Genomic DNA, 115,343 nt, shown 5'->3' on the forward strand with positions numbered 1-115,343 from the left:
TGGCCACCCCTTCTGCAATCATAGAAGCGGCCATGTCTGCAATCGGCGAACAACAACATCTGACGGTGTCCGAGCCCTTCCTGCTCGACAACGGAAAGCCCGCACTCGCCTTCTTTGCACGAGTAGAACAAGGCGCTGGACTACTGATGGCCGAACTCGAGCTGGCAGACTGGCTTGACAGTTTGTTGCTTGGAGACACCCGTGGGCTCACCTATAGTCGGGTATTACTCCAGGATCAACAGGTTTACGAACACACCAGCGACGATGAAGACACGGTGTACGGTCCGCCCGTTACCAATCTGTTTTCTACCTACGCGCTGAGCTGGTCCATTCAAGTCAGGTCGAGTAACTGGCCACTGGCACGAATGAATTCGATTTTCTCAACAGCCTTCCTGGTCTTGAGTCTGCTTTTATCCGGAATAACAGCCTGGTTCGTCAGAGTAAAACTAAAGTCGGCTGAGCAAGCAGGAGAGTTGTTCCTCAACACCCAGCAATTGAAATCCTTATGGAAGAGCCTGCCTGGCATGGTCTTTCGAAAGATACTGCGTGACAAAGGTAATCAAAGCCATATGGGCGAAGGATGCCTGACATTGAGCGGGTACGAAAAGGCTGAGTTCGAGCGCGGTAGCATCCTTTGGGAAGACATTATCAATCCGAACGATCGAGCTCTCAGGCAAGAGCAGATCGCCATGGCAAATGCCAGCAGTCCGAACTATTTTGCCGAATACAGAATTTCCTGCAAAGACAAGCGCTTGAAATGGGTATTGGAGAGAGGTCGAATGACTTTCGACAAACTCGGCAACAAGACAATCATTGATGGCCTGGTTATTGATGCCACACCGCGTAAACAGACAGAAACCGCACTGATCGAGGCTGAGGGCTATGCACAGGCAATCGTCGATACAGCCGCTGAAGCAGTCATCACCATCGACGAACTGGGAGTCATCGAGTCGTTCAACCGGGCCGCGGAAACGATGTTTGGCTATTGTCAGCAAGCCGCTATCGGCATGGAAGTCACGCAATTGATGCCCGAGCATTACCGCCGGGATCACCAGGGTCATGTCGATCAGCATGTTGCCGAAGCCGGCACCGTCAAGCACATCAGCGGCAGAGAGCTCACCGGCAAACGCAAGGACGGCACCATATTCCCGATTCAACTATCCATCAGCGCCTTTCAGGGTCAGCAGGGACGACGGTTCGTTGGGCTATTACGCGATCTGTCAGTACAGCGTGCAGCGGAACAGGAAGCCCGGGTGCATCGCGGGCGACTTGCTCATATCGACCGGGTCAACATTCTGGGAGAGATGGCAACCGGCATCGCGCATGAAATCAATCAGCCACTGAGCGCCATTTCCATGTACGCACAGTCCTGCCTGCGCTACCTGGATGCGGGTAATCCCAAACCTGACAGACTGCACGAAGCGCTGGAAAAACTCAGCCAGCAGGCACACCGGGCAGGTGCTGTCATAGAGCATATGCAACAGTTTGCGCGCCAGAGAGACAGCGATCGTGAACAGTTCGATTGCAATAACCTTATCCGCCAGGTCGTGACTCTGGCAGATTCGGAAGCCGTCATGAGGAATATCGACATGGTGCTTGATCTAGACGCACACCCCTGCTGCGCACTCGGTGACGTTGTTCAGATCGAACAAGTCATACTGAACCTGCTTCGCAATGGTATGGAGTCGATGGAAAGTGTGAACTGCCAGCATGGAAGACAGATCAGCCTGTCTACCCGGTGTGATGGCGACACACTCACCGTTGCGGTTTCTGACAGTGGCACAGGAGTATCCGCAGAATCTGCCGACATTTTGTTTCAACCCTTCAAATCCACCAAAAAGATGGGCATGGGCGTTGGCCTGACCATTTGCCAATCCATTGTTCAGGCACACGGTGGCGAACTGGGTTTTAGTAATAACAAGGATCACGGTGCAACCTTCCAGTTCACCTTGCCGAATTTTTCAACGGAAAAAACATGAACACAAGCACTCAACTCGTCTTCATTGTGGACGACGATGAAGCGGTTCGCGACTCGATGAGCATGTTGCTGGACACCATCGATATTGCCCATCAATGCTTCGGCTCAGCGGCAGAGTTTCTGGACTTCTACGATGGCAGTCAACGAGGTTGTCTGGTATTGGACATTCGCATGCCGGGCATGAACGGCCTGGAGCTACAGAAAGAATTGAATCGACGCGAGGCATTACTGCCCATCATCTTCATCACGGGTCACGGCGATATTCCCATGGCGGTCGATGCCATGCGTAACGGTGCTCTGGATTTCATGCGCAAACCCATTCGCGAACAGGACCTGCTGGACAGAATTCAGCAAGCTCTCAGCTATGAAGCTGGCGAGCGTAGCAATCGGGCGACGAGTGAAAATTTGAAAAACCTGATTGCAACCTTGACACTAAAAGAGCATGAAGTTTTCAAGCGTGTCGCCGATGGCCAGGCAAACAAGGTCATCGCTCTGGAACTGGGTGTCAGTGAACGAACCGTTGAGGTGCATCGGGCGCATGTCATGCAAAAACTGTGTGTCCGCTCTCTGGCTGATCTTGTCAGAATCAATCTACTAAGCAGTGGTCAGCTTGCGGGCTGAGAACACCGGGTCCGAATCACTTCTACGTAAAATCCCTTATATTCATGAAGCGATGCTCTGGTGACAATGAGCAGACAGCCGGGGGAGCCGGTGGCCAGGCACGTCTCCATGCGAGAATCAGAACACTTTACGGTCTATGTCATAGACCCCGACCCTGCCATACGTGACAGCGTAGAGCTATTGCTCGAAAGCGGTACAGTTGACGTACTGGGTTTTGAAAACGCGAAGGCTTTTCTCTCACAATACACAGATAAATCAGCGTGCTGCCTTCTGGTAGAAAACGCTCTACCGGATATCAATGGCATGAAACTGATATCGGACATCCGCAAATCCGGAAGCGCAATACCCATTGCGCTCATGACCAATTCCACTGATCAGGGCCTTGCCCCTCTGGCTGCACAACTGGGTATCAACTGCATCATGCGCAAACCCTTGCGCAGTCAACCTCTGCTGGATCAGGTAGAAATCATGCGTCTCTCGGCAAAGAGCGACTGAACAAGCCATTAAGTACTGAGGTAACACTGCCCGCTCTACGTGTTTTCCACAATTTTCAAAAGAATTCTTCGGCCCCATAATCACCCATCATTCAACCTGCTTGCAAAAGGTATTTGCGCCATGAAAATGAAGGCCGCTGTTGTCCGTGAGTTTGGTGCTCCACTGAGTATCGAAGAAGTTGATCGTCCGCAAGCTACCGACGGTCTGGTCGTGGTCAAGGTTGAGGCATGCGGCGTTTGCCACACCGACTTGCATGCCGTCGAAGGTGACTGGCCGGTCAAACCACAACTTCCCTTTATTCCCGGACATGAAGGCGTCGGTGTCGTCGTCGAGTGCGGCAAGGGCGTCACCTCTGTCAAGGAAGGTGACCGTGTCGGCGTACCCTGGCTCTACAGCGCCTGTGGGCATTGCAAATATTGCCTCAGCGGATGGGAGACGTTATGCCAACAGCAGGTCAACGCCGGCTACTCAGTCAATGGCAGTTTCGCTGAATACGTACTGGCCGATCCCAACTACGTCGGCCATATACCCGACGGTCTGGATTCAGCAGCCGTCGCACCCATTCTCTGCGCGGGTGTAACGGTTTACAAAGGCTTGAAAGAAACCGACACCAAACCTGGCGATACCGTTGTCATATCGGGCATCGGTGGCCTGGGTCATCTGGCAGTTCAGTATGCCAAGGCGATGGGCTTGACCGTTATTGCCGTGGATATTGCTGAAAGCAAGTTGAAGCTTGCCACCGCGATGGGTGCAGACTGGACCATTGATGCGAGCAAGAAAGACCCGGCTGAAGAAATTCAGAAAGCCATTGGCGGCGCCGATGGGGTTCTGGTCACAGCCGTATCCCCAGTCGCCTTCAGTCAGGCCGTGGCAATGCTCTCCAGACGTGGCACTCTGGCGCTGGTTGGATTGCCGCCAGGTACATTCGATCTGAGTATCTTCGATACGGTGCTGAATCGCAAAACCATTCGCGGCTCCATTGTCGGTACCCGCATTGATCTTGCCGAGAGCCTGCAGTTTGTTGCCCGAGGACAAGTCAAAACCCACTATACCGTTGACTCTCTCGACAATATTAACGCCATTTTCGACAAGATGCGAGCCGGAAACATAGACGGTCGAGTTGTATTGACTATCTAACAGCCCTCAAGAGGGAGGACTACCGAACGCCTGTTCAACATTCATCTGGCGTTGCCGATAGTAGACATACCGGCCCTGTTCACCGGTACAAATGGCTATTGGGGAGTTGGTTTGACGTGTCACTGAATCAGAAAGTTGCCATGATCGTGGTGCTCGTCTTTGCGCTCTCCGGTGCCGCTAGCCTGGTCGTCCAACAGAGAATGATCATGCCCAGCTTTGTCTCGCTTGAGCGAGACACCGCCGAGAAAGACATTCAACGGGTTCTCGAAGGCATCGGACGTGAGCTCAATCAGATAGGGCCCTCGGTATCGGATTGGGCCTCATGGACCGATACCTATCAGTACGCAAACGGCGAATACCCAGAATACGTAGCCGACAATCTCGATCTGGACAGTACCATGTCCGCTCTTGAGATCAATTTCATGGGCCTGTTCAAAATGGACGGCTCCGTTCTGTGGAATCGAGGCTGGAACCTGGACACAAACTCGCTTCTCGACCTGGGAGCACTGACGGAAGGCTCCCTGTCACCGGAGCATCCCTTGATGCAAATCGCCAGCATTGAGAGTGATGTGTCTGGCATCATCAATACCGCTGTTGCGCCATTGCTGGTGGTGGCAAAGCCCATCTTGACCAGCGACGGTAAGGGGCCACCTGCTGGTGTGTTCATCATGGGACGCTTCTTCAACGATGCGGCGATAACACGCCTCTCAGAACAAACTAGACTCGATGTCACACTCGGTACACTTTCTCAGGCAGTCAAGGACTCCACGGCAATCAACACGACGGGCCTGGTACACAATATGCCATTACTGGAAGAGCGAGCCGATGAGTGGCTGGGCAGTGCACAGCTGCGCGATTTGTATGGCAAGCCTATCCTTGCCGTTCAGGTAAGTACACCGCGCCATATTTCTTCACAGGGCCGTTCGGCGGTCAATATGGCACTACTCTCACTGCTTGTCACCGGCGTGTTCACCATGATCGTATTGTGGCTGGCGCTGCAGCGCGTACTGCTCAAACCACTGAAAGTACTGGCGGATCATGCACAGCAAGTGGGAGCCAGTGACGATCTTCACACCCAGTTGAAACTCAACCGCCATGACGAGATTGGCGCCTTGGCTGATAACTTCGATCAGATGGTGGAAAACCTTGCGCTGGCTCGTCGAAAGATCGTCGATCAATCATACCGTTCCGGCGTTGCCGAAATGGCCAGCGGCGTTTTGCACAATATCGGCAACGCCATTACACCGTTGATGGTAAAGCTTGAAAACCTTGCAGGCGAAATCAGGAAATCGCCCAAAGCTGAAATCAGACAGGCAGTAACAGAACTGGAGAATACGACTACGCCGCAAGATCGCCGAGTCGATTTATCACGCTTTGTAGAGCTTGCCGGTGTGGAACTGGCTGAGCTGTGCGAACGCGGTCTCAACGATGTAAACCGTGCCGTTAGCCAGGTAGGCAATATACGCGATATCCTGAGTGATCAAGAGCGAGTGAGTCGATCGGCACGAGTACTTGAGCCGGTCGATGTCGGCAGTCTGATCAGTGATGCTGCATCCACGCTGATCGAAAGTGGCCATGACACACTGCAGGTTATTATCGATGCCAGTGTCAGCGATTGCGGATACTGCTCAGGTGCCAGAGCTGCATTACAACAAGTGATCAACAACATCCTGATCAATGCTGCAGAGGCGATGGAAGCTCCCGACCAACAGGATGGAAACTTGCGAATCAGTGCTATGGCAAAAGAGTGTGATGGCAAACGCTGCATCAGCTATCGCTTTGATGACGATGGCGTCGGCATTGAGGCGGCACACTGGAACGACATTTTTCAACGCGGCTTCAGCACAAAGAACCGTGATGGTTCCGGATATGGACTGCACTGGAGTGCTAATACGCTACAAGCTTTGGGCGGCTCATTGCACCTGTTACAAGACGATGATCATTGCGGAGCTAGTTTCGAGATGACACTGCCTGTCGCAACTCCGGCTGGTAACAGTGCGAACGATGCAGAAACTGGTGCCGTTTTCCCGGCTACCGGCACGGGAAACTAGAGCTATGTCAGAGAGTGAGCCTGCTGTGATTCGCGTGTTGATCGCCGATGATGAACCGGCGGTGCTGGAAGCCTACCGGGATATTCTGTGCTCACCTACGGCACCGTGCAATGCCGAGATCGGAGATCTGCGTTCACGCCTGTTCAGTGCCTCCGCCGAAAGCATCGGCACGGTAGCTCCTGCAATAGCCAGCCATCAATTCGAACTCACCTGCGTTGCTGATGCGGTTTCGGCGGTGCAGGCCGTTGCTGACAGTATCGTCTCTGGTCTACCGTTTTCACTCGTGTATCTCGACATGCGAATGCCACCGGGCAAGGATGGCGCCTGGGCCGCCGTGGAGATCCGCAAACTCGATGAGCGCATTGATATAGTCATCTCGACCGCCTATTCGGATGTGGACCCGATGGCATTGTCACAAAAAGTTCTGCCGGCAGCGAAAATGTTCTATGTGCAGAAACCCTTTCATCCACACGAGATTCGCCAGCTGGCTCTGGCGATCGGCGAAAAACGTCAGGCCGAAGATCGGATCTGGCGACTAGCCTACTACGACGGGCTGACCGGATTGCCCAATCGTGAACTTTTTCTGAAACAACTCCATGATGCTATTCAGCAGTCCACTCTAAAAGAACAATCGCTGGCCGTACTCTTCCTTGATCTCAACGGATTCAAGCGAATCAACGACACGCTGGGCCACGATGCCGGCGATGATGTCCTGCGAGAAACCGCAAAACGCTTGAACGCCGTGTTGCGCGCAGGTGAACACCCCACTGACAGCATTGACTCCAATAGAGTAACAGGCACGGTGGCGCGCTTGGGGGGTGATGAATTCACAGTGCTGATTGAATACCTTGCAGGACCTGAAGAAGCCATTGGTGTTGCACAGCGGGTACTCGAGACACTGTCCCAGCCCATGATCATTGGTGAGCATAAACTGTTCTCCATTCCCAGTATCGGCATCGCCAGTTTCCCCGGAGATGCAAGTGATTCTGCCGGTTTGCTCAAATGTGCTGATATGGCGATGTACTTTTCCAAACGATCACTTTCTCAGGAACCACAGCACTTCAACGAGACGATGAGCAAGGCAGCTGTCAGCCGGTTGAAAAGGGAAAATGCCTTGCGCGAGGCATTGAACAACGATGAGCTGAGCTTGCATTATCAACCCCAGTTACATCTGATTTCAAATGAGCTCATCGGATTTGAGGTCTTGCTACGCTGGCATAATCCGTATCTGGGCGAGGTAGCACCCGATGACTTTATCCCGATCGCGGAGGAAAACGGCCTGATCATACCTATCGGTGAGTGGGTCTTGCGTACCGCATGCCTACAGGCAAAACAGTGGATTGACAATGGCTTGCATCTCGACCGCATCGCTGTGAATGTATCGATAGTGCAGTTCGCATTGCCTGATTTTCCAAAAATGGTGCAAGCCATTCTTACTGAAACTGGCTTGGAGCCAGAGGTGCTGGAGCTGGAGCTCACAGAATCGGTATTGATGCATCAGGTCGACACCGCCGTGCACACATTCAAGCAATTGAAAATCATTGGAGTGCAACTGGCCATTGACGACTTTGGTACAGGTTATTCAAGCCTGAACTATTTGAAGCAGTTTCCGATCGATCGACTCAAAATTGACCGATCGTTCACCAGTGCCATTCTGTCAGATACCAATGATCAAGCAATCGCCGATGCCGTGATTGCCATGGCAGGTCGAATGAACGTTCAAGTGACTGCCGAAGGCGTTGAATCGATTGAGCAGTTGCAGTTTCTACGCGAAGCTCAGTGTGATGCGGTCCAGGGTTTCCATATTTGCCACCCCATGAAAGTGGTGGATGCCGAACAATATCTGAAAGCGCTGCCCAACCGACGACAAGACGCGGCCTGATCGTGTAATAACCGACAACGAGCCGCCCCTCAAGACTTATGCTTCAGAAGCGAGGGACTTGCGCAGCCAGCGCAAACCGATTGGTCCAACTCCGATGATATAGATGAACCGGCAACTGTGTACCAACGCAACCATGCCGGCATCCAGACCCAGTGCCAGCGCCACCAGGCTGACCTCCGCGATACCACCGGGAGCCAATGCCAGAAATAGCACCAGAAAATGCTGATCGATCAATGGCACCAGCATCAGGGCAAACACCGCCGCCAGACACATGATGGCAATCGTGAACAAGGACGATGCCACAAAAAATCGGGCATAGCGATCGCGCGGGCCGTGAGCCACCTCACTGCCAATGACCATCCCGAACACCAGTAACGCCAAGGTCTTTACCAACGTCGGTGGCGCCATATTGATATCGGTAAAGGCGGCAAGCATGGCGGAGAGCACCATTGGCACGATGACGTGACCACCGGCAATATTCAATTTCTCGGCCAGAATAAAACAGGCGACGATGAGTCCAGCCAGTACAAAGGGCGAGGTATCGTTATGCCATTCCAGACTCGCCAGCAATGGATCAGGCACAGGTGGCACACCCAGAAAGCGGGCAAGAAGCGAGATGGAGACCACCACAATCACGATGCGTACCGCATGCACCATCAAGACTTCGGCACGATTGCCTGAATCCCCCGCCAGTGCCAACAGCATCGACAAGCCTCCCGGTAGCGCACAAAGAAAAGCCGCCGGACGTGGCAGCCCGGCCTGTCTTGCAAACCAGGGCATTCCTATAAAGACAGTCAAGGTCGTGATACTCAAAGCCGCCGCGATGGCAAACGGCAAGTCATCGCCAGAAAGCTGGATACTGGATGCAACCGATGGCCCTAACGACACACCGATGGCAATCCGCATCCAGCGCTCCAGCGCAATGGGCAAGGTTTGAACTGGCAGACCGGCAAATATTGCCAGTGCACAGGCAATCAGGCTGCCCAGCATCCAGGGAATCGGAAAATGCAGAAGCAGTGCCAGCACCCCACCGCCAACACCCAGCGACAAAGTCAGCCCCCAGCAGCCCATCTGTCTGAATGACATCACGTAAATTGTACCTGCAGGAACTCTGTCATGAAAATACCCGACGCGTAACCGCTCACTGATCTACACGTTCGGTCTAACCCGAGCAATCGGAAAACCTTACTTTCTGCCCCACCACCTTGACATTCAGTCCTATCATGGAGCCGGTACATATTGTAATCTATGCCGTCACTGGCTGTTAAGCGAATCGAGAGTCGCTACGCCAGAAATTCATCTAATATCAATTGGAAATGCGTATGAAACTCGGCATTTTGTCTTGTGGTCCGAACTCCTACAGCACCCGACGACTCGTGGAAGCGGCACAGCAGCGCAACCACACCGTCAGAGTGCTCAACACCCTGAAATTCGCTATCGACCTGCAACAAGGCGTTCCGGACCTGTATTACCGGCAAAAAGCCCTGAGCAGCTACGATGCGATACTTCCCCGAATTGGAGCTTCCATCACCTACTACGGAACTGCCGTGGTGCGCCAATGCCAGGAAATGGATATTTTCTGCGCCAACACCGCCGCTGGTATAACCAACTCGCGTGACAAATTACGCAGTCTGCAGATACTAAGTCGTCATCACGTCGGCATTCCCAGAACAACGTTTGTTCGAGACAAGAAGGATGTTCTGCCAGCCATCGAACGCGTCGGCGGCGCCCCGGTCGTCATCAAGCTCATTGAAGGTACCCAGGGCATCGGTGTCCTTCTGGCAGAATCCACCAAAGCGGCCGAAGGTATCATCGAGTTGCTGCAAAGCCAGAAACAGAATGTTCTGATCCAGAAATTTGTCGCTGAGAGCAAAGGCAAGGATATACGAGCCTTCGTAGTCGGCGATCGCGTCGTCGCCGCCATGCGCCGGGTTGCCCAGGGCCAGGAATTTCGCAGCAATGTACACCGTGGTGGCGTCGCCGAAGCCGTCGAACTGTCTGAAGAATATACAGAGACAGCGGTACGTGCGGCACAGATACTGGGTCTGCGTGTCGCCGGTGTTGATATGCTCGAAGGCAAAAATGGTCCGCAAATCATGGAAGTCAATTCATCCCCGGGGCTGGAGGGCATAGAGACCTGCACAGGTCTGGATGTTGCCGGCAGTGTCATTGACTACATTGCAGCCCAGGTCGATTTTCCGGAAATCGATATCCGCCAGCGTCTGACCATCAGCAAGGGTTACGGTGTGAGTGAAATATACATACCAGAAGGCTCACACTTTGTTGGTGTCTCTATAGCAGCGACCGAACTGGCGGAGCAGGATATCAATGTACTGACACTGTACCGGGGCAGCAAGATCATCCCTAACCCCAAGAAAGAAAGACTGCTGGAAGCTGATGACAAACTGCTGTGTTACGGCAAGCTGGAATCCATGCGCAGCATGGTGCCAGCCAAGACTCGTCGTCGCCGCCGTCCAGAGGTTCTTGATCTGGTCACTGACGTGCCTAATGCTGACACTACAGCCGAATAGTCTGTTACACACCAACTGAAACTGTACAACCTGAAGAGACTGCAAGGCTCCGCTTGCAGTCATCTCTCAATGCAGACGCCACAAAGCATCTGCATTACCCGCATCGAGCAACCTGCGCGCTATTTTGCCGGAAGCACAACTCTGCTTTGTTCATATTTCTTCTCGGCATCGCGCACCAGCTTCTCACCCGACTTGACCATTGATGTGCCATCGGCAAGGTTCTCCTTGCCTTCAGATATCTGGTCGTTGCCCTTACTGACTTTCTTGTTGCCTTTGCGAATCAGCGCCTGACCTTCTTCCCATTGCTCGCCGATGTCCGCAACCGCATTACCTTCGGCCATGACCGTGTCCCCAAACGAGGGACCTGTGCTGGCGCAACCTGAAGCTAACAGGCCAAGCAGAGCCGACAACAGCATTATATTTCTTGATATTTTCATTGGAACACCATGTTTTCAGTAAATTATTGAGTTGATCAGTGGCAAAGCGTCGCGCTTGCTTGTCATTAACCACTAGTTTGAACCCACAGACATCGACCAAAATCGAAAAGTCACAACTTATTCAGGTTACAAACGCTAATTGATAAAAATAATTATTCAATTCGACAATTATTTATAGTTTTACTAATGATCTGAATATGCCGATCATCCTGTCTTCTACTGTGGCAGAGGCTTGCCACAACACCGGAGGGCAAGATGAAAACAGAGATCCAATCCCGTTCAGACATCACTGCAGAAGCAGAGAAACAGCTTATACAGGCTTGTACGCAAAACCACCCGGCCTGGGAAGACCAGTTGATATCCTGGCTGAGTGGTAATGGCGCCTGGTTGCAGCGTCACTGTGTCGCGCTGCTTGGCAATAGCACCGATGCCGAGGACGCCGTGCAAGAGATCACTCTCAAGGTCATACGTGCGATAAGCCGCTTTGAAGGGCGTTCATCGCTACGAACCTGGGTGAGTCGTATTGCGGACAACCACTGCTTCACGTTGATCAAGAAGAAGTCCTCCCGGACTCTGAACGAACACCTTCGCCATTGCCTGACGCTCGCCGAAGAAGACAGGCACACAGAAGCAGCTCCCGATGCCAACGAAGACAGCACTGGGCAAGTTCACTCAACCCTGGACCGTCTGACGAGTACCAACCGGGAAATTCTGGAGCTTCGTTACTTTGAAGAGCTCTCCATCAAACAGATGGCGACGGCACTCAACCTGACTCAAAGCGCCACCAAGATGCGCCTGTACAGAGCCATGGACGTCTTCAAGATCAACTTCCAGAACGTAGCTGCCTGACAAAAAATGTGACTTCCCAGTCACCGCGCTCGTCAGTACTCCCATCAGGACAAAGTTGAACTTCTCACCCCTTACAGTATGAGACTAAAAATCATGTTCATGAAATCAGCCATCAGCGTTGCAATACTCTCGGCAAGCTCTGTTGCCAGTGCAATAGAACTAACAGACTTCCGCGATCCGAACACCTCGTTCGATGAGGCCTATGTTGACTTCAATGCCAACGCGAACTCAGGCAATCAGGACCAGACCAGCTATGACGCTTTCCTCAACGCGTTCTACACGCAACGAACCAGCACCGAGCGAAAAGTGTGGGGCTTCGGTGTTGACGGTAATGCAGATGCATCGCGTGGACCTAACTCGGAAGATAGCTCGAATTCAGATTTCGGTTTCAGTGCTCAAGTCAATTCGGATGTCTATTTCAGTGATCGCAATGACAAGCTCTTCTATTTTGGTGAAGGTAGTTATGCCCATCAGGACTCTGCCATTGATGACAACATTGGTGTCACTGTCGGCCTGGGCTATGGACGCGTCTGGAATGCAACACCGCTGGCAAAGGCGCTGCGTATACAAGAAGCATTAGGTGTTTATGGCTTGCTGTCCAAAGACATGAGCGATGAGGATCTACTGGCGTTGGCAGCCATCATCGGACGCGAAGATGAATACCGTTCCAAAGGCGGTGCCGATGAATACAGAGGTGCCTGGTATGCCGATATGGAGCAGGCCATGGCTGCTGCAGGCGTGTTGCCTGAAGGCGAGCTCAGCGCTCTGGGCACGGTGAAGCTGGACGACATTCTGTTCGATGAACCTATCAGCGCCCGTCGACATGGCTGGCTGGTTCGCGGCGGTGCCGGATTCCAGTCCAGCGATTTTCTGGGCATCGCGGATAACGATCCCAAACTGCTGTTCCAACTTGAATACGCCAAACCCTACGGTTTGCGCGGACAGTTGCTGGAGACCGCCACTTACGAGCCTGTTTTCGGTGACAACGTCGTGCAGAAACTCTCCAACCGGTTGAGCTATAGCTACGAAATTTCCGATCGGGTTGACTGGATCAACAGCTGGGACTTGTCTTTCCAGCAAGCAGATGACGATGACAAGACACGCTTCATGAGCAATACCCTGGCGAGCACCATGGCTTATCACCTGACCAATCGACTCGATCTGGGCCTGACGCTGGCAGCGGTAGATACCGACGACAAACCGAATCTGGATCGGGATAACGACGAGGTGGCAACATCAGCCATTATCAATGTGCGTTATCGTGTGAAATAACACACCAGGAAGAACAGGTGGTGGTGACGACCACCATCACCTGATTCCAACAGAAGTACAGTGTCTGATTATCGTTCAAATCTGCCGTGCAACCGTTGCCTGGTATCTTTAATAGGTGATGGCGGTTATCGTGTTTGACAGGGCCATCGCTCTATCCCGTCTGCAACGAAACTTTCCGGCATCCCGAGTTCATGGACATAGAGTTACTTCGTACCTTTCTGGAAGTGGAACGGCTGCGCCATTTTCGCAAGGCATCAGAAGAACTGTTTGTCACTCAGGCGGCAGTCAGCTCACGTATCAAACTGTTGGAGCAAACCCTCGGGGTCTCTCTGTTCATTCGCCAGAACAGGCAGATTGATCTGACACCAGAAGGCCATCGCTTCAAACGTTACGCCGAACGCCTGATTGCTGAATGGCGCAAGGCACGTCATGATGTATCGCTGGGTGAGACCGGCGCCCAACTGGCTGTCGGCGGCACAATCCGTGTCTGGGATGCCGGTATGCAGGAATGGATTCATGATGTTCATCGCGCGTATCCGGAACTGGCACTGATCCTTGAATCACACACTCCTGAAACTCTGGTACGCCGTCTGCTTGATGGGCAGCTGGACTTGGGCTTCATCATGGAGCCGCCACAGATCGACACTCTGAACCTGATCGAAGTGGCACAGTTGGAACTGGTCATGGTGACCACCAATCCGGATGCCAACCTCGAAGAGGCTATGGGCCAGGGTTACATCTGGATTGATTGGGGCCTGAGCGTCGCCTTGCAGTATCAACGCCTCTACCCCGATGCTCATGAGCCGACCCTGCGTATTGCCAATGCCAGTGTGGCACTGGAGTTCATGCTGGAGTTCGGAGGTGCAGGCTACCTTGCCAGCCGGGAGATCGCAGATGAAATCAAGGATGGCGAACTGTTCCTGGTCAGAGGTGCTGAGCGTATTCAGAGAAGCGTGTACGCTGTTCACCCGGTCAGGACAGACCGGCTGGATTTGATCACCGAGGTCACAGGCGAATTCAGGTATCGCGTCTCTCTACCCAAACGACCGCGTCGCAAGAAACCCAGCAGTGCATGAATGGCAGTCAGCTGCAATTCAGAATCCGGTAGTCAGATCTGAGAATCAGCACCGGTTCGTTGCTTCATAAATGCAAGTACTTCCCCTTCGTCCGGTATTCCATCCAATCCATCAGGCGACATGCATTTCAAAGCAGCAGCGGCATTCGCAAACTCGATGGCAACTTGCTCCGGACACCTCTTTGCCAACTGCAAGGTGAAGGCGGCATGCCAGACATCGCCAGCCCCCAGTGTATCCACCGCTGTTACCGCAAAAGCTGACATATGGGCAAGCTTGCCCTCGTCCAGCCAATACACGCCTTGCTCCCCATCGGTCACGCAAACCCAGTTGCCGAATTGCATCTGTGCCATACGCAAGCCTTGCTCCACGCTATCCACACTTGCAAAATCTCGCAAGCCCTGACGAGAGAAGGCAAGATGACTTGCCAATGCCATGGCCGCATGGCTGACAGGGGCCTCCGCATCGATCACCGCTGGAATACCCATCTGCTTCGCGTAGCTCAGCACTTGCAAGGCCGCGGCCTCCCAGCGAGTATCAACCAGCACCGCCTCCGGTATCTCCAGTGCTTGCAACAATTGGACATCAAGCACAGTACTTGCCTCCCTTGCGATTGAGGCTTCATCCGCGCCGCGGTAATTCACGATCTGTCGATCGCCACTAGCGTCGACGAATACGCTGGAAATAGGCGACTTGCTGTCCCGTATACAAACCACCAGCGAATGTCCGACGGATCGTCCAAGCAACTCTGTACGCAGCACATCGCCGAACAAGTCGTCACCCAGTCTGCCTGCCAGCTGCACCTCGGCCCCCAACCTCTGCATGGCAACCGCAGCAATCGCACCACCACCGCCCAGGCTGAAGCGTACATCTTCGGCACGATATTTTTCGGCGCGCCGCGGCATCTCACCCACACGAAATGTGATATCCGCCGCAATCAGTCCGCTGGCCATCAATCTAATCGGCCTGTTCACCGGATGAACTCAACTTGCCAAGCCTGTCTACTTCGCACTTTATTCTCCTCGGCTTTCAACCATGCATCGATCTATTCTGCCAACGATCATGCCCACTTACGTCCTGCAGAGTCAAAGAGTTATGGTCAGCAGCGACTCTCGATTGGCATTACAATGCTGCAGCACTACCAACACGATCGCAACGGCAACTTTTCCATGACTATCAAAGTATTCGGCCACAAATCTCCCGATACCGACTCCACCGGCTCGCCTCTCATCTGGGCCTGGTACCTGACGGAAATCTGCGGCACACCAGCAGAGGCCTGCCTACTGGGTGAACCCAATACCGAAGCGGCATTCATGCTGCAGCGCTGGGGCTTCAACACCCCGACGATCATCGATGACGTCAGTGCAGATGACAAAGTCGTGATTGTCGACACCAATAACCCTGCCGAGCTGCCTGCGAGTATCAATTCGGCCGACATTCTCGAGATCATCGACCATCACATGCTGGCGGGTGGCATCAAGACACTCAAGCCAATCACTATCACCGTGCGTCCAGTCGCCTGCACCGCCACGATCATGCACGACTTGATGGGTGACAAGGCTGCGAATATGCCAGAACAAATCAAGGGGGCCATGCTTTCGTGCATCTTGTCCGATACCCTCGGATTCCGCTCGCCGACCACGACGGATCGCGATCGCGAAGTGGCTGAGAAAATCGCCGCAGAGCTGGAACTATCGATTCCTGATTATGCCGCCGAGCTTTTCGCTGCAAAATCTGATATATCCAGATTCTCCGATGCCCAGTTATTGCGCATGGATTCCAAGCAGTACGATATCGGTGGCAAGAGTTTTCGTATCTCTGTATTGGAAACCACTTCTGCCGACACAGTGCTTGCACGCAAGGAGAGCCTGATGCAAACAATGCCGAGCGTGGCAAGTGAAGATCAGGTTGACCAGCTACTGTTATTCGTGATTGACATTCTGGCTGAAGAGGCAACATTGCTGGTGCCCAACGATCTGGTCAAACAGATAGCCGAGAAGAGCTTTGATGCAACGGTCACGGGCGATACCGTCAGATTACCGGGTGTGGTAAGCCGCAAAAAGCAGATCATTCCCAGCCTTAAATTCTAAGGTATTGGCAGCGTGGCCCATACGGGGCCACGCGCCTTTTACAGCTTCAGAACCTACAGCTGTTCCAGCACCGCGTCTGCTGTACTGACGGTAGCAGAACCTGCATCCTCTTCAACAGCCAGATACGTGACAACACCATCGTCAAGCACCATGACGTAACGTTGCGAGCGCTCACCCAGACCTACCGCACTCAGATCCAGCGTCATGCCCGCTGCACGTGTGTATTCGTGATTGCCATCTGCCAGCATATCAACACTGTCACCCGTTCCCAGTGATTTGCCCCAGGCATTCATCACGAAGAAATCACTGGTGGAAACACAAGCAACGGCAGCCACACCTTTGTCACGCAGCGCCTTGGCCTTATCGATGAAGCTAGGCACGTGAGTTTCAGAACAGGTCGGTGTAAAAGCACCCGGCAGAGCAAAAATCACCACCTTGCGCCCTGCACAATAGTCAGCCAAAGGCACATCAGTAGGACCTGCAGCCGTCATCTGCTTGAGTGAGATCGCAGGAATCTTGTCGCCTACTTTAATCATTGTCATTCTCCTTGCCGGTTAGGTGGTGGTTGCACTCGACTTGCGACTATACCGCAGAGCTCAGCTACGGGAGTAACTACGGTGTTTCTGTGCACAGTTGACACATCAAGCTGCCTGACGAAACAGCGATTCCAGCTCATTGAGCATCACGGGACCCAATTGGCGCGCATCAAAGATGCTCACGGCATGCTCGTAAAAACGGCTCACATCGTGCCCAATACCGATAGCCAACAGCTCCACGTGCCCAGAGCGCTGGATGTCATCGACAACCTGCTGAAGATGCTGCGCCAGATAGTCGCCGGGGTTGGCAGCCAGCGTACTGGTATCCACGGGTGCACCATCGGAAATGGTCATGAGAATACGCCGCTCCTCCGGTCGCTTCATCAATCTCTGATGAGCCCACTGCAGGGACTCACCGTCAATATTCTGCTTCAGTATGTCCCGATCGAGCATCAGACCAAGACTGCGTTTCGCGCTGCGATAGGGAGTATCGGCAGATTTGTAGATGATGTGGCGAAGATCATTCAGACGTCCGGGGTTTTCTGGCTCTCCGGCTTCAACCCAGCGTTCGGTTGATTGACCGCCATGCAGATGAACCGTGGTGAAACCGAGAATCTCGACGCTGACACCACAGCGTTCCAGGGTTCGGGCCAGAATGTCGGCACACACCGCAGCAATCATGATGGGTCGACCCAGCATCGAGCGGGAATTATCGATCAACAAGGTCATGGTGGTGTTGCGAAAGGGCATCTCGCTCTCCGCTTTGAAACTCAATGGCATCAACGGATCAGTCAACAGTCGAGCCAGTCGCATCGAATCCAGCAACCCCTCTTCCAGATCAAATTCCCAATGCCGCCGTTGCCGAGCCAGCAAGACACGCTGCAACCGTGTCGCCAGGCGCCGTACCAGGCGACCATGTACTTCGATATGCTGGTCCAGCTCATCACGCCAGCCTTGCAGCTCTGCCTGGTCAGCCCAGTCTCGCGCAAGCAGCACTTCATCATAATCGGTGGTAAAAGCGCGATACGGCTGAGTTCCTTCCATAAGCACGATGGTTGGATCCACCCCGGCAGCAGGCGCCTCATCCAGTGCCTGTTCGGCCAGTTGATCCGTCTGCTGTGATTCGCCCTGCATATCATCCGGAACCTCATCGGACGATTTTTCGGACTGTTCGGCACTTTCAGGCTCATCAGATTCTGATGCAGACTCGTCCTCATCTTCATCCGGCACCTCAGAGTCTTCCTCCACCATGTCATCTGGCGATGATGTGTCGCCTGACACCATTGCATGACTGTCGCCAGCACTGGCATTTGCCAGACTCACGCAGAGCTGTCGGGTCAGTTGGGCGAACAACGCCTGCTCACCCAGCAGTTCCACCAGCCTCGACAGATGCGGTTGCAAATGCGTGTTGATCAGGGCCAGCTCCGTATTCAAGTCTGGCAGCGAATCAGACTGACTACCGATTGTCACCCTCTGGCGGAAGGCCTGACGACAGACAAAGCGCAAAGCCAGCTGCAAGCGAAGCAACACTGCCTCCCCTGAACCCGGCTCTATCGTGGCCGGCACCTCGGCGGCCGGCGCTCCGGCGGCCGGCGCTCCGGCGGTCAGCGCCTCGGAAACAAAATGATTCGTCTCACCTAGCACCTGCGGATGGCGACGAGCATCCAGATTCTTCTGCACCCCCGCATATTGATTAGCACCCAGGGCCTCGTAACGTTCGGTTTCCAGAATGTTGAACAATATTGCCGCCACCCCATTTTCGGGGGCATAGCGGCGCTGGAGTTGAACATCGTGATAGGCCCGATGCAACGCTTTTGCGTCCAGGGCGCCACGGGACTCGGGCTGCTCGGGGAACTCCAGCGCGGGGTCATCGGCCAGCGAACGCGCACAAGCTTCCAGAGATCTGTGCATGGTTCCACTTGTCCTGATTTTGCTACTCTTCTCCACAGATGTATCCGTGTATCCTTAGTGACTGACGTCGGTCTGGTTCCAGCAATGGTGCTGACCGTGAATTGTTCAAGCCCCGAATTCCTACTTGCAGACACGCCTCCCATGTCCGACCTTCCTGCGGCACAACGACACGCGCTAGAAGCGTGGGCCAGCCAGGCTATCGATGCCGGCTGGCTTGCCAGCAATGCCACCGATGCATTGAGCACCACTACTACTGCCTCGCCCGGATTACTGTTCGACAGCAGCGATCGGCCGTTGGTTGCCGGACTGTTCGGCGGCACCGGCGTTGGCAAGAGTACTCTGATGAATCGGATTGCAGGTGAGGCAATCGCACGGGCCAGTGTCGAGAGGCCGACATCGCGCGACATTACCGTATACGTGCACCGGTCCCAATCGGTTGACAGACTGCCTAACGCCTTTCCCATGGAGCGCATGCGCACAGCGCTGCATAATAATGACCGCTACCGGCATGTACTGTTCATCGACATGCCCGATTTTGATAGCGTCGAATCAGCCAATCGTGACCTGGTCGACCTCTGGCTACCTCATCTGGATGTTGTCATGTATGTGGTCAGCCCGGATCGCTATCGTGATGATCAAGGCTGGCGCCTGCTGCTGCAGCACGCACAGGAACATGCCTGGCTGTTTGTCATGAACCACTGGGATCGTGGCGACCCTGTCCAGCTAGAGGATTTCCGGCAACAACTAGCAGCTGCCGGCCTGAGCGAACCGATGATTTTTCGCAGCGATTCTTCCCGCGTGGCCTCCCCGGAAGCAGACGCCACTGAGGATGATTTTGAAGCCCTGCGCACGACACTGGAACAGCTGGCCGACCAATCCATTGTCAACTCACTGAATGAGCTCGGCATTCTGGCACGTCTGAAATCCCTCAAATCGGCTAGCGACCCCTGGCTTGAGAGCCTGGGTAATGATGAATCGATTAAGGAGTTGCAGACACGCTGGCAATCCCACTGGCAACAATCAACGCGCAATCTGGCGGACACTCTGGCAACCAAAGCCCAACAATTGGCCGAACATTACGCCGAACAGGAAGGCTCCTGGTTAAGCCGCTGGCGCAAACAACCAGAATCAAAGACGAGCCTGCCAAACGGTCCTCTAGTCGATGCAGCACTGTTGGCCAGACTCGACAATGTTCTGGCTGATTTTCTCAATCAACAGTCACAAAATTCAGCACTCCCCCTGTCTGCCCTGAAGCAGTCTGTGGCCGAACCCTATGCACGTGCACGACGTGACTTTGCCATGACGGTTGATGATGCCGTCAACCGCTCTCTGGCATTGCCCGGCAGTGCCTGGCAGCGACGACTGCACTCGGGGCTGGGTGTACTTTGCCTGCTGTTGCCGCTGAGTGCCATGGGTTGGATCGCCTGGCGCGTCGTCAACGGTTTTGCGGCAGGTGGCACTGACCCGACTGCCTACCTGGGAAGCAACTTTGCCGTCAACGGCTCCTTGCTCCTGGCCCTTGCCTGGGCAATCCCGGCATTCGTACAACGCAAATTGAAGCCTTCACGAGCAAAAGCCGCCTATCGCGGTGTCGGACTGGGCCTGAATGAAGCACTTCTGCAGACCTCGACGGCCATCAACGCCGGCTTGAACCGACTGGCTGAACAATCACAGCGTTTACGCCAGCAGTATGAGGAGCTATGGCTATCGCTAAGCCCCACAGAGACTGCCGACATACCCGAGGCCGTGCGCCGCATGCTTGCCAGTGAGATCAGCAGCCCGGCTCAACGCTCTCTGGATGTCCGCGCCAATACCCATAGCTCAACAGAGAGCGCGCCCCTGTCATAGAGTTCGCGGGCCAGCTCCCGGGCTGTAGAGCCCGTCGTCAAGACATCATCAACGATAGCCAGATGTTGACCGGCCACCGAATGATGGGCCCGAAATGCACCTAGAATCCGGAGTTGACGCTCAACTCGGTTGAGACCGGCCAGTGAGCCGGTATCGAATTCGCGTGTAACGACCTGATTGCCGGTGCACAGACCCAGATCACGAGCACACCAACGGGCAATATCAGCCGACTGGTTGTAACCACGCTCCTGATGGCGACTAGCATGCAGCGGCACGGGAATCAGTCGAACAGGTAACGCCATCCCCTCCGGTGTAACGGCTCTGACCGAATTGGCCAGCAACACGCCGAATATGCGACCCAGAACGCGCTGATTACGATATTTGAATGCATGCAGCAGGCGATCGAGCGGGAATTCGTACCGATATGGCGCCACAATGCGGAGAAACGGGCTGCTCGAATCGTTACAGTTTCCACAGATTTGATCTCCCGTACCTGACAACAGAACACCGCAGGCCAAACACAGACGGCTCGTATAACCTGAGGCGTCTGTATGGAGGCAATGTTGCATCTGACTTTCACAGTCATCACACAGATCAAGAAAATCGCGCCCCTGCCGAGCACATATCACGCACTGAGTGTCAATATTCAGGCGTTTGAAGGCAGATTTTGACCATCCTTGCCAATCCGGCGTGGAAAAACGCATCAGCAAGTGTCCTTTTGCTTATGGAACGTGGTGGATAGCCTACACTCTGTTTCGAGTCTTGGCAGTGGTCAGACGGTGGTTGTTGTTTTTTTCACACACGAATACGGTGGAGAGAGTTTACAATTAACGTATTTACCGCTATATAAGACAAAAATACAACAAGTCTGCATGCTTTACCGGAGATCAACGTCACCGGGTGACGACTTGTTATCGTTTGAAGGTAATTTGATGGCAATCAGTATCAGCCTTGGACCGATTCCGGTCTTTTGCGGGTGCCGACGTCAACAGTTAGAAATATTCTGTTATTCAAATGTCAACTAGTGGGAGCTAGCTATGAATAGAAATATCGGTACAGTCAGTTCAATCGCGGCCTTGCTATTGGGTAGCAGCGTCGTATTCGCAGACGGTGTGGCTCTGGATCGCACCATCGAAGTTCCTGCCGGCGACGACCTTGGTTACGTCAATGGCGAAGGCAACGCTATCAAGACAGGTCTGAACGACTGCCTGCAAACTGGCCTGCATGCTGACGGCACGCAAATCGATGCTTGCGAAGGTATCGAAGATGCACCGGAAGAAGTTGCCGAAGTACCAGCAGCTCCTGAGCCAGCACCAGCTCCAGAACCTGTCAAGAAAGAGCCGATCGTCACAACAGCAACACTGGGTGGCGAAGCGTTGTTCGACAACAACTCTGACCAACTCAACTCTGCCAGCGAACAGGCAATGGCTGATCTGGTAAACCAGCTCGAGAAATTCCAGGAAATCAGTGCTATCAGCGTTATCGGTCACACCGATGCGACTGGCGAAGCCAGCTACAACCAAGGCCTGTCCGAGCGTCGTGCAGCTTCTGTTGAAGCATTCCTGAAAGCAGCTTATCCTGATGCTGACGTTTCTAGCAGCGGCATGGGTGAAGACAGCCCGGTTGCGACTAACTCTAGCCGTGAAGGTCGTCAGCTGAACCGTCGTGTTGAAGTTCAAGTGACTGCGAAAAGCGTTACTGAGTAAGAAGCACTACCGGCGGGGGAGTCATCAGACTCCCCCGCCATTGTCCGAGCGTACTGTCTTGGCACGTGTTCATGCTTTTGGAACACCGGCTCTGTCCGAGTCTGTCATTATCAAGATCTTGCAGCAAAAAACATAACCACTACGGAGAACAAACATGAACACTGGTAAAGCGATTGCGTTAGGTGCCTGCCTTTCATTGATCTCACTTGGCGTTTCTGCCCAGGTAGCAGTAGAAGGCGACGTTGAAGCCTCCGGAGACAGTTATGTTGCCGCTGGCGGCATGGTCTTGAAGACCGGACTTGATGAATGCCTGCATACCGGCACATTTTCTGACGATGCGGCCATCAACGTCTGCGAAGGCATTGAAGACGTTGTCGAAGAAGTAGCTGAAGTTGAAGCTCCAGTCGTTGAAGAGCCTAAAGTTGTTGAAGCTCCGGCAGCCCCACAGGGCAAGATCGACACACGTCAATTTAGCGAACAAACACTATTCGACACAGATTCTGCACAACTGACCAGTGCGGGTGAAGCGGTCATGAATGACATGTTCTCAGCTCTGTCTGAGTACAAGGGCATTACCGGCATCACGGTTATCGGCTACACAGACAGCCGCGGTGAAGAGGAATACAACCTGGCTCTGTCCAAAAAGCGAGCTCAGACTATTGCTGACATCATTGCTGCCAGATACCCGGACCTGAGCATGGATGTTATTGGCATGGGCGAAACTGCTCCTGTTGCCAGCAACGATACTGCCGAGGGTCGTCAGCTGAACCGTCGCGTTGAAGTTGATGCCACTGCAACTCGCATGATCTTTAACTAAGACGTTACGTCTGGCGCGGCACTAGCCGCGCACCCCGGATATATTTGAAGGCCAGCCTCGTGCTGGCCTTTTTATTGTCCGCAAAAGGCCCGCGAATTGCTGGCTTGATGGGCATGAATATTTTCAACCCTATCGCCTCAGGCACTCGGCACCAGGGACTGGTCAAAACCCAGTTGCTACTGCTACTGTCCGGCACCGCACTGTCTCTGACAGCCTGCATCGGCATCACCCACGCCGAACGAGAACCTATCAACTGCGCCCTGCCCCATGTCGATGAGCGTCTGGCAGAGTGCACAAACATTCGCCATGCCAGTGAATTTCCAGGCTGTCTGTCTACCGCAGATATCACTGAGCACACCTGTATTGTCATGGATGCCGATGTATCGTTCTGCTCGGCTACAGACTCACTTCCCATTACAGCGTACTTCGACCGCAGTGAGCGCACCCTGGACTGCGCAGGCGGCACTATCGATCACGGCTGGGGGCGAACCTCACTACCCGGCGGCACCGCGACTACAGAAGCTCGTCGCAAGCCTGCGGTGCGCCTGCAGGATGACCGCTCGCTATCGGACATCACCGTGCAAAACTGCACACTGCGAGGCACCAACCACATGGGCATTCAGGCAACCCGCTTCTTTGGCGGCGAGCTGGGTGCCGATGGCAAGCTAGGCGAAGATGAACCACTACCGATCGGTCATCGCAACCTGACATTCAAGAATCTCACTATTCAGGACGTCATTACAGGCATCTATCTGGGGAATTTCAGTGAGGATGTCAGCATCGACAACGTCAACATCGACAACTCGGAACGTATTGCCATCTATTCGGATTCAGGTAGCCATGGAGTACGCATAACCAATTCGATCATCAGCAACAACCTCACACGTGAGGCGATTGCCATTGATTCAACGTACGACAGCGAGATATCCAACACCTTGTTCGTCAACAACCGCGAAGGCGGCATCAATGTGTATCAGAACTGTGGCGAGCTTCTGGGGATTGTCTGCCCCGTCATTCGTGCAACCCCACCGAACAATAACCGTATCAACGACAATCGCTTCGTCAACACCGGCATCACAGGCTTGCAAATAGCCTCACGCCAGGGCCGCAATCATTCTCTGGGGTGGTGTGCAACCCTCAACGGACTGCCCGGCAAATTTACCGATACCTCCGAAGGCAACGTTGTCTCCGGAAATACCTTTGTCTGCAACGAGGGCACCTCTCTGGTGGTACAGGATGGCCCAAATATCGTCAGCAACAACACGATAGTCGCCAGAGACAATTGTATTCCCTACGAAATATCCACGGGAGGGTTGGGAGGCTCACGCCGCTCGTTATTGGACGGTCTGCATTTTCTGGACAATCATGTCGATGCCACACGTCCGCCCCGTCTCAGGAACCTGAGCAATGCCGTCATCATCGACGACTGAAACCTCAGGGGTAGCTTATCTGGACGACACTCAAGGTTGCCTCTCCTGAGCGCAAGCGTGTCTCACGCTTGCGTACCAGCGAGACCTGCGCAGAGGACTCACCTGACAAAGCCGCCTGCACCACATCGGGCAACGTGAAGCCGCCATTATCATCCAGTGAGCACTTGACCCTCTGCAGGCCGGATCCGTCAGTAAAACCCGCACGGCCAGACAACGTCAGTTCGATTCGATCATCGGCATGGGTAGAAGCCTGCCAGGCAATCGGGGCTGCCAGTGCCTGCAGTATGCCAGTCACCGGTAATTCTCGAACCAGAGCAGCCATTGGCGCCAGTGCCACAGAATCAAATGCGGGAAAGGTCTCGGAGCCTGACACGCTTAGATGAGCATCATCGGGTAGTGGCGCATCAATCCAGCGCTCATCCGTCGCATAAAGCACGGCATCCCCGTATCTCTGGGCCTGCAGACTGATCAGTGTGCCGTCTCTGGAACTGATATCGATGCTCTCACCTGCAAACAGAGACTTACGCCATTGCGTACCAGCTCGCAACTCGCTATCCGCAATCCGGCTCTCCTCGCTCAATGAGAGTATCTCCGGGCTATCGCAAAACTGCGTGCCGTTTTCCCAGAGCCGTGCAGGACGATTGAGTGACAGCGGGGTACGGGTAAACCAGGCATCGAATACGAACTTTTCAGACCGTTGCTCGATAACCACAAAACCATTGGATGCATTATCCGCATCCAATGTCGACTCTGAGACGCTACCGCTACTGCCACCACAGGCAACAAGCTGGGACAGACACACGGCATGGAACGTCATACACATCGCCCTCATGCGTAAGTCATTCACTGTTTGCGCAAATTCTTGGCATGACGGCAGACACTCAAGTCAGGTTAAAGACCTGCGAGAAGCAATAAACCTGCCGCCATGCCACTCAGAAGGCTAGCTACCTGTTGAAACCAGTGGCTTGTCGATAAATTGAATAATACCGTTACCCACTACCCGGTCTCGACCGACGATGGTGGCTCCGCCAACGCTCAAGCCGGTGGTTGCATCGCGCACAATACTCACGCTGCCGGAGCTCATGACCAGATCACCCTCTTGCATCTGCTCTGTGGTCAATGTTCCGGGGTACAGGTGCCGCTGTACCAACTCCATGGCACCATTCATATCCAGTTCGAATACATCTTCCTCTCCTTGCTCAAAGGAGGCGTTAGGGGCAATAAACAAGGTCCAGCCCAGACCACCATTGTCTTCTTGCAACAACTCAGTCATGCCCGCCTGCTCGATAAGGTTCAGCATTATTGAATAGTTGGTCTGTCGCAACAGGAAAGTGGAAATATCGTCTGTAGTCGGTGCCGGAATATTTTCGTTCGGATCTGTCACCCGGACAGGTGGAGTCAAGACCGTATCGATGGTATATGCGATACCGTTACTGCCCACGCTACCAGGTATCGTCAGCGTTGCATTATTGATCATCAGATCACCGTCAGCATTGATTGTGAAAGCCGCTGGCAATCCGTTAGCCATCTCCAGCGCCTGCCCGTCAATGTCGCGCAGCGCCGTACTGTCTAGTGCATTGGCCAGCACCGCATGGTATTGCAGTCGATCAGCCAGCTCGGCGGCAGTAAAGGAATCAAGCACACCGTTACCGATGGCGACATCCAGCGCGTCGAAGGCCGCGTCAGTTGGCGCAAACAACGTCATCGCCTCGCTACCTTTCAGGGAATCGGAAATGCCGGCCCGTTCATACAACGCAAGCAGGCGCGTGAACTCGCCACTGGCAACCAGTGTCTCGTAGAGATTCTCGGTAGCCGTCGCAGGTGGGATGAACTCTACAGTTTCCAGCTCGACAACCTCCACATCTACCACGGGCACCTCACCTGGCTCAGTAGTCGCCGGGTCAGTATCACCACCGCCATTATTATTATCAGAGCTGTCGCTACTGGAGCAGGCGCCAACTAACAAGCCGAGGACCGCAATCGTCGATATTCTGATCGAACGGGCAAGTGTGTACGATAGAGATGGTCGCAATTTCATCATCTGGGTAGCTCCTTGAATTTTTAGGTGATTTTTCGGGGGCGGCTGACTGCCCGCTAAGTGCCTGTCTGGCACTTTTCCCATAGGCGGATCATACGGGAGCTATTGACCCAAACAACCCAACAGGTAGGAACTGCACTGTCACCTTTCCATCATGAAAGACGATCACCGGCAAGCTGCAACACTGTTTAACTTGCCCTCGGGGATCACCTCATGGTGCGAGCCTTTACTCGACAGCAGGATCCGGCAAGCCAAAAATCATCAATTCGCCGTCGTTATCAAGAATAACCTGATGTGTAGTCACCTCGGCCAGAGTGATATCGCCTTCAACCACTTCACCCACGGCAACCCGCCGCTCGTCTTCAGTGACAACATAGCCTGGCACCGAGGCAGCAGCAGTTCCAATCGCAGCCGCGGAGGTAGTCGCTGATACAAACACCAGCCGGCTACCCAGAAGCTTCTGCAGCTCCTGTAGTGACTCGGTTCTGATTTGTGGCGCTTCAGGCTGATCAACCACCACAGGAACAATCACCGCTTGTTCAGTTTCCGCCACTTGAGAGCCTTCGATCTGTGCGACATCGTCGGGCGTATCACCGGCCCTGAACGCTTCCAGAAGCCGGTCGGTGACGATCAACCCGAAGGCGATGACGCCCAGGGCAATCAAAGCTCTGTTCAGTTTGAGCGGCCAGGCTTCAGATGACGACTTCTGCCGATCTGAACCCGTTGAGGGTCTGAGGAATTTCATCGAATGCTTGCCTTCCTTAGTTCAGAACGTGTTGTAACCGGGAATATCCGTAACCCAGCGAATCGGCTTCGAAAGACTCGCCTGATCCGTGGGTGCTTTGCCTTCGTCCTGAATATCTGCCAATACTTCCACCGAACCCGCATCGGCAATGGTATCTACAGCCTGTGGCTCAGACTCAGGCGCCCCTGCCAAAGCCTCACCTCGAGCCCTGACCAATGCCTTGGTAATGGAGGTGGCTGTGCGTCTTACGAACGCAGGATGGCCCGAGATTCGTACTGCATCTTCTCGAAATTCAAGCTTGTTTCCCGACCCTTCACTGACCTGCAACTCATCTTTCAATTCACCATCCAGCTCGGTGCTGAGCATGGCAATCGAGACACTGGTCAGAGCGCTGGCATCGTTTGCACGTAACACATCGCCTTCGACATCAAAAGCAACCGGATATTGACTCGACAAGACTCTCAGCAAATTGTCCAGAGACCCACTGAAACGTCCAGAAACAGGCACTTCAGCCAGCCCCTCGATCTCGGCAGTTTTGCCGGCAAGAGCCGCCATCTGATCAATAACCATCGTCATGGGAGCCGCATCTACCCAGAAACTGAATTCTGGTTCGGAGATGATGATGGCAGCAGGCGCGGCGTCCTCTGACGGTGTCGTGGTATCAGCATGCGAGGCACCAGCAAACAATAAAGCACTGCCTAGCACCAGAGCCAGTTCCAACCGACCCGAGCATATTACCGGGGGTTGGTGCTCACCCTCGCACCCACGCCGACTCATGATTTGCTCTGCCGCTTAAGCGTCAGTACAACACCTCGGCGCGGCATGACTTCGTCGAAAAGTTGTGGTGCCCAGCAACCCTCATCAAGGATCTGATCGTGTTCCAGTCCGGAGAACATGAGAGCTTCCTTGACACGATTTGCCCGACCCAGTGCCAGCAAGCTATTGCCGTTACTGATTTCTGTTTCGCCGTGGCTACAGCCAATAACAGACAGTATGTCGGTATTCGGGTCCATCTCCGCGACGAAGCGTTCGATGATTCCCTTGTTCACATCGCCCAGACGCAAAGAGTCGTTGGGGAATACCAGTATGCTTTGGTCAATATCTTCGTAACCGGCAAAAACACCCTGATAGTTGGATGTCATGGTTTCATAGATATTGCGTTTGACCACCGTCTTTGGCTCAGGCTTCCACCAACTACCACTGGCGGCGCCCAGCGCAGGGGGAGCCAGCAAATCTTCGATGCTCGGACCTTCGTAAGCCTTGAACGCCACCACGCTGTATTCGCTTTGCGGGACCTCGAAGATATCGTCATTCAAAGCAACCGTGCGTTGCCGAGTGCCCCGTATGATCTGCTCGCTGACCGGCACAGTCTTGTCAGCAATTACCTTATAGGCACGCTCTGCCGACACCTGCCCGATAGTCAACATGTAAAGCGGCTCACCATCAGCTTGCTGGCTTGCCTGCCGGATCTCTGCATTGACCCGGTAGAGCCCTTCAGGCGCGCTGATACGTTCAATCTTGTAGCCACGCTCACGCAGCTCATCCTCGACATCCCGAGCGAAAGATGAGGCAGGCTTGAGTGCCTGCACAGTAGACATCAAAGGGTTCAGATGCGGAAACTGCGCCAGGGTATTAACCAGGTTTTCAGCTATCAGCTTCTGGTCGAGTGAGGCACTCTCACTCTCACTTTGACTCCAGGGAGTGTTCAAACCAATGGCGCTGCACGCCGACAAGCTGACAGTAAGCATCGACAACAGGCAAACTTGTCGAATCCGGGTAAGTGTCGATACAGTTGATTTGAAACTACCCATCTTCATATGGTCCCCTGATTGTTTTCCGATTTGTAAGTTGATACTCAGCAGCCATCAACTAGCCTGCCGCAAGGCAGGGTTACTCTGTAGACAATAGCCTTTAATGTGATTCAAGGGCAGTAGTCTTGTTCGCTTCCCGAACTAGGGGGCCATAAGCTTTCTGTTTTGTAATTGACTTTGACCCGATGTGACAAAATAACGTCACCAACTCCAGAATTTTGTGAAAAATGATCGAAGACAATATATCCATCGATAACGAGGGCCACACACTCGCAGGTGCGCTGACTCGACCTAATAGTGGCCCAGCCACACAAACGGTTCTGTTGATCGGCGGTAGTGGTCCACTGGATAGAAATCAGAACTCCTCAAACCTGCAACTGAACCTGTTCAACACGCTGGCAGAGCATCTTGTGCAAGCTGGCATTGCCAGTGTTCGCTATGACAAACGAGGCTGCGGCATCAGTACCGGTAACATCGATGCCGCCGGCCATACAGACCTGGTTGAGGATGCTTCGCGCTGGCTGCGATACCTGCAGACTCACGTGGACTTCAAGGACACACAACTCTTCGTGCTGGGCCATGGAGAAGGCGCTCTGATTGGTGCGCAACTGGCAGCCCGTTATCCGGCCATTGTCGGACTGATCATGCTGGCACCTTCTACCGAGAATTATGCGGCGGTCATCGAGCGACAGGCACAAAATGCGCTGCAGGAAATTACCGATCTTCCCGGGCTCAAAGGCAAGCTGTTCCGTTTCTTTCTGCGATTGGGAGGAGATCAGATCGCCAAACAGAAAAAGCTGATTGCAAAAATCATGAAATCATCCAGAGCCACCATGAAGATTCGCAAACAGACCATCAATGCCAAGTGGATCAGGGAAATGATTCAGCAGGACCCATTGGCCATTCATGCCCAGGTGAATATTCCCACGCTGGCGATTGCCGGCTCCAAAGATCTGCAAAGCCAGGCATCGGATCTGCAACAGTTGCAATCAGTGCTGCAAGGCCCTTTCGAATCGCATGTCATACCTGACATGACGCATATCATGCGCATCGACCCGGATGCCCCATCCACTCGCCACTACGTACGCCTGGCAAAACAGGATATGGATGAACGGGTACTTACATTGATCAGTGACTGGATTGCCAGAGCGGCCTGAACCAGCGCCTGAACCACGGCCATGACTCGCCCTGTAATCTAACGGGCTGTTGTGGCTTTCAGCTGGTTCGCTCGACAACCCTTATTCGACAACCGTATCGTACTGCACCTCACCCGACGCACCGGGTGCCAGCGCGCCGTCAAATGCCCACTGAATATTGCCCACATAGCCATTCTGATTATCGACTGCCGCAGGCAAGGCAAGTGTGCAACTGGTGAGCGTGACGGGCAAAGATCCTGGACAGACAATGGTTGAGTCCAGGAAGGAGAATGCCGGCATGCCATCGTTGATACGCAAATCGGTAATCGACCCCACACCAGTGTTCTCGAAACGAATCACATAGCGCAAGACATCACCAGGCAGGGCGTTACCGCCCAGAGTGCTTTCAGGACTACCCTGCGTGACGTTGACTACGACTTTTCGCAGTACCAGCTTACCGCTGGCAGTTCCAGCCACTCTGACTGAATCATTGACTCGTTGAGTGCTCGTGACTCCATGGCCTGTGGCAGCAGGATCCGAGAATACGGTTGTTGCAACCAGTGCGTGAGTGGCCAGTGCTCCAGGTGGGGCATTGGCAGGAGCCGATACCTTGACCAGCAGACAGATTAGCGACACTCCATCCGCAGAGACCGACGATGTGCCACTCAATGGTGAGTCCCCGCTACCTTGCTGGCCGTCACAATCGCTATCAAGATAGAGCGTGCGAGTCCAGCCATCGGTGGCAGGATCGTTGATGATATCGGCAAAAGCAAACGTCACATTGCCACTGCTCTCGGCACGAAATACATGCGACAGGACAACCGCAGAACCTGGCGTAGTGCTAGCGACCTGATCTGGCTGCAATGTGGGCTGTTTGACCAGGCCAAAGTTCAGACCACTGTAATCGGTTGCAGCAGCAGGCGTGAAGGACAACTGCCCATCAGTGATGTTCGCATTGCTTGCTCCGCTATCGCCGACGCTCTCCGCAATCAGCAGATAACCACTGGGCGGCACCATACTGATGGTTACCGGCAAACTGGGCGGCACCTCCAGGGTGTAACTACCATCCGGAGCTGTCTGGGTGCTAGCCACCACCGCATTGCCATTGAGCGGGTCAAGCGCCTGCACGGTGATGGAACCATAGCCCTGCTCACCGCCTGTTGGCAGCGCATCGTGTGGCGTTGCACCACCACTGCCATTGTCGATAAACACCACACCGGACAGTGCATCAGAAAACGAGATAGTGAATACGCTTGGATCATTTTCATCAGAGTCACCACCGCTGGCAATATCTTCAGTCGGATCCCCGTCTCCATCAGTATCGGGGGTCGGACCATCATCAGACAAATCACCTATACGAGTACCCAGGGAGGTATCAGCTGCAGCACTTGCCTGGTTGCTATAAACACCCGGGCCATTACCCAGGTCTGCTTCATTGATGACGGTGACTTCGATCCGAATGCGCGCGGTGGCCCCCATGAGCAGCGTATTGCTACCCGCACTGTCCAGCAAGTTGGTCTGGGCACCATTGCCGGTAAATCCTGCATTCAGGGTCAAGGTGCCAGGGTCTATAATAAAGGCAGGAGCGGCACTGACGATGTAATTGCCAGCACCGAACACCGCATCCAGATCATCCGTCAACGCGACATCACTCAAATCAGATGCACCCGGATTTTCCAGCACAAAATCCAGAGTCACTACCGAACCGGCGACAGCCACCGCTTTGGCAGCACCAATCAACGGCCTGCCGATGACGGTGACAGGCGTCGGGCTTTCATAGGGTGCCGTACCCGGCAAGTCAGAGACCATTGTCGTCCCCAGATTGGCAGGCAGATTGCTCAATAGCGCCTGATTGTAGACAGTACCCAGCGGAAATTCACCGGGGAACCGTACATCTATGCGGATCTCCTCAACACTATTAGCCGGTAATGCAACTCCGGTCAATATAAAATTACCGGTATCAGCATAGGTATTCGCACTGCCTCCCAAGGCATTCTGCAAACTACCAGCGACATAGGTGCGACCATCCGTCAAAGAATCTGACAGGTCAAAACTCAATGCACCGTCAGTCTGATTAACGAGACTGAAGATATAGGTGGCGGTGCCGCCCGCCTCGACTTGTGAAAACTCCACCGACTTCTCAAAGTCCACTCCGTAGTTGCAACTAGCGCCATCATGCAATGTTGCAGCAGTACCATTGGCAACGAAACTGGTAGCCCCGGTGCTCAGGTCGACACGGTAATAAGTGCCATCGTCAACACTCATGAACAAATCGTTGCGACTGTCAAAGAACAGACTGCCCACTTCACCGGCAAAACTGCCGCCAATATTGGTGACAGCCCCGGTCTCTGGGTCAATGGTCACCAGACCAGCACCCGTTTCATACGCGTAAACGGTGCCATTTTCATGAACCGCGACATCCTGAATATCAAGTCCATGTGTGGCACGTGCCACCACAAGGGTCGGAAAACTGCTCACATCCACTGTCATGATCTGCGAGCGTTCGTCCAGAGGAGAGGTGCCGCCGGCATCGGTGATGATATAGAACAGCCCAGCCTCGTCAAAGGCCCCACCTCGGAAACGCGTATTGACTGCCGGCATATACGCCAGGGTCGGCCCCGGTTCGGCGACGGCAAGATCAGTGATCGCACCTTCGCTATCGATGCGCAGCAAGGTACCGGCGACCGAATTACCCAGCGTGGAGTCTGTCACGATGGCATATAGATATTCGTCCACCGGGTTGAAACCGAGCGCGTTGAAGGCATAACCTGAAGTCGGGGCATAGTTGATGCCGGTGAATTCCTCCAGGGCGTAGGTTCCGGCATCACGGTTAACCGTATACAGTCTGGTCGAGGTAGCCCCACCCGCATCCACATAAAAGGTACTATCGCATACAAAGGGTGGACCTGACGCTGCCGGCACAACTGTCAGTGTTGCAGTATTACTGGCAGGACTGACCCCTGCCTGGAGCGATCCGACACCACTGGTCGTATTATTGTAATCACCTGGCGCACTCGATTGCACATCTATCTCTATGGTGCAGGTACCGCTGCCAGGCAAGGTGCCACTGATGATGTCATAGCTGGAGCCGCCGGCTGTGGTTGTTGGACTGGTTGTATAGCCCGTGCAACCAGTACCACTGATGCTGATGGGGGTCGGCACCTCTGCCAGCACCAGCCCCGTCGGCAATGCATCGGTAAAGTTGATGCCCGTAAGGGCGGTAATACCGTTATTGGTGATCTCGAAACTCATGACGGATGTTGTACCGACAGTGACAATATCTGGCGTAAACGCCTTGGAGATCGATGGCCGTGCTTCATCGGATTCAACAATGCCGACAGCAATAGGTTCAGGCGAGACACTGTCACCGAAGGCGTAAGTATCGATATAGGTTTGATCACCAAAACTGGTAGCCGTGAAGTCCCCCCAGTTATGATCTGCGTCATAGGTGCCATTCACATTGAACGCATTCGGCTCTGTACCGTTCAGAACGGTGTAGTCGTCCCAATAGTTGACGGTGGGAATACTCGAAAAAGTCGAGACTGCCTCATTGATTTTCAAGCCGACATTGCCGGCGCCGCCACTGGTCTCCACATCATCCGAAACGAAATGGAATTCGCCGGAACGCAATGTCATTTGCGACGAGTAACTGCCAACCGGTATCAAGACGCCATTATTATCGGTGCCATTCCAGCCAACTTCGTTCTCGCCAAACACCGCATTGCCGCGCAGGAATATATCACCCAGACCAAAGATCCCATCAGGGCCCCCGCCAGCACCGTCGCCAGTATCGATGACAATCTCGTAGACCGCAGAGGAAGTCGTATTGCTGGTGAAGTGAAAAAAGCCATAATCCTGACTTCCTGAGGTATCACCTGGAGAGATGGTGCCATCGACACCTTCCTCATCGCTGAAATAGAAATTGGAAACGATGAGCTGATTGGTAGGTCGCGGGAAATCTTTCTCAGGATAGGCAACATAGATCGGATATAAATCGCTAACCGAATTACCGCCTCTGGGCACACTGATACCAGCCACCACATCACCGGCCGTGTTGGGGCTGTTGACACCAAGATCGTTGGCTTTCAGGGTATAGGCGAATCCGGCGAAGTTGTTCAGATCAAGCTGCCAGATATAATAGGTACCAGAGAAGCCGCCATCGGAAACCACATACATATCTGCATCAGTTGCAACATCATCGCCATAGCCATTGGCATTAAAGTCCCAGTTTGTAGACCAGAGACGCCCGCCATTGGCGCGTGGATCAATGATGTCCGACGTGCTGCTCGTGACAGTAACGTCAACAAGATTCAAATACGAGTGGTCGAGGTTTGACAGACGAATCTCATAGGTACCCGGTACCGGTGCGGTAAACTGGAAAGGATTGGTGACCGCCGGATCGAATGTGGTGTTGAGGTCACTCGAGCAGCTGAAATTCTGAGCGGTCGCCGTCCTGCTTGCGGGCGCGTAAAGAGAACTACCAAAGGCATCGAATATCTCGACTTGGATCCGATGATTATTCGCCAGTCCGCAGGCATGGATGTTGATAACCTCAGTCGCAGACAGAATATCGACGTATAACACGTTCGTACCCGTGCCCGTGTTGGTCTCTGTCATTATTTGTGTATGCGTTGGCCCTTCAAACATCCCCAACTGCCAGGAGCCTTCCGCCAGGACCTTGCCTGAGGGCAAGAGCAACAATACGATGGCCAGCATGCAGATGATACGCACACAACTGCCAAACCCAGCTTGAACCGACGTACCAGAAAGCACAGCATGTCCAGACTTGTTGATCGGCTTGCCCATATAGCCTCTGTTATCAGTGTCCTTGCCAATCACTATTCGATCACCACGGCAAAGATAAACTCCACGCTTTCACCGGGCTCAACGGTTGCGACCTCTCCGGTGACCAGGCCTGTGCCACCATCAACCGGCTCCGTGATGGTGCAGACTGTAGCCGAGCATGTCGCCGATGATCGGTAGACGGTGAAGGCGGGAGTTGCATCCTGGATAATGGCGTTGAAGACGGGTTCAACACCGGCATTGGTTGCCGTGAGGCGATATTGAACACAGTTGTTACCGGGTTCAACCGCAAATGGCTGACGCGTATAGGCCCCATCGAGCACACCATCACAGCCCAGATCCAGTGCCTGCTCTTTGACAATCCCGATGTCGCCAGCATCGACGGTTGTCACATTGCTGGCCTCAACCGAGTCGGCGCCACTGTTCCAGCTGGCTGTCAGCAGAGTAGTATCTGCCGCACCATATGCAGCATTGGCAGGCGCAACCACCTTGACGAACAAGACTTTCGTTGTGCCAGCGGGCAAGGCGGCGACCGTACTGATCAGCTGATCGGCCGCCGTAAAAACTCCATCGTCATCAGTATCTTCATAAACGGCAGAGCTCCAACCATCGGCAACCAGACTATCAACCGTTGACAGATCAATTCCGGTAATCGTTGCATTGCCCACATTCTTGAGCTGATGCGTATAGACGATAGCACCGCCCGGCTCCAGCTGACCGTGCGAGTCTGGCTCCAGTAACAATGTCGATGCATCAACGACCGAAACAGCATCATGCAACACATCCACGGCACCCGTTGCCGGTGAGAGAATCCTGAAATAGAGACTTTGCTCAACGGGAGCCTGCCCGGCTGGCACGCTGACATCTGCCAGAATCCGAACCGATGTGCCGACGGCGATATTGCCGGTACTGGACACATCAGTAGTATCGTCGCTGGAACGAAAGGTGACGCTCCAGCCAGCAGGCAATGTCTCACTGGCAAAGGTGGAATCTGTACTGACAGCCAGATCGAATGTATCGTCGATATTGCCAATATTGCTGGCATAAAGAATGAATTGTGTCGTATTCCCCGGGATAGCCACATTGCTTACCTCGGCACTTGCTTCCGGGCCAGCGCCCTCTCCCAGAGCCCCGGCATTACCGGTCGCCGCATTATTGGTCAGATCCACCGAACTGGGTAGAATCTGGCCCAGGCTGTCCGTCACATCATTGAAAATGCTCGGATCCGTAGTCGACCGTGCCCGTTTCGTCACCTGATAACCTGCCCCCCCGTTATCACCCAGTGCCGAAGGTGGCAGACTGGCTTTGAGTACCACCCGATAACTGCCAGCAGGTGCCAGCGGGCCTGTATCAGGAATGCCATTGCCGCTACTGTCGACCAGAGGTGTCAGCCCATCCCCCTGAAACAACTGAAAAGCCGTGCCAGCCGGGAAAGTCGAGCTGCCGGAGTCAACGATGACATCAAAGGAATCAGTGCCATTACCTGTATTCCAGATGACATTCTCAAATGCAACAGTGGAACCTTGAAAAGCGCTTGCAACAGTTACTGCTTCGTCCGTTCCATCCACAGAACTTGAATCAGACCCGTTGGCGACCACGCCAACCGCCTGAGCCACCGCAAATGCGACACTGTTGGTATTCACGCGAGCCGTTGTCCCTGCGCCACCGTCGTATTCGAACTCGGCCGTATTGACAAGATCAATGGCCGTCACGTCCGAATCGATAGTGACATCGAACTCTAGGGTTCCACTTTCCCCCGGGCCAACTTCATTGAGAATGGCAGTCACCTGATTGGCACTGCTCGAATCAGCATCCTGCACCGCCTCGGGCAAGCCAGTACAGCCCGCCTCATAGGCGCAATAAAGAATGCTTGCAGGTGCTGAGCCCTGCACATCTGCAGAATTCGAATCGGTGAGCACCAGAGAGCCCGTGACACTCCAACGGCCTGAACCTGCAACGTAGCTCATGCCCGCGGGCAAAGCGTCTATCAAGGTGACACCCGCAGCACTTGATGCACTGTCGTTACGATAACTCAACGTCACGGTAAAAGGGCCATCGGGTGAATCTCCCCCCAGCGCACTCATGGACTTCACGACATCGATCAAGGCGGCAGCGGTCACCGTTGCCGAGTCAGTGTTCGAAACACTCTGGCCAGTATCGAAGCTACTCGTGGCAACCACCTCCATGCCAGCGGTATCCGTAGCGCCGGCAACACCCGGCACACCAGTGACAATGACGAAGTGGAACGACTCCCCAGCTGCCAATGCGGGTGATTCTGTCAGTGCGATTGCGTCATCGGCAACACCGTTCTGATCTATATCAGCAAATATTTCAATCGAATTGAAATCGTAATCATCGCCAGCAGCCAGGTTGCTTGCTATCAACGTAAACGTATCCGCACCGTTGCCGGTGTTGCTCAGAACATGTGGAAAGCTGACCTCACCACCGCTGGCCGTCAGTTTATTCTGGTCCTGCGTCAACTCCACTCCAGCAACTTGCTGGATGGTTGTTTCAACAATGTTCGAAGTTGTAAACTGTTCAACCCCATTCGAATCTTTATAAGTAGCACTGGCCTGATTTCTAATGACACTACCAACCGGTGTTGCCGCGATGGCCGCAGCACAAAGCAACAGAGACAGGCACAAACAACTCAGCAGTCTTTCAGTCAGATTCCAACGTCTCCGATGCACCTTGTCAGGCAGGCAAACCCCATCAATAATCATTCAGATTTCCCACCTGATAGGCAAGCGGATTGCCATTCACATCCAGCAGTAACAATTCAACGCGGCGGTTGAGAGGCACCCTGGCTTCAGGTTCGGCGATCTGTAACGGCAACCCTTCACCCAGAGGCACTTTATCCATCCGCGCCGATGTCACGCCCTTTGAGAGCAGATAGGCTGCGACCATATCGACACGCCTGCTTGCCAGAGCTGCATTAAAGTCCTTGTCACCACTGGCGTCAGTAAATCCACGTACACTGACTCGCATCTCCGGATACCGCTCCAACACCGCCACATCACGATCCAGCCGCTCTTTCGCCTGACGGCCCAGGACGTCCATTTCCAGATCGAAGCGAACCACCGGCTCCCAGGTCATGGTTTCGTCTGTCGACAATTCACGTACGACGGTTATACCGCTGGGTGCCTGCTCCAGCGCCACACGACAAGCCTGCTCGTCGTATTGCGCATAAAGCTCTTCGGTAGAAGCACAGCCATGGATGAACGGTGTCATCAGAAACATGGCCGTCAGCAAGAGAGAAGTATTTTTCATGGGACTCTGCATCATCAGTTCTGCAACCACTTGAAGGCGCTGTCATCGAATTTGTATCGAAGGCCAAAACGTATACCCTGGGCGTCATACCCTTCCGGATCGAGATCTTCATCGCGAAAGCCGACGACGTTGTAGCCAAGCTGCAGTTGCAGATCGCGATCGAGCAGATAGGTCACACCCACACCAAACGAATGGCGTCTGCTGCGACCGGTTCGGGTCATCAGTACCCCAGCGCGAAGGTCCAGATTCCAACGTCGGTCAATATCCCAGCTATAGCGGCCATCCGCGACATAGGCCGCAGTCTTGTAATCACTACGCTCAAGGAACGAGACCTGCTGCTTGCCACCGAAACGGCCGCTGAACACCTGCGTGGAATTGATCTGAAAATTCTGATGCGTTGACAGCACATGCACGTCGCGATCGCTCGCCTCGCCATCCGCACGCTCCACTTTCCAGCTGTACTGGAACAACATGTGATGGCGATTATCCAGGCGAGGCCGGCGCGCAAGGCCTGCTGTAAAAGCATGTCGGATATCCATCTGTCCCACATTCGGATCCTGTAGCGTAAAATCTTCACGCAGCAAGGCGGTCCAGTCCAGGTCAAGGCGTGCCGCGTAGGAGGCTCGCAAGCCGATATAGTCGCTGGCCGTCGCCTTCCGGTATTCGGCACGCGCACTGAGTTTTGCATTGGGATTACGGATATCGGTGGCACCGAGCGAGACGGCAACACCATCGCCACTATCATCACCAGTGAGCGTATCCACCACCTCGATAGAAGGTGACACTGTCAGCCCCGGCTTGAGCTCATAGTTACCACGTATACCGGTACCGGTTTCCAGATCACGATTGTCGATGGCACCGCGCATCCGGTATTCTGAATACAGGCGGGTATTGGGCAGCACATCCGATTCCGCCCCCATGGCAAATGATTCGGTACTTTGCGCACCGCCCAGCGTGGTGAAATCGTAGATGCCGTTCTGCCGCTCGTAGCGCCCGTACAGGTGCGCATGATCGTGTACCTGCAGTTTGCCGCCAAATGCAATTCGATTCCGACCTGCCTGGCCGATATCCTGCTCATACTCAACGTTGACGGAACCCGCTCGCGTACCAAAGCGCAGTCGTCGGTCCGCCCCTACGATGGCCGTATTGAAGCTCTCATCCGCACTCGAAGTACGTTGCCGAATATGACGACTGCCGCCACTCAAGGTCCATTCCTTGACTATCTTGTTCAATCTCACACCTATCGAACTACGCTGCTCAGCACTGGTCAGGGACTCACTGTGAGTACCTTCGACATTGGCACGCAAGGTCTCGCTAATTTGCTGCCGGTGATCGAACCGTAGCTCCTGTCGCCCTGAAGCGACACCAGATCCTGCGTTGGTGAATTCCTCATCCGCACGTGCCAACGTGATTGAAGTGCGCCTTTCCTGCTTCGCATTACTCCAGTTGCGTTCCACCACAAGTCGTTGTGCATAACCTGTTTCGCGCTCATCTCCGTGGCTCATTCGCGCCACTCCGACAGTGACACGGGTGTCCTCATTGGGTCGGTACTCCACATAACCACCACTGAGTGTGCTGCGATCTTCCGGGTTCTTATCTTCGGTATGACTGACACCAGCGACCAGTGCATCGCTCAGTGAATGCTGCAGGCGCACACCAGCAACGGTATGGGCCTCACCGCCACTTTCCTGGTCATAACTGACCCGGATATAGACAGGATTCAGCTCGCTATCAAAACTGGGAACCGGATTGGCAAAGGTCAACTGTCCGCTGACCGAATCGAGTACATAGTCACCAAAGCGGGTGAGCCTTTGGGTGGAGAGCACCAGACCGGGATTACTACGATCACGGACGATTCTTTCCACCACTTCACTGTTTGGTACGACAGGCGACGCACTGAGACGAAACAGCATGGCTGTACCATTGCCCCGAATCTCCTCGGAGCTGCGGCCATCCTCAGGTCGAGCTGCAAACAACTGGAAGCGCGTACGCCCATTGTCATAATGGCTGTTGAAACCCGTCAGTACTCGTTGCACCCGAGCCAGATCGTCGGCATCGCTGTTCGCATCCGTCAGATAGTCTCCCCACATGACACTGTTCTTGCCGCGCTCCAGCTTTGCATACAACCTGGACCGGCTCTGTGCCTCATAACCACGCACCGAGGCATCACCATGAATCGGGTAGTGAGCATTCGGATTGATGTCACGTAGCAGGTCAGTTTCTTTGTCTTTGTCAGAGTTATAAGACAGCGTCAATTGCGCATTACCCTTGACCCGGCCTTTGAGAAACATGGACAACTTCGAATCCACTGACGTTCCATCTTCAATGCCATCGGCCTGGTCCGTCGGATCAAAACCGTTCCCCATGATCTTGCCCGAAGCCATACCTAATTCAAGCAGTCCAATACCAAACAACGGCCGCAACGCCGCCACCTGATAGACACGCATCTCGGCAGACATCTCATTGGCTGCAGCACGCACAATGACCGTGCCGGTGAACTCTGAACTTTTGAGATGCACAACACCGCGCCCATCTTCCACACGAACCTGATGACCGGGCTCATTATCCTGAATGTCTTCTTCTAGCCAGTTGCTGCCTCTGGCTCCGCTAGCGGTCAACGTGACAAAGTGAACGCCCTGAGCTGCATAATCATTGTCGTCAAGAATATTGATATCAATGGGCAGAACCGTACGCCCACCATCGGCCGGCAATGTATCTTTGCGCGCTCGCAGCACCATTCTCGAACCCATTGCCGGACGTTTGAATTCCTTGCCTGCCAGAATACGCGTATTGCCAAAACCATCCTTGCCTCTAACTTCCACGCGATTCAGGCCCGCACGAAGTGTCACTCCGTACCAGGCAACAATCTGAGCCGAGGCTTTGTAATTTTCGATACGTTCGCCGATCTGCGACTGATCTACCGGCTTGCCGTTGACGAATAGCATCGGCACAACACCCGATCTGAGAACCGCCACAAATCGCCCATCAAGGCTGGTATCCCCTTTTGGCCAGAGCCAGGTGCCGGTTTTGGCTTGTTGAGTGGTAATACTCCTCGCCGCAATCTTGGGGTCAATCAATTCATCATTGACATCAGGCTTGGGCGGCTCTACCAGTTTGCGATTTCTGGCCTCGGCATTGTCCTCGTCCTCAAGTCTTTTCTCACTGCGGGTACGCCCCGCATCAGGTCCGTTCAGAATACCGTTGGAAAGATCACCATCAATATCTGCATCACGCGCACTTTGATTATCAATATCGTAGTCCGCCGTTGAATCAAACAAACCTGCCTCTTCCAGCAACCACTCACCATCAATCTTGTCGTTGCGTGCACGAATCTGATCAAATACTTTCTCGACATCCTTGAGCGGACATGTCGCAGCAAAATCTGCGCGATGGAAATCACCTGCCGAGAGATCTACAAACCGGCTCTCGCCATTCGCAGCATTCGCATTATCCAGCGGTTTGAAAGCCAGCCCTGACGGGACGGTCAGTGGATCAACGCGCAGCGCATGCATGCCCGTCTCCAGACCATAGAGACTGTATTGTCCGTTCTCATCAGTGATAGCGAAAGTACCGTCCTCCATATAGATTTTGATACCGCCAATTGGCCATTCGCTGTCATTTTGCAGGTTGTTGCAATCAGCATCGATGTATACCTTGCCGAACAAGGCAGCCCGATCCGATAGCACACCAGTCAGGTTAAGCTTCACCCGAGCCCGGCTCTTTGCTGAATCAAGCTGCACACCCGAAGCCGTACGTGCGGTAGCCGAAGCAATGTTGATTCCGTCGCCATCGATTGCACCCGCTGTGGCTTCCAGCACGTAGCCCAGCTCATGCTCAACGCCTGGCAACAATGTTCCCATTGGAAACTCAAGCTCAGGCCCGGGCGCTCCATCAAAATCTGTAAAAACCGTACCGTCTAGATCAACGCTGTCGGGTACCAATTTGAAACCGTACGGAAGTTGGTCAAACACGCGCACGTTATATTGAATGTCGGGACTCTGATTACGCACTTTGAGTGAATAGGCGACGACATCACCGGGCTCCACTTCAGATTGCAAGGCACGCTTTTCGACAACCAGCCTGAAACTGCTATCTGCGGGGTCCAGTGGCAAATCATGCAAGGGGGTAGCATCACCCTCTGGCACGATAAAAACGCCACCACCGGATACCGCATGTCCCATATCACCATAGGAATACTGGTTGACACCATAGGTAGTAAACTGTGTTGCTGGCACCTCGGATGGAAAGACATAGACAGAAGGAGGCTCTACCTTGATGTAATAACGCAGGTCCGGTCCAAGCTGTGGAACCGAATAGTTACCATCGATATCGCTGTACATGACCAAGGGTTCGCCTGTGAGACGATCACCAACAACAGGGTCGCTAGCTGATGCACTCACCCCTGTCAGCTCCATGATACTGACAATGGCACCGGCAACCGGTGCAAGATTGTAGGCATCAAACACAGTCGCAATCGGATCGATGATGACAGTATCGGTTAACGACACACCCAAACCATTACCGTCAAACAGAACCTGCAGCGTGTCATTGGGTGCACTTCTCAAGACGCATGAGGGTGCGTCCAGCTCATAATCGACAACTGGCGCAATCGGCTGAGTAGTATCGCCAGGGCAAAAACGCCCATCGCCGCTCTCGTCCGTACTGAGAGCAATCGGTCGAATGCTGCGATAAACACCAGAACCAGGAGCTGTTTCGACCATGACGACCTGCAAGGTGTCACCCGTTGCCAGAGAACTCAGGGTCACGATAATGAAAGCTCCCTCACCAGCATCATTGAAGAAAACGGTAGCGTCCAGATCAGTGGCATTCAGCTGGATATACAAACCATCCCGCACAGGGTCATAACTACTCAGGCCGTTGTCCAGGCGATAAGAACCCGCTTCGACAAAATCCTCATCGGTTGACATATCTGGCGTTTCACCGGCACGTCGCAAACTATTGGCAGGCTCGATGAACTGCAAAACAGCGGGTGTCGCAGCACCCAGATCTACAGGATCGGTGACGATCCGATTGCAGACTGAATTTGATTCGAACTCATTGATGCCATCACCATCCAGGTCTATAACGGCAACATTTTCGATCACCAGACCGGCAACGTTAGAGTCTTCGGTACGCAGGGAAAATTCGTAACTCCCGCTTTGTCCCGGCCGCATGTTCTGCGCAGGAATGAACAGCCCTATATGACTAACCGAGCTGATTCCGTTCCAGTTTTCCAGTCGCGTCCAGCGATCACCGTCATTGCGAATTTGAATCAGAGGTATTCCCTGCGCTGGTGCATGCGAGGCCTCTGCATCTGCAGTAAACAGAGTACCGGATGGAATCAGATCACTGATCACCACACCTTCGAAAACCGTGCCTTCAATGTCATGGTCGCGACTGTCAGGAATCCGATTACCACTGTTGGTAAAAGCAATTCTGTAATCAATCAGATCACCTGGCTGCAGCTCGGCTGTGCAGCTAAACGTGGAGGATTTACTCAAGGTGATAAAAGCACCATCCGTAATGACAAGAGTGTTTACGGTAATCTGTGGAGTGAGATTTCCACTCACCGATTCGGCGACAAATTCGATATCAAAACGCTCCCCATCGAGTGACAGAGTTGGAATACTTCCCGCGATGACCACCTCAACGAATTCGCCCGGAGCCACGAGTCTGGTATCACTCAGAAGAGGCTCGCCTGGATCTGCTATCCCATTACCATTGATATCATGGAAAATACGCAAATCCTGCAGATCGCCATCGTCACCCGGCAGGTTGGCCGCAGAGATTCTGTAGCTGTCAACCGCGTTCCCCGTGTTGTAGACCCGACGCGAGAGACTGACAAATTTTCCTGCATGTGCTGTGGTGACAAGCCCTTCATCAAGCTCGAACCGGTAGACACTGGCAACCGTGGCCGTCGAGGCGTTCGATTGTGTTCGTGATACCAGTCCCGTTGTTGGATCAAACCAGGTTATATCCGCCCGGTTTCGAAGCACACTACCAGGCGCACTGGCAGCCTGAACATTGCAGATACAAAGAGCGGACAGCAGCAACGTCAGCAACGCAAATAGCATTGATAAACGTCTGATATGTGCTGGACTGGGGACCGTCATTGTGTCTCTGGTATATGAAATAACAACCGGCAAAGGCCGAGACTAGCCAAGCCTCCAGTAAACGAGAGGCTTGGCTAGTCCCTCGCCGGCAACAGGCCGGCGAGGCGTGCTCTTGGGAAAAGCAGACTCGAGAGCCTGCGACAATCAATCCACCCGAACGACGAATCGGGCCGTGGCCTGCTGACCCGGAATCAGAGTTCCACCCTGACCGGTGGCTGGATCCGTTCCGGTCCCCACGTAGAAGACAATGGTTGATCCACTGATACCGCCCGAACCGTCATTGGCTGTATCACTTACTGGAAGTGGGTTACAACCGCTGCCCAGGCAATACCTCATGAGGTTACCCGTCTCGAATGTGGTAAATGCGGTGACGCTATCCGTGATGGTCACGTTCTGTGCATCGACATCGCCCTGATTCTCGGCAACCACTTGCCAGATGGCACATTGATCTGGCTCGACTTCTTTGGTCTGAACCGTCTCGAACGCTGAATCCACATCGGCAACACCGTCACAATTTGAATCAACCGCTACCGACTTGGTCAATCGAATCTGTCCATTGACGACATCACTCTGAAAGGACACCGACGTGCTTGGTGCGCCAGCGGTTCCATCGGTATTGGTTGCCACTAGAGTCATTGTATCCACCTGACCGGAAGGTGCAGTACTGGGTGCAAACACGGTTGCCAATAACGGAATGTTGGCACCCGGTGGCAGAACCAGTTCAAGGATAGTATCTCCGTCACCATCCACCACATCGATTAGCAAGACCACACCATCAGCCTGCATTACCGAAATGGTCGTGCCGGCCACCAGATTACCCAGCACCGTGTCAGGCACTCCATCACCATCTGTATCAATCGTGATGGTGTTGTTGAAACCAGCCTGACTGTTTGTCGTTGTCAGCTCCAGCGTCTCTTCAGAGTTACCGTTGTTACTCAAGGTCGCAGGATAATCAACAGTACCACCTGGCTCGACCTGGTTTGAAGCACTCGGCGTAAAAGCGACCGCACGACTTGGCAACACATCAACGGCTTCAAGCAAGGTATCCGTTGCTCCGGAGCTGGCCGAAATGATGCGGAAGAATAAAGGGTAGTCACCATCTCCATCAGCATTGGCATCGATTGTTTCAACGGTCGTATCGGCATCATTGTCAGACGAATAATCGGCCGCAGACAGGGCTGCATCAGCAGGCATCGAGACCACTGCAATGTATTCGTAATCGGTTGTTCCGCCAGGTATAACCGGCGTAGAAGATATAGCTGGCCCGGTTGCTGCGCCTGAACCGTCACTCAAAAAGAACTCAACGCTCCAGCCTTCTGGCAGTGAGCCCAGATCAGTGCCATCCCAACTACTGCCTACCGACAACTGGAAGGAATCAGAAACACCACTGACGTTATCGATGTACAAAGGAATCGTGAGCGTATCACCTGCGCTGGCCTCACGCGTCACTGCAGGTGTGTAATCAGGTGTACCGAGGGGATCTTCATCGGTCCCGAGCGTGCCACCAATAGCGCTGTGCAAGTCAGAGGTTGCCGCCACTATTTCGAGCAATGAAATGGTTGCAGGATTACTGATTGGAGTTGCCGCTGGATCACCTGCAGAGGTGGCTGTGACTGTCGCCTGGAAACCAGCTGTTCCGTTATCACCTGAGATTCCCTGAGGAAGCTTGGCGCGTACCTTGAAAGTACGGCTGGCGGACTGTGCAATGACACCTGAATCCACACCGGCAAAGCCGTTGGTATCAGTCAGTTGCACCGAACCCGTATCGTCGAGAAACGTAAACACGGTACCGCTGGGAAAGGTTCCCAACGCTGCGGCCAGTTCAAACGTATCATCACCGTTACCATCGTTAGTGACAACCAGATCAAACAAAACAATACCGCCTGAAGCGGCTGTGTTCACTACCTGCGTATCATTGACTGTGGCGTCGTCATCCCCCCCATCATTTACACCTGCAGCGTCACCTGAACCCGTATCTGAAAGCGTAACCGCATAGTCCTGGGAAACGACATTTGATGTGGTGTTCGAGCTGACCAGCTTGTCGGCTGTTCCATTACCATCGGTATCGGCACTGACATAACCGACGTTATCAACGGTGTACCCACCACCGAATGCATCGCGATCATAGCTGACGGTAAACGTCATCGAGACCGTCGCATTGGGTGCCAACTCGGCATCAACAGCATAGATACCGGCAACCGTAGCATCGACGATATCACCATCGGTATTCAGATCGATACCCAGACCGGCTTCACCACTATCGGCAACGTCACCATCACCGTTATAATCCAGGTTTACGCTTTCTACAAAGTTCCCTACATTGGTGGCAAGCGTATCGCCATTTGTCGTAAGCAGACCAGACACGGAGGCAGACGAGGTGACATAGGTAGTACCTGTTGGAATACCGTCGAACAGTATGACTTTCTGCGCAGCTGTATTACCATTGTTACTAACCGTGATCGTATAGGTGATCTCATCATTGATGGTATCGTGTGAAGAGGTTTTACTGGTCACCAGTACTGCATCACCGGTAATCGTGATCAACGACTCGTTGGTACTATCCAGCGTGTCTCGCCCTTTGGCAGTGGTCAAATCGGTCACACTGCCAACAACAGCGGAACCCGTGCCTTCCTGTGCCGTGGCTGTCATGGTGACACCCAGTGAATCGGTATCCGTTGCCGTTGTTGGTATTCTAACAGCGACGACCAGATTCGCATCTTCTCCGGCGGCCAGGGTCAACGCGCTGACTTCAGGCTCTCCCGAATCTGGCTGACCGTTGCCATTGGTATCGTGGTAAATAGTAATTGCGTCAGCATCAATCGTATCGATACCCGGCGCAGTAGTAATACCGTCCGCGGCACTCACATCGAAAGTGTCGCTACCATTACCCGTATTACTCAGAACATACGGCAAATAGACTGTTTGCCCCGGAGCACCAGTTGTATCGATATCGGTTCCAACTGTTGCAAAGTAGACCTGGGCAACAGTGACGATAGCCTCATTGGACTGTGCGCTATAGACATTTCCCGCAGCATCCTCATAGGTGACTGTCGCCAGGTTCTTGATCTCGGTCCCCGCGGCGGTTGCCGCAAAAGCCGAAGATGCGAATATGCTCAATACTCCCGCAACTGCCGATACAGCGCATACTTGCGCTACCGGGTGCAGAGGGAATCTGCTGTATTTCATGTGATTGTCTCTCTATCGGTCAAAACGCGCTTGATGTCGTGGAGGGCCTGTCGGCGGAGGGATTCTGTAATTGGAATAATCATTATTTTCTGCCATTTATTGGAGGTTTGAATGGTGTCTGTCTTGTGTTTTTGACCATCAAAATCAACGGCCAGAATGACTCCTGGACACCTCCTCGCCCATTCACCCGATTGCAATTCAGCTGTCCCGCTACAGGACTCAATTGACCACCACTCGATAGCCGTACTCATGTGTACCGCCCTCAGCATCAAGGCTTTCCTCAACCGCCCAGCGAACATGTGTGTATTGCGCAGGTGGAATGACAACCTCTTTCTGACTACCATCAGCTTGCGTTTCTATTCGCATGACCGGTTCTTTTTCGAACGTTCGTCCGCCATCAATGCTGACTTCGAAAAGCGAATCGGCATTACTGTTGGCAGAATCGCTGACAAATGTGGTATTTGCAGGTATCGGATCAATGACATTCAGCCCGCTGACAGCAGATTCGCCGCTGTTGACGAACGTCAATCTATATTCCATGAGCTCTCCGGGCTTGGCAGCGGCGGTAGCCTGTATAACCTCGTTACCTTGCGAGTCAGTTGATACAAGATAGGCTTCTATGCGACCTTCTACGAGTCCATTAGCAAGGGCCATACTTGCAAATGAAAAAACAAGTGTCGCTATGATTGGACGAATCGTACGTAACTGCATGATGTTTCTCCGATGAAAAGTTGCCGCCATATCGCGATACCCATCAACGAGGCGGGAGTATGCAGTTTCGGAGGTAGCAGCTCACAGGCCACTGGCAGTTAGTGATACCGTTACAAAATATCGAACCTCGATTTCAGAGGTTAGTATCTGGTGCCACTTCTCAAAAACGACTTGAGAATTTAAGCAATAGGTATCTTTCCGTCCTCACCTTGGTTCGTCCATGCCAGATGGTACGACCAACCCATTGAGTGGTTATGAGCATCAATAACAGCTGCAGCATTATTCAACCGTTACCGCATCACGAGCCTCAAAGGGATCGTGAAACAATCCCTTAGGCATATCTCTACAGATAGGGAGTCCGGACTGCGCGATACCTCTGATGCCCACTCTGCGTTCTGGTGTAACCAGTACGATTTCAAAAAATATTGGATATAGTCGATAACACTCATGCAGAACTAATTCAAGGTGGGTTTTTCCTATCGTTCAGCCAGCAGCAGGCCGACACGATGACACCTGACCTTATACCTGGTAATACGAAACCATAATCAGTTGACTCGATCACGGAGGTTGTCACTATGGATAGAAATGTGGTGCTCACAGGCAATGAAAAGTGCCTGGATCAAGACGACATCATTGTGTCGAAGACGGATACCTCGGGTAAGCTTACTTATGGGAATCGCACATTTTTCAGCTTTGCCGGATTGAGTGAGAGTGAGTGCATGGGAAAACAGCACAACATCATCCGACACCCTGAGATGCCACGATGCGTCTTTGAGCTTTTATGGAGAGCATTGAAGAATGGCGAAGAGCTGTTCACTTATATAAACAATCTTTCTTCAAACGGCGACAATTACTGGGTTCTTGCTCATGTCACACCGAGTACAAATTCGAGTGGCCAGACAATTGGCTACCACTCAAACAGAAGAGCGCCTAACAGAGAGTCGCTAAACAGCCACATCATTCCACTTTACAACGAGCTTCTGAAAGTGGAACGTTCGCATTCAAGCCCCAGAGAAGCATTGTCGGAATCAAGCAAGAGAATCGATAGCATTCTTCAAGATAAAAAAATGGGATTCAATGAATTCATGTTTTCTTTAGGTGTATGAGAATGAGTGTCTCCAATACAGCAACAACCTCGTCAGACTCGGAAAATAACACCAATGATATTGCCAAGGCACTAGCGGTTTTGCAGCAAGTCAAAAAAGGCAACTTCGAGGCCCGCATTCTGAGTATCGAATCGACTGGAGAGTTGGGTGAGTTGCTACATACCATCAATGATGTCATCGACCGGTCAGATGCCTATATCAGAGAATCAATGGCCTGCCTGGAGCATGCCAGTGACGGGAAATACTATCGCGAAATCATAGAGACGAGTATGCAGGGATCATTTCTCCGTGCGGCGAAAACGGTCAATACCTCACTGAATGCAATGCTTGAAAAGGTCACCGGGTTTACCGAAATTACAGATACATTTGAGACCTCACTCAAGAATGTTGTACAAACCCTCGCAGCTGCTGCATCCAAATTGAGTTCTTCATCCCGTACGATGCAAAGTATTTCATCTGATACATTGGAGCAGACAAACCGGGTTGCGACTGCTGCTGAAAAATCCTCAAGTCGATTCCAGACAGTTGCCAGTGCGACTGTTCAACTGACAGCCTCCATCAATGAGATTTCCGGGCAGGTTTTATCTGCCTCGATTTTAACGCAAGAGTCTGCGGCTATCACAGTTGACGTTAAACAGCGTATTGAGGATCTGCAGCTCGCAGCCCAGAACGTGAGCAAGTCTGTTGTGATAATCAATAAAATTGCAGGACAGACCAATCTGCTGGCCCTGAATGCGACAATCGAGGCCGCTCGTGCAGGTGAAGCTGGAAAGGGATTTGCCGTTGTTGCCAGTGAAGTTAAAAACCTGGCACAAGAGACCTCCGGTGCCACCACCGAAATAGAATCGTATGTTTCAGAGATTCAAGCGGCTATGTCACGAGCCGTTGAAGGCATTCATAACGTTTCCGAAAAAATTTCGTCAATTGATGACACATACGCTTCTGTTTCAGTAGCCGTTGAACAGCAATCCTCAGCGACATCTGAAATATCTCGGAACATCGAAGGTGTTTCAAGTGGTACTCAGGAAATTACCCAGAACATTGTGCAAGTATCGCAATCTGCTCAGGAGACGGGCAATGCAGCAACTGATGTCAATAACTCAGCAGAAGAGTTATCAAAGCAGTCAGAGGCTTTGTACAAAGAAGTGGATCGCTACCTTGTACGTGCCAGGGAAATATTGTGAACCTCTGTGTTTGAATGCTTACTTCTATCCGACAATAAACTGATCTGAGACGCCCTCTACCGAACATTGAATCAATAGAGGGCAACAGAGTGAAAAATTTCAATTCAATATTTCACAAACCCTATAGAGAACCCTGAACCTCGCAAATACTTTCACGCAGGATGTCTGTCGTTTCATCAATCTCCGCTTCGGTCATGATCAGTGTCGGCGAGAGAATCAGGATATTACCCAACGGACGTGCAATAAGGCCTCGTTTCTGAGCAGCTTGAGCAACTTTCTGACCGACCTGCTCTGTCACTGCAAAGGGAGTTCTTTTTTCCTTGTCCTTGACGAATTCCAGTCCCATCATGAAATGACTTCCACGTACCTCGCCAACCAGCTCCAGATCTCCCAGACCACGCAGGTTGTTCTCGAAACGCTTACCCGTGGTTCTTACACGTTCGGGAATCTTGTCGTTCTCCATCAAGGCGATGTTTGCCAGGGCTGCCGCAGAGGCGGCCGGGTGGCCCGAGTAGGTCATGCCGTGGAAGAACATGGCACCGTCTTCAGAGATAACTTCATGGATCTCATCGCTGATGATAGTGGCTGCCAAAGGCTGGTAGCCCGACGTCAGCCCCTTGGCCGTCGTGATTATGTCAGGCTGCATGCCGAATACGTCTTTTGATGCAAAGAAGTGCCCCAGGCGACCAAAGGAGGTCACGACTTCATCCGCGATGTACTTGATGTCATAGCGACGGCACAGCTCACTCATTCTGGCGTGATACCCCTCTGGCGCAACAATCACGCCGCCAGCACCTTGAATGGGTTCAGCAATGAAGCAGGCAATGTTTTCAGCGCCCAGGTTCTCGATACGCGTTCTGGCATCCTCCAGCAGAACGTCGAGAAATTCAGCTTCGCTCATACCCTCGCCTTCGCGCCAGTAGTGCGGAAGACGCAGATGATGCACCAGGCCTTCCGCTTTGCTCCAACCCTCTGAGTAGGCAGGAGTTGTCATTGCCATGGCCAGAAAGGTTGATCCATGGTAGGCACCGTGGCGACTCAGAATCAACTTCTTGGAACTCTGTCCCAGACGATTATAGTAATGGTGCAAGATGCGAATGGCGCTATCATTGGCAACCGATCCGGAGTTGCTTAAATACACGGCATTCAGATTTCCGGGCGCCAATTCAGCTAATTTTCTAGCCAGTGCCGCTGCCGCAGGGTGTGTGAAATTATAGAACGTGGAATAGAAATCCAACGTGTTCAATTGCTCAGTGATGGCACTGATGATTTCCTGTCGCTTATGGCCTGCATTGACACACCATAGACCACCAATACCGTCGATCAGCCTATTGCCTTCGCTGTCAGTCACATGAGCCCCTTCCGCTCCTACAATAACGGTACGGGCATCTTCCTGCTTCAGCGCATTCAGATTTGCAAAGGACTGTATGAGATGAGTGTCCGAGGTAAGGACCCCATCGGTGGATATATCAATCGCATGAGACATTTGGGAAGGACCTTTGTTTCGACTTGTATTTAGAGTTTGCAGGATTGTTTATCGTGCTGAACGGGCCCCGTGATCGGCGGGCGTGATAGGGGCTTCCCGAACACGACAACCGACCAGGGTTCGCTTCGTGCCTATTTCTTTAAATTGGTCCAGATCTGGTCGTAAACATCCTGTGTCTGTTCGTCGCAGGCTTCGACAAAAACTGCGGGACCCGCTGAAGCCGGTGGATTCGCTTCAGGCAATGTTCTCAAGGACTCCTCCAGCAATTCGGATACGCCTTTGACGCCGGCTGCATATCGAGCGAAATTGCTTACAGCTGCCGCATTTTCAGGCTCCAGTAGAAAGTCCATGAATTTCAACGCATTCTCGCGATTGGGTGCATCCTTCAGCAGTGCGACATTGTCCATCCAGGCGATATAACCCTGCTCTGGAAAGGCATATTCAATGTTTGCACCTTCTTCGCGCCCCTTTGAAGAAAAGCCGCTGTAGATCATGCCCGCGATCGCATCGCCGGAGACCAGTACTTCTTTCGCCGTGTCAGAATTGAATGAAGCCCAGTGAGTTTTGGCCTCGCTCAGCATCGCATTCAGAGCTTTCAGCTTGTCGCGATCGGTTGAGCACTGTTCCATGCCTAAGTGCAGTGATGCCAACACCATGACATCGCCCTGGCTGTCGAGTACGTTGATCTTGCCGGATATTTCTTCGGGTGGGTCGAAGAGGATGTCCGTGGTATTGATATCACCGGAAAACTCATCCCGATTGACAGAGAAGGAGGTGCTGCCCCACTGGTAGGGAATCGAAAACTGTCGTCCCGGATCAAACGGTGTGTCCAACCACTGGGCCTGTATATTGCCCTTGTTCTTCAACTCACCTTCAGCAATGGTGTCCAGCAGGCCTTCGTCAGCCATGATCTTGACCATATAGTCACCAGGGACGGAGACATCGTAAGTCCCAATGCCACCGGCTTTCAATGTTGCAAGCATGGACTCGTTAGAATCAAAGGTGTCCATCACGACATCAATGCCCGTTTCAGCCGTGAACTTCTCGATCAGCTCCTGGGGCATGTACTCGAACCAGTGGTAGACAACCACTTCGCCATCTGCCTGTGCTGCGGCACTGGCAAGCGCTAACAGAGAAGCAGTCGCTATTGGAATGAGGTGCTTTTTCATATTTTGACTCCAATTGAATCAGGTTGTCTTGTCGGATTTGCTGACGAAGTAGGAAATGGTAACCATGAGCACTGACACGCCGAGTAGCATGGTGGAAATGGCCATGATGTTAGGCTTTATGCCCTGTTTTACTGCACCGAATATGGCCGTCGGCAAGGTCTCCACTCCAGCGCCCTTGACGAAGTTTGTAATAATGAAATCGTCCAGAGATACGATAAAGGCCAGCAGAAATCCAGAGATGACTCCCGGCGCCATCAATGGCAACAGAATTCTGGTGAATACTTGTCTACGTGTGGCGTACAGGTCCAGCGCTGCCTGTTCAACACTTTCGTCGATGCCCTGCATACGGGCTGATATAGGCAGATAGGCAAAGGGAATGCAGAACGCGATATGTGCCAGCATGATGGTCATCAGGCCTCGGTCGACACCGATAGCATTAAAGAAGATCAAAGTGGCCACCGCGGTGACAATCTCCGGCACCATCAAAGGCAAAGAGATCAGTCCGAAGGAGAGCGTACGAAATCTGAACTTGCCGGCACGGATCATTCCCGTGGCTGCCAGTGTTGCGATGGCTGTCGCCACTGTTGCCGCAATGATGGCGATGACAAAACTGTTCCAGGCGGCCAGCTTGAACTTTGCGCTTTCCGGCCCCGTAAAAACATCCACATACCAGCGCAGCGAAAAGCCCTCCCATACTGCTATGGATTGCGATGCATTGAAGCTGTAGATCGTCACGACGAGCAAAGGCGCATAGAGAATGACCAGACAGAGCAGAGTGATCGCCCGGAAGCCGGTATAAGAGCGTACATCCAGTTTTGCGGAAAGATTTGTCATGTTCAGCAAGCCTGCTCGTTTTCACGCCGGCTTTGCTGATGCGCAAAAAGCATGAGAATGATCAGGACGATCGATAACAAGATCATCGAGGCGGCGGCACCGAAGGGCCAGTTGCCTGCATTGCCCTTGAATTGTTCCTCTATCAGCGAACCGATCATGAAGTTCTTCGCACCACCGAGCAGATCTGGCGCCAGGAAGGAGCCCAGGGAAGGCACAAATACCAGAATACAGCCGGCTATGACTCCAGGCTTCACCACAGGTAACAAGACCCGGCGCAGTGTTGCCCACTTGGAGGCGTACAGATCAGCTGCTGCTTCACTGAGTGAAAAATCGTAGCGCTCGACGGCGGCATAGATAGGTAGCACCATGAACGGCAAGTAGGAATAAAACAGCCCTATCTGTACCGCAAAGTTGGTGTTGATCAGTTGCAGTGGACTATCGATCATACCCAATGCCATTAACGATTCGTTCAATGGCCCTTGATCCCGGAGCAGAAATTTCATGGATACCGTGCGAATCAGAAGGTTTACCCAGTAGGGGATCGTGATGAGAAAAACCCAGATGGCGCGGGACCCTGCCGGTCGCGTTGCAATGAAGTAGGCAGTCGGAAAGCCGACGGCCAGGCTGAGCAGTGTGGCTGCACCCGCTTGCCAGAAAGAGCGCCAGAAAATCGAGATATAGGTCCATTCGATACTGGGAGCTTCATCTCCAAATAATCCACGATTGAAGAAAAACTGATCGTAACCAGACAGACTGAACTCCCAGATAATGCCGCCACGAAATTCCTTGGTCAAAAAGGAATACACCAGCATCAAAAGCACAGGAACCAGCGCCAGAGCACCCAGCACGATCCATGAAGGCAGAAGCAGCCACGTTCGAACCTTCTCGAAAGTGCTGCTGACGGCACTACTGCCGTTTTGTGTCGTAGCAGCCATCAGTCCATCAAGAGCCGAGCGGCTCCCTCTTCCATATTGATGAAAATATCGCTACCAGGCTCGAAGATTCGCTTGTTGCCGCGATCCGAATTGGATGTGCGTACCGTGAAGTTCGGACCATCCACAAGATCAACGATGGTCGAGATATCGGTACCAGCGAAGATGTTCTCGATCACCTTGCCCTTCAGACTCTTTTTCTCGATTGCTACATCGCTGATGATGATGCGTTCGGGACGCAGTGAAATATGAACTTTAGAGCCAACTCCGACCCCTTGGACCTCATCGCATTCCAGCTCGTGGCCGCCGCCCAGGTGACAGATGGCGCGACCGTTCCGGATATCCTCAACCTGTACATCAAGCAGATTGGTCTCGCCAATGAAATCGGCAACGAATACGTTGCGCGGAATTTCATAGATATCGCGCGGTGAGCCCAATTGTTGCAGTTCGCCGGCTGACATCACGGCGATCCGGTCTGACATGGTCAGTGCCTCTTCCTGGTCATGGGTCACAAAGATGAAGGTAATGCCAGTCTCACGCTGAAGGTGCTTCAGTTCGAGCTGCATCGATTTGCGTAATTTAAGGTCCAGCGCTGAGAGCGGCTCATCAAGCAACAGCACCTTTGGCTGCGGGGCGAGTGCGCGGGCCAGAGCAACCCGTTGCTGTTGTCCACCGGACAGCTGGGAAGGCTTGCGCGCCGAGAAAGCAGAAAGCTGGACGAGTTCGAGCATTTCGCCGGCTTTGCGGCGGGCCTCTGTCTTGCTGGCCCCTTTCATTTCCAGACCAAATGCCACATTGTCCAGAACGTCCAGATGCGGAAAAAGTGCATAGTTCTGGAAAACCGTGTTCACAGGGCGTTTGTTAGGTGGCAGGCTCTCGATCTCCTGTCCATACAGCTGTATCGATCCCTCAGTCACATCTTCGAAGCCGGCGATCATACGCAGAAGCGTAGTCTTGCCGCAGCCGGACGGGCCCAGAAGAGTAAAGAATTCATTGTCCATGATGGACAGCGAAATTTTCTTCAGTGCCGTGAATGATCCGTATCGCTTGACCGCTTGTCGGACATCGATCGCATTCTCTTGTCTTTCCATGCGCTTGTGGATATACCCCTGTGATGACCTGGGTTTATACTAGAACCATTGGTTCTGGGGGTATATACCCCTAAGGGGGTATCTTGTTCACGCTAACGAATTCAACTCACAAGCATCTGGCAGCAGCCATAGAGGCGCTGGGTACGCCTGCATTTTCCGAATGTTTGTATGAATGGCTGCAGCGTTGCTTTGAGATAGACAACGGCACTGTTCTGGCCTATTACCAAACCAGCAAGCCGGATGTCTTTTTTGCCCATTCACGAATCAAGCAAGTGCATTCGCACATGGAGAATGACTATCTTTCGGGAATATATCTGTTAGACCCTTTCCACAGCCTCCACGTCAACAAGTCGGATAACGGCCTCTATCGCCTGCGCGATATCGCGCCGGATCACTTCCATCGGAATGAATATTTCGCAAACTACTATGCACGCACCACCTTGACCGATGAAATTGGTTTTCATGTGGCCTTGCCAGGCGGTGTTTCCGTGCATACTTGCCTGGGCAGGGACAAGAGCTCTGGCAGGAATTTCACTGCTCGCGATCTCAATACAGCTCGCAACCTGAGCAGTATTGTCTGCAGTTTGATCACGGTGCAATGGAAGGATCTGACGGCAAGTGGTGACTACAAAGATGAATTGGTGGTCGATCATCTACGCGCTCAGCTTCAGCAGCATAAAGACATTCGCCTGAGCAAACGCCAAGGCGAAGTAGCACTACTGATATTGCGCGGCCACAGCACAATTTCCATTGGCCTTTGCCTGGAGATCAGTCCACAGACAGTTAAAGTATTCCGTAAACAACTCTACCGAAAGTGCGAAATTTCCTCGCAGGCTGAATTGTTTTCACTGATGACTCGATACCTGGCCTTGTAATCCATATACGATTACTTACTTATTGTTGCACGATTGAGAGGGCCATACACGCGGATATTTTACTCTACACATATATAGTGCCTTGTCTTGACTCAACTCAAGCACCAGAAATGGCTGCATAACACAGCCACGCTATACATTAGGCTAGATACGACAATATGCCAACCCGTTCCACCTGATTTACAGGTTATGGTTTCTCTTCTTCAGCAGTTATCGAAGGGAAAACTGGCATGTCCAACATAGCAGGCAAAGCCTATGCGATGAACGTCATCACACCGATTCGCTCAAGATACAGCTTCATCAATCGCTGGTTATTTGGCAAGGCCACTAAAACCCCGGCAGCTCTACTTGGCCTGGTGACACTCTCCCTGATTCATTACGCACGCTGGGTCATCATTCCGCGCAACTCGTTTCCGCATCTGGATGCGAGTCAGCCAAAAGAGGAGCTGAACTACGATTACATGATCTTCCAGAGCAATTTCAATGGTAGCTGGGCTCAGTACGTCGACTCATTTACATTTGCCATACCAGCTGGTCTGGACCTGTTCTGGAAATGGAATGTCCGGTATCCCAAGTCAGTACCACTGACCCCTTTCCATGACTATATACGGCACAACCAGATAGACACCTGCCACTACTACAGCGCCTACCCCATGGCTGCATCAAACGATGTGAAGTCTGCAAAAGTACTCAAGCAGGCTTTGTGTGATTTCGACAAGGCATCTGCCGGGAAGCCTGCCGATGAATTCCTCACCGACTATCACGCGCTACTCAACGCCATGCAGTTGCATCTTGGTGAGATGCGCCCGACGCCTGTCGTGAGTATGGCGGCACAAGCGGTCAAGGATCGCCACTCGGGCACCCCGGAAAAGGTTCAAGGCTTCAAGGGGGCAAACGATTCTGCAGAACCGGTAGAAAATAGCGCTTCATCCAGAACACCACCTGCGGCTCCGCTTTCTAGCACTGACGCACCGGAGTACAGCTAATCATGGCCAATACCGGCGGCGGCGCACAGGCGCTGACAATTCTGAGTCCCATCAAGAATGGCTACCTTGGTGAAACCACCTTCGCGGACGAAACCTTCAAGCGATGCATGAATATTCGCATCCACGAAGAAAGCCCTTTGGCCAAGATACCGGATACCTACCTTGCCCGGCTATATGTGCTTAACGATGTGCTTTACGAGTCCAAGCCTGCCAACGACACAATCCTCAACCTGAACGATTTGTTTTCGCTATTCAAAGGCAAGTATCGGCTGCGTGGACTCCCCAAGACAGACAAGCTGAAATCACGTTATCTTGTTTTTTCCAGCAACTTTCACGGTGAAAGCGACGAGGATCTTGACCGTTATCTGAAAAATTTATACCTACACTGGGACTACACGGACTACTACGGAAAGCGGCATGACATTCATCATATCTGGAGACACTGTGTCGCTTATGACAAGGTAAAAAGTGCAGATGATTTTGTCAGCTACATGCGTAAATGCGCCCTTGATACATCATTATTCTTTAACGGGTCGAACGGCGATTCCCTGAAAGAGCAGCTCAAGGCCCTGTATCTCAAGCAGGAATTATCACGCTTTGCCATCAATCATCAAGGCAAAAGCGCAGGCGAGATACAGACAGCATGGCACGCTTTCATCGATCGGGTCAGACCAACAGATCTGGAAGCTCCAAGCTGGAAGCCCGGACAATCAACGGTACGAACATCATGACTAGCAGCGTAATGGAAAGACAAGCCAAGGTCGCTGGAAAGACCTTGAACCTTTCAGACATTCAGGGCAACGTCGTGCGCGCCTACGGCCATATAGGCTACTTTCATGCACGCTACCTGTTCTTCCGCATTAATGATCCGGGCAATGCGCGTGCGTTTCTGACACGAGTGGCCGAACGTGTCACCAACTCGGCTTACGCGGATTCGAAACGGAACACCCGGCAAACAACATCCAAAGCCAGCACAAACGTTGCCTTCACGTTTGCAGGATTGCAGGCAATCGAATTACCCGCCGGCTCATTGATGGGTTTTCCGCAGGAATTTGCTGCCGGCATGAAAAAACGCATGAGTATACTCGGCGATGAAGGTTCGAGTGCACCGGAACACTGGGACAATATCTGGCAAAAGGAAGTCCATCTGTGGGTCTCGATCAATGGTCTTAGCAATGCGGATGTAGAGGAACGCTACCAGTGGATCCTGCGGCAGAACAAGGATAGCGGCGATGGTGTCGAGCTGCTATCGGGTCATCGAGGGGCTGCGGGAGAGGAGGACCTGATGTTTCAGACAGGTGCCATCTTGCGAGATGAGAACGGCAATCCCTCTGGCAAGGAACACTTCGGTTATCGTGACGGCATCAGTGATCCGGTCTTCGAAGGTCAGCCAAACGCCCCTGACACCGTGCTGGGACGCGGCAAATTGCTGGCCGGTGACAAGTGGGCACCTCTGGCCCCCGGCGAGTTTCTCTTGGGACACCTGGACGAAGCACAGGAGTACCCCAAGGCACCGATGCCCCGGTCTCTGGCGCAAAACGGCACGTTCATGGTCTATCGTAAATTACACCAGAATGTCGCCACGTTCAGGCGTTATCTGGACGATTCAGCCGCTCAGTTCGAGGGTAGTAAAGAGATGCTGGCTGCCAAGTTCTGCGGACGCTGGCGCGACAATGGCGCACCGATCGTCGATGCGCCGGACGATGCCGGTAAAAAGTGCTGGGATGCCCGATTCGAAGCGGCTGATGCGGCTGAAAAGCGACGCATGCTGACCGACTTTCACTACAACGACGACATTGACGGAGCACGCTGTCCCATGAGTGGGCATCTACGCCGCATGAATCCTCGGGGCTCTCTGGAATTCGGCCAGAAAGGCGCATTCAACACACCCAGCGCGCTTGCCGATCGCCGCCGCATTTTGCGCCGTGGGCTTCCCTATGGTCAATCAGGCCCGGATACTAACGATGCCGATGATCACGGCATTATCTTCATGGCCCTCAACGCCTCCATTGAAAGACAGTTCGAGTTCGTGCAACAGCAGTGGGTCAACTACGGCAATGACTTCAAGGAGGGCAACGACAAAGAGATACTGCTTGGCAATCACACCGGTGAAGGAAAAGCGGTACTGCAAGTTGAGCCAGGCAGTGGCAAGCCACCCCATTTTCTTACCAAGCTGCCGCGTTTCGTTGAGTGCCGCGGTGGAGACTATTTCTTCGTTCCCGGCATCACAGCACTGAAGATGATCGCGGCTGGAATTGTGGATCCAACCTGAGACGAACAAGCTTCCATCACAGCGTCGCACAGTTTGTATAGCTCAACCAAGAGAACGCAATGTCAGACACAACGGTACGCATCAAAACCTGGATCTTCCAGAATCTTGATTTGGCATGCAGCATCATGCGCCGGGTGAGGCCGAATTTTGTGGTGGATGGCCAGGCATTCATTACCCGCTTTGACGGGGTCAATGAGGTGTTGTCACGGGACGATGTCTTCCATGTGACCTATGCGCAAAAGATGGAAAAGGTCACCAGTGGCGGCAACTTCTTTCTAGGCATGCAGGACACCCCAACGTACACTCGCGACGTCTCACACATGCGGCTCACTGCAAGGCGAACCGACATTGATGAGAGAATTCTACCCTTTGTCAACGCAAGCTGTGCGCAGATACTCTCGACCCTGGACGGCGAATGTGATGTGGTCAAGGCACTGACACGCGTGGTACCTACCCGCTTTATCGGTGACTACTTTGGTACCCCCGGTTGGAATCAGGAGGAATTTACAGATGCAGCCTCTCTGATGTTTGCCTACCTTTTTTACCCCAGCAACGAGGCCAGTGAAAATACAGCGCTGGCCGCAGCTCGCACCACATGTGATTACCTTGATCAGACTATTCAAGAAAGAAAGTCTCATCGAGACGAGCATGATGACGTACTCGAACGCTGCCTGGTACTGCAAGACAGTGGGCACCCGGGGATGAGCGATAGGGATATTCGCAACAATCTGATCGGTCTGCTGATCGGCGCTATCCCCACGACGTCCAAGTGTGTTGCCTTGACGCTGGACTACCTGTTCGAACACCCGGACCTGCTGGCCGAAGCACAACAGGCAGCACGCGCCGACAACGACAAGCTCATGCTGCAATACGTCAGGGAATGTCTTCGCCTGAACGCTTTCGCTGCCGGCGTACAACGTATCTGCTCGCGGGATTACATCGTTAACGAAGGTTCGTGGTACGCCGCTCGAATACCAAAAGACACTGTAGTACTGGTTGCCACTCAATCGGCAATGATGGACAGCCGCAAGGTTGCCAAGCCCAATGAATTCAGGCTGGATCGCCCTGATTACCTGTATATGCACTACGGCGTTGGCATGCACACCTGCTTCGGAGCACACATCAATGATGCACAGGTTCCCGCGATCTTGAAATCCGTGCTCAAACTTGAAGGCTTGAGACGCGTTGCACCGATGCAGAGCGCAGGGCCCTTTCCGGTTAGTTTGAAGATTGCGTTCGACAGCCGTAATACTCCACCATCGAATCCGCATAAAACTGTGCACAAGCCTATCCATGAAAAAGAGGAAGTAGCGTGAATCACACGGAAGCAGCTCCAACGATTCCCCGGGTAATCACCTTCCCACCCAGCGCCGACAGTGAAACCGGACGCTGGGCACTGGATTATTACGACATCAAAGTGGATGAACGTCGCCATGCGCCACCCTTCATTTTTGCAGCCATCGGTTTGAACAAAGGCAAGAAATTTCCTTTGTTTATGCACGACGAATTAATGCTGAATGGTGTCGAGCAAATTCTTGATCATTTCAATGAAAGAGCACTGGATAACCGGCAATTGACTCCCGATGAACACCGAGATGAAATCGAAGCGCACTGGAAACGCTTCAACGCCACCATGGGTGCAGCCGTCGTCACCTGGGCGTACACACATTTGCTACCGCATCGCTCCATCATGATTCGTCCTCTGAGCCTTGGCTCCCCCTGGTACCAGCAACAGTTTGTGCGATTTCTCTACCCGATTCCCAAGACCATGCTCTGGAACGCGCTCAAGCTTAGCCGCCCGAAAGCAGACGAAGCGCTAAAGACAATCGAGGCAACGTTTGCTTACGTGGACGAGCTCCTGGCTGACAACCGCCGCTGGCTGGTTGGAGATCGCATGACCCTTGCCGACTTGTCGTTTGCGGTCAGTGGCGCGCCTCTGGTGCTGCCGGAAGGCTACGGTGGTTATCCAGGCGATCAAGGCCCCATCCCCTCTCTAGAACAGTGGCCCGCCGAGCAGCGTGCAATAATCAAGGCGATGCGGCAAACGCGTGCCGGCCAGTTCATTCTGAGAATGTACAAAGAGGAGCGGTACCGGCATTTGAATTTGTCGACAGGTGCACCAGTCGTTCAACATTCAACTTCAACAAAAGATGAACGGGTAATTGATATTGTTGAGTGAGCCCCCACCTGACAGACGGGCCAACTAGTGGGTCGATTGCCTCGGGACAAACACTACGACTGAACAGGCATCATCACTTTAAATTCTGCAGTGTACGGTTAATACTCTCTTCCACTTGCCTGGCGCCCTTGGCAATAGCTTCCTCTTGTTTCTGATCCTCTGCCTGCTGCGCATGGTGCTGTTCGATAAATTCAGCCACCATGCTCTCAGTGACCAGGTCATTCTGACTGCTGCGCTCAGAAGTCCCGATCTGGATGATATTGGTTTTTGAATCAGGATTCTCGAAATGACTGATGGACCTGATGGGTATCCGCTTTTCCAGCATGCCGTACACAATTTCATTAACGATTGCCGCAGGCACCCCCTTCCCGAACCAGATCGCGTTTGTTTCATTCTCGAGATCGCTGACGTTCACAACAGATTCAACCTTCGTTGAATCAAGAACATCGACAATGGCATTCCCATCAGCGCTTTTGCGATAATAGATCACCAGAGGCGGACTGGGACTGCCATATGCACCAGTCGTTGATAACGTCATACCTGAATCGGCGGCGAACGCACTACCGATTACAGACGACCCAAGCATGTCGAGGAAACTGGATTCCTGGGAGGCGTTCTGGAGACCCTCTTCGATGAATTCAAATTGCACGGGAGCGGAGAAGTCACCATCCTCTCCGGAACCGGAATTTGACTGTGCGACTTCTTTCAGGTTGTAGATACCCAACGCCTTACCATTGAAAGGGACATCAAGTAGTCCGATGTTCTGCTTGAATCCCGTGTCGTTCCCCTCACCATCCTTGACCGGAGTCAATAGATGAACTGCGAAATGGTGAGAAGGCTTTAGCTTGACATCACTGAGAATGGCCATCTGAACCCAAGACCCCGTTATGGAGGTCGAGATGTTATCCCGATACATTCGCGGTGCAGTCAGCGGTAGGTGGATTTCAGAATTTTGGGGCAGATTGGTCAGCGTAATCCGGTAGGGGTAGATTTTCTCGGTACTTTGCGTGTTGATGAAACTGAAGGTTGCCAACCCCATGAATACAATTCCGGACACAGCATAAAAGATCCCCATGTGCTTACTGTCTTTCTTGAGCATCACGAAAAGCGACACGATTACCAGAAAAACACCGAAGAAAAATGGACCGTTCGTCGAAGCCAACCCAGTCAGCTCGGGCAGCTTTTCCACCAACGTCTCTAGGACTCCGCCTTCGTCAGCCATGAACCTTCCCCGAAATAGTTACCACCTATTTCCCAGTCTTGAACTTTCGAAGTTTCGTGTCAACTCCCAGTACGTATTCCTATACATTTGTACGGAACGCATTATCGATTGACTACCACTAAGCCAATAGTTGCAGGCGTAGTGGGCACTGAAAAATTGCATCGACCTTGAGGAGACATTCAAATGGATATTCGAATAGGACTGCCGTGCACTGATGAATTTTTTTGTCAAATAGCGATGTGGGTAATCATCATAGTGGGGCTGTTGTTTTGCTTGGGAATTTTGATAGCGATATGGTCAGAGATCAAAAAGAAATGACTGCGGCTGTTTTTGAACAGCATTCTGTCGCAGTCACTCAACACTTCAGTCGATTCACTCTACACGTATATAGTGAAACCAGATATCTGCAGCCACTTATTGAAGTGGCACTCCTGAACGCAAGCCACTCCAATCGCATACTACTTGCCGGGCTGATCAAAAATGGCCTGCAATAGGCTGCCGAACAAGTCACCGAAAACTACACACTGCGCGGTGCTATCTTCCGCCAGTAATGATCGCTGGCCTTACTGGAAATAGGCGTGGTGACGTTTTGCTAACACATTCAGGGTGTTAATATATTCCTGAACGATATGGAGTTTACGGCGTTTTATTGAGAATCCGACTGTCTCGATTCTCAAGATTGCGAAATCATCAAATGTTAGAACTCAACTGGATTTGGGGAAAATTAACGATGCGTAAGGCACTTCTGTTCAGACACCACTTTTTCGTCACCTGCGTGATGTTAACTTTGCTATTTCCATTAGCCAACCAGCAATCTCTGGCAGTGGTCGACAGGGATTTTGTTGACATCCTCCTCTCCCCCTGAAGGAAGAGGATTCCTACGGCGTTCAGGCTATTGCCCAAATCGCTTCAGCGGGTTCCTGTTTCACTGGGGCCGCCTGAATGACATGCTCTCGTAATTCAGGTCTGACATCCCCTCCACAGGCCAACACGGCGTGTCCCGCCGCTTCTATATTTTTTGCTGCATTGGTATCAGCGTTGTCCGAATACCCACAGCTCTGGCAGCAGAAACCTGTCTGGCTCTGTCGGTTTTCCTTCGCTATGTGCCCACAGCAAGAGCATTGCTGACTCGTGTACTGAGCCGGGACGACAACCAGCTCTCCTCCTGCCCAACCAAGCTTGTAGCCTAACTGACGTCGGAATTCGCCCCACCCCTGGTCCAGAATGGCACGGTTGAGACCGGACTTGGCCTTCACGTTCTTGCCCGGCAATGCCTGACTACCCGACGCCGAACGAGACATATTGGCCACTTTCAGATCTTCGATACACACGACTGCGTGGTTATTGCTGATGGTGTGTGTCTTCTTGTGCAAATAGTCGGCTCGGGCATTGGCAATACGTCGGTATAGTCGGGCAACCCTGTCTTTCTGCTTTCTCCAGTTGTTGGAAAATTTCTTTTTACGCGCCAGTGAGCGTTGCTCCCGGGCAAGCTTTCTTTGATACGTTGCAAAGCTGTTGAGCGGCAGATGATTCTCTCCGTCACTCTGTGCAGCGAATACCTTGATGCCCATATCAATACCCACCAAACTCGTGGAGGGGTGTTGTGACGCCTCCACCTCGCGTACTGTCTGCACAGAAAAAAACCACTTGCCACAACGCTCACTGATCGTGATATTGCGTAACGTACCCAGCACCTTTCGACTGTTGCGGTAGCGAATCCAGCCTAGTTTGGGCAGAAACACACGATTGTTGGCTTGATCCAGTTTGAATTGTTTGGGTTCAGGGTATCGAAAACTATCGCCGTCGCCTTTTTTCTTGAACCGGGGAAATCCTGCCCGCCCGGCAAAGAAATTCTGAAACGCACGATCAAGATCCCGCAGTGACTGCTGTAACGGGTGGGCCGGCGCATTCTTGAGCCAGCAGGTGCCTTCTTCCTTTCGCCACTTCGGCAGGCAATTGGCCATGGGCACATAGCCTATATACTTCAATCCTGCCTTGTGGTTCTCCTGCTGCAAACCCAGTGCCCTGTTATAGACAAATCGACAACTACCGGCAAACTGTCGCAACTTACCCAGTTGTTCGCCGTTGGTACGTAGTTCGAATTTGTAGGCTTGAAGGCGTTCCATGCATTTATTATACTATTGGCCTATGAGCAAAGATACGACTATTCGCACAGGAAGACACTGTGTATTTATTATGCATGTCCACTTGGTCTTCGTCACAAAGTATCGTCGTGATGTCTTCACCAAGAAAATTCTCGATGACTTGAAGATCACCTTCACCAAGGTATGTGAAGACTTTGAAGCCACTCTGGTGGAGTTTAATGGTGAAGACGATCATGTCCATCTTCTGGTTAACTACCCACCCAAGGTGCCAGTATCTGGCCTGGTCAACAGTCTGAAGGGGGTATCTAGTCGCCGAGTAAGAAAAGCAGATTATCCGAGCATCAAAAACAAACTGTGGGGTAATGCACTATGGTCTCCTTCGTACTTTGCCAGCAGTTGTGGTGGAGCTCCGATTGGCCTGATCAGACAATACATCGAACAGCAACGAACACCGCGCTAACACAACAGAGAGGCTTCGCCTCTCGCGATCGGGATAGGGGCCGACCGAAGACGGGCCCCTCCCACACCACCCGGCATGCGGGTCCGCACCGGGCGGTTCGAGAAGTTGAGGTCATGAGAGACGAGGTACATCTAAGCCATCGTAGTATTTGACTGATAGAATAAAGTGCAATCCCGAAAGGCTGTTGTGCCAACAACGTTTGCTAGAACAAGCGATGAGCTTAGCCAACTCCTGCGAGGCACCGAGACGACGTAAAGCGTCATACGCCGTACGGCCGCGTCGCCAGTGCTTGAGCTGGATAGCCCGCAATCGGCGTCGTATCCAGCCATCCAGATCACGGAAGATTTTCGGCGTTTGTGCCAGATGAAAGTAAGCCTTCCATCCGGGAATGAAACTCCGAAGTTCTACCGCAACTTGGACAAGGCTGCGACCACCGACGCGACGTGTGATCTGCCGGATGCGCTGCTTGAACTTGACGATTGCCGAAGGTGATACCGCAATTTTAACCGTGTTCCCACTCCACCGCCGTAAGCAGTAGCCCAGAAACTTACGACCAAACACGGGCCCGACTGCAGTCTTTGCCTCGTTCACCCGAAGGTGCAGTTTTGCATACAGCTTCCGAAGAGAGCGCAGTACCCGTTCCCCCGCCCGTTGACTACGAACATACACATTGCAGTCATCGGCGTATCGGGCAAACTTGTGTCCGCGCCTCTCCAGAGCCTGATCCACTTCGTCCAACAGCACATTAGCCAGTAACGGTGAAAGAGGGGAGCCTTGTACGGTTCCCTCCAAGCGTTCCACCAATACGCCGTTGATCATGACGCCAGCTCGAAGAAATCGTCGAATCAACCGAAGAACGGCCTTATCGTCGATTCGCTTACTCAGCCGGTCCATGAGAACGTCGTGATTAACCCTGTCGAAAAATTTCTCAAGATCCACATCAACCACCACCTGATAGCCTTGTTGCACACACTGCTGTGCATGGAGCACAGCATCATGGGCACTTCGACCTGGGCGAAAGCCGTAGCTGAACTTTGAGAACGTCGGGTCAAGCAGGGGTTGCAGTACTTGCAACAGTGCCTGCTGGATCAGGCGATCAATGACGGTGGGGACCGTGGTTTCATAATGCACCTCGTGCAGTTGGCGTTAGGGATTGACCGGGGTATCTATTCGGGTTGAGTTTCTCACCCAGTCTTCGAGCTCCTTTTCTTTGCTTCGTGTGAGCGTGATCCAGTAAGGCGTTCCGTGTTCAAGTTGTCGAGCCTCAACAACATCGCACTCTATCCAGTAGTAGACGACGTTGCGGCTGATACCGAAGCGTACCATTACCTCGTTGACGGTTAGCTCATTAGATCGTTTTAGATCAGCGCAGGGAATCCGATGTCGGTAACGAACCCACGAGATCATGGGTGCCGTGAACTTCTTGCCTTTTGGGCTTCGCAGTCCTTGTGCATTGAGTTCAGCGACAATGTCTTTGTCCCTCATCGTGCAGGCTAACGCTCTGATTTTTTCAACCATCTCGGCTGGATAACGTAGCTGCTCAGCGATAGGCGCTGGCAGCTGCACGACGATGTCATTCGTCGCACCACCTTGCCAACGTACGTGCAGAATCGCTTGGCGCTCTTCCCGTCGTTTTTCGACGGTGATGTCCTTAATCAAAAGCCTCAACATACGCTTTTTATCTTTAGACGAGGTTGTTTTCGCATTCCATAAACGCGGCAGATCCTTTGCTAAGGCCAACACCATCTGGCGCTGTTCATCACTGACAATGCACGCCTCTTTTGAGTGGAACTGCGCGTACTGTTCTTCGAGTTTTTGCAACTCCTCCAGTGCATTGTTCCAGCGCTGCTCTAGCGTCGATGCAACCAGACGGTTCGACGGGTCCACTTCCTCGTAACGCCGTTGTGCCAGCTGTGCTTCATAGCCAGCACGTTCGATTCTTCGCTGCCATTGTTGCCCCACCGACTGGTCGCGCTCTTGCAGTTGACGCACCGATTCCACAGCCAGTTCCACTTGTGCAGGAATCATCGCTGCCAACACCGCTTCACAGACCACCGGGTCCAGAACGTTTGCCTGAACAAACATACAAGACTTTGTTGCAACACCTTCTCGTCGGCGCCAGTTGCATTCATAGAGCGGATAGATGCCGCCGTTGCCTTTGTAGCGAACGGTGAGTTTACGGCCGCAACAACCACACAGTAGCAAGCCCTGCAGCATAGCCAGGCCTTCTCGTGCCGCACCGCTCAACAATGTCTGCTCACTGTTGGTTCGATTCCTATCCAATCGCTCTCGATTCTGCAGGTATTCATCCCAGCTAACATAGCCCTCATGATGATCGCGTAAATTGACGCGCCATGACTCCATGGGTACTTCGCAGGACCGGGTTTGAATCTCACCATTGGCATCAACCTGCTTTTTGGACTGATAGCGTCCGTATACGTAGGCACCAGCATAAGTGGGGTTCGATAGAATTGATAGGACGCGAGACTCACACAGCGGCCCCCAGATCAGCTTGCCGTCCCATGCGCCGCCGTATGAACGCTTGGGGAATTTTAACCCCTTGTCACCAAAACGATGGACCACGCCATAGGCAGTACCAACCTCGTTGAACAACGAGAACACCATGTGTACCGCGCCTCGCACCTCATCATCTGGGTCGAGTACCGTTCGATCCTGATCGTCAAAGCACAAACCCACCGGCAACGGAAACCTCAACTCACCCTTTCTGGCCTTGTTCAGTTTGCCACCCTGGAGGCGCGCGCGCAGAAAATGCAATTCTGCCTGTGCCAACGTTCCCTTCATCCCCAGTAACAACGCATCGTTGAAATCTCCCGGGTCGTAGCAACCGTCTTCGTCGATAACCGCCGTCTGCGTCATTGCACACAGTTCGATCAATCGATGCCACTCCAGACTTGAGCGGGCCAACCGCGACGCCTCCAGAGCGAACACCGCTCCCACGTCCCCCATTGACACATCCGCCACCAGTCGTTTGAAATCGTTGCGACCTGTGGTCTGTGCTCCCGACACACCCAGATCCCCGTCCAGTGTCACTATCTGTTCTGTCGTCCAACCCATTCCAATCGCTTTGTCGCGCAGAGCATACTGGCGCTCCGTGCTCTCCTGATGCCATCTCACTTGGCCCATCGTCGATTGACGCACGTACACGTACGCCTGTCGCTGAAGATGCTGTTCTGTCAACTTCGTGCTCATCGGTACACTCCTCCACAGGGCGGCAGGAATCGATGGGCTCGCGCAACCAGGCCTCTAGCATGTTGGCCATCAGTGTTGCGGCGGCAGTGGTATCGAAGGTGGCGGTGAGCGTGGTAGATGAGGCACTCACCGCCAGCACCTAAAACCGTTCCCGACGGCGCAACAACTCCTGATTGATCGCGCACAATTGATCGAGCCTGTCGCGGATCTCGCGATAGTTGGCAAGATACTCGGCCACTTGCGGCTGAGTGTCTTGTGGGACGTAATCCATGGCGGGGCGTGCCCCCGTGCGGCTGATCGACAAGTAGTACTTCGGGCCGTGTCCCTGGCCAGTAGCGCACTTGCAGTTTGGTTTGCCGCAACGTTTGTAGCGTTCGATCAGCGAGCCACGTAGAACAGTATCCAACGGTGGGATTTTGCGTAACAGTTGCTTGCGCCGGCGCCTGAGTTGAGTGGTCGAAATATCCTGCATAGTTGTCGGACCACGTATATGACTGCCCAGATAATAGTCTACATGAAATCATTCGTCAACTCCGTCGGACTCGGTCAGTTGACGTACCAGCGTGGCAAGAGTCAGCAGCGAATCAAACTCCAGGATCACACCCGGTGAGGCTAATTCGCTTAGCGGCTCCCAGTCTGTCCACTCTTGCGCAACGGCCAGAGTGCCGCGCTCAGGGTGACGAATAATCAACGTCTCCACGCCCGATACGCGACGGCGCTTCAGGACATCAAAACGTTGCTGGGTCAATGGATGGAAGGGATGAGTTACCGTGACACATCCCAAACTGGAATTGGTATCAGGTGTAGTTCGCGTGGACCGTCGGTATCCCCAATTCCCTGGAGCCTCCACCCGGTTTCGGAATTTCCACGCGTCGCACGGCCGATGGCCGATAACTACCGCGCAGCAATTCATCCCGGATCACTGGCCACTGGGTGTGAAGATATTCAATCGTTTGAGTGATTGAAAGACCGTCTACGCCCGCACTACCTTTATTGGCTTTGACGCGTTTCCACGCCTCCACCATGTTCTCTCGCGAGAGCGCCTGCTCAAGCAGATTCTCCCGCCCCAAGCCTTCGGTTCGTTGAGGCACCGACACCGCTTCACCGCGCGCAGAAAGCTTTCGGGCTTCACCCGTTCGTCTCTCACTGCGCCTCGGTCTCCCGAGTTTCTGGTGCTTTGCTTTGTCGAGCGTCAACGTCTTCTAGCTCTCCTTCTCGTTTAGCCCTTCATCGCATGATGACGACTACTATGGCCTCTGCTGACTTCTCACTCCGACCATACGATCGTCGCCCTTTCAGGCACAAGGTGAGATCTCCCCGGGTAAGACTGCAATCCTTCCCCACACAACCGCCGAATCTACATTATCTCCCTTTGACCACAAGAGCTTCGCGATGACGTGCCCGCTCGCCCTGATTGATAATGCCTCAATATTCGGTTCTTGTTCATCGGCTCGTGGTTTCGCTATACACTTCCTCCCCACGCTTGGTCACCCTTGCGCAGTTGTGCTTCACTTCGGTCGCTGTGGTCAGCTTCCGGGAGGACTTTCACCTCCAAGATCGCACCCATGCCGGGCGCACCTATCCATCCCCGCCCTGAAGGACGAGGTTTTTCGCGCAGATGGATAAATCTCGCGAATACCTGAAATCAATGTCGTTGGTGAAGAACAGTCAAGCGGACGTTAGTAAATACGGATCCATAATTGACAACGCGGAAAAAAATTGCTAAACGTGATATCAAGCCCGTGAAGCAGGGAGCTTCTGAGAAAAAACTAACTAAATCAAGAGGTCTTACTGGAATCGTTTTTGGTGATGAATGCAAGAAACCCGGGTTTTTCAAGCGTATTTCGGCCTCAGGCGCCATTACTCGAAAAAACCGTCTGAGTATCATCTTATTTCCCGATCGAACCACTAGGGTTTACCCTAATAGGCACACTCGCTATTTCCACATATAATCCGAAATGTGTGTAACAGCGGAGTAAAAAGATGGATGTCAGCGGGACAGGTCGGTCAAGCTCTCCGTCCAGCAGTAGCGGCAATTCGTACTCCGATAGCAGCGGTAGTGGAAGCGATTGGTCCTCATCCGGCTCGGGCCTGGATACCGACAACTCAACATTCGCCACTAACGACGATTCCCGGAACTCACGCAGCTCAGACTGGGATACAGACAACTCAAGCACAAGCACCACCGATACCCTGCGTAATCAAACAACAGAACTGGATCGAGCCCGTGGCGAACACCAGGCTCCGACAGTTCAATCGGCAGCTGATAGCCAACCACAGGCTATCGCGAAGCCAGAGCCTGAGATCAGTTTCAGTGACGTTGAAGTCGGGAGTGTAGTTGCCGGGGTAATCGGATCGAACAACGGTATATTTGCAAGTTCCGAGATACGCACCAGAAATGCATCATCGACATTCAATGATCAGATTGTTGCTGACGGGCTAGGCAACAAATCAGTGGTTTCCGCGGCTGTCTTTGACAACGTAACCGGCAAGATAACAACTGGAACCAACTCCAAAGCCCCGTTGAGCAGGGAAAGCGCCCATCCTGTGCTTCAGCAACGTCTGGACAACATGGACTATTCCAGGGCTCACAACAGCTGGCAAGGCAACCATGCAGAAGTGCATGCGCTCAACGACGCACTGTGGAGTCGCGAAACTCACAACCAGAGTACCGGCACCCCCCGTGCAGTAACAGAAGCTGATTTACCCAGCATGACGCTACAAACGGCATGGACAAAATCCAGTCAGAAAGGCGGCATGACAATCGGTGAAGTTGCGCACCGTTGCGCGAACTGCACCCAATTGACTGATGGCGTACAGAACCTGGCTGGCGACTCCCCTGCCGACTACTCCGTGTCCAAGGCAGCCGCCAACGATGTGTCGGTTGCAACCGACACACCCAGGTACGCATTTGCGAATAGTGATCTCTCCAGCGCGCGCCGCGGAGCACAAACCGGGGCTCTTGCAGGCTTCGGGATAAGCAGCTTCCAGAACTTGCGTGACGGTGTCACTACCGAGGACGTGGCGACCATTGCCACGGATACAGGTGTTGCCGCGGCTACAGGTGCCACGGGCGAAATGATAGAGAACTCAGTGGCACGTTTTGTTGAATCACGCGCTGGGGCAGCGCTGCAGCAAGGTGCTGGAACAACCACTCGCGTCATGAGTTCGCGTATCGCAGGCGCTGGCGTTGCAGGCGCTGTCATTGGTGCAGGCTTCTCATCCGTTGACCAGGTTCAGGCATGGCAACGTGGTGAGGTATCAGGATCCGAAGCAATCGGAACCGTTACGGCTGAAGCTGCCACCGGCCTTGCAGCAGGCTCGGCAGGCGCATTGGCCGGTGCAGCAATTGGCAGCATCATCCCTGTCGCAGGCACTGTCGTGGGCGGGGTTGTTGGTTTTGGTGTCGGCATGGCTGCGGGCTGGGCCGCTGACAAGGGATTACGTGCATCAGGTATCACTGACGCCGTTGCCAGCGGCGTCACCACCACTATAGATGCCGGAGGTCGCGCGGTAGAGGCCGCAGGTGATGCGATCGGATCAGCTGCATCGGCCGTATCCGACACCGTCGAAAGGTGGGGACAATCCCTCTCGTCAGCGTTCGGATGGTAATCTGTAAAACATGAAAACCTTCCAGGCCAATGGCTTTGACAGTGTCCAGCCTGACGGCTGGCAAGATCGTTCAACACTGACCCTTGTAGGACCTGTTGCAAGCGACGGCTTTGCCAGTAACATCGTGGTCACACAACAACCGGTGGACAGCACAACGTCCGTGACGCAATTTGCACAAAGCCAGCTGGCCACTCTGGCAACAGAGGTGCAATCACTGGACATCGCCGATGAACGCGAAGTAAGCCTCAACGGGCGCAAACTATATCAGCGATTACACAGCTTCACTGTCGGCCAGCAGCGCGTCGCACAAGTACAGACTTACGTCTTTGCAATTGTTGATGATCAACGCACCGCTTTCGTCATAACAGGCACCACATCACCTGAGGCATTTGATGCAGCCATGCCAGCCTTTAAAGCGTTCATTGAAGGTTTCAAGACTCAACACAACGATGCCTGAACTGACAGAACGAGCACAGAAGTATCTTGGCTCATTGGAAAGACGAGTGCCGGTGCCCGTTGCCGATGTCAGACAAGCGCTCATTGATCACGGTTATCCTGTGCTTGAGGTATGGCTGGACTTCCATGATCGATATGCAGGTTATTGTGAAACCCTGGGAGAAGGCGGAACGACATGGGGACTCAAGCACGCCGACACGAGATACTCGCTCATGAATGGCCGACCATTCGAAGTGGAAGCCTACCGAGATGAGGCAGATGGACTCTGGACCATCGAAGCTGCCGACTCACATCCATCCTTCGATCAGACTATGGATGAAAACGGCGAATTTCAGCATATTCCTGCAAGCTCATTTGAAATTCATCTAGAGCGAGCTGCACTTTTTCAGCAGTACATGGATCTTGGTGCCAAACCCTACTCACAGATGGGTTACCAACGTATCTCACAGCTCAAGCCAGAATCATCCGAGGCAGAACGTGTGGAGGCGGCCAGTGACAAATATATCGAGTGGTGGCAAGGAAAAAAATATATAGCAGCACGCTGGACTGAGACCGGCGAGTGGCTATCGGCATTCGTAAAATCTTAAGCCGCTTGAACATCACCGATGTCGCCACCCAGCACTGGAGTTCCACCAAGGAGTGGAGCTTGTTTGAATTGAACAAGAGTGCAAATCAATTCAAATCGACAAGATATTCAACATTTTTAACAACGGATCTAGTTCATGAAAAATACCTACTCTTCATTCTTAGCGTCTTTTCGCACACTGGCTTTAGGACTTCTTGTCGCCGGGGTACAGGCTTGCAGTTCATCTGATTCTGGCGGAAATGGTGGCAGCATATCATTTGCAGACCCGATGGATTCATCCACACTACGCTCGGCCCTGATCACGGGTAGCTCAGCAGATAATGATGCCGAGTACTGGGAATGTGTGGTCGCCGATGGCAGTGCTACTCTTGAGTATCGACTGATGTCTGATGGCACTGGGGTTGAAAATGATCGGGCCAATCCGACCGTGACTTCGGGTTTTACCTGGCAGACTAATACAGCCACATCGGCATCCATATTTGTGACCGCCTCGGGTGTGCAGAACGAACTTTCGGATATCAATTTTACGGACAGTGAGCATATGAGTCTGGTCGTTGCTCAAACGCTTGAGTTGTCATGTGCACGGCAAGGCGGGCAGACTGTGGTGCCTGATGCGTCGGCGGCACCGGCTGGAAGTAATGCACTGGCCTATGGTGGCGTTGGCTATGGATTGACGCATGGGTTTGAACGCGTTTATAGCGGTTATCGTAATGGGGGGCGCAGTCATGATCAGCACAATATCTGTATCGCCGATGCCTCTTTCGAGCTTCACTACAACACGAGCATAGGGCTGGGTGGAGGCGGAGTTTCGTGGTATCCAAATGATGAGACAGTGTCCTTTTGTGCCAGTCTTTTTGTGCCGGTGGATACTCGTTTAGAAACAGCATCATCTAACTTTGTATCTGATGATGTAGACGAGCAAAACAATGCTCAGTTTGCCGGACAATATTTTGCCAACGACGGTGAGTTCGAAATCGATCTCAACTCGAACGGTGAGATATCAAGCGATGAAAACGAAAAATTTGACGTCATTAGCGGCACTATTTCTTTCACAAGGGTTTCTGATGATATCGCCAACATGCGCTTTGATGTGGTCCTTGATGATGGCTCAACCGTCAGCGGCTCGTTTGAAGGACAGTTCATTTTTTACGATGATAGTGTCTAGTGGATCGGAGCGCTATTATTCAACGGCGTATCCAGAGGCAAACGCCTGGTAACAGAAGTGTCAGGCGTTAATGCATTCGCGTGGCATTGAGCCGCCGCCGTGGCCAAGGCGTCATGGCGACGTTGCAATCGGCCAGCAATTAGCAAAGCGGCTTTTGATACAATCAAAAGCTGGTTCAAATGATTAAAGGGTAGATGACTTTGGCCTTTACGTTCTTTAAAAAAAGCCGGTTGACCGACTTATCGACTACCCATGTTACGAGCAGCCTTTCGCAGCACCTGCGTGCAAGCTTACCGACGCTCAAGCCGACGCCAATTTCGACTATTTCCTGACAAACAAAGCGTCACGCATCGACGTGTTAGCTGACTTACTGACAGGCTTTGATATTGATGTTCGCGCTGGTATGAATGCTACATCCCCCGATCCACTAGTGACCCAGTTGTATCAGTGGTCCGGTGAACACTGGCCTATGTTCTTTGACAAAGCTATTCATAACGAAAGACAATGGATTGCATCAAACAAACAAGATGGTAACCGTATTTATTCCGTGATAATGGATACAGCGATTGTAATGGGCGAGCTCATCATCAAACATCGCCCCACCTATTGCTGGAATCTGGACAGAGACCCTGGCAACAGATTATGGCGTCATACAATCGCTGTGTTCTGACAGCACGCTGGTTGCCTGAAACCGATGGACTCATTGCTGTTGATATTGAAGCTCACGTAGCTCAACGTTTTCTTCACGCAGACTATTTCGGACAAAGACACGAGGAACTATGGTTAGCGCTAGTACACGCATTAGTCTCTGGAAGCCGTGAAGGTGCGCACTTGAAGTATTAGTGCGAATGGCTCTGACATAAAGTACACGTATTTGATTATGCAAGGAAAAGGTTGACTTGATTACTACGCTTTGGCTTTCTAATCCCAACCCACAGCAACCATTTTTGACTGTAACGGACGATATCGAGTACGGCAAAATCAATCTGTTGACAAGGAGCACAACCAAGCCAATGCCACTGAGGTTTCCAATGCACTTCTGGCAATCCACTCTACACGTGTAGAGTGAAACCAAAGTATCTGCACCCACTTATTGAAGTGGCTCCCCCGAGCGCAAGCCACTCCGCTGGCATATCAAATCCTACATCAACCCCCGCTCCGCCAACGACGTCTGCACTCCCTGCCCGATAATCAAATGATCCAGCACGCGAACATCTATCAGCGCCAGCGCATCCACCAATTTACGGGTCAATCGAACATCCGTATCAGATGGTTCAGCCACTCCACTCGGATGGTTATGGGCGAAAATAACCGCAGCCGCATTACTAGACAAACACCGCTTAACCACCTCTCGGGGATAAACCGCAGCCGAATCAATCGTGCCCCTGAACAGCTCCCGATACTCTATCACCCGATGTCGATTGTCCAGAAAAAGCCCTGCAAAAACTTCATGTCCCAAGCCTGTCAGGTGCAGGGCAAGGTAATGGCGGACATGCTCTGGCGAGCTGAGTACATCCCCCTGCATGACCGTTTCAAAGACATTGCGTCGGCTGACCTCAAGAGCGGCCTGCATCAGGCAGTAGCGGGCGTCTCCTAAGCCTTGTGCGGCACAGAAGGTTCTTTTATCGGCACCCAATAGATTACTCAGGCTGCCAAACTCTTCCAATGCGTTGAAAGCGACCTGGATGGCGGAATTACCCGCTGTGCCTGTTTGTATGAATATGGCCAGCAATTCGGCATCGCTCAGTGAGCTTGCGCCGTGGTGCAGCAGTTTTTCGCGCGGCCGCTCGCTGAGCGGCCAGTCCCTTATAGTCATGATCAGCATCCTTGTTGATCGTTTATTGGTATCTGCAGTAGATCACACCCGCCCGCTCAGGTCACGCATTGAGTACATAAAAGCTGAACTGTGGTCCCGGGGGTGCGTCAGAAGGACAGGACAAACTGATAACATGCTTTCCCATGTCGACACTCACTAACAAGAAGATACTCCTCGGTGTTTCCGGAGGAATCGCGGCCTACAAGAGCGCCATTCTGGCCCGACGTCTGATAGACGAAGGGGCGACGGTGCGGGTGGTCATGACGCAGGGAGCTCAGGCGTTCATGCAGCCACTGACGTTCCAGGCGCTTACCGGAAATCCTGTGCACCTGGACCTGCTTGACCCGGCGGCGGAAGCGGCCATGGGGCATATCGAGCTGGCACGCTGGGCAGATGCCATTCTGATTGCGCCTGCCAGCGCCAATACACTGGCCCGGCTGGCACATGGCATGGCCAGCGACCTGCTAAGCACCCTGTGCCTGGCAACTGACGCTCCCATTCACGTTGCACCCGCCATGAACCGGCTGATGTGGAGCAATCCGGCGACCATCGATAACTGCGCCATTCTGAGTAAACGCGGCGTAAGTTTCTTCGGGCCAGGCTCCGGTGCACAAGCCTGCGGTGAAGTGGGCTCGGGAAGGATGCTGGAACCGGAGGAAATCCGTGACCAGATGATCGCCGCGATGAACAATGAGCCCTCACCCACCGCCAACAATGGCCCGCTCGCAGGCAAGCAACTACTGATCACCGCAGGCCCGACACGCGAGGCCATCGATCCGGTTCGCTACATCAGCAACCACAGCTCGGGAAAAATGGGTTTTGCACTGGCCGAAGCTGCACGTCTGGCCGGCGCGATGGTCACGCTGGTTGCAGGTCCGGTCGCGCTGCAGGCCCATTCAGATATAAAGCGTATCGATGTGGTCTCTGCCGAACAGATGCTCAAGGCAGTCATGAGCCAGGTCGACAAGGCTGATGTGTTCATCTCGGTTGCCGCGGTCTCAGACTATCGACTGACCGAAGTGATGGATCAGAAGATCAAGAAGAACAGTACAGAGATGACCCTGACGCTGGTGCGCAACCCGGACATTCTGAAAAGCGTTGCCGATCTTCCCAACCGTCCGTTCGTTGTCGGTTTTGCAGCAGAAACAGAAAACGTGGAGGTTCACGCTCGCGGCAAACTGGAGAAAAAGGCACTCGACATGATTGCAGCCAACCATGTCGGACAGGCCGACAACCCAGTCTTCAGCTCTGACACCAATGCACTTGATGTGTACTGGCCAGCAGATAACGGTCACGAACATATTCCTTCAGCCACTAAACAATCAGTCGCTCACTCACTGCTGGACATTATCGGCCAGCAAATGAGCGCAAGAAAAACTACATGATGAATAGCGTTGATTACACCGTCGTTGACCCGCGCATCGGCGACACCATAGCGCTGCCAGAATACGCCAGTGCTGGTTCTGCAGGATTGGATCTGCGTGCCTGTGTGCAGGAAACTCTGACTCTGATGCCTGGCAGCACCGAACTGATCCCTACCGGCCTGTGCATCCATATTGCTGACCCCGGCTATGCAGGCATGATCCTGCCGCGTTCGGGCCTGGGCCACAAGCACGGCATCGTACTCGGCAATCTGGTGGGCCTTATTGATTCTGACTATCAGGGACAGCTGTTTGTTTCCTGCTGGAATCGAGGCACCGAAGCATTTGATATCGAGGTAGGTGCACGCATTGCCCAATTGGTCATCGTGCCGGTGGCGCAAGTCACCTTCAATCGTGTCGACAACTTTGACAGCACATCGCGTGGCACCGGTGGCTTTGGCTCCACAGGAAAAAACTGATTTTCAAATTGCCGAACCGTACGCTGTTGCGTAGCGCGCTTACAATATTGGCACCCGGAAAAATACAGATATGAACATCTCTTCCAGCATCTTCCGGGCCTATGACATCCGCGGTGTGGTCACAGACAACTTGACCCCTGCCGCGGTTGAACAGATTGGCCGCGCCTTTGGTTCCGAGTGCGTTGATCGCAAGATTGACACCGTGGTCGTTGCCCGTGATGGCCGCCTGTCCGGACCGGCACTGATCGAAGCCTTGAGCAAAGGCATTCAGAGCACCGGCGTCAATGTCGTCAACATCGGCATGGTACCTACGCCGGTACTCTACTTTGCCACCTACCACCTGAATACCGGTACTGGTGTCATGGTCACCGGCAGCCATAATCCACCTGAATACAACGGCCTCAAGATGGTCGTTGATGGCGAAGCATTATTTGGCGACAGTATTACTACCTTGCACACACGCCTGGTGACAGACAATCTGCATACAAGCGAGACGAATGGCAAGCTGAGCGTGCAGGATATTCTGCAGGATTATCTGGACCGGATTCTGGGGGATGTCAAACTCGCTCGCCCCATGAGCATTGCCTACGATTGTGGCAATGGTGTCGCGGGGGCTGCGGCACCTCAGCTATTCGACGGTTTGAATTGCAAAAGCTCAGCGTTGTTCACCGAGGTGGACGGCAACTTTCCCAATCATCATCCAGACCCGGCAAAGCTTGAGAATCTGGTCGACCTGATCCAACTCGTCAAGGATGAGAAACATGAAGTCGGTCTCGCCTTTGACGGTGATGGGGATCGGGTCGGCGTTGTTGACGACAAGGGCAACGTCATCTGGCCCGATCGGCAAATGGTGCTGTTCGCCCGTGATGTTCTGGAGCGCAATCCTGGCGCCCGCATTGTCTATGACGTCAAATGTTCCAGAGTACTTCCCAGTGCTATTACAGAGGCCGGTGGTGTACCCGATATGTGGAAAACCGGGCACTCTTTCATGAAGGCCCGCATCAAGGAGACGGGCGCCCTGCTGGGCGGCGAGATGAGTGGACACGTGTTCTTCAAGGAGCGCTGGTATGGCTTTGACGATGCACTCTATGCCGCTGCTCGACTACTGGAAATTCTGTCAAAAACAGACAGAAGCGCCAGTGAAATATTCGGGGCCATCCCCGATAGTATCAATACGCCAGAACTGCATGTTGCGCTGAAAAACGACGGCGACCAGCATGAATTCATGGCGAAGTTTTCTGCCGCAAACCAGTTTGAAGGCGCAACACTGACAACAATTGATGGTATTCGCGCAGACTACCCCGATGGTTGGGCTCTGGTGCGCGCATCCAATACGACACCCTCGCTGGTCATCCGCTTCGAAGCACAAACGGATGAGGCGATGGATCGTATCCAGAACGAATTTCGCAAGGCCATACAGGCCACTGACAGTAGTATTGCCATCCCTTTCTGATGACACTACCCGAGAATCCGGCAATGTCCAAAGACACAGAGTCTGACACCAAGAACAGCGCTCGCAGCCCCGCTGATACCGCGCGCGTTCTGAACGAGGCGCTACCTTACCTGCAACGCTATAGCGGCCAGACGGTTGTCATCAAATATGGGGGCAACGCCATGACTGATGAGACCCTGAAGCGCTCGTTTGCGCAGAATGTGGTCATGATGAAGCAGGTCGGCATCAACCCCATCGTGGTTCATGGCGGTGGACCGCAAATCGGAGAAATGCTCAATCGCCTGGCGATAGAGAGCCAGTTCATCGATGGCATGCGCGTCACCGATTCAGCCACCATGGAAGTGGTGGAGATGGTTCTGGGCGGCCTGGTCAACAAGAGCATCGTCTCTTTGCTTAATCAGGTCGGCGGGCGGGCTATCGGACTGACGGGCAAAGATGCCACCATGATCGAAGCCACGCCGATGCGCCTACCGGGTAAACCGGACGTCTCACTGGGCTTTGTGGGCGAGGTCAAACATATTCGCACCGGCATGCTCAACCAGCTTGTGGACAACAACATCATTCCTGTTATTGCCCCCATCGGCACCGATGCCAATGGCGCCAGTTACAACATCAATGCGGATCTGGTTGCCAGTAGCATTGCCATTGCACTGAACGCATCAAGACTGCTGTTGCTGACCAATACACCGGGCATTCTCGACCAGAAGGGCGAGCTACTCACCGGGTTGACGCCAAAGGATATTGCAGCACTGATCGAGGAAGGCACTCTTTATGGCGGCATGCTTCCCAAGGTCCAGTGCGCTCTGGATGCTGTGGCTGCGGGCGTCAGAAGCGTGGTCATCATTGATGGCCGCGTAGAACATGCCGTCTTGCTGGAACTGTTTACTGATCAGGGTCTGGGTACTCTGATACATGCCTCCAGCGACTGATACCGCCGATGCGCCCGGACTGTCGGGCGCAAGGTTCGGCGCTGCTCAGCTTAACGAGCTCTCAAGACGAGCTTACTTCCCGCTTCAGAGTGAGCACCACTCCGTGTTGCGGGAATCTCAGATCGAGGACTTCATCCGCCCAGCAGCCCGCTTCAAAAATATTGCGCTCAGGTACACCCGCCTTCTGCAACCCCTTGCTGATGACCTGCGCACGAGCCACTGCCAGTTCGGCATTGCCGTTTTCCAGCTGAGACTCCACCTGCGAACAACCCACCACGACCACCAGGTCGGTATCGGTTTCAAGTTTGGTCGCCAGAATTTGCAGCAAGCCCAGACTTTGCTCACTCACCTCAAGTGACTCGCGATCGAATCTCAAAATCTCTTCGTGGACATTGAACAGGTCCGTGAAGGGCTCATTGGCAAAGGACTCAGCAGCCAGGTTCTGCACTCCGGCGTATTGTTTCTGCGTATCTATCTCAGGTAATTCCGGCTCCGGCTTTGGCTCACCGGTTTGAATCTTCGAGGGGTCGAGGGTAGGCATGGAGGCTAAGTGCCGCTTGATTCCCGTTGCATCGGTACCACGCAACGTCATCTCGCTGTTAGCCACCAGCACCCCGTCACTCAGAAGGCGATAGCTGCGCTGTAGCTGCCTGTCACCAACACTGATGATATAGGTTCCCGAAATACCATCGCTCGAATGGGAATCTTCCACCTTGAAAAAACCGACGGCCAGATCATTGTCCCGATCATCGCTGATCACCAAATCGTAACCCGACTCCGTCAGACCCGCCTTCAACACTGCTGCAAATGGCCCCGCCGATCGAGTGACATCGCTCCACAGCAACGTTGTGTTCGCTGGTTGCAGATCCTTGATCTGTACCAGCATGCCGGTGAAATCTGCGGCAATTTGCTGCATGCCCCCTGGCTCAGACGATTGATCCGAGACAGGCTGCGCTGAAACAGACTTCTCTGCGACAGATTTCCCTGCGACAGCCTGCACTGAGACAGGCCGCTCTGGGACAGGCTTCTCAACTTCTACGGCCAGCCCCGATAGCGATGGTGATGCACAACCCGCAATCAATGCGCTGAGCATGCAAAGAGCAACAAGCCCCTGTTTTCGTAAACGTTTCACCCCTTGCCCTCGGTTCTGAAATAATCGCCTAACTTTACACCATGCACTACCTGCAACAGGCTGCATCAGTCCGCATAGTCAAACGGGCGTCACAGTTAAATACCAACATCGGCACCAGTAGCTTCAATGAGGGCAGAATAACAATGTAACGTACAGCTTCGCACCCATCAAACCTCATACGCTTCGACCATGTGCAAAAAAATATTTCTGAAAATCCCCCTCTCACTGCTGCTATCCGGCCTGTTCTTGCTCTGCGTCGCGACGCCCTCCCTGGCACAACAAGACGTAGATCACAAAAAAATTGTCCCGACTGGACAGTGGGTAGATTCTCGCAAATCTTTCTTCAACTGGCAGCCCATATTTTTGCACCTTCGAACCGGCCATGAGCGTGCGCTGATGATGCCCGAACCGGTGCGTCTATCTAATGAAGAGCATAAGAGTGCCGGATATGAACTGGACATTTCCGAGGATGTCGTGCGCTTCTACCCCAAAAATCACTTCGATCGAGAATCCATCAGACTGACCGGACTGAATACGGGCACACAATTCCTGCTACGGGTTCGTTCCAGTGCCTATGGGATTCGTCAGCCGTTGCAGGTTTTCCAGGGCGAGTTCAAGTAATCACCGATACCTATCGTATTGCTTATCGACAAGATAAATATTACAACTCAGCTTTAGGCTCTTGCTGATCTGTCGCTTATATACCCAGAGATGATAAATCGACAGGTGCATTGCAGATGGGATACGCGGTTTGGAAGAATCTGCCCAGAGTGGCTCTGGTTGCAATCAGCAGCCTTGCCGCCTCCATCTGTCTGGCTGAAACACCCGGCGTGTTCCCTGACCGAATTCTTGTCGGTCAGTCTGCCGCCTTCGAAGGCCCGGCAGAGGCATTGGGTCTTGGCATGCGAGAAGGTCTTGTCGCAGCATTCAACGAAGCTAATCAGCGCGGTGGCGTGCATGGCCGCAAGATAGAGCTGGTTACCTACGATGACGGCTACGAACCCGATCGTGCCATCGAGAACACTTACAAACTGATCAATGAGGACAAGGTGTTTGCCCTGATAGGCGCCGTTGGTACGCCGACCGCCAAAGCGACCCAACCCATCGCCAAAGATGCCGATATTCCGTTTATCGGACCCTTTACGGGTGCAGGCTTTCTTCGCGACCCACAGAACAGCCATGTCATCAATGTCCGTGGCACCTATGACCAGGAAACCGAAGCCTGGATCCAGCATCTGACCGAGGATCTGGACAGCAAGAAAATTGCCATTCTCTACCAGGATGACTCATTTGGTCGAGCTGGACTTTCCGGCGTAAAAAAGGCGCTGGAAAAACGCAATATGTCTCTGGTTGCAGAAGGAACCTATATACGCAACACCGTTGCTGTAAAGAGTGCGTTGCTGAAAATTCGCAAGGCAAAACCGGATGCCGTTGTCATGGTGGGCTCCTATAAGCCTATCGCAGCCTTCGTCAAGCTTGCTGAAAAAGTTCGACTGAACTCCAGGTTCGTCACAATCTCCTTTGTTGGCAGCAAGGCCTTGGCGACCGAACTCGGCTCCGCTGGTAGTGGTGTGATCGTGACGCAGGTAGTGCCGTTCTACGAGGACAAGAGCTTGCCCTTGGTCAATGATTATCATGTCGCATTGAACAACGCCTCTCCGGACGCAGAAGCAGGCTTTGTTTCCCTTGAAGGCTATCTGGTTGGCCGCCTCCTGATAACCGCACTCGAGAAAGCAGGACCTGCGCTTACCCGACAAAAGCTGATCGATGTGTTCCAACAGCGCAAGGTGACTCTGGATGTCGGCGGCGTCCTGCTGAGCTATGGACCTGAAGACAACCAAGGCATGGACAAAGTGTATCTCTCCGTATTGCAGAAGGACGGCTCTTACGCCTACGTCGATAACCTGAAAGACAGCGTGCACACCGCCGAGCTTCCCTAGCAACGGCCTGTCTCTGCCTAACTGACTAATCATGATTACAACTGCAATCACTATGCGAAACAATATCTATTGCTTGAGCCATGAACAAACCTAAACTGGGAATCAAGCCTAAACTGCTGTTTGCATTCGGCCTTATTCTGGCAACGACACTTGTCGCAAGTGCTATCGCCTTGTTTGCATTTTCACGGTTTTCAGTCGCCATGAAGGAGATAACGCAGCAGAGCGTGCCTTTTATGGCTGAGTCCATGGAGTTGACACAACTGGGGCTGCAAATCAGTGCCATGGTGCCCTCATTAGGTGACTCCAAGACACTGCAACAAGCAAATGAACACTATGGCAATCTGAACACACGGGCTGAAAAAATCAGACAACTGGTAGGGCGTGAGAACACAGAGCTGGGAGAACGTGCCAGCTCAATCATGCACGACAATACTCAATCAATTGAGCAGGTCCAAACCCAGATTGATCGTCTGTATGAGGTGGTGAAGACCGAGCTGTCTAATGCCCAACCTGTGGAGCAATCCATGGTTGAGATCAATCAGACACTGCAGACAGTCAATCTGCAGCTACTGGAAATCATCGATACGGCAACTTTCGATTTAGTGATTCTGACAGAAGACATATTTGCCGAGAATACAGATCTTCTGGATACACTGCTTTATGAACAAATCAGCTTCATCGTCAACTCTCTGCAAACAGAGGTTAATTCCACCGCCCTGATATACGACCTTTCCGACTCTACCCGTGATCGTTCTGCAGAATTCCTTTCAGACAAACAACGCAGAGCCAACTATCTGCTCGCCCAGATAAAAAGCAAACGCGTGGATCTGACCATGCTCGAGACCACTGAGCTAAGCGCATTCGATCGCTCACTGGAGAGGCTGACAGTTCTGGTAAGCGGTAGTGAATCCATCTATGACAAGGCATGGTTTGACACGCTTGGCCAGGCAGAGATCATGAACCTGCAAAATGAGCTGGCGACACTGGATAAAACCATCAGCACCCAGCTGGTGCAACTCGTCGATACGGGTCATTCACTGATATACGAAACCGGTCGAAAATTGAGTAACAGTCTCTGGGAGACTTTACCGGCAATAATAAGCGAGGGCACGGAGAAAGTCGTCAGCTTGCTGGAAATGAGAGCGGAGCTGAATACACTGGGCGGAATATTCGGAGAGCTCTCACAGGTATCCAATAGCGCTGATCTGCAACCGTTGACAGATCGTTTTGTTGCGGCCCAGGCACGCATCCAATCCAACTTGGTGATCATTGGCAGCCAGGCTGAAACAATCGAGATCGAAAGTGGCATTTCCCGACTGCTGGAATTGGGCGCTATCGACTCAGGCATTTTCGAGATGAAAAATACCGTCCTGCATGATTTGCAGCAAGTCGCTGTCATCAAAGATCAACTGAATCTTACGCAGGAAAGCTTCATCAACGATCTTGTCGAACAAGTCCGAACAAGCCGTACCAATGTTGTTGATGCTGGTAATGGCATGTTGTCGCTGATTAATACAAGTCGAATGGAATTACTGGCCGTCTCACTATCAAGCATCCTTATTACCGGTCTCATATTCTGGCTGCTTATTTCAAGAGACATTCTTGCGCGCCTGCTGCAGACAATCAGCGCACTGCGCTCTCTGGCAGATGGTGATCACGATGTATCCGTTAACTGCACTGGAAGCGATGAACTAGCTGATCTGGCACGCACAGTCGAGGTGTTTCGCCACAATGCACTGGAGGCCGCAGGACTCCACGAAGAGCGCATACAACTCACCGAAGAGCAAAGGGCACAGGAGCGCAAAGAGGCCGAACGCGAGCAGAAAATTCGTGATACTGAAGTCACCAGGCACAAAATGGAACAAGCTCAGTCAGCCACAGAAAAAGAGCGTGCCGATATCCTGCAACAACGCGTAGACCAGTTGCTGGCAGCCGTGAGTGCGGCGGCAGATGGCAATCTGTCACACCCGATCGATACCAGCGGAGACGATCTGGCTGGCCAGATGGGCAGTGCTCTCGATACGTTATTCACCGGATTGCGTAACAGCATGAGCAGTATCAATCTGAACGCATCGCAACTGAGTCAGGCATCAAAAAGCCTGACTAGTCTGTCAGTCGACATGAACGACATGGCCTCCTCAAACACCGAAAATGCCATGGAAGCCTCAACCCTGACCGCAGATGTTGGCCTCAGTGTTGATAGTGTCGCAGGCGCTACCGAAGAGATGAATTCATCCATCAAAGAGATTGCGCGCAATACGCGTGAAGCCGAATCTGTCGCCGCAGATGCCGTCAAACTGGCCCGCTCGACAAACATCACCGTCCGCAAACTGGCTGACAGTAGCATCGGTATCGGGCATGTCGTCAAGGTCATCAATTCCATTGCCGAACAGACCAACTTGCTGGCATTGAATGCCACCATAGAAGCTGCTCGAGCCGGTGAAGCCGGTAAAGGTTTCGCTGTTGTGGCAACTGAGGTCAAGGAACTGGCCAAGGAGACCGCTCGCGCCACAGAGCAGATTCAATCAAGAATCAGTGATATTCAGACCGACACAGACTCTGCGGTTTCTGCCATCGAGTCCATCAGCATCATCATCGACAAGATCAGCGCCATACAGTCGTCGGTTACTGTTGCAATATCAGAACAAGCCAGTGTGACCCAGGAAATAAGCCGATCGGTTCTGCAAACGGCCGAGGGCAGTCAGGCCATATCCTCCATTATCGAAGGGGTGGCCGAGAAAGCCCGGTCTAACCAGCAGGCCTCTGACCAGGTCAACAAGGCCGCCGAGGATCTTTCGGATATGTCTGCGCAGCTTCAAGGCCTGGTACAACGTTATACCGCTGTTCAGCTCGACAGATGAACTTGATCATCCAGAACCATTGCTGATTCACGTTTAATCGCTCAGAGCCTGATACAGCATGGTTCGCAGCTCACGACGCATGGGATACGTTGACGATGGGTACAGTTGCGTCAGGAATATCACGAAGAGATCTTCAACCGGATCTATCCAGAAGAAGGTACTGGCAGCACCACCCCAGTGATACTCACCGGCAGAGGTGATCATCTGCGCATCAACAGGATCCAGCACCACTGCAAAACCCAACCCGAAGCCGATTCCCTGATAGCTGGTTTCGCTCCATACCGCCTGCCCCATAGCAGCCATATCAACATTGCCCGGCAACTGGTTCTGGCGCATGAATTCAACGGTTTTGCTCGACAGCAGCCGTTTTGAATCCAACTCTCCGCCATTGAGCAGCATCTGCGTGAAGCGTGCAAAGTCATCAATACTGCCTGTCAGTCCACCGCCACCGGAAAACAGCGACGGGGCCTGTAAAAAGCTACTGTCCATTGCAGGATCCAGCAAACGTGGCGCAGCATGACTAAAACCACGGGCAGCCGCTCTGGCGGTCGACAACTTGGCGCTGTCCTGCTCTGGAGTCAAGTTCTCACCAGCGGCACTGACATCCCCCAGATCACCCCCTGCAGCCGGTCCCATCATGTCGGCAAAACGCTCATGATGCTCAGGTTCGACATGGAAACCGGTGTTGTGCATTTGCAGTGGAGCAAAGATATGCTCGCGAAAATACTCGTCCAGGCTCTGCCCTGACCACACTTCCACCAGTCGACCCAGAACGTCGGTTGAAACGCTGTAGTTCCATTGGCTACCTGGCTGACACAGCAACGGCGCCTTGGCCAGACGCTCAACCAGATCAGCCAGTGATGTGGTCGAACCTGGAAATGTCAGATCATGCTCGCGGTAGTAACTGTCGACAGGCGTGGCCTGCATGAAGCTGTAGCTCAGACCTGCGGTGTGAGTCATCAGCTGACGCACAGTCATCGGTGTCTGCTGTGGTTCGACATGTTGCAGAATGGCATCGGCGCCTGCCTCGCTGGACGGCATGCTGCCATCCCACACCGGCGTGTCGGCGAAAGCAGGCAGATACCAGGCAACCGGGTCGTCCAGCTGAAAATAACCCTGTTCATAGAGCATCATGGCGGCAACCGTCGTCACCGGCTTCGTCATCGAATACAGACGTACCAAGGTGTCACGATCGAACGGCTGAGCGCTACCGTGTTCACTGGCGGCACGGGCCAAGCCTGCCGATTTGAATAACGCGGTATAACCATGTCGCCCCACCAGCACACTGGCACCGGCAACACGGTTCTGTTCTACCTGTTGTTCAAGCCATTGCTCAAGTCGTTGCAGGCGGACAGGGTCCAGACCCAGTTGTTCAGGAGAAGATGCAGGCAGTGTCATGAGTCAGGGCTTTCATGATGAGAGTCGATGCCCTACACCATACAAGCTTGCTCGATATTTCGCAGCCGCGAGAGTTTCTATCTCGCAGCCAGGCTCCTAGCTACGCTCGGCTTTCAATTCACGATAGCGAATCAGATCATCATCGAATTTATCGGCAACTTCACTACGCTCTGCCGCTTTGGAGTCGATCAATGACCAGGCATTTTCGATATTGCGCTGAATGCTGCGCTGTTCGGTATACAAGGAATCCTGAGCCTTGCCCTTGTCATTGGCCTGTTCCTGCATCTGGATACGCTTGCCGACCACCGCAAGGCGCTCTGAAAGAATGCGAATTCGGTCATCCAGGCGACTGATAAGTCCATCGATCATGCCAACGCGGTCATCCCGGGTGCGCACCAGATCCTCTTCGGTGGTAAAGGTTGCCAGCAAGGCCCTGTCACGAATGCGGGACAGCTCCAGCTGGCGCTCTACCTTGCGCGCTTCGCGACGATCATTGCGACTGAGCACCTGCTGGAGTACGACGCCCTGGTTATTCAGGATACTGTGCCCATTGTCCTGTTTCGAATCGGGAGCTCGGTCCTGATAGACAACCAGACCACGTTCCTCGTACTTGTAAACGGCCTCGGCGTGCACATTCGCACAACCCAGACCCAACAGAACGCCAATCGCCGTACCCAGCAGGCCAACGGGACGTACATTACGGGCTGTCACGGTACACTCGCGCTGTGGCCTGCCAGTTTTTATAAATTGAAACATGAGGGCACTCCGTTACTCCTGCTTGCGGGGCGATATCTGTGACTGGGCGCAGACATGACGATGCCTGTAACCATTAACCGATTCATCTAAGCTGTTTAGAGCGTAGCGTCATGCTGCCGCAAAAAATGAGTGCAGAAACTGGTTTATGTGAGTGCCATCGCGATGCGATTGCGCAGCGTTACACAGGTGTACAATCCGGCTCATGAGAATCATCACCGCTAACCTCAACGGCATTCGCTCAGCGGCTACCAAAGGCTTTTTCACCTGGCTTAACCGGCAACGGGCAGACGTCGTCTGCATCCAGGAAACCAAGGCTCAGGAGTGGCAGCTGACCGACCCGGTCTTCCATCCGGCAAAGTTCGAGTGTCATTATCACGATGCCGTGAAAAAAGGCTACAGCGGCACAGCGCTATTTACCCGCCACACGCCCCAGAAAATCATTCATGGTCTAGGTATTGACTGGATCGACCAGGAAGGCCGCTATCTTGAGGCACAGTTTGGCAATCTGTCCGTCATATCCCTTTATTTGCCGTCGGGCAGTAGTGGCGAGATCCGACAGGAATACAAATATCGAATGATGGATGCGTTCCTGCCGCATCTGCAGAAACTACGCGCTCAGAATCGATCTGTTGTGATCTGTGGCGATTGGAACATTGCGCACACTGAGGCGGATATTCGTAACTGGCGCGGCAACAAGAAAAACTCAGGTTTTCTCCCCGAAGAACGCACATGGCTGAGCGAACTATTTGACAAGCATGGCTACTGTGACGCCTTTCGCCAATTGCCTCAGAAGGAACATGAATACACCTGGTGGTCACAACGCGGCCAGGCTCGTGCCAACAATGTCGGCTGGCGCATCGATTATCAGATAACCAGCGACGATCTGGCAGAGCAGGTACAACGCACACGTGTTTATCGAGACAAGATGTTCTCCGACCACGCGCCTCTCATTATTGATTACGACTTCTCTATCGAACCGTGAAGACTACCGCCTCCCCCCTGCTGTGCTGGATCATCTTGATGATTGGTGTCGTGGCAACTGCCTGCTCCTTCATCTTTATTCGCGAAAGCACCGAACCTCCGGTCATGCTGGCCGCCTGGCGCGTCTTGCTGGCGGTAGTCCTGCTCAGCCCCGCCTATCTGATGGCACGGCATAAATACGGTGACTTGCCTTATGCACAGGTTCTGCGCCGCTCGTTATTACCCGGCATCGTACTCAGCGCCCATTTCATCAGCTGGGTAATCGGGGCACGCCTGAGCCTGGGCGCCAACGCCACGATCATCGTCAATCTGGTACCACTGGCAATGCCCTTGTTACTGTGGATGATGTTTGGTGAAGTCATGCAGCGTCGCGAGTGGCTGGCTACCGCTCTGGCCGTCAGTGGCCTGGCCGTACTGGCGGTTGATAATCTTCAATTGAGCGCCGGTCATTTTCTGGGCGACTCCATCTGCCTGTTATCGATGTTTCTGTTCGCCCTTTATCTGGCGCTTGCCAGGCATCACAGCCAACTGCCGAGCATCTGGCTATATGTGGTGCCGGTCTACGCGGTTGCTGGCCTCACCTCACTGCTTGCGGCACCGCTGTTCGGACCGGTTGCACCGACACTGGAGAACTGGAATCTGCTGATGGTATTTGGCCTGGCAGCGGTCTCCACGGTCATCGGACACTCGGCTCTGAATTTTGCCATGCAGAACATGCGTGGTCAGACGGTGGGCATGATGATGCTTGCGCAGTTCATCGTGGCAGGTGTCATTGCCTATTTCCTCTACAACGAAGTGCCTACCGTTCTCTTCTATGTCGCCAGCGCACTGATGGTTTCCGGCATCCTCATGGTCATGCTGAATCAGCAGGCCGACCACGCCGTCGCAGAGTAGCCAGCAACCCGGAGAGCCGCACAACACGGTCTCTGAGGCGCTGCGGCTCTGTAGCGATGACAGGGCTGATATTGCGCGCAGGTGTTCTGAGCGAAGACTGTGCCGCACCGGTCGGTGCTTCGTCGATCGGTGCTTCGTCGATCGGCGCTGCACCGAACGGTGCTTCGTCAGGCTGTGCAACGCTCTGTCGCAACGGATGACTGCTCAGGCTGGTCGGCGAACTCACACTCGGTAGTTCACCAACGCTGCTTTGCTGGCAATCCACGGCATCACTGAGTGCTTCCAACAGATTATCTGCCTGAGCCTGCCTGGTACGCATCAACGAGATGCGCACTCCATCCTGCAGTGTCACATCCACACGAAATTGCGATCGCGCCAGACGTAAGGCACAGGCCGATCCAGTGACCAGAATCAGACTACCGGCCAGCATGATGAACGGTATGACCGCTGGTTGAGCACCAATCACGATAAATCGCAGACTGGCAACACTCAGCACAGCCCCTACCAGCAACATCAGCCGGGCAGGTGCCTTGGGCATCCTGATGCTGTGATAGTCGAGCTGGGTTATGGTCCGAATCGCATAGCGTGACCTGCCGTTGATCAGCCAGGAGGGCGAGACCGAGGATTGTTGGTCACGGTACAGTTCGCCTCTCATACGTCCCACTGTCTTCAGTCCTTAGTGCAGAACCGGTGGGCGAGGCGCCTCTTCTTCGAGTTCATCCAGCTCATCGTCCAGATCATCAAAGCCTGTGTCGTCAAACCCATGAAAATCGTCGTAGTCATCATCGAATGCCGAATCAGGCTCTGGCGAAGAGTGATGTAGCAGCATGCGCCAACCGCCTCCCTCAACATGGTAGATATTGGTTGAGACCAGAATGCTGACGACCTCGCCATCCAGTTCGATTTCTTCACGAACCAGATGCACCGCCAATCCTTCATTTCCCGTATACAGGGCATCAACAATGGAGAAAGTGAGAATGGGTGCGTCTGCGAAAAGCTCGACGAAACTGTCCATTACCGCTTTACGGCCCTCTATGCGCGAGGCACCAGGATGCACGCAGACAATATTATCGTCATCGGACCAAACGGCATCGAGCGCCTTGATATCAGCCCTCTCGATGGCCTCATAGAAAGCGGCCTCAGCCTCTTCAGGGGTCTTGAATAATCTGCTCACACATCGCCAGAAGTTTGTCCAGCCAGCAGTTTATATCGGACACTTGAGGATTTGTCGGGAAATCCTGTAATTAACTAGCCTGGACTATTCATGAAGTGTAGGATTATCGCGACGGACCCTGTATTCACAGGGAATTCCGTGAGGGAGCGGAATACAGACTGTATTTCCGACCGAGGGGGATTTCCTGTGGATGCTGGGGGCAAGCGAGAATTCTGCAGTTCATGAATAATCCAGGCTAGGTGTCAGGCTTTTTGTGCTTCGGGAGGCACGTGTTTGTTCCAATCGATCTGATCATCACCATAGACGAGAAACTGGGGATTGATCAGAGACTCACGCATGTTGTAGGTCAGATCCCGACTGCGCATGTCGCGAATATAGCCGCCAGCCTCTTCAACAATACACTGAGCTGCGGCCGTATCCCACTCACCTGTAGGCCCAAGACGAGCGTAAATGTCGGCAGCACCTTCTGCCACCAGGCAAGACTTCAGAGCTGAGCCCATGGGGATTTCGTCGTGCTTGCCAATACCATTCAGGAACTGCTGCAACCGAGGCCCGGTAGTCGGACACCGACTGCGAGCCACCGTGATTTTTGATGGGGCCGAGCGTACATGTATAGGCTGTGGCTCGCTGCTGCCAATCTGTTTGAAAGCACCAACTCCCTGCGTGGCAAAGTAGGCGATGTCCAACACGGGCGCAACGATAACGCCAGCTATCGGTCGGTTACCAACAACCAAAGCGATGTTGACGGAAAATTCACCATTGCGTCGCAGGAATTCCCGGGTGCCATCCAGAGGATCGACAAGCCAGTAGGCTGGCCATCCGTGACGCTCTTCAAAAGAGATGCCGTCGGATTCTTCGGAGAGCACCGGCAGACAAGGCATCAATTGCTGCAGCTCGTGCAGAATGATGTGGTGGGCCGCCAGGTCCGCAGTGGTCACTGGCGTCTCATCAGACTTGTAGGCAACTTCGCAGTTTTCGCCTTTGTACACCTCGACGATACGGGTACCGGCCTGGCGTGCAATTGCAAGCGCTTCGTGGGTAAGTCGGTCGGCAATCTCTAGTGCGATACTCATGCTGCGAGTGTCGTGGGGTCCTGTTTAGCCTAGCGGCTGATTAAAACAAATCCTGAGTCTACATTAGACGATTGACGTTGCCCTGTCTTTGCAGACGGACACGCCCTTGAGCATCGGCCCTACCCATTTGTCGCAACCCATTAATAACAGCAGAAGAGGCATCCGGTGAAGGTGTAAACAATATATTGGTGGCAAAGTCACCATTGAGACTAACTGTAGCAGAACCATCCATTAGTACCTCACCACCCACAGCACTAACATTGATGACATGGGATTTTTCATCCTTGGGCTCGATGATGACATTCACTGTCCCCAGAGAAGTTTGCACCGGGGTCTCCAGAGCTGCGTTATTCCAGGTCAGCTTCCCGTTGGCCGATTTCAACAGATCATTGACCAGAACCAGCTTGTCGATCTGGACCAGCAACTCGCCGGTGAAACTGGCGATAGGCACTGGCAACAACACTTCCAGCTCCTTGGCCTGAGCCGTGTAGTCCAAGTCACTGATGGTCACATTACCGTTGAAACTACGGGCGACATCGACACTACCGCTACCACCGTAACCATCAAAACGGATGGCAGCACCGGCAGCACCACCAAGCAGTGCCTTGGGCGACAGAACCCAGCCGACATTGCGAAACTCCAGTGGCAGCAAGTCATCCGTTGAACGGACTCGATCGATAACGCCGTTATAGAGCTTGCCCTTGACACCTTCCAGTGCCACCGGACCTAACTGCGGTCGAAAATGGTTAACCACTGGTGCCGCTGGAAACAGCACGACAACAGCAATCAGGTAAGCGACTAGCCCGAGAAGGCAGAGACGGAAAGTCCGCATCAACTGCGCTCCATGTTGAAACGTGCGCTGACGGTACCCGGATTCTTGCGGCTGATGGTCAGAGTGGAAATCTCCAGCCCATACAGCTCAAGCTCGGCGAGCACCGCGACCAGCTTGTCAAACTCGACCTCACCAAACTGGACGCGCGCACCGTTGGCGCCACTGGGCTCCACACGCTCAGGCGGATCCATTTTGGCTTGCCGAATCACTTCATCGATCAGCAGGTACGGTGCCTTGTCAGAGGTCTTGGCAGTATTGTCATTACCTGCAGAGGCCCGCAGCTGTACACCTGCCCGGCGTATGAACTCCAGAGTCTCTTGCTTGCTGACCAACGCCTGTTCAAGGCTTGTCTTCCTAGCTTGCAGTGGATACCACGCTACGGCATACAGCAAACTGATGATTGTCAGAACAGCGACGATCATGACGATCAATCGATCGCGCGGGGACTGCCTCAGATACCAGTCTTTCATCGGGATTTAAGCTCCTTCATTCAATGCGCACGCGACCGCGCACGGAATTATTTTCACGATTGGCCGATTGTACGGTCATTCCCAACGAGCCACGATTGGCCAGCTCAGATTTGAGCGCGTCCAGAGTGGGCACAGCATCGGTATTCAGATCCAGATCAAAACGACCACTACGATAGCCGATTGTCTTCAGTTCGGTCTGCGGCTGAGTTGCAAGGCTGGCGGCGATCTGAGCCATACGATTGGTGAAACCATCCGTATTGCTGCCACTCAGCCTATCCAGCGCCGCTTGTATCTGGCGTTGCGGTCGCTGCATGCGTGCACCCGGCATGGCTTCCTCAAAGGACTGCTTTATCTGAGCATCCAATATCGCCTCTTCACTGGACAGTTGCCGTACATCCAGCCATTTGCCAGCAAACAGAGCCAGCACCAGACAGGCGGCCAGCCCAGCGGTCCAGCGCCATGGTTTCCAGGTCTTGTCGAAATTCTTCTTGGGGTTATAGACACCCTGCAACAGATTGATATAGGGGGATGTCACCAGGCCACTGGCATACAGTGCCAGCCGGTGCTCTACCGGTCGAACCTCGACATCAATCTGTTCCGGCACTGTCAACGTGCCAGAGTTCTCTGTGCGAAAAATGACCAGCGATGCGCTGACATCACCATCCAGAGCTTCACGAGCACCTTCCAGCATGATGCTGGCCATGCCTGAGTCAGTTGCAAACCCCTTGTTGCCATCCAGTCTGATCACTGCCTGATCACCATCCAGCAATGCCGTCCAGGCCCGGATGTCAGGTGCACTGCCTTCCAGCTGCGGCAGAGCCAGAGTTTCGGGCACGATCACAGTGGGTCGCAGACCAACCAGTTGGCACTGATCAGTCACAGCTTCCATCACCTGCTGAGAGATGACGGCAACCGGGTATACATCATCACGGCCTTTGGCACCAAGTGCGAAGTGCAGCTCATCAACATCATCAGCGACTTGTTCCTCCAGAGCGAAGGGAACCGCCTGTTGAGCTCGCGCAAGCGAATTGCCGGGCACCCTGGCCTCAGCCAGCAGAACATCGTCTGCAGGCAGAATCAGTGTGACACGGCGACCTTCGACCAGCTCGGCAACCTCTTCCAGTGAGCTGACTTTCACGCCACTGGTTAGTCGTCCGCTGTCGTCAGATTCGGTCCATTGGACGCTATCCTCCCCGACACGGGGCATATAAATAATGACGTGTTTTGACACGATATTTCCTGTTTCTAAAGCGTATCGCGAGAGCGGTAGAGCACTCGCGTCTTGCCTTCACCACTGCGTTCAAACAGAGTGAACTGAGATAACTTGATGCCTTCAGCCACGACATCTATGCGCACTTGAAAGTAGTTCGAACGCACATCGTAAGTACCTGCTGGAGCAGCATCCGCACCAGTATCGGCTGAATCTACCTGTTGATCGAATAATATCGTGCTCTCATAGGGTTCCAAGTCACGTTCGTCCCCACCCAAGGTCTCCGGCCCGTCGTCGGCACTCAGATCAAAGATGTTCTCACACTCAGGATAGTCTTCATATGCGCCGGTGTCCCAACGCGATAGGTCAGCAGCCAGTGGTTTGATCTCATCCGAGAGCGATGCCAACACTTCAGGCGTCGCCGTATTGACGTTGACGGGGGTAGGGCCGTTATCCGTTGGCAAAGCAGATATATGAGGTAACAGTAACTCGTAGTCTTCAGCCTCAGCCTTGACAGCGCTGCTGAAGCCTTTCACCAACTGCAATTCGCTGGCACTCACAAACGGCGCGTTTGCAGCCCGATAACCTGATTCAAGCCCGGTGTAGTAATCGTCCTCGGCGCCATCGGGGACGGTGGCATTCACATCCGTATCAACCCAGTCAAGAATAGCCTCCGCTTTGCTCTCATCGATATTCAGCTCTATCAGCAGCCGTTTGAGCTGACCCACATAGAATTCTGCCGCGACGCCTTCCTCATTGACCAGGTTGTTCAGATTGAAGCGTCCCTGCATATCCACGATGCAGCCCTGAATGGTGGCAGTGTCGATCGGAATGGGAGGAATGGTCTGCGCCCAGTCATCATCGAGCGAGTCGGTATTTTCCCGCAGACCAGTCTCCACGTCGCGAAACAGAATAGCGGCCGCAAAACGTTCACCGCTGACACCAAAAGCGCGAGCCTGCAAAATAATGCCTTCATTGCGCTCACGCTGCATGTCAAGTTGCTGGCGACTGGTGACGGCAACCATCGTGATCGTGCCCAGCGCCACCAGTAACATGGCGGTAATGATGGCAACTCCACGCTGTCTGGTTGCTCCGGCTCCGATTTTCATGAATTCATGTTTCATCCAGGCAGTGCAAAGACGCGGGTGACGTCACCATAGTCTTCAAGCTCCAGCTTGAATTCGATAGCCATAGGCATACCCGGATCCTCGCTATCTGCCGGAGGCCAGCTTTCCTGCCACTCTCCTGAACTATCCAGAAAACGTAAATCAAGGGAGTCGACACCACTGAGCATCTGACGACGTCGGGTGGGCGTCTCATCAATCGGGTCCAGATGATACCAGTACTGACGTATCAACTTGTCCCCTTCCAATCCGTAGGCGACTCTCTGCAGGTTAGAGCGCGCGGGTGATACATCAGCAGCCGGATTGGTCCAACCTGCACGAGTGAATTCAAACAGGCTCTCGCCGTCAAGATTCAGCAGCAACGGCGGCAATTCGGCGTCCACTGCCGAGCGCACTGGACGGTTGGCAATCTGCGTAATGTCCTCTGCCAGCCAGTAGAAAGTGCGCTGCAACTCACCAAGGCGGTTGGACTGCACCTCGAGCCGATCGCGCGTTGCTGTTACCTGGAACAGCATCTGAAAGCCGGCCGTACCCAGAATCGCCAGCAGGAACATGGCGACCAGCAGCTCTATCAATGTGAATCCGCGCTGTCTCACTCTTTTATTGCCGGGTTACCAATGAAGCCGGAAACGGTGTAGATATAACTATCCTCATCCTTGTCTCTGCGCACTTCCACATCCACACGCCGAAGATCGTCATCAGAAACGGCCTGAGTTCGCGTCCGGACAAACCAATCGAGTCCGACCATCTCGACTTCTGTGTTCGTGGTGCCATTGTCCGGCCAGGCTGGCAATGACTGCAGTTCGGCAAGTCGGTTACTGGCAATCCAGCGCCCGAACTCGCGATCACGCAGATAGTCGGCGCGAAAGACACTGGCGCCTGCGGAGGCGACCAGGGCCGAGACTCCGACGGCAATAATGGTCATGGCGACCAGCACTTCAATCAGCGTGAAGCCGCGTCCAGATCGTGCCGGTTTCTTGTTGTCAGGAAATTGTTTCACGAGCCTTCCAGTTGCTCGACCACGATCGGCAAGACTTCGCCGGCAGCCACTTCATGCTCATACTCACCATCCGGATCACTGATACGAATACGGAAATCAGGAATAATTTCGCCATTCGACAGAAAGATAATGTGTGGCTTCAAGGGATCTTCTTCTGTCGCATCGTCAAGCTCTTCTGTCAGCTCGGCGAGAATGATTGGCAGACCTGAGATATCCACCTGGAACTCGATGGCCACGTCTTCGCTTCTGAACTTCAATTGCCCATCTTCGACAATTTCCCAGACCGACTCATCATCTTCGGTCTCGGTGAGAATATAGAACTCATAGGATTCAGGATGAAACCGGATACCGAACTGCTGGCGCGAGTAGACCGCCTGATCAGAGGCCAGCTCCATCAGCAGGCCTGTGCGCAGTGCGGTATCGCGGACAATCTTGCCCACATTCCGGAATTCTATATTGATCACGACCGCGCCCACCAGAATCGAGACGATGGTGACAACCACCAGTAGCTCGATCAGCGTGAAGCCTTGCTCGCGCCGACGGGTGGGCGGCGGACATGCCGGACTGGGAATCACTTAGCTTGGATCAAAGTTACTGATATCGGCGTCAAATTCCTCGCCACCTTCAACCCCGTCGTTACCCAGAGAGATGATTTCAAAATCACCCTCTTCGTTCTGATAGATGTATTCGCGACCCCAAGGATCCTTCGACAGCTTCTTCACGTAACCCCGACCGTTCCAGTTGGCAGGCTCCGGATCTCCAGTCGGCTTGGTGACCAGCGCTTCAAGGCCCTGCTCTGTTGATGGGTAGTTGAAGTTATCCAGCTTGTAGAGCTCAAGCGCGGACGAAAATGAAGCGATATCGTTCTTGGCTCGCACCACGCGTGCCTCGTTCGGTCGATCCATGATCAATGGCACCACGGTGGCACCCAGGATTGCGATGATGGCTACCACCACCATGATCTCGATCAAGGTAAAACCTGATTGCCGTTTACGCCTGACAGTCGCCGTATTCGCTGTGAACTTTGTGCACCGGGCAGTCAAAACCGCACCTTGATGTATCTGTTTGCCCATAAGGCCTACTTCTCCCGTATTCTCAAAGGGTTAATCTGTTATGCCGTGAGGATAGCACCGCCCGTATGACTCGATGCTTGCTGAATGATTCAATCACTTGAGAACGTAATCCGTTCACCCGCCCATAGACTGGCCATTGCCATTGCCCTGCTATGCATTGCCCTGCAATACATGGGCCTTGATGAGACCTTGCGTTTCAATCGCACAGCCATAGCCGATGGTGCATGGTGGTTGTTGCTCACTGGTAATTTCGTGCATCTGGGACCGAGCCATCTGTGGATGAACATGGCCGGCCTGGCATTGGTTGTAGCCTTGGTCTGGCAACACTATTCCGCCACGCAATGGTTACTGATTACACTGTTCTCCAGCATTGTGGTGGGGGTTGGCTTGTGGTTGTTCAACCCCGAAGTCCATGGTTACGTTGGCTTTTCCGGTACGTTACATGGACTGATACTGGCAGGTGTTCTGGCAGATATCAGGCTCTATCCCCGTTCCGCCAGCGTTCTACTGGCGCTCGTCATCGGCAAACTTGGCTGGGAGCAACTGAGCGGTGCGCTGCCGGGCAGCGAGTCGGTTGCGGGCGGCCAGGTGGTGGTAGATGCACATTTATACGGTGCCATTGGAGGTGCGGTACTGGGCGCCTTGCTGCTGCTACTGGCAGCACGTCGGCGGACTCGCAGCCTCTCGACAAGCACAGACACTTCAACGCCGGACGAGAGCAGACATTAGATGACAATATCGAATGATCAGGACCTGCCTTCCCTGAAGTGGGAGTTCCACCGGTTTGACTCTCTCGACACCCGTAAACTGTTTGCACTCATGAAGCTGCGAGTGGATGTGTTCGTGGTCGAGCAGACCTGCGCCTATCCTGAACTGGATGGTTCTGATACGGCCGTGCAGACTGTTCACCTGCTGGGCTTCGCTGGCAATGAGCTGGCCGCCTACGCACGCGCCATGCCTGATGGCATCCATAGCTCAAGCCACGTATCAAGCCGGCCAGAGCACTCTCCTGAGGGTGCTTCCCCGTTGTTGCCAGCGATCCCGATTGGTCGTGTCGTTATCGCCTCGAACTTTCGTGGCAAAGGTCTGGCGCGCACACTGATGCAGCAAATGATGTCGCATTTGCAGGACCACTACCCCGATCGTGATCAATGCCTGGCAGCCCAGGAAAGTGTCCAGAAGTTCTATGCCACTTTGGGGTTTTCAGCGATATCCGATGTTTATGTGGAAGATGGTATTCCTCATATTGACATGCTGCGCCACCTTTAAGCGGTCGAGCCGACGGGTGAGCGTAATCTGGAAATAGCGACACCTGCCATGATGAAACCCAGCGCAAAATAGGCATTGGCAGGCAACCGCTCGCCCAGCATCAGCACGCCGGCAATCATGCCGAAAACGGGCACCATGAAATTTATCTGACTCAGAAACGAGACGCCCTGCCTTGAGATGATGACCAGAATCATCACAGTGGCAATCGCTGTTGGTCCGATCGCCAACGCTATCAAGGCACTCAGCGCCTCCCAGGAGGGTCGCAATTGCCAGGGACTATCGAACAACAGGCAAGCTGGCACTAGCAGAATACTGGAGGCGAACATCAACGCCGTCATGGTTGACCAACGTGGCAGATGCGTCAGTTTGCGTGTAATCAGCGCATTGACTGAGTAGGACAAGGCACTGGCCAGAATAGCTCCCTGGCGCAATAAGTCCTCACCCACCGCATTCAGAGCTGAGACTCCCATCAACACGATGACACCCACCAGCCCGAACAGCACCCCGATCACTTTCCAGCGTGTGAGCTTTTCATCGTGCGTGAACACATGAGCCAGCAGAACGGTTGCCAGCGGCATGATCGCCATGAATATCGCCGTCAAGCCAGCCTCGACCCTCATCTGTCCCCAGCTGATCAATGTGAAGGGCAAGGCATTTCCAAAAAAACCGGCGGCAAATATCGCAAGCCATACCCTGCCAGCAGGTGGCATTTTCTGACCTCGTAAACGCATGAGCGGATACAGCATCAGAAACGCTAACAGCAACCGTCCCGAGGCGATCGTCAACGGCGGCAACTCTGCCACGGCAACCCGGGTGAACGCAAAGCTGAGACCAAACAGCAAAGCCAGTGAAACCAGTAACAGATAGTCGGTCAGATCTGGCGTTTGCCGCGTCAAACTCATACGATGTCGTTTTTCAACTGTTCCAGTTCATTCAGCATTGCCAGCGATACATCCACACCCTCAGCAATATGCTGCTGTCTGACCTTATAGCGACGCTGTGAGGGCAAACGGGTTCCCGGTTGGTTCAGTATTTCCTGGAACAGATATTCAGAGCGGGCCAGATGGTCGGTGGAGCCGCTGCAATGACTCGGATCGATTGCCAAAATCAGCTCCCCACCCGGAGAGATACCCGCACCGTGCGTATCATTAGCTGACGCCTCGACACTGAACGCATCGCCGATCAGTGCGCCTGCCAGCAACTCGACCATCAAGGCGAGACTTGCCCCCTTGTGTCCGCCGAAAGGCAGCTGTGCACCTTCCAGCGCAGCAGCCGGATCAGTGGTGGGGTTGCCATCCTTATCGATTGCCCAGCCTTCTGGCAGCGGCTTACCCTCACGCAAATGCAACTGGATCTCGCCACGGGCACTGGCGCTGGATGCCTGGTCGAAAACCAGAGGCGGTGAACCTTTGCGTGGAAATCCGAATGCCATGGGGTTGGTGCCGTATATCGGCTTTATGCCACCTGCCGGAGCCACATAGGCATTAGCAGCAGTGAAGGCGAAGACCACCAGCCCGGATTCGGCCAGACGCTCCACTTCTGGCCAGAGAGCAGCGATGTTGATCGCCTGATGGATGGCCAGCGCAGCGATACCGTGCTTACGCGCTTTCTCCAGCAAGGCTGGTTCCCCAATGCGCAAGGACAGCGGGCAGAACCCGCCATGGGAATCCACATGGACGACTGAGGAATCAGTGACTCTGAGGGTGGGTACGGCGACTGGATTACTCGCAGGGCTCTTGAGAGTGCGCACATAAAACGGGATACGAAAAAGACCGTGTGAGACACAACCATCGCGCTCTGCGACCGTGACATTTTCAGCAATTGCACCCGCCTGATCCGCCGAGAATCCGTGCTTCAACAGCACCTCAGTGGCTAAGGCTTCGATGACTTCAAGAGAAAGACGTTTGGATTCGGCCATGATGCCGTGACTCTACCGTGAATGGGAACCCTGTTAGTTTGAAGCACCGGCAAGCCATGTGGCAAGTGCATTGAAGAAACAATCAGACGCACATTTTGATTATCAGAACAACCCGCTGCATAGGCAAGGTAAAAACAACAAGTTCAGCGTAGTGAAGGGCAATGTCACGCTTTTTCACAAACAGGCCCGCTTCAGCCTGACATGATGACTTCCGGCTTGAGAGTACTAAAGCAGAATACGGTTGAATCCCATGAACTTTATCGAGTGCTATTTGTGTGGTGGCCTCGCGGTACCAGAAAAGGAAACGCGCGATCGCACCCTGACTGTCTTCTGTACCAGCAAACCTTGCGGTCGCTATGACATTGAGTTTGCAGCGTTGCAAATGCTGCAGACAGGTGTCCGGCTGAAGCAACAAATGGAGGAGATCACGGCTCGCGTCTACGCTGCCAACCGCCGTGATGAGCGAGTCCTGATTACCACGGACGATCTGCAGCCACTGCCCTCACCCACAACAACACTCTAGAAGATTACCAGAGCCACCCGGTACCGGCACCGCCTGCTCTGCGCAGCAAGAACTGCATTCATGATCGCTTGGCCCATCAACTGCGTATGTTGTATATGCCCATAACAATGCCACTGCATAGCTGACATGTCTGCATCCTTGATTGAGAGACTGATGGAAAAATCAGTCGTCCCCAGTTTTACCAGTATAGGGCCAGGCATCAGACGCCGCCTCCATCACTGGCCACCACTGGAATCCTATAGTCTCGTAGGCAAGGTAGTGGTGCTGACCGGTGCCACCTCCGGCATAGGGGAAGCTGCCGCTTCACTGTACGCCCACGCGGGAGCTACTCTGGTCATTGTGGCGCGTAATCCTGACAAGGCTAATGTCCTTCTGGAAACGCTGCGCAAGGAATCCGGAAACAGCGACTTGCACGCCTTCATTGCTGATCTGGGGGTTCGCGAGGAGGTTGAGCGAGTCGCTGCAGAACTAGCCAGTCAGTTTCCGGTGATCGACGTACTCGCTCATAATGCCGGCATTTTGCTGAACCAGCGAAAACGCGCTGATAACGGCACCGACCTGAGTGTTGAGCTGATGGTCGTTACGCCTTTTCTCCTCACAGCACTGTTACTTCCACAATTGGGTTATCACAGCCCTGACCCTGCTCAGGAATCTGGCCACCAGCCACACAGCGCTCAGCAACGCGAACCTGGCAGAGTGCTGACCATGAGTTCTGGCGGTATGTATACAGAAGGCCTGAGTGTGGAACATCTGGAGATGACCGACGACAACTATCAGGGCATGCAGCAATACGCTCGCGCTAAACGAGCCCAGGTCGTACTCAATGAAATCTGGGCAGAAAAAGTGCCTGCCAACGAGGTAGTTTTTCATGCCTTGCACCCGGGGTGGGTAGATACGCCGGGTGTCAGTGATGCTCTGCCAGGTTTTTCCAAAGTACTCAAACCTCTGGGATTACTGCGCAGCCCTCGCGAGGGTGCCGACACACTGATGTGGCTGAGTGCCGCTGCCGAGCCTGCGAACCGCTCCGGACAATTCTGGCATGACAGGGCGGTGCGTGATATCAATATGAGTAATGCTACCCGCAAGTCCGACACACAGGAAAAACGCGACGCACTGTGGGATTGGTGCGAGAAACACACCCGGTGGCAATGGCCGGCTAACAAGTGACCCAGCCACTCCAGTGGCCGGGTCTCCGGACAAACAGCAACCTGAGGAGTCACTGGGAAAGTCTTACGGGCTGTAGAGCCGCTGGATCAGCGTTACAGGTTAGTTTATAACAGCGAAACGGGTTGGTTTTCAGAGTTATTTCTGTGATCAGACTCAAACCAGACAAGCTTGTATTATGAAAAATCAGATGCAGCTGCTAGTGTAGTGAAACGTGCTAATCATTCGAATGATTAGCACGTTTCACTACACTAGCACTAAGAAACGACCAGCAAATCATCACTTTCAAACAATTCCATCAAATAGGTACCAGTCGAGCAATAATGCGCTAACAATCGCTCTGAGGCTAACTCGGCATCCCCTGCAATAGCCGCCTCCATGATGCCAAGATGCTCGTCCGTGACGTGCCTGTTGTGATAGTTGAGGGAGCGCAAGGCCAACAAGCGGTATCTGATGTTCAGATCGTACAACTGTGAACAGAACTCGAACATGATCGGTGCCTGGCAATTAGCCAATAGTGTCATGTGGAAGCTTTTGTGATGCTCTTCGAATACGTCAATTTCTTCGACAGGTTTACGCGTCATCCGATGGTGGCTCAGAACGACACTCTCCTCCCATTTTTCATCCATATTGGCAATACTGTCGCGTAAAGCCATATCCTCCAAGGTACAACGCAACTTCAGGATCTCTTCGAAGTTTGCACGACTGACGGGGGCTGCTCGAAAGCCTCGTTGATCGCTGCGTTGAACCAGATGACCTGATGACAACAGGCTGAGAGCCTCACGCACTGGCGACGCTCCCGTATTGAGACGCTTGCACAATCCGTCGATTTTCAGCTTCTCACCAGGCTTGATTTCACCCTGAATGATCATACGCCGCAACGCCTTACAGGTTCTCTGGGTTGCGGACCCCTCGGAACTGTCGGAACCGTTGGGTTGTTGTATTGTTATTGAGTTCATTGGGTGAGAATATCGATATTTTACGGATTAATCAATGACTCGATTAAACCGCTATCTGACATAACAGTCAATCCTGCAACCTCATAAGCCGATTGGCTCCACTTCTCATCGAGAGATTACAGGTGACAACAAGTTTTTCGCGATTAAAAATCGCTGTAAGACTTGCGATTGAAAAAAATTGTAAAGATCTATAGGCCTCTGTCGTTACAAATCGGGTACACGGAGGTTACAACTCTGGATCGGGCATGGAATATTTCGGCATCGCCGACCCGACTATCTGTGAGGCACAGAGTCCAGAGTAGTAAAGACTTCCGTGGCATTCGATTTATAAGCAACGGATATATGCACCAATGACTATCAGACCTCCTCACTCTGTCAAAAATATTCCACGCCGTACAGTTCTAGCATCAATGGTGCTCGCATCACTACTGGGAAGTGCCTGCTCTACAACAGGCGGCGGTAACAGTAACGATCCAATAGCCAGCTACAACAGCGCCTTTTCACGGGGTGATTACGCCACCGCTATCACAGCCATTCCTGCCCCTGCAGCGAATGACGAATCAAAAGAAACATCACCAGAACGCGATGTTTTTCGACTGCTGCATGTTGCAGAAGCCCAACGCCTTTCTGGTGATTATCGCGGTGCTATCGCCAGCTATGAACAAGCTGAAGCTGGTCTCAAAAAACTGGATCTAGAAAGCGGACTGGAGAAGGGCTTGGAATCTGCGGCCAGCTTTGTTGGCCCAGCCTCGGCACAGGATTACGAACCGTATGAAGCGGAAAAAATCCTTATCAATACCTACAAAGCACTGGCGTTTCTCAGCTTGGGCGAGGCCAACGATGCACGTGTAGAATTCAATCGTGTCAACTACCGATCACAGCGTGCAATGCAATCATTCGAGAGTGAGATTGCAAGTGCCAACTCTAAAAAATTGAAACTGGGCGATAAGGAATTTTCCGCCAAGGATCTGATTCCGGAGGGAATGACCAGTCAGTTCGAGAACAAAACAATCGAAGGTGACTCATTTGCAGGCTATGAAGGGTTCATGCTCCCGGCCTCCACTTACCTTCACGGCATCTACAACCTTGCATCTGCCGATCGTGATCTGGATGCTGCCTCCCATTCGCTGCGCCAGCTGAACGACATGTATCCAGAGATATCATTGTTCAAGAATGAACTTTCCTCTGCCGAATCTGGCTCTCCTCTGGCGAGCCAGCTAGTTTGGGTTGTATACGAAAATGGCACTGGCCCGAGCCTTGTAGAACAACGGGCGGATGTGGACGCAACACTCGATATCTCCAGTATGAAGTTCGGCGTCCGTGAAGACAGCGTTGATCCGACAGAATGGCGGAACTCGATTCAGGCTCAGAACATGACGCCCTATGTCATATCACTTGCAATTCCGACGGCCACCGAATCAAAACCTGTCGAACCACCTTTCAAAATATCCACTCACGATGCTCACGATGTCTCGCTGACTACCTTTTCCAGTATGACTTCAGTATCAAATGCGGAGATAGAACGACGTAAACCCGCCATGCTGACAAAGGCGTTTGGATCGTCTGCGGTCAAGGTCGCAGCGCAAGCTCTGGCAGCTAACGCAGCTGAGAAGAAGGGATCCGGATTCGGCGCTTTCGCCGCTCGTGGAATGGGAATCGCCACGGCCAAGGCAACCAGCGCCGACACGCGTAGCTGGTCCTCTATCCCTGCACACTGGGAGGTTGCCCGATTCGAACGTCCGGCCGATGGCGTCATGAAAGTGGAAACAGGCAGTGTCAATGGTGAGCTCAGCTTGCCAAGCTGGTCAAGAGTACTCGTCTATGTAAAACGTCCGAGCGCGGATACGCCACTGCGCGTCTCGTTGATCGATCTGAACGGCCAGGAGCCGGCGATCGAAACCACGTTCTAACGACAAAACGATAGCGAGGTCGGCAAGCTCAGAAGAGTTTGCCGACTGCTCCCCCCAACCAAGGATTCCAAATCTATGAAGACACGAACACTCGTGGCGGGCTTTGTTATTAGCGCACTGTTGTCAGCCTGTGCCTCTCAACCCTCCTATGTTGATACCGACAATGACCGTGGCCCAATCACCATGTCTCTGGACTATCGCGATTTCAACAAGGCTGCAGATGCAGCGATCGAAGAGCTTCTGGCAAGCCCAAACCTCGTAAATCCGGCCGGAGGCCGCTATATCCTGGCGATTGGCAGGATTTCCAATCGGACGATGCAACACATCGACACCGACAGCGTCGTGAAGAAAATTCGGGTAGCTCTGCTTAATTCAGGGCGTGTCGTTACAACGACGGCAATCGCTCATGGCGGACCAGAAGATGACATGGTCATGCAGGTTCGTAGCTTGCGTACCTCAACCGAGTTTGACCAGAGCAGCGTCGCCGAACAAGGAACACTCAGAGCTCCTGATCTCAGTTTGACCGGAAAATTCATTCAACGTACGGTACGCGCAGGCAAGAATCACCAACAAGTCGAGTATCGATTTCAGATCAGCGTGACAGATCTTCGTAGCGGAGTTGCAATTTTCGAACATGAAAAGGAAATTGTGAAACGCGGCACCAACAAGACGGTCGTCTGGTGAGCCGCCCGGTAACGGTCGCTGCTACTCGGCCAATATCACTGATCGCGTTCGCAGCCGGCGCGCTGTTCATGTCGAGTATGGTCAGCGCCCAGGATCGCACACCATCCCCGTTCGTCTCAATGGATGAAATCGGTTCGGCAGATGAGCAGATCGAAGTATTCCTCTCTGAACGCGGCTGGGTACGTGGCGAGTGTAGCTGCAACCCTGCAGGCGGGACCCTGGTGGTTGCCGAGGCGGATATTGCCGTATCCGCAGACCAGATCCGTTTCAGCGAAGCACGCCTTATGGCAACCGAAGAAGCCTATCTTACAGCCGTCGGTATATTCGCCCGGCAAGATTCAGTCGAAATCGTCAAGGAATCAACAAAGACTTTCATGAAAGACGATCTGCCACAGGAAATCGAACAAGAAGACAACCTCGATGCCCTGCTCTCTGCGGTTTCCACCCGACTGGCAACGGCCTCTGTTGCACAGCTTGATAAGCTCATTTCGAGCCTGGGTGGAGATACTTCAAACTTGCCTCAGTTAAGTCTGTCCGCAAAACGAAAACGTCTCCATGACGAAATGCTGGTCGAGTCACTGTCACGTGCTTCAGCTCGCATGGCAGGCGTTGGCATCTTCGGCGTGATAGAGCAGACCGGGGGCGACGGCGTACTGTCCAACGGTAGCGTCAATGTAGTTGTTGTCCGTGCCCCCGGATTCGAGGATCTGGGTCGCCAGCTCAGAAGCGGAGAAAGCAATGCTGCATTGGGTATGCCGGTTGATTCGATTAGAAAGAAACTTGCAGGGCATATGGCTGCTCGCACACCCATGCTCGGATATTTCGGCGTGCAACCCGTCAAGGATGCAGAAGGACGCTATGGTCTGATTTCATTCGGCATGGGTGCGCCGCAGCTGGTTCGCAGTATGGATCAGGATGATATGCGTGCCGAATACGACATGGCTAGAATGAGTGCTGAATTGATGGCTGACGGCTGGCTTGCGCAGTTTGCCAGCCTGGCCGTTACCGCCGACCGATCTGAAGTCCGTCGAACACTAAAGCAGAAAATTGATGTGATGGAGGGTGACGGATTCATACACAAAGCGAGCAGTACGGATGTCGGCAAGTTGCTGTCTGATGTCACTCGCTCCATATCGAAAGCGAATATCCGCGGAATACAGACAATCGGTTCCTGGTCGGCAGATGCCCCTGACACAGGCCATCCCTATCTTGGAGTCGTGAAGTACTGGTCTCCAGCGATGGCAGCAAGTGCGGAAAGCCTCAGCGATGCCTATCGAAACGGCACTCGCCCGACAGTACCCGCTGCGGCCAAACCTGCTGCTGCCCCAGCAAAGAGTAATCGCAGTACGGGGGCATTCGGAGAATGGTAGGTCTGACGAAAGATCAACACAATGGCGCGTGCCGTATCCTGCTTGTTGCCTTTATCCTGATAGTGATGTGGTTGGTGAGTTCAACGGTCAATGCTGCGGCCAGTGTCCGCTCGGTAAGGGCCGTAGCAAGCGGGTCTGATCGGGACAGTGCAATCTCTAATGCGCTGGCAGATGCACTACGCCAGGTCCACGGGGGAGAGATCAGCATGACGCGAGAAACCCAGCGAACTTTGCATAGGCTCTCGACAAACGGCAGCTCCAGCATACGCTCAGAGCAACGCGGCAGTAGCGTGACACGCACATCCAGTGAAGGCCTGATCAATGGCTATCGAATCGTGTCTCTCACGCCGCTCGGCTATGGCGGATTTGATGCAACATTAGACGTTGATATACCCGTGTACCAAACGCAGGCCGTTCACTCAGCGCGACGCAAGATTGCAGTTTATCCCGTCGAAACCGTTGCTACTCGGTATCGATTCGGCGGCCAGACCCTGAATGCTGTGGACGTATCACAACGTCTGACACAGTCGTTGGTTGCAGCCACCGTCCAGTCTGGCCGCTTCTCGGTACTGGATCGCGACATGCGCTCGGGGATCACCCGGGAACAGCATTTTATCGGCGGTGATGATGTTCCGTTGGCCGAGAAAATGGCACTAGGACGTGCATTGGGCGCGGAGCTGCTACTGGTCAGCCGCCTGCGTCGACTCGATCTGGAAACGGTTCAGCATCGAAATCCACTAAGCGGCGAAGTCAGTCAATCAAGCCAGGGAGCCGCAGTCATCGAAGCACGTGTTGTCATGCCGTCGACCGGTCAGCTCATGTGGGCGAAAACACTGGAACTGGGCGCAAGCGAGATCGATGTACAAAGCTCGGAACAGGCCATGCTTGCATCCGTATCGCGAGAATTGGTTTCCAGTGTTCTTGAAGGAATCTACCCCTTGCGGGTCGTCGATGGACTTGGCGACAGTGCGGTGATCAACCAGGGAGGGGAATTGGTGCAGCTTGGTCAACGTTACGATGTGTTCTCCATCGGCCGTCGCTATGCTGACCCGTATTCGGGCGAGAGTCTCGGTGCACGCGAAAAGCGAGTCGCATCGGTCGAAGTGACCTTTGTCGGAGCCAAGACGTCACAGGTCCGCGTACTGGATGGTACAGTAACGGGCGACGGCCACGTTCTACGTCGAGTGCCGGGACTGGCGGCAAGTCGTCCCTACCAGCCATCGGCGCAGAAAAAAACGTCGACCCCCGCCCGTAGCCATCGTCGTGGCTTTTGTCTGCCAGGTGATGCCTGTTGACAATATCAGCTAACAGCGACAGCAGATGACTTGCACGGCGGATTCATACAGAGCAGACAGTTGCTCCGGCTCACCTAGTGTTGCCGGAGCTTCTTGAATAGCAGTCACACCCCGCCGTAATCCTTCTTCTCCTCACCAATCCAGCGACGTACCAGTCCCTGCACCGCCTCGGGATGGGCATCGAGCAACAGATCTGCAATCTCGCTGACGTCATCCAGCAAATCATCATCACGCCCTAACTCGGCAATGCGAAACTCTGCAAGTCCGGTCTGCCGGGTACCCAGCACCTCGCCTGCTCCTCGTAATGACAAGTCCTTCTCGGCGATGATGAAACCGTCGTTGGTCTCACGCATGATGCCCAGTCGCTCACGACCGTTGTTTGACAGGGGTGTCTGGTACAGCAGTATGCAACTACTTTGCGCGCTGCCTCGACCAACCCGGCCGCGCAGCTGATGCAGCTGTGACAAACCCAGTCGTTCGGCGTTTTCGATAATCATCAAGGAGGCATTGGGCACGTCCACACCCACTTCAATAACAGTGGTTGCAACCAGCAAATCGATTTCGCGCGATTTGAATGATTGCATGATGGCCTCTTTTTCTCGAGGCTTGAGCCTGCCATGGACCAGCCCGATACGGTGCCTGGGCAAAAGCTCCTGCAAGGTAACCAGCGTATCCTCGGCGGCTTCAGCCTGCAGTGATTCTGATTCTTCGATGAGCGTACAGACCCAGTACACCTGACTGCCCGCATCAATAGCGGCCCCGACCCGTTCGATAATTTCACCCCGGCGCCCATTCTCCAAAGCAACCGTGGTCACAGGTTTACGTCCCGGCGGCAGTTCATCGATAACCGATACATCCAGATCAGCGTAGGCGGTCATCGCCAGCGTTCTGGGTATGGGCGTGGCTGTCATGATGAGCTGGTGTGGCAAGACATTTTCATCAGCACCCTTGTTTCGTAGTGCCATTCGCTGATGCACACCGAAACGATGCTGCTCATCAATGATGGCCAGCCCCAGATTCTGAAACTGAACATCCTTCTGAAACAAAGCATGGGTGCCAATCACAATTCGCTTCTGCCCTGTGGCCACCGCTTCAATCGTGGCACGTCGCTGAGCAACTCTCAATTTGCCGGTCAACCAGCCAACTTCGATACCCAGTGATTCAAACCACTCGGAGAAATTGAGCATATGCTGCTCGGCCAGAATTTCTGTCGGCGCCATCATGGCAACCTGATAGCCGCACTCCACCACCTGCGCAGCGGCCAGTGCTGCCACTATCGTCTTGCCCGACCCCACATCACCCTGAACCAGGCGCAACATGGGATCACCACTGCCCATGTCATTCAGCACATCAAGCAAAACGCGATCCTGTGCCCCCGTTAAATTGAAAGCCAGAGAATCACGCAGGGATTTGGCCAGAACACCGGGTGGCCGAATTTTGGGGGCATGCTGAGTCTCGGCAGTGACTCGCAGCAAGCGCAAGCCCAGACGATGAGCGACCAGTTCCTCAAAGGCCAGACGTCTATGCGCCGGATGCAAGCCTTCCATGAGTGCATTGACGTCACTACCCGGTGGCGGTCGATGCACCACGTGCAAGGCTGTGCGTAAATCAGGTAATGCCAGATTACCCGCAACTGAGGCGGGTAGAAAATCGCGCAACAAACGCTGATCCAGTTGTTTCAGGGCCTGGTCTGTCAGTTTGCGTAAAGTCGCCTGCTGTACACCTTCGGTGGCGTGATAGAACGGTGTCAGGGTGTTGTCCAGCGCGGCCTCATCCAGCGCATCAGGTGCCAGCACCCGATATTCGGGATGCACCATTTCCAGCATCCCGGGCCCACGTCGCACCTCACCAAAACACTGCACCCGCGCACCGCGTTCGAACTGCTTGACCTGCTTCTGATTGAAATGGAAAAAACGCAGCATGATCGAACCGGTACCGTCGTTCAGTCTGACCATCAGCGAACGACGCTGGCGAATGACAATGTCACTAACCATTACTTCTGCACTGATAACAGCTTCACTACCTGGCGACAACTCCCCTATTTTCGATAAGCGGGTACGATCCTGATACCGAAAGGGCAGGTGGAACAGCACATCCTGCAGCGTGTGGATGCCAAGCGAGGCAAGCTTGAGCGCCATTGCCTCGCCCACCCCCTTGAGGGTAACCACCGAGATGGCATCCAGAGGTTCGGCTGCAGTGTCAGTTCCAATCACCACGGGTATGCAATATCAGGACTGAGGTTCGCGGGAAAATTCGCCAGAAACAGGCATCTATCCCAGGTACATCACACCTTCAACTTCAACTGACACACCACGAGGCAAAGCAGAAACTTCAACGGCTGCACGTGCCGGGTATGGCTCGCTGAAACGCTCGGCCATGACCTCGTTGACCAATGGGAAATCGGAAAGATCAGTCAGGTAGACATTCAGTTTGACGACCTGTTCGAATGAGCCACCTGCCGCTGTGCAGACCGCTTCAAGATTGTCGAACACCTGAACGATCTGAGTGCGAACATCAGTACTGACCAGTTCCATGGTTTCAGGCACCAAAGGGATCGCACCTGAAAGATAAACGGTGTCTCCAGCTCGCACAGCCTGGGAGTAGGCGCCAATTGCGCTGGGAGCTTTATCAGTACTGACAATTTGACGAGTCATGGGGTGATCTGCTTATTTCTGTGATTGATGCCTGCGAGTATATAGCCTACAGGCTTCCATACCTAGACACGTTTGACGCTTCTCACCACGGTCAGATTACGCAAGCGGCGTACGATACGCGCCAGCTGGATCCGACCCTCGACTGACAGTGCAAAACGGATGCTGATGTCATCATCGCTGCGGCTGTTGAACTCCAGGTGCTCGATATTCACGTTCATCAGAGACATGGTGGCTGTTACCCGAGCCAGCGCACCAGGTTGATTGATCAGATGCCCCAGAATCACAACCTCAAAGTTGCCTTTGACATCCGGTGCCCAGTCTACAGACACCGACTCCTTGGGACGACGTCGAAACCGACGTACATTACGACAGCCGGCACGATGCACCGCAACGCCCTTACCCGGCGTAAAGAAGCCTTGCACGCTATCACCGGGAATCGGATGACAGCACTGCGACATATACAGCGTCGGGCTGGCGGCGGAATCAACCAGCAACGGTGGTGCTGTCTCTACGGCGGGCAACTGCGGTACGACTTCACCTTCACCGCAGACAAGCTGCGCCAGCCGACCGGCAATCTGACTGGGCAAATGCAAGCCAAGTCCGACATCAGCAAACAGATCATCCACGGTTGCCAGGCGACGCTCTGCCAACATGTCGTTCATGATCTTTTCCGGCACTTGCTCCAGTGTCATTTCGTGCCGATCCAGAGCCCGTCTCAACAATCGCTTGCCGAACTCGATGGACTCTGTACGATCCAGTGCTCGCAGATGCTGCCGGATGGCCGTACGCGCCTTGGCCGTCATGACCGAATTCAGCCACATGGGGCTGGGGGCCACCACCTGACCGGTAATGATTTCAACGGTCTGACCACTTTCCAGTGGCGTGCTCAGAGAGGCCACCCGGCGATCAATCTTGGCTGAAACACATTTATTACCAACTTCCGAATGCACCGCATAGGCGAAGTCGACCGGCGTGGCATCACGCGGCAACTGAATGATTCTGCCCTTGGGCGTGAACACGTATATCTCACCCGGGTACAAATCCACCTTGACGTTTTCGATGAACTCGACGGTATTGTTGGTGTGATCCTGAATATCGACCAGCCTGGACAACCAGGCGGGAGTCTGACTACGAGCGGGAATAACACTGTTAGCGTCTTTGTAGGCCCAATGTGCAGCAATGCCCGATTCGGCCAGCTCGTCCATTTCATGGGTGCGTATCTGCACCTCAACCGGCGTACCTTCGGAGCCGTAGTTCAAGACGGTATGCAGTGACTGGTAACCGTTCTGCTTCGGCACCGCAATATAGTCCTTGAAGCGCGTAAAGATGGGTGCGTACATCTGATGCACCAGCCCCAGAACCTGATAACACTCCTCCACACTACCCACGACAACTCGCAGCGCCATCATGTCGAAGACGCGCTGAAATGGCAGCTGCTTCTTCAACATCTTGTTGTAGAGGCTATAGAGGTGTTTTTCCCGGCCTGAGACAACTGCCTCGATACCCTTTTCCCCCAGCGTCGAGGTAATGCGCCCGGCCACACGACCAATCAACTGATCCCGATTGCGGTGGGCCTGCTCAACGGTGACTTCAAGAATCCGGCTACGCATCGGATAACAGGCACGAAACCCCATATCCTCCAGCTCGGTCTTGACGGCATACATGCCCAGACGTGTGGCGATAGGCGCATAGACTTCCAGTGTTTCCTTGCCAATGCGGCGCCGCTTGTCCGGGCGCAAAGAGCCAATCGTGCGCATATTATGTATGCGATCGGCAAGCTTGATGATGATGACCCGGATATCGGTGACCATGGCCAGCAGCATCTTGCGAAAGCTCTCTGCCTGAGCTTCCTTCTTGGAACGAAATTTCAGATGGTTCAGCTTGCTGACCCCATCAACTATATGCGTGACTTCCTCACCGAATGCCTCGGCCATCGCCTCACGAGTCACCGGCGTGTCTTCCAGTACATCGTGCATCAGGGCCGCCATGACGCTGTAGTGATCTAGCTGCATGTCAAAGACAATGCCGGCGACCGCGATAGGGTGCGTGATATACGGCTCGCCAGAACTGCGCACCTGGCCGGTATGAGCATCGCGAGCCAGAGTATAGGCGCGTGCTACATCGGCTATCTGTTCGCTGCTGAAGCGATCATGCATTTTCTCGACCAGCGCACTGTAAGCATGTGCCTCCAACTTGCCGGAGCTGACCGGTGGTTGCGACATGCCGCCTGGCGA

The 115,343-nt window shown here is 53.3% G+C and carries 97 protein-coding genes and 1 pseudogene (2 of these 98 cut by a window edge); 48 read left to right on the top strand and 50 right to left on the bottom strand.

Annotation, left to right across the window (positions count from 1 at the left end; all coding sequences use genetic code 11):
• The 6 genes from IMCC3135_RS32210 to IMCC3135_RS32235 all read left to right on the top strand — a co-directional run.
• Positions 1 to 1,979, top strand: partial view of a PAS domain-containing sensor histidine kinase gene (locus tag IMCC3135_RS32210; protein WP_088921330.1) — the 3' portion only. It extends 379 nt beyond the left edge of the window; the window shows 1,979 of its 2,358 coding nt (coding positions 380-2,358); its start codon lies off the left edge, out of view; the stop codon is at positions 1,977 to 1,979.
• Positions 1,976 to 2,599, top strand: a complete 624-nt coding sequence (locus IMCC3135_RS32215; RefSeq protein WP_088921331.1) for a response regulator transcription factor — start codon at positions 1,976 to 1,978, stop codon at positions 2,597 to 2,599. Before IMCC3135_RS32210 ends, IMCC3135_RS32215 begins: the two co-directional genes overlap by 4 nt.
• A gap of 66 nt (positions 2,600 to 2,665) precedes the next feature.
• Positions 2,666 to 3,094, top strand: coding sequence for a response regulator (locus tag IMCC3135_RS32220; RefSeq protein WP_088921332.1), 429 nt, complete (start codon positions 2,666 to 2,668; stop codon positions 3,092 to 3,094).
• A gap of 120 nt (positions 3,095 to 3,214) precedes the next feature.
• Positions 3,215 to 4,231 (top strand): alcohol dehydrogenase AdhP, encoded by a 1,017-nt coding sequence (gene adhP, locus IMCC3135_RS32225; RefSeq protein ID WP_088921333.1) that lies wholly within the window; start codon positions 3,215 to 3,217, stop codon positions 4,229 to 4,231.
• 116 nt (positions 4,232 to 4,347) lie between these two features.
• Complete coding sequence (locus IMCC3135_RS32230; RefSeq protein WP_088921334.1) at positions 4,348 to 6,282, top strand: CHASE4 domain-containing protein; 1,935 nt, start codon at positions 4,348 to 4,350, stop codon at positions 6,280 to 6,282.
• A gap of 4 nt (positions 6,283 to 6,286) precedes the next feature.
• Entirely contained in the window at positions 6,287 to 8,164 is a 1,878-nt protein-coding gene (locus IMCC3135_RS32235; protein WP_088921335.1) for a two-component system response regulator, read from the top strand.
• A 36-nt stretch (positions 8,165 to 8,200) separates the two neighbouring features.
• Here IMCC3135_RS32235 and IMCC3135_RS32240 read toward each other — a convergent pair whose 3' ends face one another.
• Positions 8,201 to 9,250: an AbrB family transcriptional regulator gene (locus IMCC3135_RS32240; protein ID WP_088921336.1), complete on the bottom strand. Its 1,050-nt coding sequence runs from the start codon at positions 9,248 to 9,250 to the stop codon at positions 8,201 to 8,203.
• A gap of 236 nt (positions 9,251 to 9,486) precedes the next feature.
• Here IMCC3135_RS32240 and IMCC3135_RS32245 point away from each other — a divergent pair.
• Both IMCC3135_RS32245 and IMCC3135_RS35155 read left to right on the top strand, forming a co-directional pair.
• Positions 9,487 to 10,410: pseudogene (locus IMCC3135_RS32245) on the top strand (ATP-grasp domain-containing protein); the annotation flags it as partial.
• Complete coding sequence (locus IMCC3135_RS35155; protein WP_236994854.1) at positions 10,411 to 10,695, top strand: TrkA C-terminal domain-containing protein; 285 nt, start codon at positions 10,411 to 10,413, stop codon at positions 10,693 to 10,695.
• Between the two features lie 119 nt (positions 10,696 to 10,814).
• Here the strand turns inward: IMCC3135_RS35155 and IMCC3135_RS32250 are convergent, their stop codons facing one another.
• Positions 10,815 to 11,132 (bottom strand): hypothetical protein, encoded by a 318-nt coding sequence (locus tag IMCC3135_RS32250; protein ID WP_157736481.1) that lies wholly within the window; start codon positions 11,130 to 11,132, stop codon positions 10,815 to 10,817.
• Positions 11,133 to 11,387: 255 nt separating this feature from the next.
• On the opposite strand from IMCC3135_RS32250, the gene IMCC3135_RS32255 reads away from it, so the two are divergent.
• From IMCC3135_RS32255 to IMCC3135_RS32265, 3 genes are all read left to right on the top strand, one after another.
• Positions 11,388 to 11,981 (top strand): RNA polymerase sigma factor, encoded by a 594-nt coding sequence (locus tag IMCC3135_RS32255; protein ID WP_088921339.1) that lies wholly within the window; start codon positions 11,388 to 11,390, stop codon positions 11,979 to 11,981.
• A gap of 93 nt (positions 11,982 to 12,074) precedes the next feature.
• Positions 12,075 to 13,253 (top strand): DUF481 domain-containing protein, encoded by a 1,179-nt coding sequence (locus IMCC3135_RS32260; protein ID WP_088921340.1) that lies wholly within the window; start codon positions 12,075 to 12,077, stop codon positions 13,251 to 13,253.
• A 191-nt stretch (positions 13,254 to 13,444) separates the two neighbouring features.
• A complete protein-coding gene (locus IMCC3135_RS32265) occupies positions 13,445 to 14,329 on the top strand; it encodes a LysR family transcriptional regulator (protein ID WP_088921341.1) in 885 nt (294 codons plus the stop codon).
• 32 nt (positions 14,330 to 14,361) lie between these two features.
• Here the strand turns inward: IMCC3135_RS32265 and IMCC3135_RS32270 are convergent, their stop codons facing one another.
• On the bottom strand, positions 14,362 to 15,300 hold the full coding sequence (locus IMCC3135_RS32270) for a PfkB family carbohydrate kinase (protein ID WP_157736482.1): 939 nt from the start codon (positions 15,298 to 15,300) through the stop codon (positions 14,362 to 14,364).
• A gap of 195 nt (positions 15,301 to 15,495) precedes the next feature.
• Here IMCC3135_RS32270 and IMCC3135_RS32275 point away from each other — a divergent pair, with 195 nt between their 5' ends.
• Complete coding sequence (locus tag IMCC3135_RS32275; protein WP_088922198.1) at positions 15,496 to 16,416, top strand: manganese-dependent inorganic pyrophosphatase; 921 nt, start codon at positions 15,496 to 15,498, stop codon at positions 16,414 to 16,416.
• A gap of 53 nt (positions 16,417 to 16,469) precedes the next feature.
• Here IMCC3135_RS32275 and IMCC3135_RS32280 read toward each other — a convergent pair whose 3' ends face one another.
• Positions 16,470 to 16,952, bottom strand: a complete 483-nt coding sequence (locus IMCC3135_RS32280) for a peroxiredoxin (RefSeq protein WP_169727556.1) — start codon at positions 16,950 to 16,952, stop codon at positions 16,470 to 16,472.
• Between the two features lie 105 nt (positions 16,953 to 17,057).
• The gene (locus IMCC3135_RS32285; protein ID WP_088921344.1) at positions 17,058 to 18,863 is read right to left on the bottom strand and encodes a cobaltochelatase CobT-related protein; all 1,806 of its coding nucleotides are present in this window, start codon (positions 18,861 to 18,863) and stop codon (positions 17,058 to 17,060) included.
• Positions 18,864 to 19,004: 141 nt separating this feature from the next.
• On the opposite strand from IMCC3135_RS32285, the gene IMCC3135_RS32290 reads away from it, so the two are divergent.
• Complete coding sequence (locus tag IMCC3135_RS32290; protein WP_157736483.1) at positions 19,005 to 20,711, top strand: GTPase; 1,707 nt, start codon at positions 19,005 to 19,007, stop codon at positions 20,709 to 20,711.
• Here IMCC3135_RS32290 and IMCC3135_RS34595 read toward each other — a convergent pair.
• Positions 20,648 to 21,415 carry a ComF family protein gene (locus tag IMCC3135_RS34595; RefSeq protein ID WP_088921345.1) on the bottom strand — a complete coding sequence of 256 codons (768 nt, stop codon included), beginning with the start codon at positions 21,413 to 21,415 and terminating at the stop codon, positions 20,648 to 20,650. The genes IMCC3135_RS32290 and IMCC3135_RS34595 overlap by 64 nt on opposite strands.
• Before the next feature lie 333 nt (positions 21,416 to 21,748).
• On the opposite strand from IMCC3135_RS34595, the gene IMCC3135_RS32300 reads away from it, so the two are divergent.
• The 3 genes from IMCC3135_RS32300 to IMCC3135_RS32310 all read left to right on the top strand — a co-directional run bounded on the left by IMCC3135_RS32300 (position 21,749) and on the right by IMCC3135_RS32310 (position 24,664).
• Complete coding sequence (locus IMCC3135_RS32300; RefSeq protein ID WP_088921346.1) at positions 21,749 to 22,417, top strand: OmpA family protein; 669 nt, start codon at positions 21,749 to 21,751, stop codon at positions 22,415 to 22,417.
• Between the two features lie 154 nt (positions 22,418 to 22,571).
• Positions 22,572 to 23,234 carry an OmpA family protein gene (locus IMCC3135_RS32305; RefSeq protein WP_088921347.1) on the top strand — a complete coding sequence of 221 codons (663 nt, stop codon included), beginning with the start codon at positions 22,572 to 22,574 and terminating at the stop codon, positions 23,232 to 23,234.
• 113 nt (positions 23,235 to 23,347) lie between these two features.
• Entirely contained in the window at positions 23,348 to 24,664 is a 1,317-nt protein-coding gene (locus IMCC3135_RS32310) for a right-handed parallel beta-helix repeat-containing protein (protein WP_157736485.1), read from the top strand.
• A 4-nt stretch (positions 24,665 to 24,668) separates the two neighbouring features.
• Here IMCC3135_RS32310 and IMCC3135_RS32315 read toward each other — a convergent pair whose 3' ends face one another.
• The 5 genes from IMCC3135_RS32315 to IMCC3135_RS32335 form a co-directional block, all read right to left on the bottom strand.
• Positions 24,669 to 25,481, bottom strand: a complete 813-nt coding sequence (locus IMCC3135_RS32315) for a hypothetical protein (protein ID WP_088921349.1) — start codon at positions 25,479 to 25,481, stop codon at positions 24,669 to 24,671.
• A 123-nt stretch (positions 25,482 to 25,604) separates the two neighbouring features.
• Entirely contained in the window at positions 25,605 to 26,705 is a 1,101-nt protein-coding gene (locus IMCC3135_RS32320; RefSeq protein ID WP_169727557.1) for a fasciclin domain-containing protein, read from the bottom strand.
• A gap of 223 nt (positions 26,706 to 26,928) precedes the next feature.
• Entirely contained in the window at positions 26,929 to 27,447 is a 519-nt protein-coding gene (locus tag IMCC3135_RS32325) for a hypothetical protein (RefSeq protein ID WP_088921351.1), read from the bottom strand.
• Between the two features lie 21 nt (positions 27,448 to 27,468).
• The gene (locus tag IMCC3135_RS32330) at positions 27,469 to 28,224 is read right to left on the bottom strand and encodes a hypothetical protein (protein WP_157736486.1); all 756 of its coding nucleotides are present in this window, start codon (positions 28,222 to 28,224) and stop codon (positions 27,469 to 27,471) included.
• Positions 28,221 to 29,201 carry a hypothetical protein gene (locus tag IMCC3135_RS32335; protein WP_157736487.1) on the bottom strand — a complete coding sequence of 327 codons (981 nt, stop codon included), beginning with the start codon at positions 29,199 to 29,201 and terminating at the stop codon, positions 28,221 to 28,223. The genes IMCC3135_RS32330 and IMCC3135_RS32335 overlap by 4 nt, the downstream gene beginning before the upstream one ends.
• Before the next feature lie 284 nt (positions 29,202 to 29,485).
• On the opposite strand from IMCC3135_RS32335, the gene IMCC3135_RS32340 reads away from it, so the two are divergent.
• A complete protein-coding gene (locus IMCC3135_RS32340; RefSeq protein WP_088921354.1) occupies positions 29,486 to 30,415 on the top strand; it encodes an alpha/beta hydrolase in 930 nt (309 codons plus the stop codon).
• 81 nt (positions 30,416 to 30,496) lie between these two features.
• Here the strand turns inward: IMCC3135_RS32340 and IMCC3135_RS32345 are convergent, their stop codons facing one another.
• From IMCC3135_RS32345 to IMCC3135_RS32375, 6 genes are all read right to left on the bottom strand, one after another.
• Positions 30,497 to 35,233 (bottom strand): DUF6923 family protein, encoded by a 4,737-nt coding sequence (locus IMCC3135_RS32345; RefSeq protein WP_088921355.1) that lies wholly within the window; start codon positions 35,231 to 35,233, stop codon positions 30,497 to 30,499.
• On the bottom strand, positions 35,233 to 37,920 hold the full coding sequence (locus IMCC3135_RS32350; RefSeq protein WP_088921356.1) for a DUF11 domain-containing protein: 2,688 nt from the start codon (positions 37,918 to 37,920) through the stop codon (positions 35,233 to 35,235). The genes IMCC3135_RS32345 and IMCC3135_RS32350 overlap by 1 nt, the downstream gene beginning before the upstream one ends.
• Entirely contained in the window at positions 37,910 to 38,467 is a 558-nt protein-coding gene (locus IMCC3135_RS32355; protein ID WP_157736488.1) for an OmpA family protein, read from the bottom strand. Before IMCC3135_RS32355 ends, IMCC3135_RS32350 begins: the two co-directional genes overlap by 11 nt.
• A gap of 14 nt (positions 38,468 to 38,481) precedes the next feature.
• Positions 38,482 to 44,580, bottom strand: a complete 6,099-nt coding sequence (locus tag IMCC3135_RS32360; RefSeq protein ID WP_088921358.1) for a DUF11 domain-containing protein — start codon at positions 44,578 to 44,580, stop codon at positions 38,482 to 38,484.
• A gap of 144 nt (positions 44,581 to 44,724) precedes the next feature.
• Complete coding sequence (locus IMCC3135_RS32365) at positions 44,725 to 47,766, bottom strand: beta strand repeat-containing protein (RefSeq protein WP_088921359.1); 3,042 nt, start codon at positions 47,764 to 47,766, stop codon at positions 44,725 to 44,727.
• Positions 47,767 to 47,985: 219 nt separating this feature from the next.
• Positions 47,986 to 48,477, bottom strand: coding sequence for a DUF11 domain-containing protein (locus tag IMCC3135_RS32375; RefSeq protein WP_157736490.1), 492 nt, complete (start codon positions 48,475 to 48,477; stop codon positions 47,986 to 47,988).
• Positions 48,478 to 49,052: 575 nt separating this feature from the next.
• Here IMCC3135_RS32375 and IMCC3135_RS32380 point away from each other — a divergent pair.
• Positions 49,053 to 49,583, top strand: a complete 531-nt coding sequence (locus tag IMCC3135_RS32380; RefSeq protein ID WP_088921362.1) for a PAS domain-containing protein — start codon at positions 49,053 to 49,055, stop codon at positions 49,581 to 49,583.
• A 440-nt stretch (positions 49,584 to 50,023) separates the two neighbouring features.
• A complete protein-coding gene (locus tag IMCC3135_RS32385) occupies positions 50,024 to 50,767 on the top strand; it encodes a methyl-accepting chemotaxis protein (RefSeq protein ID WP_418251452.1) in 744 nt (247 codons plus the stop codon).
• A gap of 121 nt (positions 50,768 to 50,888) precedes the next feature.
• Here the strand turns inward: IMCC3135_RS32385 and IMCC3135_RS32390 are convergent, their stop codons facing one another.
• From IMCC3135_RS32390 to IMCC3135_RS32410, 5 genes are all read right to left on the bottom strand, one after another.
• On the bottom strand, positions 50,889 to 52,253 hold the full coding sequence (locus tag IMCC3135_RS32390; RefSeq protein WP_088921364.1) for an aminotransferase class III-fold pyridoxal phosphate-dependent enzyme: 1,365 nt from the start codon (positions 52,251 to 52,253) through the stop codon (positions 50,889 to 50,891).
• Between the two features lie 131 nt (positions 52,254 to 52,384).
• A complete protein-coding gene (locus IMCC3135_RS32395) occupies positions 52,385 to 53,422 on the bottom strand; it encodes an extracellular solute-binding protein (RefSeq protein ID WP_088921365.1) in 1,038 nt (345 codons plus the stop codon).
• Between the two features lie 18 nt (positions 53,423 to 53,440).
• Positions 53,441 to 54,256 (bottom strand): ABC transporter permease, encoded by an 816-nt coding sequence (locus IMCC3135_RS32400; protein WP_088921366.1) that lies wholly within the window; start codon positions 54,254 to 54,256, stop codon positions 53,441 to 53,443.
• Positions 54,257 to 54,258: 2 nt separating this feature from the next.
• Positions 54,259 to 55,191, bottom strand: a complete 933-nt coding sequence (locus tag IMCC3135_RS32405) for an ABC transporter permease (protein WP_088921367.1) — start codon at positions 55,189 to 55,191, stop codon at positions 54,259 to 54,261.
• The gene (locus IMCC3135_RS32410; protein WP_088921368.1) at positions 55,191 to 56,279 is read right to left on the bottom strand and encodes an ABC transporter ATP-binding protein; all 1,089 of its coding nucleotides are present in this window, start codon (positions 56,277 to 56,279) and stop codon (positions 55,191 to 55,193) included. Before IMCC3135_RS32410 ends, IMCC3135_RS32405 begins: the two co-directional genes overlap by 1 nt.
• 83 nt (positions 56,280 to 56,362) lie before the next feature.
• Here IMCC3135_RS32410 and IMCC3135_RS32415 point away from each other — a divergent pair, with 83 nt between their 5' ends.
• From IMCC3135_RS32415 to IMCC3135_RS32440, 6 genes are all read left to right on the top strand, one after another.
• Positions 56,363 to 57,154, top strand: a complete 792-nt coding sequence (locus tag IMCC3135_RS32415) for a helix-turn-helix transcriptional regulator (RefSeq protein ID WP_088921369.1) — start codon at positions 56,363 to 56,365, stop codon at positions 57,152 to 57,154.
• Between the two features lie 230 nt (positions 57,155 to 57,384).
• Entirely contained in the window at positions 57,385 to 58,140 is a 756-nt protein-coding gene (locus IMCC3135_RS32420; protein WP_205737818.1) for a hypothetical protein, read from the top strand.
• A 2-nt stretch (positions 58,141 to 58,142) separates the two neighbouring features.
• Entirely contained in the window at positions 58,143 to 58,871 is a 729-nt protein-coding gene (locus tag IMCC3135_RS32425) for a hypothetical protein (RefSeq protein ID WP_088921370.1), read from the top strand.
• The gene (locus IMCC3135_RS32430) at positions 58,868 to 60,412 is read left to right on the top strand and encodes a Dyp-type peroxidase (RefSeq protein ID WP_205737819.1); all 1,545 of its coding nucleotides are present in this window, start codon (positions 58,868 to 58,870) and stop codon (positions 60,410 to 60,412) included. The genes IMCC3135_RS32425 and IMCC3135_RS32430 overlap by 4 nt, the downstream gene beginning before the upstream one ends.
• A gap of 59 nt (positions 60,413 to 60,471) precedes the next feature.
• Positions 60,472 to 61,728: a cytochrome P450 gene (locus tag IMCC3135_RS32435; RefSeq protein WP_088921372.1), complete on the top strand. Its 1,257-nt coding sequence runs from the start codon at positions 60,472 to 60,474 to the stop codon at positions 61,726 to 61,728.
• Complete coding sequence (locus tag IMCC3135_RS32440; protein WP_088921373.1) at positions 61,725 to 62,591, top strand: glutathione binding-like protein; 867 nt, start codon at positions 61,725 to 61,727, stop codon at positions 62,589 to 62,591. Before IMCC3135_RS32435 ends, IMCC3135_RS32440 begins: the two co-directional genes overlap by 4 nt.
• Positions 62,592 to 62,664: 73 nt before the next feature.
• On the opposite strand, the gene IMCC3135_RS32445 is transcribed toward IMCC3135_RS32440, so the two are convergent.
• Together IMCC3135_RS32445 and IMCC3135_RS32455 are read right to left on the bottom strand one after the other, a co-directional pair.
• A complete protein-coding gene (locus tag IMCC3135_RS32445) occupies positions 62,665 to 63,813 on the bottom strand; it encodes a hypothetical protein (protein WP_088921374.1) in 1,149 nt (382 codons plus the stop codon).
• A gap of 887 nt (positions 63,814 to 64,700) precedes the next feature.
• A complete protein-coding gene (locus IMCC3135_RS32455) occupies positions 64,701 to 65,939 on the bottom strand; it encodes an RNA-guided endonuclease InsQ/TnpB family protein (protein WP_088921376.1) in 1,239 nt (412 codons plus the stop codon).
• A gap of 22 nt (positions 65,940 to 65,961) precedes the next feature.
• On the opposite strand from IMCC3135_RS32455, the gene tnpA reads away from it, so the two are divergent.
• The gene (gene tnpA, locus IMCC3135_RS32460) at positions 65,962 to 66,378 is read left to right on the top strand and encodes an IS200/IS605 family transposase (RefSeq protein WP_088918610.1); all 417 of its coding nucleotides are present in this window, start codon (positions 65,962 to 65,964) and stop codon (positions 66,376 to 66,378) included.
• A 111-nt stretch (positions 66,379 to 66,489) separates the two neighbouring features.
• Here tnpA and ltrA read toward each other — a convergent pair whose 3' ends face one another.
• From ltrA to IMCC3135_RS34880, 5 genes are all read right to left on the bottom strand, one after another.
• Positions 66,490 to 67,509 carry a group II intron reverse transcriptase/maturase gene (ltrA, locus tag IMCC3135_RS32465; RefSeq protein WP_236994703.1) on the bottom strand — a complete coding sequence of 340 codons (1,020 nt, stop codon included), beginning with the start codon at positions 67,507 to 67,509 and terminating at the stop codon, positions 66,490 to 66,492.
• A 15-nt stretch (positions 67,510 to 67,524) separates the two neighbouring features.
• Complete coding sequence (locus IMCC3135_RS32470) at positions 67,525 to 69,588, bottom strand: recombinase family protein (RefSeq protein WP_088915885.1); 2,064 nt, start codon at positions 69,586 to 69,588, stop codon at positions 67,525 to 67,527.
• A 139-nt stretch (positions 69,589 to 69,727) separates the two neighbouring features.
• Positions 69,728 to 70,060 (bottom strand): DUF6788 family protein, encoded by a 333-nt coding sequence (locus IMCC3135_RS32475; protein ID WP_088915884.1) that lies wholly within the window; start codon positions 70,058 to 70,060, stop codon positions 69,728 to 69,730.
• Positions 70,061 to 70,108: 48 nt separating this feature from the next.
• Complete coding sequence (locus IMCC3135_RS35300; RefSeq protein ID WP_169727559.1) at positions 70,109 to 70,501, bottom strand: DUF5372 family protein; 393 nt, start codon at positions 70,499 to 70,501, stop codon at positions 70,109 to 70,111.
• Positions 70,386 to 70,784 (bottom strand): hypothetical protein, encoded by a 399-nt coding sequence (locus IMCC3135_RS34880; RefSeq protein ID WP_205737821.1) that lies wholly within the window; start codon positions 70,782 to 70,784, stop codon positions 70,386 to 70,388. Before IMCC3135_RS34880 ends, IMCC3135_RS35300 begins: the two co-directional genes overlap by 116 nt.
• A 787-nt stretch (positions 70,785 to 71,571) precedes the next feature.
• Between IMCC3135_RS34880 and IMCC3135_RS32495 the strand changes: the two genes are divergently transcribed.
• The 5 genes from IMCC3135_RS32495 (at position 71,572) to IMCC3135_RS34885 (ending at position 76,077) form a co-directional block, all read left to right on the top strand.
• The gene (locus IMCC3135_RS32495; protein WP_088921378.1) at positions 71,572 to 73,200 is read left to right on the top strand and encodes a YwqJ-related putative deaminase; all 1,629 of its coding nucleotides are present in this window, start codon (positions 71,572 to 71,574) and stop codon (positions 73,198 to 73,200) included.
• A gap of 10 nt (positions 73,201 to 73,210) precedes the next feature.
• Positions 73,211 to 73,657 carry a DcrB-related protein gene (locus tag IMCC3135_RS32500; protein ID WP_088921379.1) on the top strand — a complete coding sequence of 149 codons (447 nt, stop codon included), beginning with the start codon at positions 73,211 to 73,213 and terminating at the stop codon, positions 73,655 to 73,657.
• Positions 73,650 to 74,243 (top strand): hypothetical protein, encoded by a 594-nt coding sequence (locus IMCC3135_RS32505; protein ID WP_088921380.1) that lies wholly within the window; start codon positions 73,650 to 73,652, stop codon positions 74,241 to 74,243. The genes IMCC3135_RS32500 and IMCC3135_RS32505 overlap by 8 nt, the downstream gene beginning before the upstream one ends.
• A 135-nt stretch (positions 74,244 to 74,378) precedes the next feature.
• The gene (locus tag IMCC3135_RS32510; protein ID WP_088921381.1) at positions 74,379 to 75,407 is read left to right on the top strand and encodes a hypothetical protein; all 1,029 of its coding nucleotides are present in this window, start codon (positions 74,379 to 74,381) and stop codon (positions 75,405 to 75,407) included.
• Positions 75,408 to 75,762: 355 nt separating this feature from the next.
• Positions 75,763 to 76,077, top strand: a complete 315-nt coding sequence (locus IMCC3135_RS34885) for a hypothetical protein (RefSeq protein WP_088921382.1) — start codon at positions 75,763 to 75,765, stop codon at positions 76,075 to 76,077.
• A gap of 471 nt (positions 76,078 to 76,548) precedes the next feature.
• Here the strand turns inward: IMCC3135_RS34885 and radC are convergent, their stop codons facing one another.
• Positions 76,549 to 77,223: a RadC family protein gene (gene radC / locus IMCC3135_RS32520; RefSeq protein ID WP_088922200.1), complete on the bottom strand. Its 675-nt coding sequence runs from the start codon at positions 77,221 to 77,223 to the stop codon at positions 76,549 to 76,551.
• 143 nt (positions 77,224 to 77,366) lie between these two features.
• On the opposite strand from radC, the gene coaBC reads away from it, so the two are divergent.
• The 4 genes from coaBC (at position 77,367) to argB (ending at position 81,445) form a co-directional block, all read left to right on the top strand.
• Entirely contained in the window at positions 77,367 to 78,608 is a 1,242-nt protein-coding gene (coaBC, locus tag IMCC3135_RS32525) for a bifunctional phosphopantothenoylcysteine decarboxylase/phosphopantothenate--cysteine ligase CoaBC (protein WP_088921383.1), read from the top strand.
• Entirely contained in the window at positions 78,608 to 79,063 is a 456-nt protein-coding gene (gene dut / locus IMCC3135_RS32530) for a dUTP diphosphatase (RefSeq protein WP_335589304.1), read from the top strand. Before coaBC ends, dut begins: the two co-directional genes overlap by 1 nt.
• 70 nt (positions 79,064 to 79,133) lie before the next feature.
• Entirely contained in the window at positions 79,134 to 80,516 is a 1,383-nt protein-coding gene (locus tag IMCC3135_RS32535; RefSeq protein ID WP_088921385.1) for a phosphomannomutase/phosphoglucomutase, read from the top strand.
• 23 nt (positions 80,517 to 80,539) lie between these two features.
• Positions 80,540 to 81,445 (top strand): acetylglutamate kinase, encoded by a 906-nt coding sequence (gene argB, locus IMCC3135_RS32540; protein WP_088922201.1) that lies wholly within the window; start codon positions 80,540 to 80,542, stop codon positions 81,443 to 81,445.
• A 61-nt stretch (positions 81,446 to 81,506) separates the two neighbouring features.
• Here argB and IMCC3135_RS32545 read toward each other — a convergent pair whose 3' ends face one another.
• Positions 81,507 to 82,577, bottom strand: coding sequence for an OmpA family protein (locus IMCC3135_RS32545; RefSeq protein WP_157736492.1), 1,071 nt, complete (start codon positions 82,575 to 82,577; stop codon positions 81,507 to 81,509).
• A gap of 189 nt (positions 82,578 to 82,766) precedes the next feature.
• Here IMCC3135_RS32545 and IMCC3135_RS32550 point away from each other — a divergent pair, with 189 nt between their 5' ends.
• The 3 genes from IMCC3135_RS32550 to IMCC3135_RS32560 all read left to right on the top strand — a co-directional run bounded on the left by IMCC3135_RS32550 (position 82,767) and on the right by IMCC3135_RS32560 (position 87,378).
• A complete protein-coding gene (locus tag IMCC3135_RS32550; protein ID WP_088921387.1) occupies positions 82,767 to 83,198 on the top strand; it encodes a hypothetical protein in 432 nt (143 codons plus the stop codon).
• Between the two features lie 116 nt (positions 83,199 to 83,314).
• The gene (locus IMCC3135_RS32555) at positions 83,315 to 84,517 is read left to right on the top strand and encodes an ABC transporter substrate-binding protein (protein WP_088921388.1); all 1,203 of its coding nucleotides are present in this window, start codon (positions 83,315 to 83,317) and stop codon (positions 84,515 to 84,517) included.
• Positions 84,518 to 84,597: 80 nt separating this feature from the next.
• Complete coding sequence (locus IMCC3135_RS32560) at positions 84,598 to 87,378, top strand: methyl-accepting chemotaxis protein (protein ID WP_088921389.1); 2,781 nt, start codon at positions 84,598 to 84,600, stop codon at positions 87,376 to 87,378.
• Positions 87,379 to 87,411: 33 nt separating this feature from the next.
• On the opposite strand, the gene IMCC3135_RS32565 is transcribed toward IMCC3135_RS32560, so the two are convergent.
• Both IMCC3135_RS32565 and IMCC3135_RS32570 read right to left on the bottom strand, forming a co-directional pair.
• On the bottom strand, positions 87,412 to 88,776 hold the full coding sequence (locus IMCC3135_RS32565) for a serine hydrolase domain-containing protein (RefSeq protein ID WP_088921390.1): 1,365 nt from the start codon (positions 88,774 to 88,776) through the stop codon (positions 87,412 to 87,414).
• 96 nt (positions 88,777 to 88,872) lie between these two features.
• Positions 88,873 to 89,532 carry a hypothetical protein gene (locus tag IMCC3135_RS32570; protein ID WP_088921391.1) on the bottom strand — a complete coding sequence of 220 codons (660 nt, stop codon included), beginning with the start codon at positions 89,530 to 89,532 and terminating at the stop codon, positions 88,873 to 88,875.
• A gap of 202 nt (positions 89,533 to 89,734) precedes the next feature.
• Between IMCC3135_RS32570 and IMCC3135_RS32575 the strand changes: the two genes are divergently transcribed.
• Together IMCC3135_RS32575 and IMCC3135_RS32580 are read left to right on the top strand one after the other, a co-directional pair.
• Positions 89,735 to 90,514: an exodeoxyribonuclease III gene (locus IMCC3135_RS32575; RefSeq protein ID WP_088921392.1), complete on the top strand. Its 780-nt coding sequence runs from the start codon at positions 89,735 to 89,737 to the stop codon at positions 90,512 to 90,514.
• Entirely contained in the window at positions 90,511 to 91,407 is an 897-nt protein-coding gene (locus IMCC3135_RS32580) for a DMT family transporter (RefSeq protein WP_088921393.1), read from the top strand. Before IMCC3135_RS32575 ends, IMCC3135_RS32580 begins: the two co-directional genes overlap by 4 nt.
• Here the strand turns inward: IMCC3135_RS32580 and IMCC3135_RS32585 are convergent.
• The 11 genes from IMCC3135_RS32585 to gspG all read right to left on the bottom strand — a co-directional run bounded on the left by IMCC3135_RS32585 (position 91,367) and on the right by gspG (position 99,363).
• On the bottom strand, positions 91,367 to 92,071 hold the full coding sequence (locus IMCC3135_RS32585) for a hypothetical protein (RefSeq protein WP_157736493.1): 705 nt from the start codon (positions 92,069 to 92,071) through the stop codon (positions 91,367 to 91,369). The two genes, IMCC3135_RS32580 and IMCC3135_RS32585, sit on opposite strands and share 41 nt — an antisense overlap.
• 12 nt (positions 92,072 to 92,083) lie before the next feature.
• Positions 92,084 to 92,581 carry a YybH family protein gene (locus IMCC3135_RS32590; RefSeq protein WP_088921395.1) on the bottom strand — a complete coding sequence of 166 codons (498 nt, stop codon included), beginning with the start codon at positions 92,579 to 92,581 and terminating at the stop codon, positions 92,084 to 92,086.
• Between the two features lie 242 nt (positions 92,582 to 92,823).
• Positions 92,824 to 93,654: a 3'(2'),5'-bisphosphate nucleotidase CysQ gene (cysQ, locus tag IMCC3135_RS32595; RefSeq protein ID WP_088921396.1), complete on the bottom strand. Its 831-nt coding sequence runs from the start codon at positions 93,652 to 93,654 to the stop codon at positions 92,824 to 92,826.
• Between the two features lie 58 nt (positions 93,655 to 93,712).
• On the bottom strand, positions 93,713 to 94,486 hold the full coding sequence (gene gspN, locus IMCC3135_RS32600; RefSeq protein WP_088921397.1) for a type II secretion system protein N: 774 nt from the start codon (positions 94,484 to 94,486) through the stop codon (positions 93,713 to 93,715).
• Complete coding sequence (gene gspM, locus IMCC3135_RS32605; protein ID WP_088921398.1) at positions 94,486 to 94,956, bottom strand: type II secretion system protein GspM; 471 nt, start codon at positions 94,954 to 94,956, stop codon at positions 94,486 to 94,488. The genes gspN and gspM overlap by 1 nt, the downstream gene beginning before the upstream one ends.
• A gap of 16 nt (positions 94,957 to 94,972) precedes the next feature.
• On the bottom strand, positions 94,973 to 96,187 hold the full coding sequence (gspL, locus tag IMCC3135_RS32610; RefSeq protein WP_157736494.1) for a type II secretion system protein GspL: 1,215 nt from the start codon (positions 96,185 to 96,187) through the stop codon (positions 94,973 to 94,975).
• Positions 96,188 to 96,201: 14 nt separating this feature from the next.
• Positions 96,202 to 97,275: a type II secretion system minor pseudopilin GspK gene (gene gspK / locus IMCC3135_RS32615; protein ID WP_157736495.1), complete on the bottom strand. Its 1,074-nt coding sequence runs from the start codon at positions 97,273 to 97,275 to the stop codon at positions 96,202 to 96,204.
• Positions 97,276 to 97,286: 11 nt separating this feature from the next.
• Complete coding sequence (gspJ, locus tag IMCC3135_RS32620) at positions 97,287 to 97,886, bottom strand: type II secretion system minor pseudopilin GspJ (protein WP_088921401.1); 600 nt, start codon at positions 97,884 to 97,886, stop codon at positions 97,287 to 97,289.
• On the bottom strand, positions 97,883 to 98,290 hold the full coding sequence (gspI, locus tag IMCC3135_RS32625) for a type II secretion system minor pseudopilin GspI (protein WP_088921402.1): 408 nt from the start codon (positions 98,288 to 98,290) through the stop codon (positions 97,883 to 97,885). Before gspI ends, gspJ begins: the two co-directional genes overlap by 4 nt.
• On the bottom strand, positions 98,287 to 98,865 hold the full coding sequence (locus tag IMCC3135_RS32630) for a type II secretion system protein (protein WP_088921403.1): 579 nt from the start codon (positions 98,863 to 98,865) through the stop codon (positions 98,287 to 98,289). Before IMCC3135_RS32630 ends, gspI begins: the two co-directional genes overlap by 4 nt.
• Entirely contained in the window at positions 98,866 to 99,363 is a 498-nt protein-coding gene (gspG, locus tag IMCC3135_RS32635; RefSeq protein ID WP_088921404.1) for a type II secretion system major pseudopilin GspG, read from the bottom strand.
• Between the two features lie 84 nt (positions 99,364 to 99,447).
• Here gspG and rrtA point away from each other — a divergent pair, with 84 nt between their 5' ends.
• Both rrtA and IMCC3135_RS32645 read left to right on the top strand, forming a co-directional pair.
• Positions 99,448 to 100,092, top strand: coding sequence for a rhombosortase (gene rrtA, locus IMCC3135_RS32640; RefSeq protein ID WP_088921405.1), 645 nt, complete (start codon positions 99,448 to 99,450; stop codon positions 100,090 to 100,092).
• The gene (locus IMCC3135_RS32645) at positions 100,093 to 100,632 is read left to right on the top strand and encodes a GNAT family N-acetyltransferase (RefSeq protein WP_088921406.1); all 540 of its coding nucleotides are present in this window, start codon (positions 100,093 to 100,095) and stop codon (positions 100,630 to 100,632) included. It abuts the gene before it with no gap.
• Here IMCC3135_RS32645 and IMCC3135_RS32650 read toward each other — a convergent pair.
• Together IMCC3135_RS32650 and IMCC3135_RS32655 are read right to left on the bottom strand one after the other, a co-directional pair.
• Positions 100,629 to 101,534 (bottom strand): DMT family transporter, encoded by a 906-nt coding sequence (locus tag IMCC3135_RS32650; RefSeq protein WP_088921407.1) that lies wholly within the window; start codon positions 101,532 to 101,534, stop codon positions 100,629 to 100,631. The two genes, IMCC3135_RS32645 and IMCC3135_RS32650, sit on opposite strands and share 4 nt — an antisense overlap.
• Entirely contained in the window at positions 101,531 to 102,550 is a 1,020-nt protein-coding gene (locus tag IMCC3135_RS32655; protein ID WP_088921408.1) for an Ldh family oxidoreductase, read from the bottom strand. Before IMCC3135_RS32655 ends, IMCC3135_RS32650 begins: the two co-directional genes overlap by 4 nt.
• 250 nt (positions 102,551 to 102,800) lie before the next feature.
• Here IMCC3135_RS32655 and IMCC3135_RS32660 point away from each other — a divergent pair, with 250 nt between their 5' ends.
• Both IMCC3135_RS32660 and IMCC3135_RS32665 read left to right on the top strand, forming a co-directional pair.
• A complete protein-coding gene (locus IMCC3135_RS32660) occupies positions 102,801 to 103,073 on the top strand; it encodes a hypothetical protein (RefSeq protein ID WP_088921409.1) in 273 nt (90 codons plus the stop codon).
• A gap of 153 nt (positions 103,074 to 103,226) precedes the next feature.
• Positions 103,227 to 104,240 carry an SDR family NAD(P)-dependent oxidoreductase gene (locus IMCC3135_RS32665; RefSeq protein ID WP_157736496.1) on the top strand — a complete coding sequence of 338 codons (1,014 nt, stop codon included), beginning with the start codon at positions 103,227 to 103,229 and terminating at the stop codon, positions 104,238 to 104,240.
• 254 nt (positions 104,241 to 104,494) lie between these two features.
• On the opposite strand, the gene IMCC3135_RS32670 is transcribed toward IMCC3135_RS32665, so the two are convergent.
• Entirely contained in the window at positions 104,495 to 105,196 is a 702-nt protein-coding gene (locus IMCC3135_RS32670) for a GntR family transcriptional regulator (protein WP_088921411.1), read from the bottom strand.
• A gap of 350 nt (positions 105,197 to 105,546) precedes the next feature.
• On the opposite strand from IMCC3135_RS32670, the gene IMCC3135_RS32675 reads away from it, so the two are divergent.
• From IMCC3135_RS32675 to IMCC3135_RS32690, 4 genes are all read left to right on the top strand, one after another.
• A complete protein-coding gene (locus IMCC3135_RS32675) occupies positions 105,547 to 107,106 on the top strand; it encodes a COG3014 family protein (protein WP_157736497.1) in 1,560 nt (519 codons plus the stop codon).
• A 75-nt stretch (positions 107,107 to 107,181) separates the two neighbouring features.
• Positions 107,182 to 107,790, top strand: a complete 609-nt coding sequence (gene lpoB / locus IMCC3135_RS32680; RefSeq protein ID WP_088921413.1) for a penicillin-binding protein activator LpoB — start codon at positions 107,182 to 107,184, stop codon at positions 107,788 to 107,790.
• Entirely contained in the window at positions 107,787 to 109,160 is a 1,374-nt protein-coding gene (locus tag IMCC3135_RS32685) for a hypothetical protein (protein ID WP_088921414.1), read from the top strand. The genes lpoB and IMCC3135_RS32685 overlap by 4 nt, the downstream gene beginning before the upstream one ends.
• Positions 109,154 to 110,455 (top strand): CsgG/HfaB family protein, encoded by a 1,302-nt coding sequence (locus IMCC3135_RS32690; RefSeq protein ID WP_088921415.1) that lies wholly within the window; start codon positions 109,154 to 109,156, stop codon positions 110,453 to 110,455. Before IMCC3135_RS32685 ends, IMCC3135_RS32690 begins: the two co-directional genes overlap by 7 nt.
• A gap of 104 nt (positions 110,456 to 110,559) precedes the next feature.
• On the opposite strand, the gene recG is transcribed toward IMCC3135_RS32690, so the two are convergent.
• The 3 genes from recG to IMCC3135_RS32705 form a co-directional block, all read right to left on the bottom strand.
• Positions 110,560 to 112,671: an ATP-dependent DNA helicase RecG gene (gene recG / locus IMCC3135_RS32695; protein ID WP_257790400.1), complete on the bottom strand. Its 2,112-nt coding sequence runs from the start codon at positions 112,669 to 112,671 to the stop codon at positions 110,560 to 110,562.
• A gap of 54 nt (positions 112,672 to 112,725) precedes the next feature.
• Complete coding sequence (locus IMCC3135_RS32700) at positions 112,726 to 113,109, bottom strand: RidA family protein (protein WP_088921416.1); 384 nt, start codon at positions 113,107 to 113,109, stop codon at positions 112,726 to 112,728.
• Positions 113,110 to 113,171: 62 nt separating this feature from the next.
• On the bottom strand, positions 113,172 to 115,343 hold the 3' portion of the coding sequence (locus IMCC3135_RS32705) for a RelA/SpoT family protein (RefSeq protein ID WP_236994704.1). 336 nt of this gene lie beyond the right edge of the window; the window shows 2,172 of its 2,508 coding nt (coding positions 337-2,508); the start codon falls outside the window, past its right edge; the stop codon is at positions 113,172 to 113,174.

Origin of the sequence: Granulosicoccus antarcticus IMCC3135 (genome assembly GCF_002215215.1) — a bacterium.
In the GTDB taxonomy this organism is placed as follows: Bacteria; Pseudomonadota; Gammaproteobacteria; order Granulosicoccales; family Granulosicoccaceae; genus Granulosicoccus; species Granulosicoccus antarcticus.

What these genes read in the sequence shown, in the direction of transcription:
- IMCC3135_RS32505 (WP_088921380.1), top strand. Translation starts at nt 73,650, where the DNA reads ATGCCTGAACTGACAGAACGAGCACAGAAGTATCTTGGCTCATTGGAA.
- cysQ (WP_088921396.1), bottom strand. Translation starts at nt 93,654, where the DNA reads ATGAGTATCGCACTAGAGATTGCCGACCGACTTACCCACGAAGCGCTT.
- IMCC3135_RS32565 (WP_088921390.1), bottom strand. Translation starts at nt 88,776, where the DNA reads ATGACACTGCCTGCATCTTCTCCTGAACAACTGGGTCTGGACCCTGTC.
- IMCC3135_RS32445 (WP_088921374.1), bottom strand. Translation starts at nt 63,813, where the DNA reads ATGGCTGACGAAGGCGGAGTCCTAGAGACGTTGGTGGAAAAGCTGCCC.
- IMCC3135_RS32455 (WP_088921376.1), bottom strand. Translation starts at nt 65,939, where the DNA reads ATGGAACGCCTTCAAGCCTACAAATTCGAACTACGTACCAACGGCGAA.
- tnpA (WP_088918610.1), top strand. Translation starts at nt 65,962, where the DNA reads ATGAGCAAAGATACGACTATTCGCACAGGAAGACACTGTGTATTTATT.
- IMCC3135_RS32250 (WP_157736481.1), bottom strand. Translation starts at nt 11,132, where the DNA reads ATGAAAATATCAAGAAATATAATGCTGTTGTCGGCTCTGCTTGGCCTG.
- IMCC3135_RS32235 (WP_088921335.1), top strand. Translation starts at nt 6,287, where the DNA reads ATGTCAGAGAGTGAGCCTGCTGTGATTCGCGTGTTGATCGCCGATGAT.
- IMCC3135_RS32280 (WP_169727556.1), bottom strand. Translation starts at nt 16,952, where the DNA reads ATGATTAAAGTAGGCGACAAGATTCCTGCGATCTCACTCAAGCAGATG.
- IMCC3135_RS35300 (WP_169727559.1), bottom strand. Translation starts at nt 70,501, where the DNA reads ATGAATTGCTGCGCGGTAGTTATCGGCCATCGGCCGTGCGACGCGTGG.
- IMCC3135_RS32320 (WP_169727557.1), bottom strand. Translation starts at nt 26,705, where the DNA reads ATGATGAAATTGCGACCATCTCTATCGTACACACTTGCCCGTTCGATC.
- IMCC3135_RS32420 (WP_205737818.1), top strand. Translation starts at nt 57,385, where the DNA reads ATGTCCAACATAGCAGGCAAAGCCTATGCGATGAACGTCATCACACCG.
- IMCC3135_RS32265 (WP_088921341.1), top strand. Translation starts at nt 13,445, where the DNA reads ATGGACATAGAGTTACTTCGTACCTTTCTGGAAGTGGAACGGCTGCGC.
- IMCC3135_RS32510 (WP_088921381.1), top strand. Translation starts at nt 74,379, where the DNA reads ATGAAAAATACCTACTCTTCATTCTTAGCGTCTTTTCGCACACTGGCT.
- IMCC3135_RS32400 (WP_088921366.1), bottom strand. Translation starts at nt 54,256, where the DNA reads ATGACAAATCTTTCCGCAAAACTGGATGTACGCTCTTATACCGGCTTC.
- IMCC3135_RS32240 (WP_088921336.1), bottom strand. Translation starts at nt 9,250, where the DNA reads ATGTCATTCAGACAGATGGGCTGCTGGGGGCTGACTTTGTCGCTGGGT.
- IMCC3135_RS32670 (WP_088921411.1), bottom strand. Translation starts at nt 105,196, where the DNA reads ATGAACTCAATAACAATACAACAACCCAACGGTTCCGACAGTTCCGAG.
- gspK (WP_157736495.1), bottom strand. Translation starts at nt 97,275, where the DNA reads ATGAAAATCGGAGCCGGAGCAACCAGACAGCGTGGAGTTGCCATCATT.
- IMCC3135_RS32500 (WP_088921379.1), top strand. Translation starts at nt 73,211, where the DNA reads ATGAAAACCTTCCAGGCCAATGGCTTTGACAGTGTCCAGCCTGACGGC.
- radC (WP_088922200.1), bottom strand. Translation starts at nt 77,223, where the DNA reads ATGACTATAAGGGACTGGCCGCTCAGCGAGCGGCCGCGCGAAAAACTG.
- IMCC3135_RS32365 (WP_088921359.1), bottom strand. Translation starts at nt 47,766, where the DNA reads ATGAAATACAGCAGATTCCCTCTGCACCCGGTAGCGCAAGTATGCGCT.
- IMCC3135_RS32405 (WP_088921367.1), bottom strand. Translation starts at nt 55,191, where the DNA reads ATGGCTGCTACGACACAAAACGGCAGTAGTGCCGTCAGCAGCACTTTC.
- IMCC3135_RS32475 (WP_088915884.1), bottom strand. Translation starts at nt 70,060, where the DNA reads ATGCAGGATATTTCGACCACTCAACTCAGGCGCCGGCGCAAGCAACTG.
- IMCC3135_RS32650 (WP_088921407.1), bottom strand. Translation starts at nt 101,534, where the DNA reads ATGAGTTTGACGCGGCAAACGCCAGATCTGACCGACTATCTGTTACTG.
- IMCC3135_RS32560 (WP_088921389.1), top strand. Translation starts at nt 84,598, where the DNA reads ATGAACAAACCTAAACTGGGAATCAAGCCTAAACTGCTGTTTGCATTC.
- IMCC3135_RS32310 (WP_157736485.1), top strand. Translation starts at nt 23,348, where the DNA reads ATGAATATTTTCAACCCTATCGCCTCAGGCACTCGGCACCAGGGACTG.
- rrtA (WP_088921405.1), top strand. Translation starts at nt 99,448, where the DNA reads ATGATTCAATCACTTGAGAACGTAATCCGTTCACCCGCCCATAGACTG.
- IMCC3135_RS32305 (WP_088921347.1), top strand. Translation starts at nt 22,572, where the DNA reads ATGAACACTGGTAAAGCGATTGCGTTAGGTGCCTGCCTTTCATTGATC.
- IMCC3135_RS32275 (WP_088922198.1), top strand. Translation starts at nt 15,496, where the DNA reads ATGACTATCAAAGTATTCGGCCACAAATCTCCCGATACCGACTCCACC.
- gspM (WP_088921398.1), bottom strand. Translation starts at nt 94,956, where the DNA reads ATGAAAGACTGGTATCTGAGGCAGTCCCCGCGCGATCGATTGATCGTC.
- IMCC3135_RS34595 (WP_088921345.1), bottom strand. Translation starts at nt 21,415, where the DNA reads ATGCGTTTTTCCACGCCGGATTGGCAAGGATGGTCAAAATCTGCCTTC.
- IMCC3135_RS32395 (WP_088921365.1), bottom strand. Translation starts at nt 53,422, where the DNA reads ATGAAAAAGCACCTCATTCCAATAGCGACTGCTTCTCTGTTAGCGCTT.
- IMCC3135_RS32220 (WP_088921332.1), top strand. Translation starts at nt 2,666, where the DNA reads ATGAGCAGACAGCCGGGGGAGCCGGTGGCCAGGCACGTCTCCATGCGA.
- IMCC3135_RS32550 (WP_088921387.1), top strand. Translation starts at nt 82,767, where the DNA reads ATGTGCAAAAAAATATTTCTGAAAATCCCCCTCTCACTGCTGCTATCC.
- IMCC3135_RS32215 (WP_088921331.1), top strand. Translation starts at nt 1,976, where the DNA reads ATGAACACAAGCACTCAACTCGTCTTCATTGTGGACGACGATGAAGCG.
- IMCC3135_RS32645 (WP_088921406.1), top strand. Translation starts at nt 100,093, where the DNA reads ATGACAATATCGAATGATCAGGACCTGCCTTCCCTGAAGTGGGAGTTC.
- IMCC3135_RS32425 (WP_088921370.1), top strand. Translation starts at nt 58,143, where the DNA reads ATGGCCAATACCGGCGGCGGCGCACAGGCGCTGACAATTCTGAGTCCC.
- coaBC (WP_088921383.1), top strand. Translation starts at nt 77,367, where the DNA reads ATGTCGACACTCACTAACAAGAAGATACTCCTCGGTGTTTCCGGAGGA.
- IMCC3135_RS32340 (WP_088921354.1), top strand. Translation starts at nt 29,486, where the DNA reads ATGATCGAAGACAATATATCCATCGATAACGAGGGCCACACACTCGCA.
- lpoB (WP_088921413.1), top strand. Translation starts at nt 107,182, where the DNA reads ATGAAGACACGAACACTCGTGGCGGGCTTTGTTATTAGCGCACTGTTG.
- IMCC3135_RS32290 (WP_157736483.1), top strand. Translation starts at nt 19,005, where the DNA reads ATGTCCGACCTTCCTGCGGCACAACGACACGCGCTAGAAGCGTGGGCC.
- IMCC3135_RS32535 (WP_088921385.1), top strand. Translation starts at nt 79,134, where the DNA reads ATGAACATCTCTTCCAGCATCTTCCGGGCCTATGACATCCGCGGTGTG.
- IMCC3135_RS32360 (WP_088921358.1), bottom strand. Translation starts at nt 44,580, where the DNA reads ATGACGGTCCCCAGTCCAGCACATATCAGACGTTTATCAATGCTATTT.
- IMCC3135_RS32665 (WP_157736496.1), top strand. Translation starts at nt 103,227, where the DNA reads ATGGAAAAATCAGTCGTCCCCAGTTTTACCAGTATAGGGCCAGGCATC.
- IMCC3135_RS32325 (WP_088921351.1), bottom strand. Translation starts at nt 27,447, where the DNA reads ATGAAATTCCTCAGACCCTCAACGGGTTCAGATCGGCAGAAGTCGTCA.
- IMCC3135_RS32655 (WP_088921408.1), bottom strand. Translation starts at nt 102,550, where the DNA reads ATGGCCGAATCCAAACGTCTTTCTCTTGAAGTCATCGAAGCCTTAGCC.
- IMCC3135_RS32660 (WP_088921409.1), top strand. Translation starts at nt 102,801, where the DNA reads ATGAACTTTATCGAGTGCTATTTGTGTGGTGGCCTCGCGGTACCAGAA.
- IMCC3135_RS32435 (WP_088921372.1), top strand. Translation starts at nt 60,472, where the DNA reads ATGTCAGACACAACGGTACGCATCAAAACCTGGATCTTCCAGAATCTT.
- IMCC3135_RS32470 (WP_088915885.1), bottom strand. Translation starts at nt 69,588, where the DNA reads ATGAGCACGAAGTTGACAGAACAGCATCTTCAGCGACAGGCGTACGTG.
- IMCC3135_RS32385 (WP_418251452.1), top strand. Translation starts at nt 50,024, where the DNA reads ATGCAAAGTATTTCATCTGATACATTGGAGCAGACAAACCGGGTTGCG.
- IMCC3135_RS32430 (WP_205737819.1), top strand. Translation starts at nt 58,868, where the DNA reads ATGACTAGCAGCGTAATGGAAAGACAAGCCAAGGTCGCTGGAAAGACC.
- IMCC3135_RS32410 (WP_088921368.1), bottom strand. Translation starts at nt 56,279, where the DNA reads ATGGAAAGACAAGAGAATGCGATCGATGTCCGACAAGCGGTCAAGCGA.
- IMCC3135_RS32300 (WP_088921346.1), top strand. Translation starts at nt 21,749, where the DNA reads ATGAATAGAAATATCGGTACAGTCAGTTCAATCGCGGCCTTGCTATTG.
- IMCC3135_RS32350 (WP_088921356.1), bottom strand. Translation starts at nt 37,920, where the DNA reads ATGATTATTGATGGGGTTTGCCTGCCTGACAAGGTGCATCGGAGACGT.
- IMCC3135_RS32675 (WP_157736497.1), top strand. Translation starts at nt 105,547, where the DNA reads ATGACTATCAGACCTCCTCACTCTGTCAAAAATATTCCACGCCGTACA.
- IMCC3135_RS32355 (WP_157736488.1), bottom strand. Translation starts at nt 38,467, where the DNA reads ATGAAAAATACTTCTCTCTTGCTGACGGCCATGTTTCTGATGACACCG.
- IMCC3135_RS32375 (WP_157736490.1), bottom strand. Translation starts at nt 48,477, where the DNA reads ATGCAGTTACGTACGATTCGTCCAATCATAGCGACACTTGTTTTTTCA.
- IMCC3135_RS32260 (WP_088921340.1), top strand. Translation starts at nt 12,075, where the DNA reads ATGTTCATGAAATCAGCCATCAGCGTTGCAATACTCTCGGCAAGCTCT.
- argB (WP_088922201.1), top strand. Translation starts at nt 80,540, where the DNA reads ATGTCCAAAGACACAGAGTCTGACACCAAGAACAGCGCTCGCAGCCCC.
- IMCC3135_RS32330 (WP_157736486.1), bottom strand. Translation starts at nt 28,224, where the DNA reads ATGAGTCGGCGTGGGTGCGAGGGTGAGCACCAACCCCCGGTAATATGC.
- IMCC3135_RS32700 (WP_088921416.1), bottom strand. Translation starts at nt 113,109, where the DNA reads ATGACTCGTCAAATTGTCAGTACTGATAAAGCTCCCAGCGCAATTGGC.
- gspN (WP_088921397.1), bottom strand. Translation starts at nt 94,486, where the DNA reads ATGCGGACTTTCCGTCTCTGCCTTCTCGGGCTAGTCGCTTACCTGATT.
- IMCC3135_RS32315 (WP_088921349.1), bottom strand. Translation starts at nt 25,481, where the DNA reads ATGACGTTCCATGCCGTGTGTCTGTCCCAGCTTGTTGCCTGTGGTGGC.
- IMCC3135_RS32575 (WP_088921392.1), top strand. Translation starts at nt 89,735, where the DNA reads ATGAGAATCATCACCGCTAACCTCAACGGCATTCGCTCAGCGGCTACC.
- dut (WP_335589304.1), top strand. Translation starts at nt 78,608, where the DNA reads ATGAATAGCGTTGATTACACCGTCGTTGACCCGCGCATCGGCGACACC.
- IMCC3135_RS32390 (WP_088921364.1), bottom strand. Translation starts at nt 52,253, where the DNA reads ATGTCTCATGCGATTGATATATCCACCGATGGGGTCCTTACCTCGGAC.
- IMCC3135_RS32255 (WP_088921339.1), top strand. Translation starts at nt 11,388, where the DNA reads ATGAAAACAGAGATCCAATCCCGTTCAGACATCACTGCAGAAGCAGAG.
- adhP (WP_088921333.1), top strand. Translation starts at nt 3,215, where the DNA reads ATGAAAATGAAGGCCGCTGTTGTCCGTGAGTTTGGTGCTCCACTGAGT.
- IMCC3135_RS32690 (WP_088921415.1), top strand. Translation starts at nt 109,154, where the DNA reads ATGGTAGGTCTGACGAAAGATCAACACAATGGCGCGTGCCGTATCCTG.
- IMCC3135_RS32285 (WP_088921344.1), bottom strand. Translation starts at nt 18,863, where the DNA reads ATGCACAGATCTCTGGAAGCTTGTGCGCGTTCGCTGGCCGATGACCCC.
- IMCC3135_RS32495 (WP_088921378.1), top strand. Translation starts at nt 71,572, where the DNA reads ATGGATGTCAGCGGGACAGGTCGGTCAAGCTCTCCGTCCAGCAGTAGC.
- IMCC3135_RS32555 (WP_088921388.1), top strand. Translation starts at nt 83,315, where the DNA reads ATGGGATACGCGGTTTGGAAGAATCTGCCCAGAGTGGCTCTGGTTGCA.
- gspG (WP_088921404.1), bottom strand. Translation starts at nt 99,363, where the DNA reads ATGGGCAAACAGATACATCAAGGTGCGGTTTTGACTGCCCGGTGCACA.
- IMCC3135_RS32570 (WP_088921391.1), bottom strand. Translation starts at nt 89,532, where the DNA reads ATGTTTCAATTTATAAAAACTGGCAGGCCACAGCGCGAGTGTACCGTG.
- IMCC3135_RS32380 (WP_088921362.1), top strand. Translation starts at nt 49,053, where the DNA reads ATGGATAGAAATGTGGTGCTCACAGGCAATGAAAAGTGCCTGGATCAA.